At 38.7% G+C, this 113,979-nt stretch carries 130 protein-coding genes, 5 tRNA genes and 1 pseudogene (1 of these 136 running past the window's edge); 74 read left to right on the top strand and 62 right to left on the bottom strand.

All coding sequences use genetic code 11. The features are described 5' to 3' along the window. On the bottom strand, positions 1–574 hold a 574-nt coding region (hemW, locus tag HCCG_RS09200), incomplete at its 3' end, for a radical SAM family heme chaperone HemW (RefSeq protein WP_002957240.1). A 110-nt stretch (positions 575–684) separates the two neighbouring features. Here hemW and HCCG_RS09205 point away from each other — a divergent pair. The 9 genes from HCCG_RS09205 to HCCG_RS09245 all read left to right on the top strand — a co-directional run bounded on the left by HCCG_RS09205 (position 685) and on the right by HCCG_RS09245 (position 11,360). Beyond that, the gene (locus HCCG_RS09205) at positions 685–1,179 is read left to right on the top strand and encodes an RNA pyrophosphohydrolase (protein ID WP_002957241.1); all 495 of its coding nucleotides are present in this window, start codon (positions 685–687) and stop codon (positions 1,177–1,179) included. A 69-nt stretch (positions 1,180–1,248) separates the two neighbouring features. Next, positions 1,249–2,454 (top strand): aspartate kinase, encoded by a 1,206-nt coding sequence (locus tag HCCG_RS09210; RefSeq protein ID WP_002957242.1) that lies wholly within the window; start codon positions 1,249–1,251, stop codon positions 2,452–2,454. Between the two features lie 13 nt (positions 2,455–2,467). Then, positions 2,468–3,016 (top strand): HobA family DNA replication regulator, encoded by a 549-nt coding sequence (locus HCCG_RS09215; protein ID WP_002957243.1) that lies wholly within the window; start codon positions 2,468–2,470, stop codon positions 3,014–3,016. Positions 3,017–3,023: 7 nt separating this feature from the next. Further along, the gene (locus tag HCCG_RS09220; protein ID WP_002957244.1) at positions 3,024–3,644 is read left to right on the top strand and encodes a DNA polymerase III subunit delta'; all 621 of its coding nucleotides are present in this window, start codon (positions 3,024–3,026) and stop codon (positions 3,642–3,644) included. A gap of 11 nt (positions 3,645–3,655) precedes the next feature. Further along, on the top strand, positions 3,656–4,813 hold the full coding sequence (folP, locus tag HCCG_RS09225) for a dihydropteroate synthase (protein ID WP_172618401.1): 1,158 nt from the start codon (positions 3,656–3,658) through the stop codon (positions 4,811–4,813). Continuing rightward, entirely contained in the window at positions 4,806–5,792 is a 987-nt protein-coding gene (locus tag HCCG_RS09230) for a hypothetical protein (RefSeq protein ID WP_002957246.1), read from the top strand. The genes folP and HCCG_RS09230 overlap by 8 nt, the downstream gene beginning before the upstream one ends. A gap of 85 nt (positions 5,793–5,877) precedes the next feature. Beyond that, on the top strand, positions 5,878–7,203 hold the full coding sequence (locus tag HCCG_RS09235; protein WP_015453243.1) for a TolC family protein: 1,326 nt from the start codon (positions 5,878–5,880) through the stop codon (positions 7,201–7,203). Further along, entirely contained in the window at positions 7,200–8,294 is a 1,095-nt protein-coding gene (locus HCCG_RS09240) for an efflux RND transporter periplasmic adaptor subunit (protein WP_002957248.1), read from the top strand. The genes HCCG_RS09235 and HCCG_RS09240 overlap by 4 nt, the downstream gene beginning before the upstream one ends. Next, a complete protein-coding gene (locus tag HCCG_RS09245; protein WP_002957249.1) occupies positions 8,295–11,360 on the top strand; it encodes an efflux RND transporter permease subunit in 3,066 nt (1,021 codons plus the stop codon). It abuts the gene before it with no gap. Here the strand turns inward: HCCG_RS09245 and HCCG_RS09250 are convergent. From HCCG_RS09250 to HCCG_RS09285, 9 genes are all read right to left on the bottom strand, one after another. Continuing rightward, complete coding sequence (locus HCCG_RS09250; RefSeq protein WP_015453242.1) at positions 11,357–11,836, bottom strand: hypothetical protein; 480 nt, start codon at positions 11,834–11,836, stop codon at positions 11,357–11,359. The two genes, HCCG_RS09245 and HCCG_RS09250, sit on opposite strands and share 4 nt — an antisense overlap. Positions 11,837–12,089: 253 nt before the next feature. After that, positions 12,090–12,212, bottom strand: coding sequence for a hypothetical protein (locus HCCG_RS12865; protein WP_002957252.1), 123 nt, complete (start codon positions 12,210–12,212; stop codon positions 12,090–12,092). 49 nt (positions 12,213–12,261) lie between these two features. Then, positions 12,262–12,864, bottom strand: a complete 603-nt coding sequence (locus HCCG_RS09255; protein ID WP_002957253.1) for a YqiA/YcfP family alpha/beta fold hydrolase — start codon at positions 12,862–12,864, stop codon at positions 12,262–12,264. Positions 12,865–12,882: 18 nt separating this feature from the next. Continuing rightward, a complete protein-coding gene (locus tag HCCG_RS09260) occupies positions 12,883–13,620 on the bottom strand; it encodes a pseudouridine synthase family protein (protein ID WP_002957254.1) in 738 nt (245 codons plus the stop codon). Beyond that, on the bottom strand, positions 13,610–14,857 hold the full coding sequence (gene waaA, locus HCCG_RS09265) for a lipid IV(A) 3-deoxy-D-manno-octulosonic acid transferase (protein WP_230197938.1): 1,248 nt from the start codon (positions 14,855–14,857) through the stop codon (positions 13,610–13,612). Before waaA ends, HCCG_RS09260 begins: the two co-directional genes overlap by 11 nt. A 43-nt stretch (positions 14,858–14,900) precedes the next feature. Continuing rightward, a complete protein-coding gene (locus tag HCCG_RS09270) occupies positions 14,901–15,650 on the bottom strand; it encodes a zinc ribbon domain-containing protein (RefSeq protein WP_002957256.1) in 750 nt (249 codons plus the stop codon). A 31-nt stretch (positions 15,651–15,681) separates the two neighbouring features. Further along, positions 15,682–16,470 carry a Nif3-like dinuclear metal center hexameric protein gene (locus tag HCCG_RS09275; RefSeq protein WP_002957257.1) on the bottom strand — a complete coding sequence of 263 codons (789 nt, stop codon included), beginning with the start codon at positions 16,468–16,470 and terminating at the stop codon, positions 15,682–15,684. Positions 16,471–16,503: 33 nt separating this feature from the next. After that, positions 16,504–17,385 (bottom strand): homoserine O-succinyltransferase, encoded by an 882-nt coding sequence (locus HCCG_RS09280; RefSeq protein WP_002957258.1) that lies wholly within the window; start codon positions 17,383–17,385, stop codon positions 16,504–16,506. A gap of 18 nt (positions 17,386–17,403) precedes the next feature. Further along, positions 17,404–18,693: an O-acetylhomoserine aminocarboxypropyltransferase/cysteine synthase family protein gene (locus HCCG_RS09285; RefSeq protein ID WP_002957259.1), complete on the bottom strand. Its 1,290-nt coding sequence runs from the start codon at positions 18,691–18,693 to the stop codon at positions 17,404–17,406. Here HCCG_RS09285 and HCCG_RS12015 point away from each other — a divergent pair. Beyond that, positions 18,674–18,946, top strand: coding sequence for a hypothetical protein (locus tag HCCG_RS12015; RefSeq protein WP_133247147.1), 273 nt, complete (start codon positions 18,674–18,676; stop codon positions 18,944–18,946). The two genes, HCCG_RS09285 and HCCG_RS12015, sit on opposite strands and share 20 nt — an antisense overlap. 186 nt (positions 18,947–19,132) lie before the next feature. On the opposite strand, the gene HCCG_RS12235 is transcribed toward HCCG_RS12015, so the two are convergent. The 5 genes from HCCG_RS12235 to HCCG_RS09305 form a co-directional block, all read right to left on the bottom strand. Further along, on the bottom strand, positions 19,133–19,282 hold the full coding sequence (locus HCCG_RS12235; RefSeq protein ID WP_002957261.1) for a DUF5989 family protein: 150 nt from the start codon (positions 19,280–19,282) through the stop codon (positions 19,133–19,135). Next, positions 19,279–20,568, bottom strand: a complete 1,290-nt coding sequence (locus HCCG_RS09290) for a hypothetical protein (protein ID WP_002957262.1) — start codon at positions 20,566–20,568, stop codon at positions 19,279–19,281. The genes HCCG_RS12235 and HCCG_RS09290 overlap by 4 nt, the downstream gene beginning before the upstream one ends. A gap of 18 nt (positions 20,569–20,586) precedes the next feature. Further along, the gene (locus tag HCCG_RS09295) at positions 20,587–20,964 is read right to left on the bottom strand and encodes a hypothetical protein (RefSeq protein ID WP_015453241.1); all 378 of its coding nucleotides are present in this window, start codon (positions 20,962–20,964) and stop codon (positions 20,587–20,589) included. A gap of 10 nt (positions 20,965–20,974) precedes the next feature. After that, entirely contained in the window at positions 20,975–23,077 is a 2,103-nt protein-coding gene (locus HCCG_RS09300) for a carbamoyltransferase family protein (protein WP_034548464.1), read from the bottom strand. A gap of 65 nt (positions 23,078–23,142) precedes the next feature. Next, positions 23,143–23,370, bottom strand: a complete 228-nt coding sequence (locus tag HCCG_RS09305; protein ID WP_002957265.1) for a carbamoyltransferase N-terminal domain-containing protein — start codon at positions 23,368–23,370, stop codon at positions 23,143–23,145. Positions 23,371–23,608: 238 nt separating this feature from the next. Here HCCG_RS09305 and HCCG_RS09310 point away from each other — a divergent pair, with 238 nt between their 5' ends. Next, positions 23,609–24,676 (top strand): AI-2E family transporter, encoded by a 1,068-nt coding sequence (locus HCCG_RS09310; RefSeq protein ID WP_002957266.1) that lies wholly within the window; start codon positions 23,609–23,611, stop codon positions 24,674–24,676. Between the two features lie 45 nt (positions 24,677–24,721). Here HCCG_RS09310 and HCCG_RS09315 read toward each other — a convergent pair whose 3' ends face one another. Beyond that, positions 24,722–25,579, bottom strand: a complete 858-nt coding sequence (locus HCCG_RS09315; RefSeq protein WP_014666317.1) for a menaquinone biosynthesis family protein — start codon at positions 25,577–25,579, stop codon at positions 24,722–24,724. Between the two features lie 92 nt (positions 25,580–25,671). Here HCCG_RS09315 and recA point away from each other — a divergent pair, with 92 nt between their 5' ends. From recA to HCCG_RS12880, 29 genes are all read left to right on the top strand, one after another. Beyond that, positions 25,672–26,706 (top strand): recombinase RecA, encoded by a 1,035-nt coding sequence (gene recA, locus HCCG_RS09320; RefSeq protein WP_002957268.1) that lies wholly within the window; start codon positions 25,672–25,674, stop codon positions 26,704–26,706. A 29-nt stretch (positions 26,707–26,735) separates the two neighbouring features. Then, positions 26,736–28,013, top strand: a complete 1,278-nt coding sequence (gene eno / locus HCCG_RS09325) for a phosphopyruvate hydratase (RefSeq protein ID WP_002957269.1) — start codon at positions 26,736–26,738, stop codon at positions 28,011–28,013. Between the two features lie 9 nt (positions 28,014–28,022). Beyond that, positions 28,023–28,286 carry a hypothetical protein gene (locus HCCG_RS09330; protein WP_014666315.1) on the top strand — a complete coding sequence of 88 codons (264 nt, stop codon included), beginning with the start codon at positions 28,023–28,025 and terminating at the stop codon, positions 28,284–28,286. Then, positions 28,283–28,894 (top strand): AMIN domain-containing protein, encoded by a 612-nt coding sequence (locus HCCG_RS09335; RefSeq protein WP_014666314.1) that lies wholly within the window; start codon positions 28,283–28,285, stop codon positions 28,892–28,894. Before HCCG_RS09330 ends, HCCG_RS09335 begins: the two co-directional genes overlap by 4 nt. A 6-nt stretch (positions 28,895–28,900) precedes the next feature. Beyond that, complete coding sequence (locus tag HCCG_RS09340) at positions 28,901–29,401, top strand: shikimate kinase (RefSeq protein WP_002957272.1); 501 nt, start codon at positions 28,901–28,903, stop codon at positions 29,399–29,401. A gap of 17 nt (positions 29,402–29,418) precedes the next feature. Beyond that, entirely contained in the window at positions 29,419–30,513 is a 1,095-nt protein-coding gene (locus HCCG_RS09345) for a DegT/DnrJ/EryC1/StrS family aminotransferase (RefSeq protein WP_002957273.1), read from the top strand. After that, complete coding sequence (locus HCCG_RS09350) at positions 30,506–31,489, top strand: Gfo/Idh/MocA family protein (protein ID WP_002957274.1); 984 nt, start codon at positions 30,506–30,508, stop codon at positions 31,487–31,489. The genes HCCG_RS09345 and HCCG_RS09350 overlap by 8 nt, the downstream gene beginning before the upstream one ends. A 27-nt stretch (positions 31,490–31,516) precedes the next feature. Then, positions 31,517–31,702, top strand: a complete 186-nt coding sequence (locus HCCG_RS09355; RefSeq protein WP_002957275.1) for a hypothetical protein — start codon at positions 31,517–31,519, stop codon at positions 31,700–31,702. A 218-nt stretch (positions 31,703–31,920) separates the two neighbouring features. Next, positions 31,921–32,052, top strand: a complete 132-nt coding sequence (locus HCCG_RS12870; protein ID WP_002957276.1) for a hypothetical protein — start codon at positions 31,921–31,923, stop codon at positions 32,050–32,052. A gap of 123 nt (positions 32,053–32,175) precedes the next feature. Next, positions 32,176–32,523: a hypothetical protein gene (locus HCCG_RS09360; RefSeq protein ID WP_002957277.1), complete on the top strand. Its 348-nt coding sequence runs from the start codon at positions 32,176–32,178 to the stop codon at positions 32,521–32,523. A gap of 116 nt (positions 32,524–32,639) precedes the next feature. After that, positions 32,640–32,960 (top strand): nucleotidyltransferase family protein, encoded by a 321-nt coding sequence (locus HCCG_RS09365; protein WP_002957278.1) that lies wholly within the window; start codon positions 32,640–32,642, stop codon positions 32,958–32,960. A 123-nt stretch (positions 32,961–33,083) separates the two neighbouring features. Continuing rightward, on the top strand, positions 33,084–33,299 hold the full coding sequence (locus HCCG_RS09370; RefSeq protein ID WP_034548467.1) for a HepT-like ribonuclease domain-containing protein: 216 nt from the start codon (positions 33,084–33,086) through the stop codon (positions 33,297–33,299). A 708-nt stretch (positions 33,300–34,007) separates the two neighbouring features. Then, on the top strand, positions 34,008–34,385 hold the full coding sequence (locus HCCG_RS09375) for a hypothetical protein (RefSeq protein ID WP_002957285.1): 378 nt from the start codon (positions 34,008–34,010) through the stop codon (positions 34,383–34,385). A 160-nt stretch (positions 34,386–34,545) separates the two neighbouring features. Continuing rightward, positions 34,546–34,683 (top strand): hypothetical protein, encoded by a 138-nt coding sequence (locus tag HCCG_RS12240; protein WP_165817813.1) that lies wholly within the window; start codon positions 34,546–34,548, stop codon positions 34,681–34,683. 349 nt (positions 34,684–35,032) lie between these two features. Further along, positions 35,033–35,320, top strand: coding sequence for a hypothetical protein (locus HCCG_RS09385; protein WP_014666305.1), 288 nt, complete (start codon positions 35,033–35,035; stop codon positions 35,318–35,320). A gap of 697 nt (positions 35,321–36,017) precedes the next feature. After that, complete coding sequence (locus HCCG_RS09390) at positions 36,018–36,386, top strand: hypothetical protein (RefSeq protein WP_002957289.1); 369 nt, start codon at positions 36,018–36,020, stop codon at positions 36,384–36,386. A 56-nt stretch (positions 36,387–36,442) separates the two neighbouring features. Continuing rightward, a complete protein-coding gene (locus HCCG_RS09395; RefSeq protein ID WP_002957290.1) occupies positions 36,443–36,679 on the top strand; it encodes a hypothetical protein in 237 nt (78 codons plus the stop codon). 113 nt (positions 36,680–36,792) lie between these two features. Further along, positions 36,793–37,197 carry a hypothetical protein gene (locus HCCG_RS09400; RefSeq protein ID WP_002957291.1) on the top strand — a complete coding sequence of 135 codons (405 nt, stop codon included), beginning with the start codon at positions 36,793–36,795 and terminating at the stop codon, positions 37,195–37,197. 201 nt (positions 37,198–37,398) lie between these two features. Continuing rightward, positions 37,399–37,692, top strand: a complete 294-nt coding sequence (locus HCCG_RS09405) for a hypothetical protein (RefSeq protein WP_002957292.1) — start codon at positions 37,399–37,401, stop codon at positions 37,690–37,692. 39 nt (positions 37,693–37,731) lie between these two features. Further along, a complete protein-coding gene (locus HCCG_RS11740) occupies positions 37,732–37,893 on the top strand; it encodes a hypothetical protein (protein WP_002957293.1) in 162 nt (53 codons plus the stop codon). Between the two features lie 225 nt (positions 37,894–38,118). Then, entirely contained in the window at positions 38,119–38,835 is a 717-nt protein-coding gene (locus HCCG_RS09410) for an AAA family ATPase (protein WP_002957295.1), read from the top strand. Between the two features lie 18 nt (positions 38,836–38,853). Further along, entirely contained in the window at positions 38,854–39,033 is a 180-nt protein-coding gene (locus HCCG_RS09415; RefSeq protein WP_002957296.1) for a hypothetical protein, read from the top strand. Beyond that, on the top strand, positions 38,985–39,140 hold the full coding sequence (locus HCCG_RS13055) for a plasmid mobilization protein (protein ID WP_002957297.1): 156 nt from the start codon (positions 38,985–38,987) through the stop codon (positions 39,138–39,140). The genes HCCG_RS09415 and HCCG_RS13055 overlap by 49 nt, the downstream gene beginning before the upstream one ends. Positions 39,141–39,402: 262 nt before the next feature. After that, complete coding sequence (locus HCCG_RS13060) at positions 39,403–39,558, top strand: hypothetical protein (RefSeq protein ID WP_158409678.1); 156 nt, start codon at positions 39,403–39,405, stop codon at positions 39,556–39,558. A 53-nt stretch (positions 39,559–39,611) separates the two neighbouring features. Further along, the gene (locus HCCG_RS12875) at positions 39,612–39,923 is read left to right on the top strand and encodes an AAA family ATPase (protein ID WP_014666299.1); all 312 of its coding nucleotides are present in this window, start codon (positions 39,612–39,614) and stop codon (positions 39,921–39,923) included. Positions 39,924–40,158: 235 nt separating this feature from the next. Beyond that, complete coding sequence (locus tag HCCG_RS09430) at positions 40,159–40,668, top strand: hypothetical protein (protein ID WP_002957300.1); 510 nt, start codon at positions 40,159–40,161, stop codon at positions 40,666–40,668. Between the two features lie 1,076 nt (positions 40,669–41,744). Then, positions 41,745–41,978: a ribbon-helix-helix protein, CopG family gene (locus tag HCCG_RS09435; RefSeq protein WP_002957303.1), complete on the top strand. Its 234-nt coding sequence runs from the start codon at positions 41,745–41,747 to the stop codon at positions 41,976–41,978. Beyond that, on the top strand, positions 41,968–42,225 hold the full coding sequence (locus HCCG_RS09440; protein WP_002957304.1) for a type II toxin-antitoxin system RelE family toxin: 258 nt from the start codon (positions 41,968–41,970) through the stop codon (positions 42,223–42,225). Before HCCG_RS09435 ends, HCCG_RS09440 begins: the two co-directional genes overlap by 11 nt. A gap of 394 nt (positions 42,226–42,619) precedes the next feature. Then, on the top strand, positions 42,620–42,754 hold the full coding sequence (locus HCCG_RS12880) for a hypothetical protein (protein ID WP_268257959.1): 135 nt from the start codon (positions 42,620–42,622) through the stop codon (positions 42,752–42,754). A gap of 200 nt (positions 42,755–42,954) precedes the next feature. Here HCCG_RS12880 and HCCG_RS09445 read toward each other — a convergent pair whose 3' ends face one another. The 3 genes from HCCG_RS09445 to HCCG_RS09455 are packed head-to-tail and all read right to left on the bottom strand — an operon-like array spanning position 42,955 to position 46,899. Then, entirely contained in the window at positions 42,955–43,737 is a 783-nt protein-coding gene (locus HCCG_RS09445; protein ID WP_002957305.1) for an ABC transporter ATP-binding protein, read from the bottom strand. 1 nt (position 43,738) lies between these two features. Continuing rightward, the gene (locus HCCG_RS09450; protein ID WP_002957306.1) at positions 43,739–44,728 is read right to left on the bottom strand and encodes a FecCD family ABC transporter permease; all 990 of its coding nucleotides are present in this window, start codon (positions 44,726–44,728) and stop codon (positions 43,739–43,741) included. Beyond that, positions 44,728–46,899: a TonB-dependent receptor gene (locus tag HCCG_RS09455; RefSeq protein WP_015453235.1), complete on the bottom strand. Its 2,172-nt coding sequence runs from the start codon at positions 46,897–46,899 to the stop codon at positions 44,728–44,730. The genes HCCG_RS09450 and HCCG_RS09455 overlap by 1 nt, the downstream gene beginning before the upstream one ends. 116 nt (positions 46,900–47,015) lie before the next feature. Between HCCG_RS09455 and HCCG_RS09460 the strand changes: the two genes are divergently transcribed. After that, the gene (locus HCCG_RS09460) at positions 47,016–48,524 is read left to right on the top strand and encodes a hypothetical protein (RefSeq protein WP_015453234.1); all 1,509 of its coding nucleotides are present in this window, start codon (positions 47,016–47,018) and stop codon (positions 48,522–48,524) included. Further along, positions 48,524–49,561, top strand: coding sequence for an ABC transporter substrate-binding protein (locus HCCG_RS09465; RefSeq protein ID WP_015453233.1), 1,038 nt, complete (start codon positions 48,524–48,526; stop codon positions 49,559–49,561). The genes HCCG_RS09460 and HCCG_RS09465 overlap by 1 nt, the downstream gene beginning before the upstream one ends. Positions 49,562–50,073: 512 nt before the next feature. Here the strand turns inward: HCCG_RS09465 and HCCG_RS13065 are convergent. Continuing rightward, positions 50,074–50,292, bottom strand: a complete 219-nt coding sequence (locus tag HCCG_RS13065; RefSeq protein WP_002957311.1) for a type II toxin-antitoxin system PemK/MazF family toxin — start codon at positions 50,290–50,292, stop codon at positions 50,074–50,076. Then, the gene (locus tag HCCG_RS09475) at positions 50,283–50,483 is read right to left on the bottom strand and encodes a hypothetical protein (RefSeq protein ID WP_014666294.1); all 201 of its coding nucleotides are present in this window, start codon (positions 50,481–50,483) and stop codon (positions 50,283–50,285) included. Before HCCG_RS09475 ends, HCCG_RS13065 begins: the two co-directional genes overlap by 10 nt. Before the next feature lie 260 nt (positions 50,484–50,743). Between HCCG_RS09475 and HCCG_RS09480 the strand changes: the two genes are divergently transcribed. Then, positions 50,744–51,148, top strand: coding sequence for a YopX family protein (locus HCCG_RS09480; RefSeq protein WP_002957312.1), 405 nt, complete (start codon positions 50,744–50,746; stop codon positions 51,146–51,148). Between the two features lie 180 nt (positions 51,149–51,328). Further along, positions 51,329–51,646: a DUF6573 family protein gene (locus HCCG_RS09485; RefSeq protein ID WP_002957313.1), complete on the top strand. Its 318-nt coding sequence runs from the start codon at positions 51,329–51,331 to the stop codon at positions 51,644–51,646. Positions 51,647–51,745: 99 nt separating this feature from the next. Here HCCG_RS09485 and HCCG_RS09490 read toward each other — a convergent pair whose 3' ends face one another. Then, on the bottom strand, positions 51,746–52,015 hold the full coding sequence (locus tag HCCG_RS09490; RefSeq protein ID WP_002957314.1) for a PIN domain-containing protein: 270 nt from the start codon (positions 52,013–52,015) through the stop codon (positions 51,746–51,748). A 90-nt stretch (positions 52,016–52,105) separates the two neighbouring features. After that, positions 52,106–52,372: a hypothetical protein gene (locus tag HCCG_RS09495; protein ID WP_014666290.1), complete on the bottom strand. Its 267-nt coding sequence runs from the start codon at positions 52,370–52,372 to the stop codon at positions 52,106–52,108. Positions 52,373–52,643: 271 nt separating this feature from the next. On the opposite strand from HCCG_RS09495, the gene HCCG_RS09500 reads away from it, so the two are divergent. Further along, on the top strand, positions 52,644–52,949 hold the full coding sequence (locus HCCG_RS09500; protein ID WP_002957316.1) for a hypothetical protein: 306 nt from the start codon (positions 52,644–52,646) through the stop codon (positions 52,947–52,949). Then, positions 52,942–53,229 carry a type II toxin-antitoxin system RelE family toxin gene (locus HCCG_RS09505; RefSeq protein WP_002957317.1) on the top strand — a complete coding sequence of 96 codons (288 nt, stop codon included), beginning with the start codon at positions 52,942–52,944 and terminating at the stop codon, positions 53,227–53,229. The genes HCCG_RS09500 and HCCG_RS09505 overlap by 8 nt, the downstream gene beginning before the upstream one ends. Positions 53,230–53,347: 118 nt before the next feature. On the opposite strand, the gene prfB is transcribed toward HCCG_RS09505, so the two are convergent. The 15 genes from prfB to HCCG_RS09575 form a co-directional block, all read right to left on the bottom strand. Continuing rightward, positions 53,348–54,445 carry a peptide chain release factor 2 gene (gene prfB, locus HCCG_RS09510; protein WP_002957318.1) on the bottom strand — a complete coding sequence of 366 codons (1,098 nt, stop codon included), beginning with the start codon at positions 54,443–54,445 and terminating at the stop codon, positions 53,348–53,350. Between the two features lie 143 nt (positions 54,446–54,588). Beyond that, positions 54,589–55,080, bottom strand: a complete 492-nt coding sequence (locus HCCG_RS09515) for an ankyrin repeat domain-containing protein (RefSeq protein ID WP_002957319.1) — start codon at positions 55,078–55,080, stop codon at positions 54,589–54,591. Between the two features lie 40 nt (positions 55,081–55,120). Continuing rightward, entirely contained in the window at positions 55,121–56,566 is a 1,446-nt protein-coding gene (locus HCCG_RS09520; RefSeq protein WP_002957320.1) for a catalase, read from the bottom strand. Between the two features lie 171 nt (positions 56,567–56,737). Next, entirely contained in the window at positions 56,738–57,883 is a 1,146-nt protein-coding gene (gene dcuC, locus HCCG_RS09525) for a C4-dicarboxylate transporter DcuC (RefSeq protein WP_002957321.1), read from the bottom strand. Next, positions 57,871–58,035, bottom strand: coding sequence for a hypothetical protein (locus HCCG_RS12245; protein ID WP_158309884.1), 165 nt, complete (start codon positions 58,033–58,035; stop codon positions 57,871–57,873). Before HCCG_RS12245 ends, dcuC begins: the two co-directional genes overlap by 13 nt. Positions 58,036–58,141: 106 nt before the next feature. After that, a complete protein-coding gene (locus HCCG_RS09530; protein WP_014666288.1) occupies positions 58,142–59,278 on the bottom strand; it encodes an asparaginase in 1,137 nt (378 codons plus the stop codon). An 85-nt stretch (positions 59,279–59,363) separates the two neighbouring features. Next, entirely contained in the window at positions 59,364–61,241 is a 1,878-nt protein-coding gene (dnaK, locus tag HCCG_RS09535; protein WP_002957323.1) for a molecular chaperone DnaK, read from the bottom strand. Positions 61,242–61,431: 190 nt separating this feature from the next. Then, positions 61,432–61,623, bottom strand: a complete 192-nt coding sequence (locus HCCG_RS09540; RefSeq protein WP_002957325.1) for a hypothetical protein — start codon at positions 61,621–61,623, stop codon at positions 61,432–61,434. 12 nt (positions 61,624–61,635) lie between these two features. Further along, the gene (gene grpE, locus HCCG_RS09545; protein WP_002957326.1) at positions 61,636–62,205 is read right to left on the bottom strand and encodes a nucleotide exchange factor GrpE; all 570 of its coding nucleotides are present in this window, start codon (positions 62,203–62,205) and stop codon (positions 61,636–61,638) included. A gap of 17 nt (positions 62,206–62,222) precedes the next feature. Then, on the bottom strand, positions 62,223–63,023 hold the full coding sequence (locus HCCG_RS09550) for an HrcA family transcriptional regulator (protein ID WP_002957327.1): 801 nt from the start codon (positions 63,021–63,023) through the stop codon (positions 62,223–62,225). Positions 63,024–63,451: 428 nt separating this feature from the next. After that, positions 63,452–63,528, bottom strand: a tRNA-Asp gene (locus HCCG_RS09555). Between the two features lie 31 nt (positions 63,529–63,559). Further along, positions 63,560–63,635: transfer RNA gene (locus HCCG_RS09560), tRNA-Val, on the bottom strand. Between the two features lie 24 nt (positions 63,636–63,659). Then, positions 63,660–63,734, bottom strand: a tRNA-Glu gene (locus HCCG_RS09565). A gap of 14 nt (positions 63,735–63,748) precedes the next feature. Beyond that, positions 63,749–63,824 (bottom strand) — tRNA-Lys (locus tag HCCG_RS09570). A gap of 97 nt (positions 63,825–63,921) precedes the next feature. After that, on the bottom strand, positions 63,922–64,434 hold the full coding sequence (locus HCCG_RS09575) for a CinA family protein (protein ID WP_002957328.1): 513 nt from the start codon (positions 64,432–64,434) through the stop codon (positions 63,922–63,924). Between the two features lie 96 nt (positions 64,435–64,530). Here HCCG_RS09575 and ppk2 point away from each other — a divergent pair, with 96 nt between their 5' ends. The 4 genes from ppk2 to HCCG_RS09595 all read left to right on the top strand — a co-directional run bounded on the left by ppk2 (position 64,531) and on the right by HCCG_RS09595 (position 67,163). After that, a complete protein-coding gene (gene ppk2, locus HCCG_RS09580; RefSeq protein ID WP_002957329.1) occupies positions 64,531–65,610 on the top strand; it encodes a polyphosphate kinase 2 in 1,080 nt (359 codons plus the stop codon). A 190-nt stretch (positions 65,611–65,800) separates the two neighbouring features. Then, on the top strand, positions 65,801–66,142 hold the full coding sequence (locus HCCG_RS09585) for a rhodanese-like domain-containing protein (protein ID WP_002957330.1): 342 nt from the start codon (positions 65,801–65,803) through the stop codon (positions 66,140–66,142). 20 nt (positions 66,143–66,162) lie between these two features. Then, positions 66,163–66,828, top strand: coding sequence for a glycerol-3-phosphate 1-O-acyltransferase PlsY (gene plsY / locus HCCG_RS09590; RefSeq protein ID WP_002957331.1), 666 nt, complete (start codon positions 66,163–66,165; stop codon positions 66,826–66,828). Beyond that, positions 66,825–67,163: a dihydroneopterin aldolase gene (locus HCCG_RS09595; RefSeq protein WP_002957332.1), complete on the top strand. Its 339-nt coding sequence runs from the start codon at positions 66,825–66,827 to the stop codon at positions 67,161–67,163. Before plsY ends, HCCG_RS09595 begins: the two co-directional genes overlap by 4 nt. A 48-nt stretch (positions 67,164–67,211) precedes the next feature. Here HCCG_RS09595 and HCCG_RS09600 read toward each other — a convergent pair whose 3' ends face one another. From HCCG_RS09600 to gltX, 3 genes are all read right to left on the bottom strand, one after another. After that, a complete protein-coding gene (locus HCCG_RS09600; protein ID WP_002957333.1) occupies positions 67,212–68,165 on the bottom strand; it encodes an ankyrin repeat domain-containing protein in 954 nt (317 codons plus the stop codon). Positions 68,166–68,167: 2 nt separating this feature from the next. Further along, entirely contained in the window at positions 68,168–68,377 is a 210-nt protein-coding gene (locus HCCG_RS09605) for a TOBE domain-containing protein (protein ID WP_002957334.1), read from the bottom strand. Positions 68,378–68,476: 99 nt separating this feature from the next. Continuing rightward, positions 68,477–69,859: a glutamate--tRNA ligase gene (gene gltX, locus HCCG_RS09610; protein ID WP_002957335.1), complete on the bottom strand. Its 1,383-nt coding sequence runs from the start codon at positions 69,857–69,859 to the stop codon at positions 68,477–68,479. A 122-nt stretch (positions 69,860–69,981) separates the two neighbouring features. On the opposite strand from gltX, the gene murG reads away from it, so the two are divergent. Next, positions 69,982–71,037 carry an undecaprenyldiphospho-muramoylpentapeptide beta-N-acetylglucosaminyltransferase gene (murG, locus tag HCCG_RS09615; RefSeq protein WP_002957336.1) on the top strand — a complete coding sequence of 352 codons (1,056 nt, stop codon included), beginning with the start codon at positions 69,982–69,984 and terminating at the stop codon, positions 71,035–71,037. Here murG and HCCG_RS09620 read toward each other — a convergent pair. Then, complete coding sequence (locus HCCG_RS09620; RefSeq protein WP_002957337.1) at positions 71,006–71,617, bottom strand: LysE/ArgO family amino acid transporter; 612 nt, start codon at positions 71,615–71,617, stop codon at positions 71,006–71,008. The genes murG and HCCG_RS09620 overlap by 32 nt on opposite strands. A 244-nt stretch (positions 71,618–71,861) precedes the next feature. Here HCCG_RS09620 and HCCG_RS09625 point away from each other — a divergent pair, with 244 nt between their 5' ends. From HCCG_RS09625 to HCCG_RS09655, 7 genes are all read left to right on the top strand, one after another. Then, a complete protein-coding gene (locus tag HCCG_RS09625; protein WP_014667503.1) occupies positions 71,862–73,145 on the top strand; it encodes a YncE family protein in 1,284 nt (427 codons plus the stop codon). 116 nt (positions 73,146–73,261) lie between these two features. Beyond that, positions 73,262–73,338: transfer RNA gene (locus tag HCCG_RS09630), tRNA-Glu, on the top strand. 42 nt (positions 73,339–73,380) lie between these two features. After that, positions 73,381–74,136 carry an exodeoxyribonuclease III gene (locus HCCG_RS09635; RefSeq protein WP_002957339.1) on the top strand — a complete coding sequence of 252 codons (756 nt, stop codon included), beginning with the start codon at positions 73,381–73,383 and terminating at the stop codon, positions 74,134–74,136. A gap of 5 nt (positions 74,137–74,141) precedes the next feature. Beyond that, the gene (locus HCCG_RS09640) at positions 74,142–74,768 is read left to right on the top strand and encodes a uracil-DNA glycosylase family protein (protein ID WP_002957340.1); all 627 of its coding nucleotides are present in this window, start codon (positions 74,142–74,144) and stop codon (positions 74,766–74,768) included. Next, on the top strand, positions 74,765–76,015 hold the full coding sequence (locus tag HCCG_RS09645) for a hypothetical protein (protein ID WP_002957341.1): 1,251 nt from the start codon (positions 74,765–74,767) through the stop codon (positions 76,013–76,015). The genes HCCG_RS09640 and HCCG_RS09645 overlap by 4 nt, the downstream gene beginning before the upstream one ends. After that, the gene (locus tag HCCG_RS09650) at positions 76,002–76,394 is read left to right on the top strand and encodes a YkgJ family cysteine cluster protein (protein WP_002957342.1); all 393 of its coding nucleotides are present in this window, start codon (positions 76,002–76,004) and stop codon (positions 76,392–76,394) included. Before HCCG_RS09645 ends, HCCG_RS09650 begins: the two co-directional genes overlap by 14 nt. After that, on the top strand, positions 76,391–77,680 hold the full coding sequence (locus HCCG_RS09655) for a tetratricopeptide repeat protein (protein WP_002957343.1): 1,290 nt from the start codon (positions 76,391–76,393) through the stop codon (positions 77,678–77,680). The genes HCCG_RS09650 and HCCG_RS09655 overlap by 4 nt, the downstream gene beginning before the upstream one ends. Positions 77,681–77,684: 4 nt before the next feature. Here HCCG_RS09655 and HCCG_RS09660 read toward each other — a convergent pair whose 3' ends face one another. Beyond that, entirely contained in the window at positions 77,685–79,715 is a 2,031-nt protein-coding gene (locus HCCG_RS09660; RefSeq protein WP_002957344.1) for an ATP-dependent helicase, read from the bottom strand. Beyond that, the gene (gene fliW / locus HCCG_RS09665; RefSeq protein ID WP_002957345.1) at positions 79,715–80,137 is read right to left on the bottom strand and encodes a flagellar assembly protein FliW; all 423 of its coding nucleotides are present in this window, start codon (positions 80,135–80,137) and stop codon (positions 79,715–79,717) included. Before fliW ends, HCCG_RS09660 begins: the two co-directional genes overlap by 1 nt. Positions 80,138–80,212: 75 nt before the next feature. Here fliW and HCCG_RS09670 point away from each other — a divergent pair, with 75 nt between their 5' ends. Genes HCCG_RS09670 through HCCG_RS09680 form a run of 3 tightly spaced genes read left to right on the top strand, consistent with a single transcriptional unit; the run spans position 80,213 to position 84,761 of the window. After that, entirely contained in the window at positions 80,213–82,924 is a 2,712-nt protein-coding gene (locus HCCG_RS09670; RefSeq protein ID WP_002957346.1) for a valine--tRNA ligase, read from the top strand. A gap of 26 nt (positions 82,925–82,950) precedes the next feature. Continuing rightward, positions 82,951–83,643: a rhodanese-like domain-containing protein gene (locus HCCG_RS09675; protein ID WP_015453228.1), complete on the top strand. Its 693-nt coding sequence runs from the start codon at positions 82,951–82,953 to the stop codon at positions 83,641–83,643. Further along, a complete protein-coding gene (locus HCCG_RS09680) occupies positions 83,586–84,761 on the top strand; it encodes an MBL fold metallo-hydrolase (RefSeq protein ID WP_230197939.1) in 1,176 nt (391 codons plus the stop codon). Before HCCG_RS09675 ends, HCCG_RS09680 begins: the two co-directional genes overlap by 58 nt. Before the next feature lie 7 nt (positions 84,762–84,768). On the opposite strand, the gene HCCG_RS09685 is transcribed toward HCCG_RS09680, so the two are convergent. After that, entirely contained in the window at positions 84,769–85,191 is a 423-nt protein-coding gene (locus tag HCCG_RS09685) for a Fur family transcriptional regulator (protein WP_002957349.1), read from the bottom strand. Positions 85,192–85,319: 128 nt separating this feature from the next. On the opposite strand from HCCG_RS09685, the gene ffh reads away from it, so the two are divergent. The 7 genes from ffh (at position 85,320) to HCCG_RS09720 (ending at position 89,650) form a co-directional block, all read left to right on the top strand. Beyond that, positions 85,320–86,663, top strand: a complete 1,344-nt coding sequence (ffh, locus tag HCCG_RS09690; RefSeq protein WP_002957350.1) for a signal recognition particle protein — start codon at positions 85,320–85,322, stop codon at positions 86,661–86,663. A gap of 66 nt (positions 86,664–86,729) precedes the next feature. After that, positions 86,730–86,960 carry a 30S ribosomal protein S16 gene (gene rpsP / locus HCCG_RS09695; protein ID WP_002957351.1) on the top strand — a complete coding sequence of 77 codons (231 nt, stop codon included), beginning with the start codon at positions 86,730–86,732 and terminating at the stop codon, positions 86,958–86,960. A gap of 10 nt (positions 86,961–86,970) precedes the next feature. After that, entirely contained in the window at positions 86,971–87,210 is a 240-nt protein-coding gene (locus tag HCCG_RS09700; RefSeq protein ID WP_002957352.1) for a KH domain-containing protein, read from the top strand. 18 nt (positions 87,211–87,228) lie between these two features. Next, entirely contained in the window at positions 87,229–87,816 is a 588-nt protein-coding gene (gene rimM / locus HCCG_RS09705) for a ribosome maturation factor RimM (RefSeq protein ID WP_014666269.1), read from the top strand. Between the two features lie 9 nt (positions 87,817–87,825). After that, positions 87,826–88,593, top strand: a complete 768-nt coding sequence (gene trmD, locus HCCG_RS09710; RefSeq protein WP_002957354.1) for a tRNA (guanosine(37)-N1)-methyltransferase TrmD — start codon at positions 87,826–87,828, stop codon at positions 88,591–88,593. After that, positions 88,583–88,939: a 50S ribosomal protein L19 gene (gene rplS / locus HCCG_RS09715; protein WP_002957355.1), complete on the top strand. Its 357-nt coding sequence runs from the start codon at positions 88,583–88,585 to the stop codon at positions 88,937–88,939. The genes trmD and rplS overlap by 11 nt, the downstream gene beginning before the upstream one ends. 144 nt (positions 88,940–89,083) lie before the next feature. Beyond that, positions 89,084–89,650, top strand: coding sequence for a hypothetical protein (locus HCCG_RS09720; RefSeq protein ID WP_002957356.1), 567 nt, complete (start codon positions 89,084–89,086; stop codon positions 89,648–89,650). A gap of 3 nt (positions 89,651–89,653) precedes the next feature. Here the strand turns inward: HCCG_RS09720 and HCCG_RS09725 are convergent, their stop codons facing one another. The 3 genes from HCCG_RS09725 to aroQ all read right to left on the bottom strand — a co-directional run bounded on the left by HCCG_RS09725 (position 89,654) and on the right by aroQ (position 93,215). Beyond that, the gene (locus HCCG_RS09725; RefSeq protein ID WP_002957357.1) at positions 89,654–91,615 is read right to left on the bottom strand and encodes a 6-hydroxymethylpterin diphosphokinase MptE-like protein; all 1,962 of its coding nucleotides are present in this window, start codon (positions 91,613–91,615) and stop codon (positions 89,654–89,656) included. Positions 91,616–91,692: 77 nt separating this feature from the next. Further along, entirely contained in the window at positions 91,693–92,736 is a 1,044-nt protein-coding gene (locus HCCG_RS09730) for a M24 family metallopeptidase (protein WP_015453225.1), read from the bottom strand. After that, complete coding sequence (aroQ, locus tag HCCG_RS09735) at positions 92,733–93,215, bottom strand: type II 3-dehydroquinate dehydratase (RefSeq protein WP_002957359.1); 483 nt, start codon at positions 93,213–93,215, stop codon at positions 92,733–92,735. Before aroQ ends, HCCG_RS09730 begins: the two co-directional genes overlap by 4 nt. Positions 93,216–93,428: 213 nt before the next feature. Between aroQ and nusA the strand changes: the two genes are divergently transcribed. The 3 genes and pseudogenes from nusA (at position 93,429) to HCCG_RS09755 (ending at position 98,966) form a co-directional block, all read left to right on the top strand. After that, a complete protein-coding gene (nusA, locus tag HCCG_RS09740; protein WP_002957360.1) occupies positions 93,429–94,625 on the top strand; it encodes a transcription termination factor NusA in 1,197 nt (398 codons plus the stop codon). Positions 94,626–94,843: 218 nt separating this feature from the next. After that, positions 94,844–98,510, top strand: a pseudogene (gene dnaE, locus HCCG_RS09745) (DNA polymerase III subunit alpha). A gap of 42 nt (positions 98,511–98,552) precedes the next feature. Beyond that, positions 98,553–98,966: an META domain-containing protein gene (locus HCCG_RS09755; protein ID WP_002957363.1), complete on the top strand. Its 414-nt coding sequence runs from the start codon at positions 98,553–98,555 to the stop codon at positions 98,964–98,966. Positions 98,967–99,022: 56 nt separating this feature from the next. Here HCCG_RS09755 and fliR read toward each other — a convergent pair whose 3' ends face one another. The 11 genes from fliR to fliP all read right to left on the bottom strand — a co-directional run bounded on the left by fliR (position 99,023) and on the right by fliP (position 109,278). Then, positions 99,023–99,799 (bottom strand): flagellar biosynthetic protein FliR, encoded by a 777-nt coding sequence (gene fliR, locus HCCG_RS09760; protein WP_002957364.1) that lies wholly within the window; start codon positions 99,797–99,799, stop codon positions 99,023–99,025. 2 nt (positions 99,800–99,801) lie between these two features. Next, complete coding sequence (gene xseB / locus HCCG_RS09765) at positions 99,802–100,041, bottom strand: exodeoxyribonuclease VII small subunit (protein WP_002957365.1); 240 nt, start codon at positions 100,039–100,041, stop codon at positions 99,802–99,804. 15 nt (positions 100,042–100,056) lie between these two features. Further along, the gene (guaB, locus tag HCCG_RS09770) at positions 100,057–101,502 is read right to left on the bottom strand and encodes an IMP dehydrogenase (RefSeq protein WP_002957366.1); all 1,446 of its coding nucleotides are present in this window, start codon (positions 101,500–101,502) and stop codon (positions 100,057–100,059) included. A 50-nt stretch (positions 101,503–101,552) separates the two neighbouring features. Next, positions 101,553–102,899, bottom strand: a complete 1,347-nt coding sequence (gene gatA / locus HCCG_RS09775) for an Asp-tRNA(Asn)/Glu-tRNA(Gln) amidotransferase subunit GatA (RefSeq protein ID WP_002957367.1) — start codon at positions 102,897–102,899, stop codon at positions 101,553–101,555. Positions 102,900–102,949: 50 nt separating this feature from the next. Further along, positions 102,950–104,032 carry a chorismate synthase gene (aroC, locus tag HCCG_RS09780; protein WP_002957368.1) on the bottom strand — a complete coding sequence of 361 codons (1,083 nt, stop codon included), beginning with the start codon at positions 104,030–104,032 and terminating at the stop codon, positions 102,950–102,952. Continuing rightward, positions 104,032–104,760, bottom strand: coding sequence for a ribonuclease III (gene rnc, locus HCCG_RS09785; protein ID WP_002957369.1), 729 nt, complete (start codon positions 104,758–104,760; stop codon positions 104,032–104,034). The genes aroC and rnc overlap by 1 nt, the downstream gene beginning before the upstream one ends. Before the next feature lie 13 nt (positions 104,761–104,773). Further along, entirely contained in the window at positions 104,774–105,217 is a 444-nt protein-coding gene (gene rnhA, locus HCCG_RS09790) for a ribonuclease HI (RefSeq protein WP_002957370.1), read from the bottom strand. Continuing rightward, entirely contained in the window at positions 105,192–106,286 is a 1,095-nt protein-coding gene (locus HCCG_RS09795; RefSeq protein WP_002957371.1) for a tetratricopeptide repeat protein, read from the bottom strand. Before HCCG_RS09795 ends, rnhA begins: the two co-directional genes overlap by 26 nt. Position 106,287: 1 nt before the next feature. Then, complete coding sequence (locus HCCG_RS09800) at positions 106,288–107,118, bottom strand: peptidylprolyl isomerase (RefSeq protein ID WP_002957372.1); 831 nt, start codon at positions 107,116–107,118, stop codon at positions 106,288–106,290. 128 nt (positions 107,119–107,246) lie between these two features. Next, on the bottom strand, positions 107,247–108,434 hold the full coding sequence (locus HCCG_RS09805; protein ID WP_002957373.1) for a tRNA (uridine(54)-C5)-methyltransferase TrmA: 1,188 nt from the start codon (positions 108,432–108,434) through the stop codon (positions 107,247–107,249). Positions 108,435–108,453: 19 nt separating this feature from the next. Beyond that, positions 108,454–109,278 (bottom strand): flagellar type III secretion system pore protein FliP, encoded by an 825-nt coding sequence (gene fliP / locus HCCG_RS09810; protein ID WP_015453222.1) that lies wholly within the window; start codon positions 109,276–109,278, stop codon positions 108,454–108,456. A gap of 87 nt (positions 109,279–109,365) precedes the next feature. Here fliP and glmU point away from each other — a divergent pair, with 87 nt between their 5' ends. The 3 genes from glmU to HCCG_RS09825 are packed head-to-tail and all read left to right on the top strand — an operon-like array spanning position 109,366 to position 111,277. Continuing rightward, positions 109,366–110,703 carry a bifunctional UDP-N-acetylglucosamine diphosphorylase/glucosamine-1-phosphate N-acetyltransferase GlmU gene (glmU, locus tag HCCG_RS09815; protein ID WP_015453221.1) on the top strand — a complete coding sequence of 446 codons (1,338 nt, stop codon included), beginning with the start codon at positions 109,366–109,368 and terminating at the stop codon, positions 110,701–110,703. A gap of 9 nt (positions 110,704–110,712) precedes the next feature. Next, on the top strand, positions 110,713–110,910 hold the full coding sequence (thiS, locus tag HCCG_RS09820; protein ID WP_015453220.1) for a sulfur carrier protein ThiS: 198 nt from the start codon (positions 110,713–110,715) through the stop codon (positions 110,908–110,910). A gap of 4 nt (positions 110,911–110,914) precedes the next feature. Further along, on the top strand, positions 110,915–111,277 hold the full coding sequence (locus HCCG_RS09825; RefSeq protein ID WP_002957377.1) for a hypothetical protein: 363 nt from the start codon (positions 110,915–110,917) through the stop codon (positions 111,275–111,277). 107 nt (positions 111,278–111,384) lie between these two features. Here HCCG_RS09825 and HCCG_RS09830 read toward each other — a convergent pair whose 3' ends face one another. From HCCG_RS09830 to hemN, 3 genes are all read right to left on the bottom strand, one after another. Further along, a complete protein-coding gene (locus tag HCCG_RS09830) occupies positions 111,385–112,230 on the bottom strand; it encodes a cheVAW transcriptional regulator CheP (protein ID WP_015453218.1) in 846 nt (281 codons plus the stop codon). A 129-nt stretch (positions 112,231–112,359) separates the two neighbouring features. Beyond that, positions 112,360–113,673: a (Fe-S)-binding protein gene (locus HCCG_RS09835; protein ID WP_002957379.1), complete on the bottom strand. Its 1,314-nt coding sequence runs from the start codon at positions 113,671–113,673 to the stop codon at positions 112,360–112,362. A gap of 8 nt (positions 113,674–113,681) precedes the next feature. Further along, positions 113,682–113,979, bottom strand: the final stretch of a protein-coding gene (gene hemN, locus HCCG_RS09840; RefSeq protein WP_002957380.1) for an oxygen-independent coproporphyrinogen III oxidase. The gene runs 1,076 nt beyond the window's last position; the window shows 298 of its 1,374 coding nt (coding positions 1,077–1,374); its start codon lies off the right edge, out of view; its stop codon occupies positions 113,682–113,684.

Here is a 113,979-nt window from a genome sequence, read left to right on the forward strand (position 1 = left end):
CATCAATGCTTAAACCATAGATAGAAATATGTGATATAGGCAGTTTCAGGGTGTTTGTAATATCAGCTTCAACCACCTTTTTAGAATCTAGCGGTGTATTTGTGATAATATCACAGCTCAGATTCTTAAAGCCCACACTGAAGGCATATTCCACATTCAACGCAATATCTTTTGCTTTGTGTTCCCTTTGTAAAAAGGCGAGTTTATTTTCATTAAAGCTTTGAATCCCTATGCTTAAGCGATTTGCCCCAAGCGAAAGCAAGTCTTTGCACCACGCAAGATTGAGTAGATTCACATTGCATTCAAGGCTAATCTCGCAATCCCTAGCCACATTCGCATTTGTATAAATACTCTCAAAAATCTTTTCATAATACTTAGAATCTAAAAAATTTGGTGTCCCACCACCAAAAAAAATAGAAGTAATACTCTGCGTGTTACCCCTAAGGCTATGGTGTATATCTTCACGCAATGCCCTAACATACGCCTCTATCTCACCCTCTCTATCCACAAAAGAATTAAATGCACAATAGCCACATTTGCTAGAACAAAAAGGTATATGAATATAAAGTAACATTTTTTATCCCTCATATATTGTAAATGCTTATAGATTCTCTTCTTACTTCATTATTAGGCATTATACCTTATAATACCGAGCAAAATGGTAGGACAAAAAAGGCTATGAGTATGGATTCAAACACAACACAGGGTAATGAAGCAAGAAAATATCGTCCAAATGTCGCTGCTGTACTCCTCTCAAGCGTGTATCCTAGGGAATGTCGCTTTTTCATCGCCCAACGCTGTGATATTAAGGGAGCGTGGCAGTTTCCACAAGGTGGGATTGACGAGGGGGAAAGCCCTAGGGCAGCCCTTTTTAGAGAATTAAGAGAAGAGATTGGCACTGATGAAGTAGAGGTGCTAAGTGAATGTCCGCATTGGATTCAATATGACTTCCCAAAAACAATGGCAAAAAAAATGTATGTGGGCTTTGCAGGGCAGATTCAAAAATACTTCCTTGTGCGACTGAAAAATGATAATGCGATAAATATCCAAACAGAACACCCCGAATTTGACAAATATGAGTTTGTAACGCAAAAGGGCTTGTTTGAAAGGGTAACACATTTTAAAAAAGAAGTGTATAAGCAGGTGCTGGGGCATTTCAAAAAAGAAGGTTATCTTTAATTTTAAGCAAGAAGATTCTATGATTGCGGACTTATTTTACACACTAAGGATTATAATGCAAGGATTGTTATGCTAATCGTGCAGAAATATGGTGGCACAAGTATGGGGGATTGCGATAGGATAAGCAATGTCGCCAGAAAAGTCTTGCAACGCAAGGCACAAGGGCATAGCCTTGTTGTTGTGGTGAGTGCGATGAGTGGGGAGACAGATAGGCTTATTAACTTCACACAGCATTTTACCCCACTGCCAAATACGCGTGAAGTAGATATGGTGCTAAGCTCCGGAGAGCGAGTAACTGCCGCTCTTTTAGCCATTGCTTTAGAATCTATGGGGATTAAAGCCATATCCTTAAGTGGGCGAGGAGCTGGGATAATTACTGATGAGTTTCACACAAAAGCACGGATTGAATACATTGATACTACAAAAATTTTTCATCTTTTAAATCAAGATTATGTCGTAGTCGTGGCTGGATTCCAAGGGATAAGTCAGCACGGGGAAGTAACGACACTTGGGCGTGGAGGGAGCGATCTATCAGCCGTGGCGATAGCTGGGGCATTAAACGCTTCTGTATGTGAAATTTATAGCGATGTAGATGGAATCTACACAACCGACCCACGCATCGTTAAAAACGCAAAAAAACTAGAAAAAATAAGCTATGATGAAATGCTAGAGCTTGCGTCTATGGGGGCAAAAGTCCTGCTTAATCGCTCTGTGGAATTAGCTAAAAAGCTTAATGTCAAGCTCATCTCGGCAAGTTCTTTTAGTCAAAGTGAAGGCACACTGATTACCAAAGAGGAGGACATTATGGAAAAACCGATCGTTAGTGGCGTGGCATTAGATAAAAATCAAGCACGAGTGAGCCTTGCTGATGTGCAAGATCGCCCGGGCATTGCCGCGGATATTTTTGGGCTTTTGGCTGATAATAATATTAATGTAGATATGATTGTCCAAACCATAGGACGCGATGGCAAAACCGATATTGACTTTACAATCCCAAAAACTGAAGTTGCCCTGACACAACAGGTGCTTGAAAAATTTAAAGATGATTTTGGCAGCATAGAGTATGATAATGACATTGCCAAAGTCTCTATTGTAGGGGTGGGTATGAAGTCTCACTCTGGCGTAGCTAGCACAGCTTTTAAGGCGTTAGCAGAAGATAATATTAACATTATGATGATAAGCACAAGCGAGATAAAAATCTCAATGATTATTGACGCAGAGTTTGCAGAAACAGCGGTGCGGAAGATTCACAGCGTGTATCGCCTAGAAGAATAAAAGCGGAGAATCTATGGAGAATATCAGTGATTGGCTTTTAAATACGATTCGTAATGATGAAAAAAGGGGTATTTCAAGCGGTTGGCTTGAAGAAAAACGATTTTTGCTCCTACCAAATATGGCTAGGATTTTAAAGCATATCCTTGAAGGTGGCAGTGTTATTATCCTTACAGATGAGCAAAGAGAGTGGTTTGGGGACTATATCATCACACATATCAATCAGCATCACAAAGGGCGTCCATTTTTCCCCATCGTGCAAATCAAACATTTACACGATATGATAGATTCTAGCAGTAAAGATGGCGGAATACAGGGATTTATGCCACTTATCAATATGCTTGATATGATGTATAGCAACTATCATTTTTGGTATATTGGCAAAAAAAATGCCCGATCGGAGTTTGCCAAACACGATCAGCAAGGTTGGCATTGGATTTTTGATGAAAATGATATTTTTAGCTCCACTGATGAGAAGCTAGACTACAAATTGCTTAATCTCTTCAAGCTCTTTGATAGGGCGATTCTAGCGGCAATGCTTGATAAAATATCACTTGATATTTAGGGCAAATATGATAGGGATCATTCACATCGCACAGCATTTTGCCCCACTCATTGAAGAGCTTGTTTTGGGCTATGAAGAGCAGTATGTTGAAGTATTTGAAAGAGAAGATTTTAAGATTGATGATGCAAAGGAAGTCATCGCACAAAGCTACCTTACACGCGAGAAGCAAAGCCTTATAATCCTAGCAGCAAACAAATACAATCACGCCGCACAAAATGCCCTGCTTAAAATCATTGAAGAGCCTCCTAGCAAGATTCAATTTATCCTTATAGCAAAAAACAAAAATGCCCTATTGCCTACAATCCGCTCAAGAATGCGTATCATCACACATAAAAGCAACTTAGAGCTACCGCCCTTTGCCCTTAATGTAAAAAAGCTTAGCCTCCAAGAGATTTATCATTTTTGCAAACAAAATGAGGGCAAAGCCCCAAGCAAAGAAGAAACAAAACTCCAAATAGAATCCTTGCTTTTTGCATTAAATGAAGCAGAGATTAAACTCACACACAGAGAGCTAAGCCTATTTGATACAGCCATTAAGCTTAATCAAAATGACGCCACAGAAAAGCATAACTATATTTTCCTGCCCCTACTGCTTAGAATCTACCAAAAACAAAAGAGCCTACAATGACACATCAAGTAATAAGGGTGCAAAAAATCAATACCCACGCCATTCCACAAGCTATAAAACAAATAGGTGCGGATAGAATCGGGCAGAAAATTATGAGTAAAAAGTCCCAGATTCTAGGCTTTGAGATTAAAGACTTAAGCTTTGAAGCTTTAAATATTTTAAAACAAGAAGCTTTAAGCATTGGTGGGGATTGTGCCACACCGCGAGGCTGCATCAAACATCAGGGCGAGAAAAAAGCTATCCTTATTGTAACGCCTTCCCAGCTTGAAAAGCTTATCCACAAACTTGCCTATCAGCCCTTTGGACTAAAAGATTTACGCTTAAAGCTTAAGGCGCATTTAGATTCTAATCATTTAGAATTTGTTAGCAAAGATTCTAAAATACGCTCGATGATTATGGCGATTGTCAATGTAACACCTGATAGCTTTTATGCCCCCTCACGCCAAGACACACAAGGGGCAAAGGATAGAATCCACGCCCTTTTAGCAAAAGAAGTAGGCATTATTGACATTGGTGGGGCAAGCTCGCGTCCGGGCAGTGAGCTTATAGATTCACAAAGTGAGATTATGCGACTTGAGCCTATAATTGAGTATATTCACACAAACAAGCTTTATGAAAAAGCAGAATTTAGCATAGATACTTATAATCCCAAGACGGCTGATTATGCCCTAAACAAGGGCTTTACAATCATTAATGATATTAGCGGTTTTGCAGATGAAGAGATGTTTAAAGCCGCACAAAAGCATAAGGCTAAAGTGATACTTATGCACTCTAAAGGCACACCAAAGACAATGCAGAATCTCACGCAATATGATGATATTTTTGCCGAAATAGACAGCTTCTTTGCAGAGAAAATAGAAAAATGCAAAGCTTACAATATACAAAATATTATCCTTGATATTGGCTTTGGCTTTGCAAAAACTACACAACAGAATCTTGCGTTGATTAAGCATTTATCGCATTTTTTGCACTTTGGATTCCCTTTGCTTGTGGGGGCTAGTCGCAAAAATACCATAGGAGAAATTACCGGTAGAGATAAGCAAGATAGGCTGGCAGGGAGCTTGGCACTGCATTTATGTGCGTTGCAAAATGGAGCGAGTATCCTGCGTATGCACGATGAAGATTCGCATATTGATATGGTAAAAATCTATAAGGCTTTGTATGAATGATGCAAATGACATAAAACAAGTGAAAGCCTTTCTGCTTCGCCAAGGGCATACACAAGAGGAGCTTGATAGACTTGAGCAAGATGATATTGTAAAGCTCTATGAAAAAGACACCCGCGAGAATACCCTTAATTTTTTACACTATATGAGCGAAGATGAATTTGTCGTAACAAGCACACTTGATGAGGCTGATATTGGGGAGCTTAAGCTCAAAGTCTGTGAAAATGCCAAAGACACACTTGCCCTTATTGATGTTATCAAGGGGGGATTTGATGATTTTAGCTATGCGGATATTGCTGATATTTTAACGCTAAGTATCAAAAATGTATCTGCTCATAAATTGCAGAGAATCTTGCGGATTGCCTATCGTGAGTTTCAAGAAATTTTGCTTGATAGGATTTCCAAACATCTTAAAGAATTGCCTATTGAAGAATATAAGGTAATGATGAATCATTATGAAAAAATCCGCAACGACACGCACAGACTACAAAATACAATCCAAGAGTTAAGCGATGAGACAAAAAAACAACAGATTCTTGATATGGCACATTTTAAATTGCGTATTGTCAAAAATTTTATGTCTAAAAATATCTTTAATGACACTTACAAGGAATATCTCAACAACACGCCAGAAAAGCTCCAGCTCGTTGCTGAAGTCCTATCCTTAACAGGAATGTATTCTAAGAATTATCTTAAAAATCTTCCTACAGAAGAGTTAGAAGATATGAGAGATAAGCTCATTGAAGATAAGAAGCAAGACGAACGCGACCAAAAAATCTTCACGCAATACACACAAATGCTTGATGAATCTATATATGGGCAAGATGAACAGGAATTTAGCGATGTGTGTGTGAATATTATTACAAGCCTTAATCAAAAGCAGATTCTTATGATTAGCGAATACCTAAACGCTAAGAATCCCGTATATGTTAATCGTTTCAACACCCTTTTGCGAGATTTTAAGAAAAGTTTGAAACATTAAAATGTAAAAAAAAATGTGAAACATTATCAAAAATGTGAAAAAAATACTCTATAATAAACCCACAAAAATCAATAAGGACATTCTAATGAAATATCTTTACGCCCTATTCTTGTGCGTAAGCTTTATATATGCAGATTCTGAATTTGTAGATTTTAATAAGCTTGAATCCGACTTCCATATCTACACGCCCAAAAATAAACAAACACTGAATCTTAATGAGTTCATAGAACGCGTTGAGAAAAATTCCATTAATCTTGCCAAGTCTCGTGCTTTAACCCAAAGCCTTTTGTATGAGGGCAAGGCAATGCGTTCGTGGAATGCAAGCTATGTAGATGCAGAGACTAGTCAAGTCAAATCACCAAGCGGAGGCAAAGAGCTTGAAAATACCATTTTGCTTACGCTCACACCGCGTCTGCCGTGGGTAACCTACACTCTAGCACAAAGCTACCAAAATAAGATTTTAAGACAGGAGAAGTCTTATGAGCTTACCAAACGCCTAGCCCTTATCACCGCTAAGCGTTTGTATTTAGACTACCTTGTTTTACAAGAGCAGCACCAAATCTACACAAACCGCTATGAAAATGCCAAAAATCAGCTCAAAATCTCGCAAGTGCAGTATGAAGCCGGACGCATAAGCAAATCACAATACCTTTTCTTTAAAAGCGATTTTTTAGCTACAAAAGTAGCCCTTAAAACTTCGCATACTGATATGATAAACACCCTGAACGCACTGAAAGTCATTTTAGGCATTACCACGCAGGATAGCGATTTAGTCGTTGATGGTTTGGAATTTGCGTTTTTGCAATTTGATAATGCTAACCTTGAAAAGCACCTAGAGCAGAATCTCTACCTTGATATTGTTGCCCTTGATGTGAAAGATTATCAATATAGTGCAAGTGTCGCTTCACAATCGCGATTTGATAGCATTGAAATTGGTGGTGGTATTGTGGCTTCAGAATCAAGTGAAGGCATTATTGCAAAAGTTAAGATTCCCATTCCGCTTACGACAAAATATGGCAACCAAAAGGCGATGTATCTTGCCTTGCAAAGTGGCTCTATACGAGAGGGCGAGATTCTAAAAGATTCTTTATTTACTAATGCCAACTCCTACCTAGCACAGCTTGATAATAAAAAAGAGATTATAGCCCTAGCAAAAGATAATGAAAATAATCGTGCCGAGCTTAGCGAAATTGCACGCATTGGCTATGAGGCGGGAAAAACAAGTGCGTTTGAATATTTAAGCGTGAAAAACGAACATCTCAACTCTATGATTGCCACCACTCAAGCAAAACGCGATTATGTCCAAACACTCGCCAAGCTAGAAGAAACGCTAAGCTCAGTGCTAAATCTTACCAAGGTTCAAGCGCTACAAATAAAACCCCACATCAACACATCTAAGGAGCAAAAATGAATCCTATAAAATCCCTTTGGCTGCTTCCAGCTGTGCTTATACATTTTGCTTTTAGTTTTGAAGAAATTGCAATCTCTCAAGAAGAGACAGCCAAAAATGGCATAAAGGTTATTCCGCTTAATCAAGCCTTTAATACAAAGGGTGTGCCTTTTAACGCCCTTATTGACTTTGATGATAAGACTTCAATCACACAAAGCTCAAGCTTTGAAACCATCGTGGTGAATATCTACAAACGCGAGGGAGAGAGCGTAAAAGAAGGGGATTTAATCTGCGATATTAGCTCAAATGAGCTAAGTGCGTTATTTTTTGAGCTGACAAATACGCAAGAAAGGCTCAAAATCGCCGCCGAAAATGAACGCAAAGATAAAGCCTTGTATAAGGCAGGTGTGATTTCAAAGCGTGAGTATCAGTTAAGCTATCTTGCGATGAATGAGCTGCGACTTAAGCTTAATGAGATTAAATCAAAGCTTGATTTGTTAGGCATTGATCCTAAATTTATAAATAAAGGCTCTCAAGGCAAGTATGGTTATCCCGTTGTAGCTAAAGCTTCTGGAATCTTATCAGTTGCTCCAAAGCAAAGTGGGGAAAAAATCGAAGCCTTTACGCCCTATGTGAGAATCTCAACAAATACAGAAAAAACAAGCAATAGTCTTCTTGGACGAATTAAGATTCCACTTCATCTCTCGCACAATATCCAAAAAGGAGCGCCACTTTTTGATGATGATGGCAATAAAATCGGCGAGATTGAAGCCTTATCAGTTGTGATTGATAAGGTATCAAATACTATTCTTGCCACGGCAAATATCCGCGATACTAATCTCAAAGTGGGAGAGATGATTGAAGTATATATTGATGGATTGCTGCCTAAAGGCACGATTCTTATTCCCTCATCTGCGGTTATAAAAAATGGCAATGACTATCTTATTTTTATCCAAACTGCCAAAGGATTTAAGCCTACAAAAATTGAAAAAGTAGAAGAGCGGGATAATAGCTTTGTGATTAACCCAAAAGGGCTAAACAATCAAATGAAAATTGCCACAGGTAATATTATAAGCCTTAAAGGTATGATGGACGGGCTTGGGAAACAATAGATGTTAGCAAAAATTATTGAATTTTCCCTGCGTCAAAGAATGATTGTTATCCTTAGTGCGATTATGCTTTTTATATTTGGGACATATTCCTTTTTGACAATCCCCATTGATGCCTTCCCCGATGTATCCTCCACACAAGTAAAAATTATCCTTAAAGCTCCGGGTATGGCACCAGAGGAAGTAGAAAATCGTGTCGTACGTCCTTTGGAGTTAGAACTGCTTGGCTTACCAAATCAAAAAAGTCTGCGTAGTCTTTCAAAATATGGAATCGCTGATATTACTATTGATTTTAATGATGGCACAGATATTTATTTGGCTAGAAATATGGTCAATGAAAAGCTCTCAATGGCTATGGGCGATTTGCCCTCCGGCGTGATTGGGGGACTAGCACCGATTGTAACGCCTTTGAGTGATATGTTTATGTTTACTATTGAAAGCACTGATGATTCAATCTCTGAAGTACAAAAGCGGCAACTCCTTGATTTTACAATCCGCCCAGCATTGAGAAATATCAAAGGTGTAGCTGATGTCAATCGCCTAGGGGGCTATGCTAAAGCCATTGCGATTGTGCCGGATTTTGATGATATGGCACGACTTGGAATCACTATTAGCGATTTGGAGCAGGTGCTAGAGGCAAATCTTAAAAATGACGGAGCTGGACGCGTATCACGAGATGGAGAAAGCTTCCTTGTCAAAGTACAGACAGGCTCTACAAATATAGAAGAGATTAAAAGCATTTCTATTATCACAAAGTTTGGATTCGTGCGTGTGGGGAATTTCTGTGATGTAATTGAAAGCCATATGACACGGCTTGGGCTTGTAACCATTGATGGTAAAGGTGAGACAACACAAGGCTTAGTGCTATCCCTAAAGGGTGCGAACTCACGCGATGCAATTAAAGAGATAAAAATAAAAATGGAAGAGCTCAAAGCCGAGCTACCTGAAAGTATAGACTTGCGGATTTTCTATGATAGATCCCAACTCACGCAAAAGGCTGTCAATAATGTCATCAAAACCCTTGCTGAAGCGGTTGTGCTTATTGTCATCTTACTCTTTTTGTTTTTAGGCGATGTGCGTGCGGCGGTGGCGGTGAGCGTGATTTTGCCTCTTGCTATTGCTGTGGCTTTTGTGATGATGAGCTATTATGGAATCTCGGCCAACCTTATGAGTCTTGGCGGACTTGCCATTGCGGTTGGAATCTTAGTAGATTCTGCAGTTGTAACGGTGGAAAATGCCTTTGAGAAGTTGAGTCTTGCTAAAAACTCGCCAAAGCTCCACACGATTTATCGTGCGTGCAAGGAAATCTCTGTATCCGTCTTTAGTGGAATCTTAATTATCATCATCTTTTTTGTGCCTATCCTTACACTTGAAGGCTTGGAGGGTAAATTCTTTGTCCCCCTAGCACAAACCATTGTTTTTGCCTTGCTTGGCTCGCTTATCTTATCAATGACGGTTATTCCGGTGATTAGCTCATTTGTGCTAAAGGCTTCCCAGCACCACGAGACTAAAGTTACGCAATTTTTCCACAAAACGTATGCACCAATGCTTGATTTTGCTCTCACAAAAACAAAATTTCTGCTTGTTGGTGCGGTGTGCTTCCTTGTCTTTAGCTTTTCGCTTTTTCCATTTATCGGCAGTGCGTTTATGCCAACGCTGCAAGAAGGCGATATTGTGCTAAACATTGAATCTAGCCCATCTATATCGCTTGAGCAAAGCCGTGATGTGATGCTTTTAATGCAAAAAGAGCTACTTTCAAAAGTGCCAGAAATTAAAAGTGTCGTCACAAGAACTGGAGCCGATGAAGTGGGACTTGATCCAGCAGGACCAAATCAAAGTGATGCCTTTATATCCTTTAAGCCAAAAGATGAGTGGGAAGCGGATTCTATGGAAGAGGTGGAAGAGAAAATCCGCTCTGTTATCAATGAATTTAAAGGTATGAATATCGCCCTTGTGCAGCCCATTGATATGAGAATTTCAGAAATGCTTACCGGTGTGCGTGGGGATTTAGCCATTAAAATCTTTGGCTTAGAGATAGATAAGCTTAATGAGTTAAGCTCACAAATTGTGGATATTCTTAAAGGGATTCAAGGCTCTGCGGAAGTTTTTACCACACTTAATAAAGGGGTGAATTATCTCCATGTAACGCCCCAGTATTCCGTTATGGCAAATACAGGAATCTCAAGCGATGAATTTACAAAATTTATGCGTTCAAGTCTGGAAGGCATAATGGTAACTTATATCCCGCAAGGCTTTGCGAGAATCCCCGTCATCATTCGCCAAGATTCTGATATTGCCACTGATATTACAAAGCTTAAAAGTTTGCAGATGAGTTCCCTTGATGGCAATCCTGTGCCTATTAGCTCTGTGGCAAATATTAAAGAAGTAGATGGTCCCGTGCAGATTCAAAGGGAGCAAAGTAAGCGATACAGCGTTGTGCGAAGCAATGTCATTGGGCGAGATTTAGGCGGATTTGTGGAAGAAGCAAAGCAGAAAATCGCCGCACAAGTGCAGTTTCCAGAGGGCTATTCTATCACTTATGGTGGGCAGTTTGAAAACCAGCAACGCGCGAATAAAAGACTTTCAACCGTTATTCCACTGAGTATTTTAGCTATCTTTTTTATCCTCTTTTTTACTTTTAAATCCATTCCTTTGTCTTTGCTGATTTTGCTAAATATCCCATTTGCTGTTACCGGCGGACTTATATCGCTTTTTATCTCAGGCGAATATATCTCCGTCCCAGCATCTGTTGGCTTTATCGCACTTTTTGGTATCGCGGTGTTAAATGGTGTTGTAATGGTGGGTTATTTCTTACAGCTTTTAAAAGAAGGTTATGATCTTAATGATGTTGTGGTGATTGGAGCGAAACGGCGGTTGCGTCCGGTTTTGATGACAGCATTTATCGCCGGACTTGGGCTTATCCCTATGCTTTTATCCACAGGTGTGGGAAGTGAAGTGCAAAAGCCCCTAGCGGTGGTGGTGCTAGGGGGGCTTGTTACCTCTTCAATGCTTACACTGCTTATTCTCCCACCACTTTTTAGAATCGTGGTACGAAAATTTGGAATCTAGGCAAAATCGCCTAGAGTGGCGTTAAGCTTTTGACACAGGGCTAGATTTTTAGGCAAAGATTCTAGGCTTTTTTGCTTGAACTCTACAAAACCTAGATTTGTAATCACGCTAGATTCTACAAACACGCATTCTTCAGCATTTAAATCTATGGCGATATTTTTAGCCCTAAAATGCTCTTGTAAAGATTCCAGCTTGCTAGCGTTATTCTCTAGCTTCTCACTCTCTACATACATCACCCCGCTCCAAAATCTCCCAGCAAAATAGCCCATAACCACGCTAAAGCAAGGCTTTTCTTGCGGCTGACATATCACATAATATTCCGCCATTTCACTATCTTGGCATATTTTAAGCGAATATTTTTGCTTTTTTAGCTCATCGCTTAACACATTAAGACATAACCGCAATATCTCATCTTGAGCGATTATCATCTCACACGCCATATCCAACACTTTTGCGTTTAATACATTTTGTCGCACACGCACTCCTTTTTTAGAAAATTCATCTTTGCTTTACAAAGACAAGTGGAGTATAAAAAGTAAAGGTAAATATTACTTTTTTAATATTTTTAATAAAAATTAAGCAAAATTTGTGGGCATAAAAGTAACATTGTAGATAAGAATATTTGGAATAAAAGAATAAAAAAAGAGAATTGTCTTATAGGGGGGGGTACATTGAGTGGAAAATCTTTTATGAGCGGTGTAATGTTCCCATCTGCCCAAATCAATGCTTTTATTTTATAGCCACACCTTGTAAGTGGTGGCAACCCATAAACTTGCAAAGCATTTTTTTAAGTGTATTTTGTGCCATATAGCTACCCAAAAGTATTACTGTTGCAATAATGTAAAACTTCATATAGCCTCTCTCCTCCTCTACTCACCCTTAAGTTTGCATATAACCCACATTACTTAATCTCAAATCTTTGAAGCAAAGCGTTAAATGGCTCTTTGTATGGGTTAAAGTCGGCTATAATGTGTCCGCTTTGAGAATGCAGAATCTCTGCGTAGTTTTGCCAATAGGCTTGTGAGATTCTAGGATTAATCAGCTCATCATTTTGCGAGATACACACGCAGATTTTTATATCCTTTGGCGGAGGGATTTGTAATGCGTGGGCGTAGCTCTGCCAAGATTCTAAAGTGAGTGTAAATGCTTTTTGCGTGGTGGTGTTGGTTTGAGGCTTGTTAATGTATTTTTCAAGCTGGGCTAGGGGCGTTAAAACGGGATTAAAAAGCATCATCGCTTGAGGGGAGGGTATCTCAAAATATGGGGCAAAAAGCGTGAGTTGCCACAGGTAGAATGCCCCCAAAGAGTTGCCTACAAAGCAAAAAGGCTCATTTTCTTTATATTCGCTTAGAAATTGTTCTTTTAAGCTATGGAGGTTTGCTATAAAGTCCCCGCCATTGTCATACACAAGCTGAAAAGGCGTGATGTCTAAGCCCTGTGAGATTCTAAAATAGGCTTGGCAATGGAGTGAAGAGTGGAATCCGTGAGAGTAGAAAAACTGCACGATCGTCCCTTTTGTTATCTAGCCTATATGAAATTCTTGCGGGAGTAGGGAAACAAACTCATAGTCTAAAAGGCGAATTTTATGTGCGTGGAGCATTAGCCGCTTGGCATTGTCATTTGTGTTGCCATAGAGTGTGTCGCCGACAATGGGGTGATTGATACTCTGGCAATGCACACGGATTTGGTGAGTGCGACCAGTGGTGATGATGGCTTGGGCTTGTGTCTTTTTGCCAACAATGCTTAGGGGGGTTAGCTGTGTGTGAGCGGACAGCCCATTTTTATCAATGCGAGACTTGGCAAAGCCCTTTTTTATTGTGGATATGGGCTTATTAATGGTAATAGAATCTGCTAAGATTCCGTGTAGTAGGCAGATGTATTCCTTATAGACAGCCTGTTTTTTAAAGGCTTCTTTGGCTTTGAGATGAAAGGGGCTATTTTCTTGTATGAGTAAAATTACTCCGCTTGTTTGCTTATCAAGCCTGTGGAGTAAGCTCCAACCTTCAAACATATCGCTTAAATCATAAGATTCTATAAATGGGGGCTTATCAAGGGCTAAAATCTGCTTGTCTTCAAAAATGACTTTTGGCTTTTTTATCTCTGCCACTTCAAAATTCGCACTCAAGGGCAGTTCTAGCCTTGCGATAGTGATTTTTTTACCATTGCTTGATACAAGCCCTTTATCAATGAGAGACTTAGCGAGATTATGAGAAATGCACTTGGCTTTGGCTAGGAGCTTATAGGCTTTGTCAGTTGGCATTTTCAATCTTTTGTATAAGGGTAGTAAGCTTGTGAGCTGAATCTAATTTTATAGAGCTTTTTGGGAGTTCCTGCCACCTTGAGAGTGTGTCTTGCAAACTTTGAGGCGGGATTAGCACATAATTTTCCACAGATTCAAAAAGGGCGTATTGATTAAAAATATGCTCCCCGCTTATAAGCTTTGCGTGGAAAAAGGCTGGTTCAAGCGGATTATGTCCGCCGATATTTGGCATAAAGCTCCCACATAAAATTACCACATCGCTAATCGCATAGAGACTATTTAACTCGCCTAGCGTGTCAATCACAATGGCTTGCGCGTTGGATTCAAGTTTATGCTGTGAAAAAAGTGTCGTTTGAAAAAAGCTTTGCGTGAGTTCATAGACTTCCTTAAACCGCTCTGGGTGGCGTGGAGCGATAAGAAGTAATGGGGTTTCTTGCGGGGTGTTTTCTTGGGATTGTGTGTTGGCACAAAGGGCTTTAAAGCTTTCTAAAATCAGCTTTTCTTCGCCCTTATGTGTGCTTGCCGCACAAAAGATAGGGCGATTTGGCTTTGTATAAGTGGCACTAAGGGTTGGGGTATTTAGCATTTTAAGATTCCCAAAAGAGCTGACATTTTTTGCCCCAAGGCTTTCTAACCGCTTTTTATCAACACTGCTTTGTGCTAAGACTTCATCAACAAAAGCAAAAATGCTTTGATAAAAGCCCTTAAAACGCTGATAGCTTTTAAGGGAGCGTTGTGAGATTCTAGCGTTAATAAGCAAAGTGTGGGCGTTGTGAGATTTTGCAACATAAAAAAGCATTTTCCATAATTCCGCTTCTGTTACGATGAGTGCTTGAATCTCGTGCAGATTCTTAGCCCAAAAGGGCAGAAAAATCTCAAAAGGCAAGTAACGCACCATAACGCACAAGCTGGAATCCTGCCTATTTGCATATAAGCGTTTGGCTTCATTAAAGCCCGTGTGTGTGATTGTGGTAATAAGAATAGTGTAGGGTTTTGAATCTAGGGCTTTAAGCAGTGGCTCTAAAGACTTTATCTCGCCATAAGAACAAGCGTGAAACCATAAGTTTGGGGATTTTTCTAGCTTTTTTAACGCTTGAAATGGCGAAAATCTAGCCGGGATAGAATCTCTATGTTTGGCACGAAAGGCAGTGATACATAAAAGGGGGAGAGCGATAAGATACAGCAAAAGGCAGGATAGAAAATATATACAAGGAAAGCTTGGTTTTGTGTTTTTCACTGCGTTTGTCCTGCCTTGCGTGTTTCCAAAAAAATGCCTGAGCTTATGCTTCTACTTCCTCTTTTTTGCTTACTGCTTTGCTTTCATTTTGTGGAGCGATATAGAGAATCCTGCCACAATGTGGGCAGTTGATAATATCACTGCCCTTAATGATTTCATTATAAATGGTGTCATTAAGCTTCATAAAGCAGCCACCACAGGCTTGTTTGAAAACCGGTACAACACTTGTATTCCCCGCCCATCGGCGAATCTTGGCATAAAATCCTGTAATTTTACTATCCATTTTTGCACTTAATGTTTCTTTTTTATCAAACAAATCTTGCTGTGCCTTTTTAATCTCTTGGACTTGGCTTTGAGTTTGGGATTCAAGCGTTTGGATAAGAGATTTTAGCTCTTCAAGCTGTGGGGCATAGGCATTTTTCTCTTCTTCTTTAGTGAGTTTCAACGCCTCAAGCCGCTCAATCTCACTATTTGAATGTGTCATATTTTCTTTAGCAATATCAGATTCTACATCTAAGGCACGGATTTCTTTTTCCGTTTTGACTTCCTTTTGCTTTTTAGAGATTTGCTCTAATTTGGCTGAGGCATCTTGGATATTTCTGTCGTGATGAGCGATTTCAAGGTTTATGGCGTGGGCTTCTTGGTTAAGATTCTCAATATTTTTTAGAATCTGGGCTTGTTGGCTAAGCTTCTCATCAAGCTCACTGCGGATTTTTTGAATCTTTGGTCCTAACTCATCAATTTGTATATCATAAGCAGCCACTTGGATAAGGTCTTGTAAATGTTTATTCATCGTGATTCCCTTGTGTTTTGGATTGTCTATTTCAGTCTGTAATGGAGCAAAAATAGAATGGATTTTTACAATCGGCAATTATAGCGTTATATCCTGCATTTTGCAAAATAGATTGAAAAATTTCTACAAAATATTTCTCGCTCTCATAATGCCCCATATCAATAAGGTTTAGTCCATTGCTTTTAGCAATCATCGCATCGTGATGTTTAATATCGCCTGTGATAAGGCAAGTGTGGGGCTTTTGCGGAATGCGTGAAGATAGGGGGCAGCCGCTCCCACACACAACATAGACTCCTTTAATGGAATCTAGGCTGCTAGATTCTTGTGTATTTTCATAAATATCATCGCCCTGTATGTAGCTTACTGCTTTTGCTTGGAGCTTTTGACACACCTGCAAGGCTAGATTTTTTAAGCTTATAGGCTTAATCTCCCCATACATAAAAAAATCCTGTGCTACAAAATGCTCCCATTGCAGAATCTTATGTGTAAGATAGGCGTTAAGATGAGATTTATCAAAATTTGTATGTAGGCTTATTAGGGCACAATTTTTACGCAATAAAATAGAGATAAGATTGCTAGGGTAGCTCCGTGTGTGAATCTGCGTTAAGGGAGTGAAAATCAAAGGGTGGTGTGTAATAACAAGCGTGTTTGGCTTAAGATTCCTAGCAATATCAAGGGTAAGCTCAAGGCATACTACAATGTGGGAAAGTTCATCATCAAATCTGCCTAGATTTAAGCCACTTTTATCCCAAGATTCCTGCGTGTCAAAGGGCGAGATACTCTCGCATAAATCATAAATTTCTTTTAACTTGAACGCCATAAGCCCAACCTTAAAGCAAAATAAAGGGTGGCATTATAACACAAAAGGTGTATCCTGATACACAGAAAAGTTAAGCCAATTTGAGAAAAGCACGCTCGCACTTGACTTCCACGATAATATAGGCTCATTATCTTTGTCAAAATAATCAAGTGGTTTTGCTATCCCTAAGCCCCTAGCTTTATCGCGTTCATATTCTAATCGTAGCGTGTCTTTGGCGTATTCTGGGTGGGCTAGGATATAAAAGTCCCTTTCATCTTTTAACGCACTAATACCGCAAAGCTCACTCTCTAATAGAATTTTCAAACTAGATTTTCTAACCGCATTTTCATCAATCCCAGCGTGCCTTGAATGAGGCATTCTCACAATAGAATCTAGCCCATTTAAAAGCAAATCTTGCGTAATGATTCTGTGTGGAAACACACCAAACACCTTTTCTTTTAGCATAATCTTTGAAATATTGTGAAAGTGATATAGCCCTGCCATAGCCCCCCAGCACAGATACATCGTGCTTGTGCAATGGCTTTTTAGATAGTCCATAATCTCTTGTAGCTCATTCCAATACGCCACATTTTCAAACTCCAAATGCTCAATGGGCGCACCTGTAACAATCGCTCCATCAAACCGCCGCCCTAAAATATCACTAAAATTCACATAGAATCTATCTAAATGGCTTTTTGGCGTGTTTGTGCCGATGTAACTAGCCGTAGATAAAAGCGTGATTTTCACCTGCAAGGGCGAGTTTGCAAGCAGACTTAGAATCTGATTTTCTGTCTCAATCTTTGTAGGCATAAGGTTGATTAAAAGCACTTCAAGCGTCCTAATATCTTGCGTTTTAGCCCTTTTTGCCCCCATAATAAAGGCATTTTGACTAAGTAGGGAATAGGCTGGAATATCTTCTGGGATAACAATTGGCATTTTTGCTCCTTTTAGATTCTATTTTTCTATTGCCTGTTTTAAATCGGCAATCAAGTCTTTGCTAGATTCTAGCCCTATGCTTAGTCTAATCGTGCAAGGTGTGATACCCCCGCTTTGTAGCTCTTTTTCACTTAGTTGAGAATGCGTGGTGGAAGCGGGGTGAATGATTAAAGACTTTGAATCCCCGATATTTACCACCATCGCAAAAATCTCTGTGCTATTGCAAATTTTTTGTGCCACTTCATAGCTTTGTGCTTCAAAGCTAATAAGCCCAGAACTTTGCGAATTGACATAATACTTTTGCAAAAGGGCGTGATACGGGCTAGATTCTAATCCCGGATAGGCTACACTTTTAACCAAACTATGCGATTCTAAGAATCTTGCTACATCTAGTGCATTTTGACTATGCTTTTTAATGCGAAGCTCTAGCGTCTCTAGCCCTTGAAGCAAAATCCACGCTGATTGCGGAGAGAGTGTCGCGCCGATATTTCTAAGCCATTCAGTGATAAGACGAATACTAAAGCAAGGCAAGGGCAATGAAGCATAAACTAGCCCATGATAGCTCACATCTGGGGTATTAAACGCAGGATAACGCGGATTATCTTTAAGTAGCTCATTTAGCCCCACTCGCTCAATCACCGCTCCACCTAACGCACTGCCCTGCCCATTGACATACTTGCTAAGGCTATGCACGGAAATATCCACGCCAAAATCAAAAGGCTTGTGTAAAAAGGCGGTCGCCACCGTGTTATCACAAATGCTTATAATGCGATGCTTCTTAGCAATGGCAGTGATAGCGGTGCTATCAGCGATTGAAATAATGGGATTTGAAATGCTTTCAAAGAAAATCGCCTTTGTTTTAGAATCTATCGCAGATTCTAAAGATGTAATATTATCAATGTCAAATACCCTTGCTTCAATGCCAAAGCGTTTTAGCGTATGTGTGAAAAGTGTCTGTGTGCCGCCATAGATTTTATTAGCAAACACGATATTATCGCCACTCTCCGCACAATTTGCTATCGCATAGAAAATCGCCGCACTGCCACTTGAAGTAGGCACACCAAAGATTCCACCCTCAACCGCTGCAAGTCTCGCACCTAGCACATCAGTCGTGGGATTTGTAAGTCTTGTGTAGATATTGCCTAGCTCTTTTAGTCCAAATCGTGCTGCGGCTTGCTCTAAACTCTCAAAGCAATAAGCGGTGTTTTGATAGATTGGCACACTCATTGTGCGTTGCGTGTCGTAAGTGTATCCTGCGTGCAGGGCGAGTGTGTCTTGGGTGTAGTTGGTGTGTTTTAAATTTGCCATTGTTTCTCCTTATCTTTTTCTTTTCGTTGTCTTTTGGCTAAAATCGCAGATTCTACGCTCAAAAGCGACGGCAATTATCTCAAGTAAGCTTCTTGCTTTTTTGCTTGAAAGCCACGATTTTAACTCAAAAACACTTCCACAAATTTCGTGCTTGTCCTTGCGTTTTAAGATTCTAGAATCTTTGATTTGGCGTTCGCCAACGACATCACTGCCGCTAGAATCCCTATGGATTTGGGCTTATACTATCACATAAAAATAAGATTACAATATGTAATGTATAAAATATTACAAAAAAATCTCCAAAGTGTAACTTTTTTACATAAAAATAAAAATACGATATGTAGTTTAATTTTTACGCAAATGAGAGATTGTATATAAAATGTTTTAAAGTGTGAGAGTGTTTGGCTAGGCTTCAAACAACCCAGCCAAATAATAAAATCTAGAAAATTGTGTAAATAAATGGTGCGACAGCTGAGCCTTTTGCCAAGACAATCAATACACCTAAAAATAGCATTACAATAATCACAGGAAAAAGCCAAAATTTCTTGCGTTCCTTCAAAAACGCCCATAATTCTTTAATGATATTCATTGTTGCTCCTTTTGTTGTGTGAGATGTTTTTGTGATTCATTTGATTTTTCATAGTCATTTTTGATTTCTTTGGCAATGTATTTGGCTATTTTATCATTTGCAAGGGCATTGGGGTGAAAATCACATTTATGAAGTGCGTAATAATCCCTGTTTTCCTTATAGTTTTGGAGCATTTGACTAGCTAGAAAATATTGCATACCACTTGCGTTAAGATATGTTACAATAGCTTTAGATTCTAATTTTTCAGTATTGCTACTAAGATTGTGCCAGTCCCATAAGATAAAATATAAAGGTGCGTCAAGTCGCGTGGTGAGCTCTTGTCGCAAACTATCAATGATAGCAAAATACACATCATTATATGCTGTGTCATAGACATAGCTTGGACGCAAGATTTTTACCAAATAGCTTTTGTCTATGTTGCTATAAATTTTAGCTAGAATCTTTTGACTTAACGAATCGCTAGAAAAATCGCTAGGGCGGTTTATCCATTCTAGTTTATTATCTCGCAGGGCAAATCGCGGTGCGTGATTATTCCGCTCCCATTGTGAAAAGCCATTAGCTCTTCTAATATGTCCGGGCAAACTCTCATAAAAAGCGATAGTGCTTTGACAATGTTGTGTAATTTTTTCTACTTCTCCGCTTAAAAGCAAAGCCAAAGCCTGATGTGGTCCATAGCCGTGGAATCCGAAGTTGTAGATTCTAGCTTTTTGCTCTGTGCCAAAATAGAATGGTAGTGTCTCATCGCCATTTACCCCCTCGCCTATGGTAAAGCTATCGCCAAAAAATAGCACACATTGATTGCTAGAATCATCACTGCTAGGTGTGATCCTCCAACCAAAATCATCAGTTTGATATGAAACATTATATATTGTGCTATTATCACTCGTGTCAATTTTATGTGCTGTGGCAGTAGTGTTTGGTTTGCCTTTATAGCCAGTGATTGGGCTTTGTGTGAAGTAATCTAGCGCATAACCTCCGCTTATGCTTGTATTGCAAGAATCTGATTTTGCTTCTTGCTTGGTAAAATAGAATCCATACAGCTCTCCTGCTACCAAACACATCGGTACAATACTTGTGTAAATAAGTATGAGTTTTACACCTTGTTTTTGTATGTTCCTAGCAAATAGCCATAGAAGCAAAGTAAAATACACCCCAATCCACGCAAAAGGCACAATACTCAAACCAAAATCACGCATACATACGCCATCAGCCTTCAATATAATCGCCATAAAAGCAAGTGAGCCGATAATCCACACAATAGACTTTATCCATTTATTTTTTAACACAGAATCTCCTTTGAATTTTTAAAATTGATTTTTCATACTTACAGGTTGCTTTTGACGAGAGATAAGATAACTATCCTTTTCTTTGTCAAGTCTCGCACCCAAAACATTGCGTCCTATTATGCGAAAGACTAGCCCCAAAGGCACAAATACGCAAAAATACAGCACCACTAAAGTTGCATGAGAAATACACCAACCAATCACACTCCCAAGCTTAACTTGTGTAATGTAAAGCGACACACTAGCTTTAGGATAAACTTGTAAGACTAGGGCGATCCCAAGTCCTATCATCGCCCATATTCTATAAATGTCGTGCAATAAGATTCCAGAGAGCAAAAATACTACAAAAATCCCCGCCCAAATGCCTAAAAATACGCGTAAATCACTATTGTTTGTCATCATTTTCCCCTTAATCAAGCTCATATTTGTCTTTAATATCTCTAAACTTTGCGATATGCTCTTTGGGTTGTTTCTCTTTATAAAGAATAAAATCTTCAATCACTAGCATATCCATCTCTGTCCCCATAAAACACGCATAAGAATCATAAGGGCTGCACACCATAGGCTCACCCCGCACATTAAAGCTCGTATTAACTAGCACAGGCACACCGCTAAGTTTATAAAACTTTTCTATCAAAGCGTAATAACGCGGATTTGTATCCTTATGCACGCTTTGGATTCTCGCAGAATAATCAATATGCGTTACACTTGGGATCTCGCTTCGAACGATATTAAGCTTTTCTATGCCAAAAAGCTCTTTTTGCTCTTTGGTAAGTGGATAGCATTTCTCCCTTTTCACAGGGGCTACAAGCAGCATATAAGGACTTATATAATCACACTCAAACCACTCATTGATGGCAAAGTCCAGCACACTTGGGGCAAATGGGCGGAAAGATTCTCTGTATTTAATCTTTAGATTCATTGTCTTTTGCATTGTGGTATTGCGTGGATCGCCTAGAATGGATCTAGCTCCCAATGCCCTAGGTCCAAACTCACACCGCCCTTGATGCCAACCTACAACTTTGCCTTGTGCTAGAGTTTCGGCGGTAAGTGTTTTAATCGCATCAAAATTATGCTTTTCATAGATTGCGTTTAGGGAGTCTAGTGTGGCTTGGACTTCAGTGTTAGAGTAAGATAGCCCTAAATAGCTTCCCTGCATAGAATCTTGTAGTATTGGCGTTGGCTTTTTGGCTAAAATGGTGATTGCTTTCAGCTCAGCTTCGGTCATTACCGCTTTAGGTAACTCCCTTACTTCGCCTTGCAAAGCCCCATTTTTATCACAAAAATCCTGCCGCCTATCTGCTTGGCTACAAAACACATTTTCTGCGTTTTGGGTGAAACTCCTAGAATCCTTTGCTGGCTCACTTACATTTTGGGTTTCATTGCTAGAATCCGCTTTTTCACACTCGGCTTGTTTTTCTTCACGGATTCTAGGCTGTTTGCATTCTATATGGTAAAACGCTAAGGCACACCCCACTGCACTTCCCGCATCCCCACTTGCAGGCTGTATCCAAATATGATCCAAAATCTTTTCTTCTTTGATAAGCTTTTGATAAATCTTGCCATTACCTACGCAGTTTAGTGCGACACCACCACTTAAGACGAGATTCCTACTGCCGCTTAGTCTAGCTGTGGTGCGAGCTAGGGCTATCATTATTTCTTCAGTTACTACTTGCAGACTTGCAGCTATATCCATATGGATTTGCTCTAGCTTAGATTCTGGGCTTCGTTGCGCGTGGAAAAGGCTATCAAACTTGGCATTTGTCATTCTTAGCCCATAGGTGTAAGAGAAATACTTCATATTGAGTGAAAAGCTCCCATCAGGCTTCATATCAATTAAATGCGTTTTAATAATATCCACAAATTTTGGCTCACCATAAGGGGCTAGACCCATTACTTTATATTCACCAGAATTAACCTTAAAGCCTAGATAATAAGTAAAAGCAGAGTATAAAAGCCCTAGAGAATGCGGGAAATGCAGCTCTTGTAAAATCTCAATGTGATTATCCACACCCTTAGCAATGGTAGTAGTCGCCCACTCGCCTATGCCATCAAGGGTTAGAATCCCAGCATCACTAAAAGGGCTTGGGAAAAATGCAGAGCTACAATGGCTTAAATGATGTTCGCTAAAGTAGAGATTATTTAGCACTTTTTGTTTAAACGCTTTTATCTCTTGCTTACTTTTTTGCGGATAGAGTTTTTTATACAAAGATTCTAGCTCTCGTGCGATGGTTTCTTTTAAGAAAAGCTTTGTTGAAAGCCATACAGGAATCGCCTTTACAAAGCTTAAAAAGCCCTTTGGTGCGGTGGCAAAGTAGGTCTCAAGCAGGCGTTCAAAGGTTAGGAAAGGTTTGTCATAAAAGACAAAGGAATCGATGGAATCTAGTGTTAGGGGTGTTGGCTTTGGGTTGGAGGATTGGGCTTTGCGGGGTATTTGCGGGAGTTGCGAAAAATCGCTGCGGTCATTACCTTTTAGGTAACCCCTATCCCCAAATTGCCCCAAAACACGCAAAGCCCCACCGCAATTCTTAGAATCGTCTTGGGCTTGGGCGTTTTCAAAAGTAGTTTCTAAGTTGGTTAAATCTTGTGGAGTGTTTTTAGGGTATTCACCCCCCCCCCCCCCATATAATCGTGGCAGTTATTATTTATATAGTTTAATGCCGCTTCAATGGATAGTTTAGGAAATGCACTATCAGCTTTAATGCGAGATAGTCTCTCTTCTTGCAAGGCAAAAAGGATTCTATCATCTTCTAATAGGGCTATGGCACTATCGTGGTAAAAGGCTGAAATACCTAAAATTATCATTGCTATCCTTTTTGCTAATATTTAATCTCGTGGTAGATTTGAGATTTTAATCGGCGTATTCTAGCATAAAATTATTAAATTGACTTTTTTTCTCATTTTTGTAAAGAGGCATAAATAAATAGCAAATTTGACATTTTTCGCTACAATGCTGGGTTTTTAGTAGGGTTTGAGCGGAATTTATTGGTGTTGGAAACCAAGATTCTATAAAACTTAAACGCAAATAACACAAAGGGGCAAAATGCGGGCGATTACATTTTTTTGGCTTGTTTTTATTGTGAGTGCTTATAGTATGTATCATATCTATGCGGCGTATCTTATGGATATTCTTATTGCACTTTTGCTTTATATCGTTACTTATGGCTTGTATGCCTCTTTGCTCAAGCGTGTGAAATACCCCATTGTGAGTGCAACGCTAAGTATTTGTGTCTTAATTCTTTTGCTTGTTGTGCCTTTGTTTTTCTTATTTAAAACTATTATCACTTCCGCAGCCGAGCTTAATCCAACGGATTTTAGTGCATTTGTGGAGGGGAGTAAGGAGCAGATTCTATCTTTGCTTGTTTCATTCCCTGAGATTGAGGCAAAGGCAAGAGATATTTTAAGCAGTATTTCAGCCTCTTCAATCTTAGGCTATGTGTTAAACTTCAGCTCACAGCTTGGTAAGTCAAGCCTAGGTTTTATGGTGGATACGGGCTTTATTATCGTGTTTTTATTCTTTTATTTTCTCTATGGGAAACAGGCGTATGATTATGTCATTGAGCTTATACCTTTTGAAAATATCCAAATCAGCAATGTGCTAGATGAGGTAACAAATGTTATTAAAGTGGTGTTTTATACCTCACTTGTTAATATTGTCTTGCAGGGCGTGGCGTTTGGAATCCTTATAATGTTTTTTGGCTATGATGGCGTATTTTTTGGTATGCTCTATGGATTTGCATCAATCGTGCCAATTGTGGGCGGGGGGCTTGTATGGCTACCACTAGCGGGGTATGAATTCTACCTTGGCAATACGCAAAATGCCATTATTATTGCTTTGTATGCGTTGATTGTGTGTGCGGTACTTATAGATAATGTCATTAAGCCTATTTTGATTGGGCTTATTAACAAAAAGGTGTTAAAGACTTCCGTGCGTATTAATGAGCTTCTTATCTTTTTTGCTATTCTTGCTGGGCTTACAAGCATTGGATTTTGGGGGATTATCTTAGGTCCGGCGATCACAGCACTTTTTATTTCTCTTCTTAGAATCTATCGCAAACAAACCGCTAAAGAATCGCTCACCCCCACCCACGAAGAAAAGATAGGTTTGTGAGAGCTAAGGCAAGATTCTAGAATCCTATTTGATTTTTATAAGAATCTATGAAAAACGCAAAGATTCATACTCCGTGGGGATAAAATAATATTCTGCCTTAATGTGCTCTTTATAGAATCCAGCCTTGTATCCTAGCTCAAAAAGCTTATTTAATGCTAAAATCTCCTTTTCCCCCATAGAGATAGAATCCGCATTAGCATAGAGATTTAAATACACTTCTAATTCCTTAGCATTGACGCGGATAATGCCCCTTTCAAGGAGCATTTTGCTTAAAATCGCCCTATTTTCAACGGCTAATCGCACCGCCTTTGTGAGAATCTTTTCACATTCTATGGCAGTAGTAAGGGGCAAAGAGCGTCTTAATGCCATTCCTCCTAGTGGCAGGGGCAATCCCCCACCGCTTAATTCCTGCCATATATCCCAAAGCTCTGCTTCTACCACGAGGCTTTCATCAAAGTTTAAAATTGACTCGTGGATAAGCACCCCCGCATCAACCTCTCCGCTTAGCACACTAGATTCTATCTCTAAGAAATTTTTATACACAATCTTTGCTTCCGGATAGGCTAGAGAAAAAAGCAAAGCATTGCTTGTATGCTCTCCGCTTAAAGCGACTTTGAAGTGCTTTTTTAAGATTTTATCCTTTTTTCTAATGAGTTTTGGTCCATAGCCATTGCCAAAGCTAACGCCTGTGCGTAAAAGGGCGTATTCTTGTGCGACAAGTGGATAGAGGGCAAAAGAGATAGCACTTATATCATATTCCCCGCTCAAAGTGGCGAGATTAAGCGTTTGAATATCTTTTGCGATATTGCTAAAACGCAATTTTGTAGAATCTACCCACCCAAAAACAATAGCATAATACATAAACAAATCATCGGCATCAGGGCTATGAGCGACTTTTATCATCAAAACTCCTTGGGATTTTTGTAAGAAATTATAAGAATAATTTAGTCAAACTTAGATAAAATCCGCTACTTTGATTTTAATAAAGGATAGCTATGGTTGATGAAAGAAAGCAAAAAGCGATTGAACTTGCCCTAAAGCAGATTGATAAAGCCTTTGGCAAAGGGGCTTTGGTGCGTTTGGGTGATAAGCAAGTAGAAAAGATAGATTCTATCTCAACAGGCTCTTTGGGGCTTGATATGGCACTTGGGATTGGCGGTGTGCCTAAGGGGCGGATTATTGAAATCTATGGTCCTGAATCTAGTGGGAAAACGACTTTGAGTTTGCAAATTGTTGCGGAATGTCAAAAAAATGGCGGAATCTGTGCGTTTATTGATGCAGAACACGCCCTTGATGTGTATTATGCCAAGCATTTGGGCGTGGATACGGAAAATCTGCTTGTATCGCAACCAGATACGGGCGAACAAGCCTTAGAGATTCTAGAAACACTTACACGCAGTGGAGCGGTGGATTTGGTGGTGATTGACTCAGTGGCAGCCCTTACGCCAAAGGCGGAGATTGAAGGGGATATGGGCGATCAGCACGTGGGGCTACAAGCAAGGCTTATGAGCCACGCTTTGCGTAAGATTACAGGAATCTTGCATAAGATGAATACGACTTTGATTTTTATCAATCAAATCCGTATGAAAATTGGCGTTATGGGCTATGGTAGTCCGGAAACGACAACGGGTGGTAATGCGTTGAAATTTTATGCGAGTGTAAGGATTGATGTCCGCCGCATTGCGACATTAAAGCAAAATGAGCAGCAGATTGGCAATCGCACAAAAGCTAAGGTTGTGAAAAATAAAGTCGCACCGCCATTTAGAGAGGCGGAGTTTGACATTATGTTTGGAGAGGGCATCAGTCGCGAAGGCGAGATTATTGACTATGGCATTAAGCTTGACATTATTGATAAAAGTGGTGCGTGGCTTAGCTACAACGATAAAAAGCTTGGACAAGGGCGAGAGAATGCAAAACTGCTCTTAAAAGAAGATAAGGCATTGGCTGAAGAAATTACGCTTAAGATTAAAGAGCAGATTGGGGCGAAAGATGAGATTATGCCACTGCCTGATGAGCCAGAAGCTGAATAGATTCTAAAAATAAAACTAAAGGAGTAAAAATGGTATATATTGAATGTATTGACGCACAAGAGGTTATGGATAGCCGTGGGAATCCAACGATTAAGGCAATGGTAAGATTAAGTGATGGCACAAGGGCATCTGCTATCGTGCCAAGTGGAGCAAGCACAGGCAAAAGAGAAGCCCTAGAATTGCGTGATAATGATAAAGAGCGTTATTTAGGCAAAGGCGTGTTAAATGCGTGTGCGAATGTGAAAACGGAGATTAACGCACAGCTTAATGGTGTATCCCCTTATGATCAAAGCAAGATTGATTTGATTTTGAAAAAAATGGATAGCACAGAGAATTACTCAAAGCTTGGGGCAAATGCGGTTTTAGGCGTGAGTATGGCGATAGCTAGGGCAAGTGCACAATCTTTGCGTTTGCCTTTGTATCGTTATCTTGGCGGGAGCAATGCTCTTACTTTGCCAACGCCTATGCTGAATATCATTAATGGTGGCTCACACGCGGATAACACGGTTGATTTTCAAGAATATATGATTATGCCTTTGGGCTTTGATAGCTTTGCGGAAGCCTTGCGTGCGTCAGCTGAAGTGTATCATCATCTCAAAGCTATTTTAAAAGAAAGCGGACATATCACAAGTATAGGCGATGAGGGTGGTTTTGCTCCAAATCTTAAGACAAACGGAGAACCCATTGAAGTGATTCTAAAAGCGATTGAAAGGGCAAAATATAAGCCTATGGAGCAGATTGCCATCGCTCTTGATGTGGCAAGTAGTGAGCTTGTAGGTAAAGATGGGAATTACCATTTAAGCGGGGAAGGCAAGGTACTTAATAGTGCTGGAATGATTGAGTATTATGAGAATCTTGTAGCAAAATATCCCATTGTATCTCTTGAAGATGGCTTAAGCGAAGATGATTGGGAGGGCTGGAAGCTACTTACACAAAGGCTTGGTGATAAGATTCAGCTTGTGGGCGATGATTTGTTTGTAACAAATAAAAAGATTTTGCAAGAGGGTATTGATAAAGGTATTGCAAATGCGATTTTGATTAAGCCAAATCAAATCGGTAGCGTGAGTGAGACTATGCAGTCTGTGAGATTAGCTCAACGCAGTAGCTATAAATGCGTAATGAGTCATCGCAGTGGGGAGAGCGAAGATACCTTTATTGCGGATTTTGCCGTGGCATTAAACACAGGTGAGATTAAAACCGGCTCAACGGCTAGAAGTGAGAGAATTGCAAAATATAATCGTTTGCTTGAGATTGAAAGGGAAGTTGGGGATACAGAATATATTGGCAAGACACTTTTTAAACGCTAGGGTAGGGTGATGAGCGAGGCGGAAGAACTCTTAGAGAAAAGCTCAAAATTATGGCGGTTAGCTTATACTCATCGTGTGTGGTTTGTGCTTTTTGGGATTCTAGTCGGCATTGGGCTTTATTTGGGATACTTGCTTTTTGGGAATGACTCTGTGGAAGTGCTTGTGCGATTAAAGACACAAAAGAATGCTCTTATTAATGATTCAAAAATGATAGAATCGCAAAATGCAAATTTACAAAAACAAATCTTTGAAATAAGGGGGTTAAAGCCTTGAAAAAAGTAATGCTTTGCCAGATTCTATGTTGTATGTGTCTGTGTGGTGTGCTAAATGGGCGAGATGACCCATTTCAGTCTGTTATTGCCCCAAAGCGTGAAGAGCATAAGCCCCCAACACTGCATCAAGACCCGCTCTCAAGTGTGGAGTTTGTCCTGCCTAGCACGGCTAGGGTTTTAAAAAGTGTGCAAATAAGTTACCAGAATCTTGATGGTTCTATTGAAACAAAGACCATTCAGCTTGATGAGAGTATTGACTGGCATTATCCATTAATGATAGCCCAAAAAGCACAAGGTGCGACATATTCTAGTGAAAATCGCTTTAAGCTTGGCGAGTTTGAGCTGGTGATAAATAAAAGCAGTATTTTTATTGCTACACGCAAAAAAATGTTGCGAGATTTTGTCTTACCTGAACCTTATCGGCTTGTGCTTGATATTGAAGGTGTGAAAAGTAATGAATCTCAAAAGATAAAGCTTGATAAAAAGTATTTTAGCGATGCGGAGATTTCCACGCACGAAGGCTTTTATAGGATCTCCATTGGGCTTGATGGACGCTATAAGCATACTATCAAGCCCCAACGCGATGGATTTATGATTACTTTGGAGTAGGTTGAAGTGGAAAATATCGTTCTTATTGGCTTTATGGGGAGTGGGAAAACAACGATTGGTAGGGAGATTGCTCTGCTTGGAGGGAGATTTTTACTTGATACTGATGGGCTGATTGAACAAAATATGGGCAAGAGTGTGCGAGAGATTTTTACTTCTGTTGGGGAAAAGGGATTTAGAAAGATAGAATCTCAACTCATTTTGTGGCTATCAGCCAATGTCAAAAATGCAGTGATTGCTACCGGTGGAGGAATGCCAATCTACAATAATGTGCATTATTTGGGGAAAGTCTTTTGGCTTGATGTGGGATTTGAAAGCATTATTAAAAGATTAGATTCTATTGAGAAAAAAAAGCGTCCTTTGTTTGAAAATATGACAAAGGCACAGAGTTTGTTTAATGAACGCAAACCAATCTATGAAAAACAAGCACAATATGTCATTGGCGGAAGTGCCCAGCCCACTGAAATTGCAAAAAAAATCGTATCGCTTATGAATGAGCGTGTAATTTAAAATAAGGAGCAAACACGATGGAATTTATCAATCTCAAAGCACAATACCAAGCCTACAAATCGAGCATAGATAAGGCAATGCAAGATGTGCTAGATTCATCACAATTCATTATGGGAAGTGCGGTTGGTGAGCTAGAATCTGCATTAGCCAAATATAGCGGGGCAAAACACGCCATTGCGTGCAGTAGTGGGACAGATGCGTTGATTTTAGCATTAATGGCACTTGATGTGAAAAGTGGCGATGAAATCATTACCTCGCCTTTTAGCTTTATTGCGAGTGTGGAGGCGATTATGCTGATTGGGGCAAAGCCTGTTTTTGTGGATATTGATGAGAAAACTTATAATCTTTCTAGCTCAAAATTAGAATCTAGCATTACAGACAAAACAAAGGCGATTATTCCCGTGGCGATTTTTGGGCAAATGGCAGATATGGAAAGCATAAATGCTATTGCTTCAAAGTATAAAATCCCCGTGATTGAAGATGCTGCACAAAGCTTTGGGGCGACTCAGATTCAAGGTAAAAATCAAATCAAATCCTGCAATGCTTCTCTTTTAGCCACAACAAGCTTTTTCCCAAGCAAACCTTTAGGCTGCTATGGCGATGGGGGAGCGGTATTTACAAGTGATGATGCGTTGGCAGAAAAGTTACGATACTTGCTAAATCACGGACAGACAAGGCGGTATGAGCATAGCTTTATCGGGCTAAATGCAAGACTTGATAGTATTCAAGCGGCTGTGCTTCTAGCTAAACTACCGCATTTGGATAGTGAAATTACTAAGCGTCAAGAAATTGCTAAAGTATATGATGACAATCTCCATTCTGTCATTACGCCTTTTGTAGAATCTTACAATACAAGTGCCTACGCACAATATAGTATTCGCTCTACTGATAGAAAAGGCTTAACACAAAAGCTAGAATCTGCTAAGATTCCTTATGCGGTGCATTATCCTATCCCCCTGCATTTGCAAGAGGTAGTTACAAAGCTTTATCCTTACAAAAAAGGCGATTTTCCTATAAGTGAAATGATAAGTGAAGAGATACTCTCACTCCCTTTTAGTCCGTTTTTGACTAAAGAAGAGCAACTTAGCGTAATAAAGGCAGTAAATGGGTAAGATAGTTAAAATTGCCCTTTTTGGCATTGGGAAAATGGGGCAAAATCACTTAAGAATCTTAAGTATGCTAAAAGATGTTGAGGTGGCATTTTTATATGATGTGAATCTTGAGCTGTGTGAGAGCTTGAGTAAAAGCTTTGGCATTAAGGTGCTAGAAAATCTTGATGAAGATTTGAAAGATTGCGATGGAGCTATTATCGTAACGCCAACTTTCACGCATTTTGATTATGTCAATAAAGTGAGTGATTATGTCAAAAATATTTTTGTAGAAAAGCCCCTGACTGATACGCTTGATAGCACACAAATAATCCTTGATTTAGCCAAGCAAAAATCACTCAATATCCAAGTAGGCTTTATTGAACGCTACAATCCAGCCATTATCACGCTTCAAAATATTCTGCGTGATACTAAGATTGTCAATATTGACTTTACCCGCACAAATAAGATGAGCTCTAGAATCACAGATGTAGATGTGGTGATTGATTTGATGATACACGATATTGATTTGGCATTGCATTTTAATGGCGATATTGCGGATATTTACGCTCACGGCGTGGTAATGGAGGGAATGATAGAATATGCCAGAGCGTGTATTATTCACAAAAATGGGGCGTTTTCTAATATCGTAGCAAGTCGCATTACCGAAAAGCGTATCCGTCAAATCAGCGTAACAACGCATAATGAATACATTGACTGCAATCTTTTGAGAAAGGAAGTCTTTGTTGATAAGCAAAGTGTGGAGCAAAGGCTAGATAGCGTATCTATCAGTGCTAATACCGAGACGATTGAAGTAAGGGGGCAAGAATCACTTTTTTCAGAGCTGCTTGATTTTGTGAATCTGTGTAAAGATTCTGAATCTCATCAAACGCCTTCCGCACCCTCTAGAATCAACCGCCCCAATCAGCACGATGGTATGAAGGCTATGCAGGTGGCGTATAAGATTCAAAGTCTTATCCACAATGCAAATAAATCTTAAGGCTTAAATCTTCAAAAAGGGGGATATATGCTGAAACTATTATCTATGTTTGGTGTATTGTTTTTCGTGTTAATGTTTTCTACTCAAGGTTGTTATGAAGCCCCAACGCCCCCACCTGTTGATATGCAATTTGGCGATAAGCAAAAGTTTTATAAAGACCACCCCGGAGTGTGTGGCAGGGGGAGCTATTATATCCGCGAATGTGGATTTTAGAATCTGCATTTATCTTAAGTGTAAAATTGTTAATTACCATTCTTGTGCTCGAATCTTCGTAGAAAAAGGGCTTTGCGACATAATATTGATACTAGCAAATATGTCTCAACATGTCTTGCTAGATAAGTTGTCCGAAAATAGCCTATTTGTATATGTATGAGCACAAGTGGAAAAGTGCTAAATGTTGTACAATTTAGTCAATATGTGAAACAGAGAGTGTGCTGAACAATTTAGAGTTTAGCTGGCTTGATGAGTATTTTAGTGTGTGTTTTATAGAATCTGCTGTGAGTGCTACCCTAAAGATTGAAAAGTTAGCAAGAGAGTTTATGGAATTTTGGATTGTAGCTTAATAAATATACTTTTTAATCATATTCTTACAAATTAGCCAAGACATTAGTTCTGCCGTTCCCATTTGAAAAACATCCTTCAAACCACCTATAATACGCACATACAAAACAACACGAAGGATCAAAATGAAAACTTTAAGCCAAGAAGCAATCAGCCTTGCAAGGCAAATCCAACAAGGGCTTCAACGAGTAGTGAATGCTAAACTAGAAGTATTAATGGACGAAGTAAAGAGCATTGATAGAAGATTCCAACGCCAAGAAGCTAAGTGGAGACAAGCTCAATCTAAAGAATTCTTATCAGGTTTTAATATTCTTAAAATGCCTGAATTTATGTGGGCTGCACGATGTGCTGGAGTAAATGTGCCACAAGAATCTTTGAATGAAGTTAGAGAAAGTATTGAAAGCGGAGTATTTAAGGCATATTTTAAAAAAGCTTTTAAAGAAAGAAAAGCTATTCAAGCAACATTATTTTAGATTCTGGGTAAAGATTCTGCTTTAGCTTTTTACATCTCATTAGAGCAACAGTTGCTCATTCTAAAGATTTGTGCTACTATGCCCCAATAAAATACAAGAAAACACAAGGAAGGGCAATGTCTATACCTACTAAAGAAAGCATACTTGCTTATCTCGCAGACATTAAACAAGAATTGCAAGGTGATGGTATTACTGAGCTTGGACTATTTGGGAGCTATGCTAAAGACAGGGCTGATATAGCAAGCGATATAGACATTATGCTTTGCACGAGCAAAGAGTTTTTACGCAAGTTTCAAGGATTTGAAAGTGCGATTTATTTAGATGAGCTACGCCAAAGAGTATCAAAGCATTTTAGAACTCAAGTTGATATTTGTGATACTGCCTCTATGAGCCAAGTAAAAAAGGAAAGTTTGCTTACTGGAGCAATTTATGTTTAGCAAAGAAAGTTTAGAAAGGCTCAAAGATGTTTCTCATAGAATCCAAAATATCTTTGATATTTGCCAAGACTATGGCGGCCCTCACTTGCTCTTAATGATGTAAAAATAGCTCAACCAGCCATTATGATGCACCTTATTGTATGTAAGGAAAACTTTGAGAAAGTTATATACAATGGCGAGAATATCACGGCGTTTTTAAGCAAAGAGGATATGAGGGGGTTAAGTGCTATTAGGAATATTGCTTCACACGATTATGAGGGATTGAATCTGGGCATTATAGAAGAAGTGATACGCTCAAAACTCCCGCCCATTCAACAAAAGATTAATGCTTTTTTATAAGAGCAGGAATGTAGGGAGTGAGAAATGGGGGAATTTGTCTTTTTTTTATTTGAGAAGGACAAATATAATATTTTAGAATGTCCTAAGGGACAAGGACAAGCAGAGCTCATAGGCAAAGGCTTTATTGTGCTGATTTTATTAGTGCATATGTGATTACACTAAAAGTAAAGACAAAAGAAAAAAGGCAAAACCATAAAGCAAAGGTAACCATAGCTTACTCCCATACACTTTTTTCAGGTATTCTTAGAATTCTACAGCAGAAATCAAAGTGTCATCGTAATGCTATTTGTGGCTTTGTAAAACAATACCTTGCTTTTTGATAAGATTCCGACACAAGCTTTTTTATTTAAAAATCCAATACCTCTTTTTGCCCTTCTAAGAAGCGACCCTTAGAAGGGCAAAAAACAAATTAAAAAGAGGCAAAAATGGCGAATCAACTAAAAATGCTAAAGCATAAAGAGGTAGAGCTACTTGAGTATAAGGGCGTGCTAGATGTATCTAGGCTTTTTTTGAAGGAGAGAATTGAGGACACAATGTTTAATGCGTTGGTGTACATCAACAATATGTGCTTAAAAAAGGATGAATAGTTCCCTAAAATTGTGCCTATGATTATACACGCAGGTGTATGATGCGTATAATGTGGAGTATAACTTGTTTATTGAGGCATTGTCGCTGAATTTCACTGGATTGACTAGGTAGGCATTTGTTATGGATTTTGCTTTAAAGAGAAGAATAGCACGGGGAAGAAGGGCATTATCGCCTATCTACTTGAATGTTATGCTTGAAATACTTGATTTGGCTTCAGTGAATACTGCAAGGCATATAGGGCAATCTTTCTATAAGTCCATTGTGTATGAGAATAGAGACACAAAAGAAGCATTTCAAATGGCGGCATTAACGCTAAGAGAAGAAGCTTTGAGGTTTATGTTTTGGAAAAGAGAGGATTACAAGGAGCTTATAGCTAGCTTGGAGTATTTTTTAAATAGGGAATTTGACTTTGAACAAAAGGCTTATGGGACAACAAGTTGCAGAGAATTTTGGAAGAAAAATAAGAAGATTCCAATGCCATTGTATAAAATTCTTTAAGAGTGTCCTTCTATATAAGTCTATATATAGACTAGTTGTTATGTTGTTATGTTTGTAAGTTTTGTGGTTTATGAAATAAACCCGAAACTGCCATTTTTTTTCAGTGAGCAAAAAAAATTTCTCACGAAATCAAATCAAAAATTTTCAAAAGGAATCCGAAATGGAAAATCAAATTGCCAAAATTGCAAATTTCACAAAAGAGCACCTAGAATCTCTTGGATTCAAATCACTTGAAAAGCCGATTTTTGATTTTTTGCATTTTTTTGGCACTTTAAACAGCTTTTTTATATTTAGGTAATAAGGATTACTAACTCATATTTTTTGATTTTAGAGCTATTTTTGTGCGTTTAATGATATATTTTAATTTTATTTTTATACCAAAAAAAGAAAAAGTGAAAGATTCTGCTAAAAATTCTTTTAGTTTGGGAATGTGATTTTGAAAGCAAGAAAAAAAGACTTTATCCTTAACAGAATAAACTCCTAGAGTGTTAATAGAATCTAGTAATTCTATATTTCAAATAAAGTTTTAAGAAATATTATACCACAAAAGATAAAGTAGGTTTATTTTTCTCATTTGAAACTCTCTCTTACATTGTGGCACAATTTAAATGTGCTATGCACATATCAAAATGCTAAAGGAGTTCCTTATGGATTCAAATGTCAAATACGAAGTGCAAGATGCCAAAAATGAGTTGCAATACCAAATACTAGAAGAACATCACAAAACGAGAGGAGAGATTGCAGGTATTAAGCTCTATCTCTATACGCTAACGCTTTTTGGTATTCTTGCGTTTATTATTTTCATAATTCTCATAAATGAAGTAAAAGCTGCAAGGCATACTCAGCATAATCAAAAGAGTGACACACAGGCATTGATGGAATCTAAGTTTGTGCCGCAAGCTCACATAAGCAATTTTTTAAACAATGTTGTTTAAAAGTCTTGTTGTCTTGAAAGTGTCTTAAGCCTTGTTGGCAAATATAGGTGCGTATATTCCTAAGTAGGGAATATACGCCTTTGGCTTTAAAATGTGAATTTATGCTATAATGATCCTATGAGTAGGAAAGAAAGATTAAATTTACGCTTGATTTCGTTAAAGGCTTAATGTTGCCTTATTAACTGCATTGTTTGGAATCTTTGCGTTTGTTGTGATTCACATTGACACAATCAACTTATTTCAAGGCATAGCTTCAGCGATAGGCATTTTAATAATTGCTGTATCGTTTTTCTTTCTTATTCAGTATCTTGTCAAAAAACTTGATGAATTGGAGAAATTAGAATGAATTGGTTTGATTGTAGCTACACTTGCGATTGTAACCTTTTGTGGATTGTCTCTTTATGCTGTAAAAGCTATCAATAAAGAGAAAGACTAATGGGACTAATAGTATTCTTTGGATTCACTGCATATTTAATCTACAAGCTTTCAACAATAAAGTAAAAAATGCTAGAAAAAATTATCCTTGTTTGCATTGCACTTTCGGTATTTGTTATTCCTTTAATGGCTCTTAGAGCTATCATACACGACAAAAAGAATAGATAGAGTTTTTACTTCGCCACTTTTTTAACTATTCATTAAAAGTAGGCAGAATTAAAGTAGGTAGAATAGGATAAATCTAAGACAAGGAAGCCATATTATGCTGATTTATGTCTCCATCACTCAAGATAAGGCGGAACATCCAATCAGAGATTGGAAAAAAATACAAATCAAAGACCTAGCAGAGCTCCACAACATCATTAAAACATATCCCTACTCTAATGCAAACTTTTATGATGGCTACCGCAAGGCAGATAACATTATATCATTTAACAATCTTCTCATTTATGACATAGACAACAATAAAGATACGCCCAATCTCACAATAAAGCAAGCGGAAATATTGCTTACACAAAATCAAATCCACGCCCTTATTATGCCTACTAAGAGCAATAATAAAGAAAAAAAAATGGGCATATTGCACAAAGATATAGAATCCTTATTCCAACAGTCACTCCGTACGAGTTAAAACAAAAGGATGAATTTAGAATATTCCAAGAGCTTTGTGCTAGACAACTAGGCATTATGGACTATCTTGATAAAAGTGCGCTGAATGATATGTCTAGATTCTATTATGCAAGTCCCATCTCAGAATCTGGAAGAATCACAAATGGAAAGATTTTTGATACAAGAGCTCTTGAACAACAAGCTGGAGAAATAACAAAACAAAAAGAATTGGAGAAAAAACAAAGAGAAGCCATTATAAAGGAGATTCAAGCAAATCAAAATGCTTATAAACAAACACAGCCCACCCAACATTAAGATAAATGTTTATCATTTGTATCACTTGATAAATATAACGCAATGATAAATTATGATATTCAAATGATTGTTGAAAAAATGAAAGCTGTGAAATTTACAAGGACACTTACATAATGATAAAAACCACAGATTCCAAATATGCGATTATCCCAAATGCGAATCTCATTCACGATTTTAAAAGTGGAAAAACCTACAATGTCTATACCTATCTTAGCAAATTCAATAATACAAACAATGTAAATGCTGTAGCGAGAAGATTCCAAGAATTAACAGGGGAAGAAATTCTACAGGCGAATCACAAACTTATCCTAGATGCAATCACAGAAGCTTGTGATAATGGAGTATCTAAAGACAAAGAGCTTGAGGCATACATAAAAGAAAAATTTGGAGTAAGATATGTCAAGTTTCACTACGGAAGTGGAGAAAGCTTTATAGAAATCGCTGATGTAAGAATGTTATTAAGTGAATATGGTGCAGACATAATCAAAAGGCTAAGAGAAAACAGAGAAAAAAGATAATTAATAAATACTAATTATATGTATAATAATATCTAATTTACATTTATTAATTACTTATTATATATAATACACTGAAAACCACCAGAGATAAATACAAGTATTTTATATGCTATAATCTCATTCTTTGCCACAGCTTGATATATTTCACAAGTTTAATGCGAAACCAACCTAAGATACAAAAAACATAAGGGGGCAAAATTGATGACACAAGTAACAAATAAATATGAAACATATAGTCAAAAGCGGCTAGTTTCAACGCTCAATACCATACAAAAAAACATCGCCAAAACCCAAACCGAGCAAAAAAGGATAGACAATAAGCTTAATAAATTTCTTGCCGATGAAGTTTTGGTAAGCCAAGCTCTTAGCAAAAATCTAAACCCCACACCTATTGAAGATTCTAAAATCATACAAAAAATCAAAGGGGCTAATTTCTCACAAGATGAGCTTCAATCGATTAACGCCGAGCTTGAAAAAGATATGCAAGAGAGCTAATGACTAAAGTTTTTATTAATAATAGAGCACAAAAAGAGCTTGAAAAAAAATTGGAAAAGCAATGCTCTTGCTGCAAAAAAGATTCAAATATTCCTTACAGAAAGACTTCCAAACATTGAAAATCCTTGTTTCTTGCCAAATGCCAAAAAGCCAAAGGTCGTGATAATCAATACCGCTGGAGACTTGGGGATTATAGGGTGATAGGCATTGTTGAAAATGGTGAATTTTTAATTGTAAATATTACAAGAATTGCCCATAGACAAGGAGCTTATGACTAATGCGAAATTCAAACATTGACTTCAAATCCCCCATTCTAAAAGCAAAACAAAAGAGAACTCAGATTCTCTAGGACACCATATACTTGAAACATCTCCAGCAATTAGGAAAATAGCAAGAACTTATTTCAATCTATTATACATATAATGTATGTATAATATACTAATTACATACCTAAAAATTCAAAGGATTGCTATAATAGTTTCAGTAATCAATGAAAAGGGTGGGAGTGGAAAAACAACTCTCGCCGTAAATCTTGCTTGCAAACTCTCGCAAGAAAGAGATGAAGTTTTACTCATTGATGCAGATCCACAAAGAAGCACAGAAGCTTTTGTTAATATCCGCACAAATGCAGACTTACCACTCATTTTCAATTCAGTAACAAAGCTAGGAGATGGGTTAGCTAGAGAAGTGAGGTCGCTTTCAATAAAATATGATTCAATCATTATTGACACATGCGGAAGAGATTCAAAAGAAATGCGTCAAGCTCTAGCTATTGCGGATATAGTTATTATCCCAATTGTGCCTAGTCAATATGATGTTGCAGTATTAGACAAAATGATTTCACTTTATGATGAAGTGATTTCAGGCTCACTAAGAGAAGAGGAACCAATCGCACTGATTGTCATAGATAAGGCTTCTCCAAATCCATTTTTGGAGAAAAAAATCAACGACTTAAGAGATTATATTAATGAAAAGAATCTTAAGAATCTCCACTTAATGAACTCTATTATTCACGAACGAGAAGCGTTTAAAAATGCCACTGCAGCGGGGCAAGGCATTACAGAATTTTGTAATAAAACCGACAAGGCATATATTGACTTCGTCTCATTTTATGAAGAGCTTATTGCCTACATAAATCAATAGATTAATAAGGAGTAATAAATGGCAGGACTTGCAGGCATCAAAACAAATTCATTTAAAAGCGTAGAGCTCAACAGACCAAACTCAAAAGCGCAGGATATAAAAGAATTTATCAATAATGCGGAGGGCGAGACAGCAAACAAGAGTAAAAAATGGGTGCTCCATTCAAACCAGAGCAACAAAAGCGATCTTACAAATTAGCTATATCTTTTACACAACAAGAGCGAGAAAGCATACAGAAAATGGCTGAACAAAAATCTATGAACATCACAGAATTTATAAGATATAAAATTTTTAATGCAAATTGATTAAGCACACTAATGCTATAATCACAAAGCCAAAGAAGAGAATAGGCTTTAAGGATCATAAGAAAGAATAAGAATCCTACTCAAAAGAGAAAAAAGAAATGACAGACAATAGGAAAACGCTAGAAAATTTGTTTGGCAACATAAAACAAAACATACTCATAGCAAATACACCAACGCAACAATCAAATACAACAAAATTCATTTGTGAGAACTTTATACCCATATGCAATAATGGATAACTCTCTTAAGTGCAAATGGTGGTGTGGGAAAGTCTTTTCTTGCCGCCAAAATTGCTTGTCGTTTAGCAAAATCTCAAACAAAATGTCTCTTATGGCTTAGCGAAGACACACAGCAAACAATCAAAGAACGATTAGAAGATATTTGCTCAGACATATTTCAGCTTAATGTAGACATCTAAAGCGATTATGAAGGGATCTAGATATTCTTTCCTATATCCATATTTGCAATGAAATGCCTCCTCCTATCACAACAAACACTCTTCCATATTTTACGGAGCTATTTAAAGACTATAAGCTTATTGTCATATATCCTTTAATCGCATTTTATGATGGCGATGAAAATAGTAACTCACAGGCAAGAAGATTCATGGATTGTTTAAATCATATTGTGCGGGAAAATGATCAAGCCATACTTATTACACATCACAACACCAAAGGCAACAATAATGAAACAAGTAAAACAAGGGGGCAAGTGCTTTTGTTGATGCTGTGCGCATTGCCTATGAGCTTAATTTTAAAAAGAGTAACAATCAACAAAACTTAGCAAGCCAAGAACGAGAGCTCAAGCTCATAAAAGATAACCTAGGCATCACTAATTCACAAGTATGGAAAGATAGAAGTCGAATAATAAAAGTCATTCCTAGAAAAATCACACTCTTTCAAGTGAGTACCCACTACCCCCGTAAGCAATTTATCAAAATTATTGATACGCACGAAGAGAGCTTGGAAGATATACAAAGATGGGAGAATGAAAAGAAAAAATCTAAAAAGGTAAAATTATGCTAACTGTACCAGCCACAATTGATGAACTTTTTCATGTTAAAAAACAATTTGATGTGGGATTCACTTCCACCAAGTTAGAAAATATAGTAGGAATATTCCTGCCAAGTCGCAATATCACAAAATCAAGAATATATAATGATTTTATAAAGAAAAATCAAAAGTATGTTCTACAAGATAATGAGCACACAAGAGTAACTATCACTGGAAGACTGCTTACACAAAAGCATAAAGATGTCTTAGAATCTCTTATAACAGGAGTTCAAGGAGACTATGGAGAAATAGAACTACATAAAAGAGAGCAAATATTCAAAATAATAACAAATCCAAACCAAGCAAAACAAGCTTATAGTGAGTATAGCGGAACTCAAACTAACGCTACTTGGTTTTATGAAAAGCTCGTAGAAATTGGAGATTGTGGCGTTCAATTAGATTCCAAAGATGAAAACAACACATCAATATATTTTACATTCATAGATTCTATATATAAAGATGATAACAAAAAATAATTAATTTCAGCATAGCCTACACAAGATTTCTTGCAAAAACATTGATATATGATTATCAAGACTATCTTAAACCAATTTTAGGATTTAGTAATTTCTGCAAAAAAACAAACAAGAAGCTTAAAGCGTGAAATACACACTGAACCCATAAGGTCCATAATGCACTTTATGCTAATGCACAAAACTAGAACAACCTATAAGCTCGAAACAATATTCAAAGATCTAGGTTTTTATGAAATTCTATCAAAAAGACAAATACAAGAACTTATGTCAGATCTTAAAGATGAAAAAGTCAGAGCATATCTAGAATAATAGCAGTGTAGAAGACAGAGAAAGAAAAATAAGAAGCCCTATAAACAACGAAGACATTCTGCCAAAGAAAGGAAAAACAAGTAGCCAAATCACCCAACAAACTCTATTCTAGATAATATTAAAGCTCTTTTTTCTTAAAAACAAATTGCTTTAGGTTAAATCTTACTTAAAAGTTTGGATTCTCGCTAGGAAGCATTAGCTCTTCCTTCTTTGACAGCAAAAAACTAAAAAACCGATTCTTTTTGTTTGATACGAGTGAAAAGCTTTATAATATTTATAATACTTTATAGAAGCTTTGGAAAACTGGTAAAAGTTCAACAAATTTGGCAAAAATAGCGATAAAATTAGTAAAAGTTCAACATTTTTCATACTATGAAGTGCAAATGAGATTTATCTTTTTTGTTTTGATGTTTGAGGATATGCTGATGATTATATAATAATTTTAGTTTATATATTAAAAGTATAATATATATAATTTTAATATAATAGATGTTTAATATACAAATAATATTATTAGATATATAATTATTATACATATATTATATGTTTTTTAATTCCCAATATCTATAACTTTAAGTTTTGGTATCACAAGGGTGGAAAACTTAAACATCATAGAATCTCGCATCAAAGGGCATTTCAAGGAAAACACATTAGTTTGAAAAGCATACTTTTCAAACTTTTTTATATATTCCAAGTTAAAAATCAACTCGAATGCACATTTAACTATTGTATGTATAATTGTATATACAAAATACAAGGGTAGCTTTATGAAGACAGCAATTAACATAAGACTAGACAATGATTTACTCAAAACATTGGATCACGCGGCAAGAGAAACAAATCTCACACGCACAACACTCATAGAAAGAGCCATTATCGCTTATCAGGATAGAATAGATGAATTGATGAGTGATACTATCCTTGATGAGCTACAAGAAGGCAAAAGAACAACCTTGCCATTACAAGACTTTTTTAGCAAAACAGGCTTAGATGATGTATGAAGTCTTTGTTGAGGAAAAAGAGAATCTATTCATTGCCCATTTAGCTCTGAAAGACAAAAGAATCATCAAAGATAAACTTTTAGATTTACAAAATGGCAATTTCAGTGGTGATAAAGCACTTAAGGGCAGACATAAAGGCAAATTTAGAAAAAGAGCTGGGAATTTTAGGATTATCTATCAAAAGCAACAAGATAAACTAATTATATGTGTGATTCGTATTGCAGATAGAAAAGAGGTTTATGATTAAGTTTGTGTGTAAGTGTTTTTTGTTTAAGCCAAAAAAAACAAGGATAAGACAAAGCTAAGTTTGGATTCTAATTTGGGATTTTAAATGTGATATAATTGTGATTAGAGGTTGCCTAAGAGAGTGCGACCTCTCTTAGAGTAACCTACTTCCTTACAAAGGAGGTTACGATGAGTAAGATTTGTCTGAAAATCTTAGTCGCTATGATACTATTATGTCTCATAATAGTCAAGTGCTACTAAGATAATCCATAGCCTACCTTGTAGTTAAGGGGTAGGCTAGTCTTACTCTACTCTCTTACTTAACGCTATGGATTCTAACAATAGTGCCAAATGCTATCAAACAAAGAATCTTGTATCATTCCGCCAAAATAGATTTTTGAATATAAAGGATTCTAGTGATTGAGGAACAAATCATCACTCTTTTTTCAAAACAAAGATTAGAATCTTATGACAATGATTTAGATAAACATTTTGACAATCTTCGCCTTATTGCAGGGCAATACTTGCCTTTAATCTTCTCAATCCTATAAACCCTACCACTTTTCTCAAGCTCAATGTAGTTTGTCATTTTCTACTCCTTGTAATAAATTTGAAGCAGGATTATAAACCACAGCTTTGACAGCGTTATGATAAAAAATTGAAAAAGTGAGATAAATTTGTAAGAAAATCTTCAAAACTTTATTCTAAAGCTGTCATTCATCAAAGTGTTAGGGCAAAAGGCATTTTATGGTCAAACCCTAAAAATATATTCATTTTCCATAGGCATAGATTCTGTATGTAATGGCACATTGTAGAGTTGGCTTAAATACTTTGAAGTGAGTAGATGTTTGGCGTTTCCAAAAATAGCATTTGTGTCTTGTGGTGAATCTAAGCAATCAGTGATTTTATGAAGTAACACGACTTTATGCGACAAAAATCTAGCGTGTGAAGGAAAATGTGTGTTAAGAATAATGGTGCAGCCGTTGTTGCTAAGGCGTTTTAGCATATCTAAAATGGTTTTTTGATTATGAAAGTCAAGGTTTGATTCTGGCTCATCAAGGATAAGAATCTTTGGATTTTTAACTAAAGCCCGTGCAAATAGCACCATTTGCAATTCTCCGCCGCTTAAGTTAAGGCAAAGCTTATGCGTTAAATGTGTAAGATGAAGCTTGTCTAAAATATCGTGTGCTTGTTTAAAATGTGTCATATTTGGCTTAAATCGCACAGATGGATTGCACCCAAGTGCGACCATATCAAGCACCTTGATATTAAAGATTTGCGTCTTTGCCTGTGGGACATACGAGATAATTTTCCATAACTCTTGCTGATTGTAAGCTTTAAGTGATTTTCCAAGCAAGATACTCTCCCCAAGATTCCATTCAAGCAGCCCAACCATACATTTAAGTAGGGTTGTTTTACCCGCTCCATTACAGCCTAAGATACCTAGCACTTCACCTTCTTGTAGGGTAAGATGGATATTATTGAGAATCTGCGTATTTTTTCTTTTGAAACTTGCATTGTTTATGGCAAACATTTTATCCCCTTTGATTTTTGCGTAAAATATAAATAAAAAATGGCGCTCCAACAAGTGAAGTGAGAATTGATATAGGGATTTGTTCGCTTGAAAGTGTGCGTGATAGGGTATCAATAAGCATAAGGAATAACGCACCAATAAACATACTAAGCGGGATTAGCTTTGAATTTTCATTACCAATGAGTAGCCTAGCAATATGAGGCACAAGCAGCCCCACCCAGCCAATAACGCCACACATACTTATTGAGCAAGCAACAATCATTGTGCTTGAAATGATGATATAAGCTCGCAAAAGTGTGAGATTAACCCCTAGGCTTTTGGCTTCATCATCTTCTAGCATAAGGAGATTGAGCTTCCAACGCAAGATAAAAATAATGACTATGCCAAAGATAATGCCAATAAGATTGAATATGACATAGCTTTCCAATGCCACATCTAAAGAGCCTAAGAGCCAATAGGTGATGGTTGGGAGTGTGTCTTGTGGATCGGCAATGTATTTGACTATGCCTATAAGACTTTGGAACAAAGCCCCTACGATAATGCCGCTTAAAATCATTGTGGTGGTTTGAGATGGTGCATTTTTGTTATAGCCAATACACGCAACTAAAGCAAGTGAAAGAATACCAAAGATGAATCCAGCAATGCTGATATAATCCATACTTAATCCTAAAAGCAGTCCTAGCACTGCACCAAAACTTGCTCCACTTGTAACGCCTAAAATATCAGGTGTTGCTAAGGGATTGCGAAATAGACTTTGAAACGCCCCACCAGCTACACTTAATCCAGCACCAACAATAATGGCTACAAGAATGCGAGGAAGACGAAAATAAAAAATAACATTATTTTGCGTCTCATCTCCATTGCCACATAGCACTTGGATAATATCTTCAATGGGCAGAGCATATCTGCCACTGCTTAGACAAATAAGAGCAAAAATCACTATGATGAAAGAGCCTAAGATAGAGGCAAACATTGCTTTTAGAATCTGCATTAATAATTCCAGATATATTTAACAAAAACATTTCTACCCGGCTCTACAAGAGGATTTGTCAGTGCTATTTGGTGTTTTATGCTTTGGACGGTTACAGGGTTTCTGCCAACTTGATTAAAGAGATTATTTGCTCCAATTAAAAGCTCCATATCTTGTAGTTTTGTAGAAAAACCACCAAGTTTTAATCCCAAGTATAAATCTGTCATTGTATAGGCTTGTGTTGCCCTCTCTTCCTTTGGATCTATGCGAGTTTTTGCTCCATATCCCCTTTGTGTGAGATTGACATACCATTTGTTAAATTGCAGTGATAAGGATACCTGACCATAAAGTGGTGCAAGATAAGCAATAGGCTTATTGTCTGTGAGATTTTCACCATAATTATAAGAGCCTACATAAGAAAGCATAAGCCTATCGTCAAAGAAGCTATGTTTCCCCTCAATTTCTACACCTGTGATGATTGCCTTTCCTATATTTTCATATCTATAAGCGTTATTTGTGTTAGCTATTGCACTTTGATAGGAGCTAAGGGCAAGCATATCAGTATAATGTGTAAAAAAGCCAATTAATGAAGCGTAGTGATTATCACTTTGGAATCTAAAGCCAAACTCAGCACTTTGTGAATATTCTGGCTTGATAAGAGGATTTGCGATAGTGAGTGTTGAGCTGCCACTTGGTGTGACTTGCATACGCGTACCAGCACTTGGATTTTTGAAGTTGTGACTGACATTAATCACATTGCTTATATAGTCATTAAGAAAATACACTGAACCAAGAGAGCCTGTGATAGCACCGCTGTGGATTACGCTATTTTCATCAAGGAGGCGAGAGTTTTCAATATGGATGGCTTGATTATTGTTGGATTGTTCCGTACTTGATTTTGTTTTTGAAATTGTTGTGAGTACATAGTCTCCTCTAAGAGATGCCAAAAGATACCAAGATGGAGTAGCGCTAAAATCATCTTTAATAAATAAAGCAAAATCGGTGGTGCTAGATGGGCGGTTTGTTGTTTTGCTTGTGTTGTCTGCAAGATTATTTTGCCTTACTTGTGTTGGAGAGTAAGAGCTTTCAAATTCAGCTCCATAAGTAAGATAATGCTTGTTAATTCTACTATTAAACACTAAGCGTCCGCCAAAGTAGTTGTTGTTATAAACTTGTTGATGAATATTTTTTCCATCTGTAAATGCGGCGCGATTATTCCAAATATCCGTATCCCAATGTCTGTAATAGAGATAGCTTTCCATAGATTCTGCAAAAGAGAGTTGAGATTTTTTCATTCCTACTCTTAAATAATATTCGCTGATTGGATCTTCACTCATTAAGATTCCATAGCTTGATCCCGGTGCTGCACCTAAACCTCCAGCACGATGAGATTCTACTCTTGTATAACGACCTTGAGTATAGTAGCGCGTAGAATCTTTGGTATAGCCCAAGTTAAAATCCACGCCCAGATAGTTAAATGATGAATTTTTTGCTTTGTATGAGCCATTTTCTTTAATGGGTGTAGTGTAGTCTTGTGCTGTTTTTGAGCTTACTCCAACAAGCATATCCCAGCCTCCGCCACCACCAAGCACTTCAGCCCTTCCGCCAAAAAGATTATTCACGCTTCCATATTCTAAGGCACGGATTCTAGCTGTGGCAGCAAAAGTATCGCTTTGTGTATTGTATGATGAAGTGCGAGATCTAAAATTTACAACGCCATTCATAGCATCACTTCCCCATAGTGAGCTTGCCGGACCGCGTATAATTTCTATACTTTCAAAGGCGTAGGGATCAAGGGTGTTGAGTTCTAGGGTATTGCGACCAGAGTATCTCACGCCATCTATCATTACGATGGAGCGAGAGCTATTGGAGTTTTGCCCACGAAATGTAATTTGTCCATTAATGCCACCAGAGCGAGAGTATAAGATGCCGGGCACAGATTCTAGGATAGATTGTATATTGCCATTACTTTTTTGGAGCAAGTCCTTTTTTTCAACAACACTAATCTGCTTAGATTGTAGCTCTATGGGTAACTCCGACATAATCACTTGTGCTTTGACAACAGATTTTTCAAGCTTGACATTCCTTTCTGCACTGCTTATTTTTTCTTCTTGCTCGTCAGCTTGCATATAAACAGGGAGCATAAAACAACAAAGAAAAATAGATACACTTTTTTTGGTAGAGTGTCTCATTTTGAATCCTTTTTTTATTAAAATAAAAATAAGAGCGGTTATTATATTGAAATAAAAAACAAAATGCAATATAATCCACAAAGTTTATAAATTTACTTAAATAAAAGGATAAAAAGATGTCTAGTAAATGTGGTTGTAGTGGTTTAAAAAATAACTTAAAGAATCTTTATCATTATAAAGAAATTGAATCTTTTGGTAAGATTGCTTATCTTGAATCAGGAAGTCTAAAAGAACAGAGTGTTTCAACACATTTTTTATATAAGCATATTTTGCAGTATGTAGATTTGTATAATGAATTTCACTCGCTTGATTTGAGCGGATTTTGTGCGGTTGTTTTGCCTATGGGGATTGATGAGTATTATCTCTCACGCTTTAAAGATAAGATTCTTAGTTTTCTTGAATCTGGGGGCGTGGTGCTATCTTTTATGAGTGATTTTATGCGGATTTTACCTTATAGTAAGGGCTATGTACAGAGTCAAGTTCCAATTAGAGATAGGGTTGTAAAGTTTGCTAAGAGTGAATCTGCGGCAATTATTTTTGATGGAGTAAGGGAATATGATATAAATCATAGGCGTGGTGTCAAAGGATTTTTTAATCGTGGGTTTTTTGATATGAGTGCTTTTCCACATAAAGTGGAGCATCTCTTAAGTGATTGTCAGGGGGAGTGTGTTGGTTATATTGATAGAGAATCTACCCAAGGTGTTATTCTATCAACAGCAAATGCGGATTTATTAAGTTTTGGGCTTATGGATAATACGACAGCAAGAAGAATGGGGTTTAATCTTCTGCAATGGCTTGGTAGGGAGTTAGGGCGGATTAAGCAAGATGGGGCAGCACACAAGATTGATAATGTTGGTAATGTTGATAATATGGCAGAGCAAAAATATAAGACTTCGCAAAATTCTTGTGATACAAAGCTTAATTATTTAGACTTTGTGCCTAATAAACATATACAAAGCCTTTCTTCCCATAAGCTTACAAATGCCATTATCACAGGTGGTAGCTCATTTCATAGATATTTTTTCACAAATAAAAATGAAAAATATGCGCATTTCTTCTCTAAACGCTGCCATTTTTTAGATTTACAATCTTTGAATCTTGAAGCGTTTGATTATATTGTTTTAAGCTCAAGAATGGACGCACATAGCTTGGTTAAGCATAAACAAAAGTTCATTTCCTATTTGGAATCTGGAGGGCATATTGTTTCTTTTGGCGAGATTGCGCAAGATTATTTACCAAATATTAGGTGGAGAGATTATCCTGTCAATTTTTGGTGGTGGCTTATCCCTAATGCCGATATGCCTTTATATGCCTTAGATTCAGATGGGAATAAGGCAGAAAATTCTACAAAAGATGGTTTATTTAGCAAAATGGCGGTTAAAGATGCAAAGTGGCACTACCACGGAGCATTTTATCCGCCAAAAAATGCTCAAAATATACTAGTCAATGAATTAGATGAAAGCATTATTTATAAGGATACAACTTTTAAGGGGAATTTATATGTTACCTCGCTTGATCCGGAGTTTCATTTGGGGCAGGGATTTATGCCTGCGACAGAATATTTTTTTGACACATTTATGCAGTGGGTTGAGAGTGATATTGTATGTGCGAAGGGGGTGCGATAATGCGTTTCATAATGCTATATGTGCTGCTTAGTGTGAATGTGTTTGGTGCTTTTCCTTATATGTATAAAGATGATAAAGGATATAGTGTTGAGATTCCAAAAAAGCCTACTCGCATTGTGATTGGGGGCGGTATGTGGCCATTGCCTCCTGTTGTTATTATGCTTGAAAAGAGTGCAAAAAGCATCGTGTATATGCCAAAATCAAGCAAAAATGCGTTAAAAAATTCCTTTTTACTTGATATGTTTTCCGAGATTAGTCGTATTCCAAGTGGAGAGAATGAAAATATAGAAGATCTTCTTTCGCTTAAGCCAGATTTGTTTGTGTGTCATAGTGCAAATATCAAGCTATGTCAGGCAATGAAACAAAGCAAGATTCCAACAATAGAGCTCAGTGTCAATAAATGGGGGTATAACTCATTTGAAACAATCAAGGGTTGGATTACAGTGTTAGCCCCTATTTTAGATGTTGAGATAAAAGCAAAAAGATTTTTAGACTTTACTCAAAGTATTCAAGATGAGATGATGAAAAAAGTAAGGGCAAAATCAAATAATGATAAGCCAAAGGCATTGGTGATACATTATTTTGAGAGTGATAAGGCTATTTGGGTAGGCGGCATTTTTGCGGATTATTTATTGCAAACAAGTGGCGGACAAAATGTTATTGCTAGTCAAAATATTGTAAAAATAACACTTGAAGATATATACAAACTCGATCCGGATATTATCTATATTAATAATTTTAATACGCTTATGCCCCAAGATATACTCAAAAGCCCATTGTGGAAGCCCATCAAGGCAATCCAAAATAAAAGAGTCTATAAATTTCCATTAGGCTCATATCGCCCATTTGCTCCAAGCGTAGATTTGCCTATTTTGCTTCAATGGCTTTATATGTGTAATAATCCAAGTGAGATGGATTTTGATACGCTTTTGCACTCTACTGAAGTATTTTATAGCACATACTTTGATTTACATTTGAGTAAAAAACAGATAATGAGCATTTTTTCTCCCACAAGGGAAGCTGGAGAGATTAGGTAGGTTAATGTAAAAGAAATATAAATAACCATAAAGAGATATTTTAGATGGCATAATCAAGACTTATGGACCAAGGTTTGTTAGATATTATGACCAAATAGAAGAAGTGAGGCGGAGCAGAAACCTTTTGGCACTACTCACTATGTCGCCTCTTGAATTTCATCCGCAATCATAGCTCTGCACTCTTAAAAACAACTTATATCTTGGAAGTGGTGAAGCCTTTCTAAGCGTATTGTGATGATATGCGCATTAAACCTAGGAATCGTTCAAAGGTTATGAAATACGAGCTTGGACTCTCAAGCCTTGGGCGTGAGAGAGTGTATTAGTTAAATGGGGGGGGGCTGTTAAAGAAAGAATCTAGTGGGGATTACTAGAATTCAAATTGTTAAAAAATATTTAAAGTAATTCTAAAATTGAAACAACTAGAATTACCCCATTACTTTCTAGAGATAGAAAGTAATGGCTTACTTGTAAAAGTAGGTTTCCCTATCTTAGAGCAGGGGTTATTCACTTCTTTAGTCTATCCCTATGATATTTTCTTTGATTCTTTGTTTTATTAATGCAAATTCTTTAGACTCTATATTTGCAAGTAATCTTTCTACCCTTCTGCTATCAAACACTTTTATTTGACTAAGTAAAGCAACTTGCAATCTTCCTTTGCTATCTATGAATTTGTGATAGAGCTTCCCACTCTTGCCCTTAGATTTACCACTAAGTGGAACACTCAAGAACATTTGATTATAGAATATATTGAGCACAAGCACAGGGCGTGTAAAAGCAGAATCTTTTCATAAATCTCGCTTCCTATATTTTGTCCTATGGCTACCCAATAAATCCTGCGTGGCTGTATGTTTTTCTTGTGTGTTTTCTTATGAATTGATTGTTTAGTGATATTCCACAAATCAAATCTTGCGCCTTCGTTCATTATCTATCCTTGTGCTATTTAGAGATAGATTCTAGCACAAGTTTATCTTGTTTGACACTACACTCTAGATTCTGTCATTTATGTTGCCAAATAAATGCAAGAAAAATGTGTATTATCTAAGAAATCTCATTTGAAATGAGATTCAACAATCCACTATAATTGCTCCCGCAAGCGAACAAATAAGTCTTACAAATATAGCAAATACTACATCTTCAAAATAAGAATGATGTAGTAAAACACATTTCATAAAAGGAGTAAAAATGAAGGCAAGTGATTTTGATTTTAGGGTATGGAACAAGAAGACTAAGACATTCACATACGCCAAAAACGATTCTAAACTCACACTAGGTTTTTCTAACAAAGATTGCGGAGAAGTAGAGCTATATGCCTACTATGATGGTAAGCCTATGTGCTCTAGCGATATAGAAATGGATCTTTGGAGTGGATTCATTGACATTGATGGGGAAAAAACCTATGAACGAGACATTATCGATAGTGATTTTTCCATCTATGGCTTAGTGTTTTATGAAAAGGGTAGATTCTTAGTTAAACACGATTTGCTTGATGATGTTGAAAGCCTAGATAAAGTAATCAAATACACCACTGAAGTGGAATTGGCAGTTGTTGATAATATCCACGAGAAGAAACTGCAAACGATGAGCTAAAGCCTAAGAGTCTTTACCAAATCAAAAAAGGTAAAGCAATAAGAGATTCTAGGCATCGTGCTAGAAAGGTGCAACTCTCTAGATTATGCTTACTTTGCTAAGCAAGGCAAACTGTTATAGCTAAGATTAGCCAAATAATCTTAGTAGCCATACTACTACAAATATCCCAAAGGAATAAAAATGGAAATATTTCATAGCTACACAAGAAAGCAAGCCATTCAAGATGGCATATTAATTGACATCACGGCGGAATCTAAGGAGTTTGGCTTTGTTTATCCTATTGCTATTACAGATGGACTATTTGCAGAGCTTACAAGCAATAAGCCCGAGTATGAAGCATATACGGCAAGACTAAATGATGCCTTAATGCTCTTATATCTTAAAATAACTCACTGCAAAGATGAATCCATAGTGTTTTACGATATGCTTATTACAAATGCTAAAGGACAAAAAGAAACCTTAGGTTTAAAGTGTATTTGTGATGGTGATGATGAGTAGCGAGAACTAGGATTCTGCCTTTAGAGATAGGAGTCTTGTTAGCTTCTTTCTTTGATAGTCTTATCTTTAAGTTAGGTTTCTCATACCCTCCCATTTGAACTAGCATTTATCTAAATCCTTATCAAAACTGAGCTTGTGATAATTCTGCAGTCTGCATTTAGCACAAATAAGTGCATCAACAAAATCTATATGCCTATGCTCTATGATATTGAGCGTTTCAATGAGTATGGCTTTATCTTTATTCACTATGCCTTCAAGGCAAAGAATAGTCTTTAAATCCTGCAAGACTTCAGCCTTATTAATCTTATAAAACTTTGTTAGCACAAAATACGCCTCCATTAGCACTTCACTTAGAATCTCAGCCTTCATATCGCCATTTTCTATCTGCCTAAAATACTCACTACTAACTGCTAAAACTCATCATTATCGCCAATCAAAAAGCGGATAATGATATTTGTATCAATGAGATAGACCATATTTCTCCCCTAGGGCTTCAAGCATAGCTTTTTGTTTTATGTCTTCTAAGCTTGTATTTTTGGCGTTTTGACTTGCTTGATTTTTATATTTGCCTGCAAGTGTTTTGGCAATAGAATTTTTCGCTTGATTTGCTGGATGGACAATCGCTAATACCTGATGCTTCCTTTTATCTACAATTTGTATAGATTCTTTTAGGTTAGAAAAAATAGCTGTATTTTTTTGAATCTCGCCAATCCCTACACTCAGCATTTTCACTCCTTTTATATAAAGTATTAAGAATTATACATAAAATAAGCATATAACTAATGAATGTGTATTTTACGATTCTAAAAACCCATTTGAAAATACTCTACGCATATACTAATAAAACAGTTCTACATTAAGAAATGGGGTTTTCTTGCTAAAATATGCTATGATGAATATAGAAATTCAATTTGTTGAAACAAGAAACTTACATCTCTTTAGACAGTAGGCGATTCACGGATATGAAAATAGGCAACAAGGAATAAAAGGAGGTCAAATGAATCCGCAAATTGATTACGCTAAATATGAAAATATGACTGCTAGGCAAATTTTTAATTCTTTAGAAAGCACCAAGAAAAAGATTGAAAAAGCAGAGCAGATGAAGAAAGAAAATGAAGCCTTATTTGCTTATCTAAAATCCAAGCTCAATGAGAAAGTCAATGAGCCAAAGTTTGTGGATTTTAACAAATCCGCATCCGCAAACACTGCCAAAAAAATATTACACTCTATGAGCGATGAGCAAAGAGCGGCAATCCACAATCAAACACTAAATTATATGAATACTGCGGATAGCGATGATTAAGGTTGTCATAGAGAAAAAAGCGGATAAGTTTCTTAGTAAATTACTTCGTGGCAATCAGCAGCAAGTCGCTTTATCAATCTTTAATTTTCTCTACAATCAATTACCAAACCTAGAAAGCGACCCTAGATTTTTAGCTAATGCCAAGCATTTAAAAGGCTTTGATGACAATCGCTATCGCTGGCGATTTGGTAATTATAGAGTTATAGGCACAGTCAATGCAAATGGTGAAATAACAATAATCCAAATCATTGAAATAACTTATAGGCAAGGAGCTTATTAGGAGTGATAGACTGCTGACCAAAATGAAAGGGAAAAATTCGCCGAGAATTAGATTCAACTACTTTAAAAAAACTTTCCATCAAAAGAAGGTGCTCTTTTGTGGCTTTTTTCTTTAATAGCTAAACCCCTTCCCCCAAAACAAGCACAGATTCTATTAAGTCATCAATATCGCCATCTAAAACGCCTTCTGTATCGCTTGTAGCGTAATTGCTCCGCAAGTCCTTTACCTGCTGATAGGGGGCTAGGACATAGCTACGGATTTGATGTCCCCAGCCTATCTCGCTTTTTTCGGCATTTGCCACGCCCTCACTTTGTTTCAACCGCTCTAGCTCATAGAGTTTGCTTTGCAGCATTTTCATAGCTGTTGCCTTATTTTTATGCTGACTGCGATCATTTTGACACTGCACGACTATGCCTGTTGGAAAGTGCGTTATGCGGATAGCAGATTCTGTCTTATTTACGTGCTGTCCGCCCGCACCACTGGCACGATAGGTATCAATGCGAATGTCCTTATCCAAAATCTCAATGTCTATGTCTTCACTCAATTCCGGGCTTACCTGCACACTAGCAAAGCTTGTATGTCGCTTGGCATTAGCATCAAATGGGGAAATTCTAACAAGCCTATGCACACCATTTTCGCTTTTGGCATAACCATAGGCATTCTCACCTTTGATGATAAACGCCGCCCCTTTGATACCCGCCTCTTCGCCATCTTGATGGTCTAGCAGCTCCACTTTAAAGCCCCGCCGCTCACTCCAACGCAAATACATACGATATAGCATACTTGCCCAATCTTGGGACTCCGTCCCACCGGCTCCGGGCTGAATGGTAATAATAGCATTTGATGAGTCAAACTCCCCACTTAGCATAACCTCAATTTCTACCTTTTGTATATGGCTTTGCAAAGATTCTACATTTTCAAACAACAGCTCCAAAGTGCTAGAATCCCCCTCACTTTCTGCTATCTCAAATAGCTCTTTTGCGTCATCTAGCTCGGCTTTCATCTCTGTATAAGTGCTTAAAATCCGCTCACATTTTCGCTTTTCCTTTGTGATTTCCCCCGCCTTTTTTGCGTCATTCCAAAACTCTTGGTGAGATTCTAATGCATTAATCTCATCCATTCGCTTTTGCAAGGAATCTGGGTTTAGTATCTTTGCTATATTTTGTGCTTTATTTTGCAAAGTTTTTAACAACTCGCCATATTCATAAGAATCCATTGTGTGCCTTTATTCCAAAAATATTAACTATGGATTCTAGCATAGAATCTAAAAACTTCTTGCACTTGCAGCATATTTACAGCGTAAAGCTCCACGCCACGACAATATTGACAGTTAAATTAACCGTTGTATTTTTCAAAATTCTAAAGCCTTTGAATTCTTTTGTCTTTAATAGGGCTAAATTTAAGAAACAATCTTTGCCAAAAGTGAAGCTTTTGAGTGTTATATCTTAAAAGTAAGCTTAAAATTTCCTTTCTACGAAACATTATAGCTGTATTTATAGGACTTAAAGCTCCACCTTGCCCCTCAAAGCCATTTGGATTTGCCCCATTTTCAAGCAAAATCTTTGCCACCTCCTCATAACCCTTAAAGCAAACTCCAGCAAGTGGCGTGTGTCCTTTATCATTTGCCTTATCAACATTTGCACCAAATTCAAGCAACAATTTCACACATTCAATGCTGTTGTGATAGCTTGCAAGCATTAAAAGTGTGTCGCCCTTGTGATTTGCCAAATTTACATTAAGTCCATTTTCTAACATAATTTTTAAAGAATGAACATCATCTTGCCTCGCAAAATCAAAAGAAAATTTAACAAATTCTTGCATTTTTTCATATTCTTCTTTAGTCAAATTCATTGTTTTCCTTTTATTTTTAAGGGCAGATTTGCCCTTAAGTTTATTTTAGAAGCTGGGCTATTCTTGCTGCATAGTTGCTATCAGCCTTATTAAAATGCTCTAATTGCAACTTAATGATTTTTTCATTTATGCCTTTCATCGTGCCTGCAATCGTTTGACAAAGCCGCTCTTTCTCATCGCTACTCATTAGCCGATACAAATCACCCGCTTGTGTGTAGTAATCATCGTCATCTTCTCTATAATCCCACTGCCCGAGTTTGCTTTCACTCTCAAAGTTTAGCGGGTCTAAAATCGGCTCTTTTAAACTCCAATTATCCTTATATCCGTCCAAAATACTAGGTTCATAATTGCGAATGCTGCCATACGCGCCATTTGTCATATAGCCATCGCGCACACTAGAATTAAGCGCGGATTTTGGTGCATTTATCGGAATCTGATGGTGGTTAATGCCTAGTCGGTAGCGTTGTGTATCCCCATAAGCAAAGAGTCTGCCTTGAAGCAATCTATCTGGACTATACCCAATGCCTGGCACCACACTAGCGGGATTAAACGCAGCTTGTTCAACTTCGGCAAAGTAATTTTCTGGGTTTTTATTAAGTGTCATAATACCAATCTCAATAAGCGGATAATCCTTATGACTCCAAGTCTTTGTTACATCAAATGGGTGGAATCGATAAGTCTTTGCTTCTGATTCGGGCATTACTTGGATTGAAACTCTCCATTTGGGATAATCGCCCTTTTCGATTGACTCAAACAAATCGCGTTGATGAGAATCCATATCTACCGCACGAATCGCTGCCGCCTCTTCATTTGTGAGGTTTTTTATCCCTTGCATTGTGTGAAAATGAAATTTCACCCAAAATCGCTGATTTTTGTCATTGATAAGACTAAAAGTGTGGCTTCCGTAGCCATTCATATTGCGGTAGCTTGCAGGTATGCCTCTATCGCCCATAAGATAGGTGATTTGGTGCAATGCCTCTGGGGTTTGACACCAAAAATCCCACCACCGCTCAGGGTTTTGGATATGTGTTTTTGGGTCGCGCTTTTGGCTGTGGATAAAATCTGGGAATTTGTAGGGGTCGCGTATAAAGAAAATAGGCGTATTATTGCCAACTAAATCCCAATTTCCCTCCGTAGTGTAAAATTTCACCGCAAAGCCTCTAGGGTCGCGCACCGCATCGGCTGAGCCTAACTCTGGGGCAACGGTTGAAAAACGAATAAACATAGGCGTTTTTGTGCCTTTTTTAAATACCGCTGCTTTTGAATATTTGCTAATATCAGCAGTAGCTTCAAATACGCCGTGTGCGCCACTTCCGCGTGCATGCACTACGCGCTCGGGGATTCTCTCTCTATCAAATGCCGCTAGTTTCTCTAAATACCAAGTATCTTGCAAAAGTAGCGGTCCGCGTGGTCCTACGCTCATTACATTTTGGTTATCACCAACTTGGCGTCCTGTGGTTGTGGTTAATGACTTGAAATTTGCCATTTCGTCTCCTTTTGGTTAAAAATTTAAGCAGTGAATATATATTGCTTAAAAAATATTATACAATAAAAATTATTGATAAATAAAATTTTTTAAATATTTTTTGATTTTCACATATCTTGTAATTTTTTAAATTTTAAAGACAAATTTTTGAAAATTCAAATAAAAACTTTGCTATAATGGCAAGGTTCGTTTGATAATCGCCAAAGGCTCTAGCTTGGCAAATCCAGCTAGGGCTAAAATGCTACCAGCAATGGGTGAAGCTGCCCTACCAAGACAAGAAGCTATCTCAAGGGGTAAAACCAAGATAATAGACTTAATGCCAAGCTTTGGAGCGAGATTTGCCGCGATGTTTCCAATAGCACTAAATGCCGCTATCCCACTTCCCATAATGATTGTAATCCCAAAGACAAGGAAACTTAACACGATGATACAAAGTAGCACGGCGACATTCCCCATACTTGCCAAATACCCCACTATGACTTCAAGTCCGCCTAAAGCCTTTATCCCTTCAGCAAACACACTTGTAGCGATGATAATACTCACTACAGAGACAAAAATCTCTGCCATTGCCTTTAGCACCACAACAATATCTTCACTCACTCTTTTGCCGTCCCTATGGCGTATAAACTCAATCAAAAAGCAAAAAGAGATAGCGATAAAATTTGCACTCACCACATCAAGCTTGATTCCAGCAAAAATATGTCCCAAATAGCAGCACAATAGGTAGCCACGGCAATAAAATATAAAAAACGGGCATTGTGGGTTGGTAATTTCTGCAACTTCTACATTTTCAGCCGATGAGTTTGCTCTATCTCTTTTATCCACATACGCATAATACAGCTGTATCACAAGAGCGATAATAACAACATACGCCACAACATTCCATAACTGATAGTTCAAAAATAATCCCACAACATTATCAGGCTCCCCTACCATTTTTGCCATATTGATTGAGTTGCCATCTTTTGGACAATAATCAAGCGTAATGAGTGATAGCACAGAAACCGCTGTGATAGGGCGGATTCCAAGAGAGATAAGCACAGGATAAATACTCGCTAACAGCAACAAAATAAGCTCAGCATAGCTTGAAATAACAATCTTTAGCATCATACCCACCACAAAAGTCCCACTTAGGATAAGGTATTTATTTTTGATTTTGCCTAACGGGGCATTTGCGACAAAGGCGAGTTTTGAAGAGAGGCATTGATATGCTTCATATATGTAGCAAACCCAGCCACAGACATAATAATCAATCCAACTTCTGAGTGTCTTTGCAAAAGTAGCTGATAGGAATTTATACACATCTAAAAAACACATTGAGAAGGGGTATTTTTAGGTAGTGGCACTTCCGCACCATAGAGAAAAAACGCCCCACACAATACAACTATGCCAGAGAAAAGCAAAACAAAAATAGGATTATATGCCTTTAGCACATAATATCCCGTGCCAACCACCACTAAGAGTGTCAAAACTATGATAATACGCTTATCACTGCTCCTTTGCTGAATTACGCCTACCGCCCTTAGAATCTAGCATAAAATTTAAAAAAGAATTTAAACAAAACCTTTTTCAACCCTAATAAGATTCAAAAATCTTAGCAATCCGCTCATTATTATCTGTTTTGCTTAAAGCCAACATCAGCAACACTCGTGCTTTTTGTGGATTCAAATCATAGCTACTGATAAACCCAAGCTTAGAATCCTCCTCATTTGCGATGACTAAGCCATTATTCACCCTTGAGCTTTGCACCACCACTAAGCCATTTTGCATAAGCTTTTTAAGCATATCTTTATGATTTTTGTGAATGCTCCCTGCTCCGCTTCCTGCAATAACAAGCCCTTTTGTGCCGTGGTTAAACAACGCTTGAGCCGCCACTTGGGAGTTATCATTAGCATAGGAATAGAGAATATCAACTTTAGGCAAGGAATCTAGCTTATCTACATCAAACTCACTTTGCAAGGTATGAGGTTTAGCTGGGGTTGTATAGAAAAATGCCTTGCCATCAAGGATATAGCCCATATCACTGGCATTTGGTGAAGCGAAGGCATTGACATTAAGCGTGTGAGTTTTACTCACATATCTCGCACTCTGAATCCTATCATTCATTACCACCATAACGCCCTTGCCTTTAGATTCGGGATTTGCTGCAAGAGAGATAGCATTATAGAGATTTTTAGGACCATCGGCACTAAGAGCTGTGCTTGGACGCATAGCCCCCACAAACACAATGGGCTTATCACTTTTTGCCACTAAATGCAAGAAAAACGCACTCTCTTCCATTGTGTCCGTGCCGTGCGTTATCACCACACCATCAACTTGAGAGCTTTTAAGCAAGGCATTCACGCGTTTAGCAAGTCTAAGCCATATCTCATCGCTCATATCCGCACTATCAATATTGGCAATTTGCTCACTTTCTAGGTTTGCTACATTGGCAAGCTCCGGCACAGATTGCAACAAAGATTCTATACTTAGCACTCCTGCTTGGTAGCCTGTTGTTTGCAATGAAGAATCAACCGCTCCGGCAATTGTCCCACCTGTGGCGAGAATAACAATATTTGGCTTTGCTATATTATGTCGTGTATTATGCGAATCTTGCAAAGTTTGCTCCTTTTGCTCTTTTTGTTGCTTCTCTTTAGAATCAGAGCAGCCCAAAGTCGCCACAAGCATAGCACAAATAGCAAGTTTCCATAAAGTTTTTGTTACATAGCCCATACCAACCTCCTACGCTAAAACAAAATTCTATTGTAGGAGATTTAGTATTGTATGTCAAGGGAGATTTTGAAGGATTTTTGAGAATTTATTCCACTTCCGCATCAATGACATCATCATCTTTTTTCTTTGAATCCCCACCTGCTTGAGCATTGCCTTGCTCCTTAGCATAGGCAGCTTGGGCGAGTTGATGACTTGCTTCTGTGAGATTTTTAATCTTTGTTTCAAGCTCCTCTTTTGAAGCATTCTCATTTTTAAGCGTTGTTTCTAGCTCACTTAACGCAGATTCTATTTTAGCCACTTCAGCAGAATCTAGCTTATCTTTAAACTCTTCAAGGCTCTTTTTGGTTTGATACACTAAAGAATCCGCACTATTTCTTAGCTCAATAATCGCCTTTTTCTTGCTATCTTCTTCCTTGTGAAGTTCAGCTTCTTTGACCATTTTTTCAATCTCTGAATCTGAAAGCCCACTTGAGCCACTAATCTTAATCTCTTGAGACTTGCCTGTGGCTTTGTCTTTTGCTGAAACGGTTAAGATTCCATTGGCGTCAATATCAAATGTAACTTCAATTTGAGGCACACCGCGAGGTGCAGCTGGAATCCCGCTTAAATCAAATCGCCCTAGAGATTTATTATCCCTTGCAAGCTCCCTTTCCCCCTGTAAGACATTAATGCTAACAGCAGGTTGATTATCTTCATAAGTAGAAAAGACTTGCGTTTTTTTTGTAGGGATTGTAACGCCCCTTTCCACGACTTTTGTTGAGATTCCACCAGCAGTTTCAATACCTAAGCTTAAAGGCGTTACATCAAGCAAAAGCACATCTTTTACATCACCTTTCAGCACCCCACCTTGAATCGCCGCACCTACTGCAACAACCTCATCGGGATTGACTGATTTATTTAAATCTTTACCGATAAATTCTTTCACTCGCTCTTGCACTTTTGGAATCCGCGTAGAGCCACCTACCATAACAACTTCGCTAATATCACTCTGTGATAATCCCGCATCTTTAATCACAAAATCAATTTTTTTAATCGTATCTTCAATCAAATCATCAATCAAGCTTTCAAACTTCGCACGAGTGATTTTTTTCACCAAGTGCTTTGGACCGCTCGCATCTGCGGTGATAAAGGGGAGATTAATCTCTGTTTCTTGAGCGGAGCTTAGCTCTTTTTTCGCATTCTCTGCAGCATCTTTTAACCTTTGTAACGCCATTACATCATTTTTAAGATCAATACCTTCATCGCTCTTAAACTCTTCAGCCGCCCAATCAATGATTCTGTTATCAAAGTCATCGCCGCCTAAAAACGCATCCCCGCCTGTGGCAAGAACTTCTACGACATTATCGCCCGTTTCTAACACGGTTACATCAAATGTCCCACCGCCCAAGTCATAAACCATAATCTTTTCAGCTTCTTTTTTATCTAAGCCATAAGCAAGGGCAGCTGAAGTTGGCTCATTAATGATTCTTAAAACATTTAACCCTGCGATTGTCCCGGCTTCTTTTGTTGCTTTTCTTTGAGAGTCGTTAAAATACGCTGGGACGGTGATGACTGCTTCTGTTACGCTTTCACCCAAGTAACTTTCCGCATCTTCTTTGAGCTTCATTAGAATCTTAGCTGAAATCTCTTGAGGCGTGTAAATCTTATCGGCAATCTCTACCGCACACGCGCCATTCCTATCTACAATATTATAAGGCAGTCTTTTCTCCGCCTCTTTTGCCTTATCTTCATTGAACATAAGCCCCATAATCCGCTTGATAGAATAAATCGTCTTTTTGGGGTTGGTTACCGCTTGTCTTTTTGCTGGCTCACCGACTAGAATCTCGCCCTTATCTGTGAAAGCCACGATTGAAGGCGTGGTGTTTTTACCCTCTTTGTTAGCAATGATTTTTGCTTCATTGCCTTCATATACCGCCATTGCGGAGTTTGTTGTTCCTAAATCTATTCCTATTACTTTTGCCATTTGTTATCCTTTCAAAATTAAATTTTAAGAATCTAGATATCCCTCATCATAAATTAAGAATCTAGATATCCCTCATCATAAATTTGATGAGTTACTATGCCATATTGTGCGGTGAACTTTATAGTTTCTCCAGATGTGTTTTCTCCGGGCATATCAGGGCATTCTCTACTCATTACCGCTTGACAAGTAACTACACCACTGCCCTATCAACAGAAAGCATTTTTGCTCCACTATATTGATACAGACAATCGCCAGATTCTCCATAGCCCGACATAGAATCTACAGCTTCTTGGCAGGTTGGCATCTCATTAGCCAAAGCCACATTAAATGCAACACCAAATATCAACACACCAACCAAACATTTTATTAGTTTCTTGCTCATACCTCCTCCTTTCTAAGATTCATTTTTCACTACGCTCACCATAGCTGGTCGTAGCACTCTTTGTTTATACACAAACCCTTTTTGTAGCGTTTGGAGGATTTCCCCATCAGCTTTTTCTTGGCTTGGCACTTGCATTAAGCATTCGTGCAAATTAGGGTCAAACTCCCCAACTGTGGCAATCAACTCAACGCCGTGCCTATTTAGCACCTTAATAAAACTTTCAAGTGTAAGCTCTAGCCCTTCAGCAATAGCCGAAGCTTGTGGATTTTGCCGTGCAGATTCCAAGGCTTTTTCAAGTGTATCAAGCACAGGAAGCAAATCGCTCATCACACGCTCATTTGCATATTCTAAGCTTTGATTCTTATCTCGCTCTAAACGCTTTTTTGTATTTTCAAAATCCGCAAAAGCCCTTACATATTGATCTTTTAGTTCTGCGTATTTGCTCTCCCAATTTTCATTTTGCTCATCTTGAATCTCGGTGCCGTCTGTATCTTGGGTTTGACTTTGTGAATCTGTGGATTCTAGATTCTCATCTGTATCCTGCAAATTCTCAAAATCTTGGCTTTGTTTGTTTTCTTCCATATAAACCACTCCTTTTTTTAAGATTGAATACACGAATAAAATTGCGTAAAGTCTCTATCTAACGCCCCAATACAGAGCATTCTTGCTTTTTTATCCATTCCTTTTTTATCAAGGCAGGACTTTAGCCTTATCTCTTGCATAATGGCTAAATATCCGCTAGGCAACACCTCCTCACAATACATACCATTCTCTAGCGTATCAAACATATCTCCGCTAATGATATGATGGAATCTGCCATCATCGTCCTTGCAAACTTCTGCCAATGCACCAACGCCAAAAAATCGCAAGTTGCGACTCTGCACACATTGCAACACATCAAGCAAGGCTGTCGCACGAACTTGATAAGCAATTTTTCTCATATCTATCACATCTAGCCCCTTTAACTCGCCTAAGAATCTTTCCAAAGCACTGCTAAAAGGCAGAGTGATACCGATATGCTCAAAATCAAGCAAAAGCTTATTGTCTATATGAGACACAGATACAAACTTATTGCTTTGCTCTACGCTTAAAACACAAAATATGTCACAAGCCAAACATGCCTTTTGAATACATTCCATAGAATCTGCCTCTATGGTAGATATTGCATCAATATGCCTATACCAATACGCTTTCAAAGCACTAAGCGTAGGGATACGCCCTCCACTGATATGCGACTGAAACAATAGCCCCTCATCGCTCAATGCCTTAAAATAATTGCGTATAGTTGCAGATGAGATTTTTGTATTCATTAAGGTTTTGAGCGATTCAGAGCCAATAGGCTCTTTATGCTGCAAATACTCAACGATAACACGGCAAAGCAGTAAATCTTTTTTGCTCATCACTTCCTCTCATTCCGTTTAGACATACTTTGCAATTTGTTTGAAAACTCGCAATGTATTGTATTGTTTGCTAAGTTTGTTTCAGGTTTCTAATGAAACGGGTGGCATTGTAACATAAAAAAAGTAAATAAATTAGCAAATAAATAAATATATTGCTAAAAAATAGCAAAGTTTAGTATATTTATATAAAGTTTTATAAATTTTTTTAATTAGATATTCTAAATAATTTATTTTAATGTGAATCATAGACTTGAGATTCTGTCACTTACAATCCCATACGCAACAGGACATTTAAAGATTATTTTTATATAAATACGAAATCATTGTAATGAGATAAGGAAAAGATTCTAAAACACGACAAGCTTGATAACTCGTTTTAGAAGTGTGTAACAAAGAGAAGAATTAAAATGAGAAATGAGACTTAAAGGTGGCGGAGCGGACGGGGCTCGAACCCGCGACCCCCTGCGTGACAGGCAGGTATTCTAACCAGCTGAACTACCGCTCCATAGAATATCGCTTAGCAAAAAAATATTAAGTGGTGGTCGCTACAAGGCTCGAACTTGTGACATCCACCTTGTAAGGGTGGCGCTCTACCAACTGAGCTAAGCGACCAAATGAGATAAGCAAAAATAAAAGTGGTGACCCCTAGGGGATTCGAACCCCTGTAGCCACCGTGAAAGGGTGGTATCCTAACCGTTAGATGAAGGGGCCACTTTTATCCTTGGTGGTGACCCGTGTTGGATTCGAACCAACGGCCCATTCCTTAAAAGGGAATTGCTCTACCAGCTGAGCTAACGGGTCATCTGCCCTTCAACATTGTATCTCAAGCATAACATTGCCATTGCCCCATTGCCTTAGACACAAAAGAGCGAAATTATAGTGAGTTTAACTCAATTTGTCAAGAGTCTAATGCCATTATCAACATTTCAAGTGCTTTAGCACAACTTTGAGACTGCACGGATAGTCTATCCCCACCAAAATGACAATACGCAATATGCACACTCTCGCCCTTAAGCTGCACACCTATAAACACACTCCCCACAGGCTTTTGACTACTCCCGCCACTTGGTCCTGCAATGCCGCTTGTAGCCATTGCCACATCAGCTCGTGTCTGTTGCAATATCCCTTCACACATTCCCCTAACTACCTGCTCACTTACAGCACCAAATCGCTCTAAATCTCTCCTATCCACGCTAAGCCAAGAAGCTTTAATCTCATTAGCATAGCTTATCATCGCACCATCAAGCACATTAGAAGCTCCAGCAAGAGAAGTGAAATGATAACTCAACAATCCGCCCGTGCAGCTTTCAGCTATGCCCACTTTAAGCCCCTTTTGAGATAGCAAAATAAGGGCTTTTTGCGCCAAATTACTATGTAAAATTATGGAATCTGTAACGCTTTTTGGCTTCATTTTGTAACTCCTTGAAACAAATCTCTGCTTACGACTTGATTTTTATCAAAAAACAATACATTATAATAACATAAATTTTAACACAAGGAGTGGGTTATGGCAAAGCAAGAACGACAAATCGTCATTCGACCAGAGAGCGAAAGGAATGTCCAAGATATCTACAAAGCAAAAAATGGGCGTATGAAAGAGGATTTTTATCTTGAAGAGCTAACAAAACTTCAAATTGAGCTTTTAAAGCTTCAAAACTGGGTGAAAGCCACAAAGCAAAAAGTCATCATTATTATGGAAGGACGCGATGCAGCAGGTAAAGGTGGAACAATCAAGGCTCTAACAAGCCATATGAATCCACGCGGTTGCCGTGTAGTTGCCCTAAATAAGCCTACTGAAACAGAAAAGACAGAGTGGTATTTTAAGCGATACATCAGCACATTGCCAAGCGGTGGGGAGATTGTCTTTTACGATAGGAGTTGGTATAACCGAGCGGGTGTTGAAAAAGTGATGAATTTCTGCACCCAAGAGCAATACAAAGAGTTTATTGTACAGGTTGCTAACCTTGAACAAATGCTTATCTCAAGTGGAACAATGATTTTTAAATATTTCCTTGATGTAGGCAGAGATGAACAAAAACGCAGAATCTTACGCCGAAAAACAGATCCTTTAAGAATGTGGAAGCTTAGCCCAATTGATGGTAAATCGCTTGATTTGTGGGAGCAATACACAGAAGCATTTGAAAAGATGTTCGCACGCACACACACACACATTTGCCCTTGGACAATTGTCAATACAAATGATAAAAAACGTGCAAGGCTCAATATCGCACGAGATATTCTAAGCAAAATTGATTATGAAGGCAAGGATCAAACTGCCGTATGTCTTTTGCCAGATCCTAGCATTGTATGGACTTATTCGCAATATCAAAGCACTCATCTTGACCCTGCAAAAGAGATTCAAAAACAGCTCAAAGAGCTAAAAGAAGCCAAAGAAGCGGAAAAGAAAGAGAAAAAAGCCCAAAAAAATGCTACAAAAAAACAAGAGATTGCAAAACAAGAATCTAAAGCAGAATCCAAAATGGCTAAACCAAAATCTAGCAAAGATTCAAAAGTAGCCACAAAAGAAAAGTCCCAAAACAAGGCAAAAGAAGCAGACCAAAGCGACACACTTCTCTCTAAGCCATAGAACACTAGTGGGCTTATCAAGCGAGATTCTATAAACTTATAGAATCTCCAAAAAAATGAATATGAGAAATACCAAAAACTTTTCTTAATCCCCAAAGTCAATACAAACTCACACAAACTCACTTCCCCTTTTAAGAGATTTTAACTAACTTAAGATACAATGCCAAAAATTACACAAAGGACTATACACTATGGATTTCAAAGGGGAACTCAAAGGCAAAAATAATATGAGCCTTGCCACGCCACTCTATGCCAAAGACTTAGATGAAAACTATTGCATTATTGACATTCGCTATCCAGAGGACTATGCACTCTGCCATATTAAGGGTTCTTTACAGCTTAATAATCCCTATGATGTGTATGCACATATCAAAAAAAATAAAGATAAAAAATGTGTGCTTGTGTGCTACTCTGGGCATACGGCAAGTATTTTAGGCACAGAGCTTGTGCAAGAGGGGCTAGAGAATGTCTATTTCTATGATGATGAGTTTAGCTCCCTTGCTCAAGCAAAGATTCAGCTCATCACGCAGTAATATCGCAAAAAAGGAATGTTATGACAGATATTTTATACACGCTTTCAAATATCAATGTGATTTTTTACATTATTGCCTTTCTCTTTGGTGGCATACCATTTGGTTGGCTCCTTGTGAAGCTTATCTACAAGCGAGATATTCGCCAAATAGGATCAGGGAGCATTGGTGCTACAAATGTATATCGTGCGGTAAAAGAGATTGATGAACGCAAAGCAAAAATGTTTTCTATTCTTACCATTATCCTTGATGCAACAAAGGGCTTGATTGTCGTAGCGTTTGCTAAAATGCTTGGACTAGGCTTTTCAGCCCAGTGGCTTATCGCACTTTTGGCGATTTTAGGGCATTGTTATAGCCCTTATTTAGGATTCAAAGGCGGTAAAGGCGTAGCAACTGCCATTGGCTCTGTTTTACTCCTTATCCCAGTGGAGGGGATTTGTGGGCTGATTGTGTGGGGCATTGTAGGCAAAGTCTTTAAAATCTCGTCTATCTCATCACTTGTTGGCGTTTTAAGCGGGATTATTCTTACATTTGTTATTCCTTATGTTGTGCCTTTGCCAGATTCTATATCTATTATCGCACAGATTGACACACACACGCCTGTGGTGCTTATAGGGCTTTTCATTCTCTATACACATATCCCTAATATCAAGCGACTTTTTAGCGGTAAAGAAAGCAGAGTACTGTGAGTGCAAATATCACACTCCACATTGAAAATGTCCGCATTCAAGCCATTATTGGAATCTTAGAGCAGGAACGCCACGCTCCCCAACCTATTGAGATAAATGCGGAAATTACCTACGCCTACACAGACACATTTTTAGACTATGTAGGGATTTGCAATCTCATCACCACATCTTTGCAAAACAATGCCTATGGGCTTTTAGAAGTAGCCTTACTTGATATGGCTAAGATTCTAAAGACACAACACAGCAATATCCAAAAACTTAGCCTTTGTATCAAAAAACCAACCATTCTTAAATCTTGTGTTGTAGGAGCAAGCATTACACAAGATTTCACGTAAGATTTTACGCAACCCTAGTGTCTTAACAATCCTAATAGAATCCTGCCCTTATTGCTCTTTTTGTAGTAGCCTTTTTAGTCGTCTCTCATTGGCTTCACTTGGCGTTGCACCTAGCTCAATGAGTTTTTTTGCGATCTCAATTTGAGGCTTTTTTTGAAAATTCTTAGCATTGAGTGCTGCATCAAGGGGCGTTTCACCAGCTTTCAGTGAATCTATAGGGATTTGTTTTTCTTTAATCAAATATTCCAAAAGCTCCATATTGCCATCGCGTGCGACAAAGTGTAGCATATTCCCTCCACCAAAATCACGCAAAAAACTCTCATCAAAATACAGCATAAGCTCCAAAATATGAGAATCCCCAAAAGCTACAATACCATTACTGTTTGGATGTTTGCGGTTATTATACTCCGCCCCTTTTTTTAGAATCTCCCAAAACATGCCATAGCGATGATACATCGCGGCTAAATCAAGTGCCGAAACGCCATTGACATCAAAGATTCTATCTTGTAACTGAAATGCTCCAAGCGAAGAGTAGTGATCCAACATCATACGATTAATATTAAATCTTGGCTTATCTTTTGTAAGCAAATCAACCCTGCCAGATTCTGCCAAAATAAGCTCAAAGACATTATATGAATCAAACACGATTGACACCATAAGCGGTGTGATTTCAAGCCGTGGAGCTTGGGTTGTGTAGAATAAAAAATACCTGCTCCACTGATTATTATCAAGCATTTTTTGATAGCCCTGCACATCATCTTCAATAATCACCCTAAGCAGTTTTTGCTCAATCTCGCATTCTTTCACTGCTTCACCGCCTTTATAGTGAGACTTTGGCGTTATCCCTTTAAGCAATTCTACTTTTTTGCAATCTACTTCTAGCAAAGCCTTTAAACTCTGCTCTAGCGTAGGGGGATCTTCCAAACTCCAAGATTCTACAAACCACCCGCCAAAAGCAAACTCAAACGCACACAGGCTAATAAAAATATATCTATGGAGCATTCTTACTCCACACCCACCATAACCGATGTGGCCTTGATAATCGCATAGGCTTCCTTGCCTACTTCAAGCTGCAATGCTTGTAAAGATTCTAAAGAAATGGTAGAAGTTATCACATTCCCCCCACCTATATCAATCTCTACAATCGCATTTACACTGCCTTTTTGAATAGAAACGACCTTGCCCTTAAGCTGATTTCTCGCACTGATTTTCATTGTGTATTCCTTTTTAAGCGAAATAAATCCGCCATTATCTAACTTTTCTGCCAATGTGTCAAAACAAGGATTAACCTTTTTTTGAATCTAGCCCCCTATCTACCCTGCAAATGCCATAAATGCCCTAAATCTTGCCAAACTCTCTTCTAATCCCAAAACAAACAATGCCTCGCACACGCCAATGCCTCCACTTTTACCTAGTAGGGCACAACGCAAAGTCAGCATAAACTTGCCTATTTTTATACCATTTTTTTCAGCAAAACTATGTAACAGCTCATCAAGATTTTGAATCTCCCATTTTGCCCCACTCAACTCATCGCAAAACGCCCCCAAAGCCGCAATAGCCGCCCTATCAAGCTTGGCATACATCTTTTCATCATACGCACTTGGAGCATTCATCACTTCTTCAAAGCCTTGAGCAAAGCTAATAAGCGTATTACACCTATCTTTTAGTGCGTTATAAAGCACATCTCGCTTGTGAGATTCAAGGATTTTTACCCCAAAATCTAATAGCAACGATTCAAGATTCTCATTTGAAGTTTGCTTCAAATAATGCTGATTAAGCCATAAAAACTTTGTCTCATTATATGCACTAGGAGAGCTGTTTAAGTCATTTGGATTAAAAAGCTCTAACATTTCTTTAAGGGAGAAAATCTCCTTATCCCCATAGCTCCAGCCGAGCCGCACAAGGAAGTTTAAAATCGCTTCAGGCAAGTAGCCCATTTGCTTATAGTCCATTACACCCATTGCCCCATCGCGTTTGCTTAGCTTCCTGCCTTGTGGATTTAAAATCATCGGCACATGATAGAATCTGGGTATTTTAAAACCCAACGCTTCATACACAATAATCTGCTTAGGCGTGTTGCTCAAATGATCATCACCGCGTATGACATCACTTACCCCCATAAGTGCATCATCAACCGCCACCACAAAATTATAAGTAGGTGTGCCATCGCTTCGTGCTATGATAAAATCATCTAACTCCTTTGCTTGAATGTTAATTTCACCCTTCACACCATCTTTAAAGCTCACACTCCCTTCAAGCGGAGCTTTGATTCTCACCACAGGCTTTACGCCATCTGGTGGTGTGCCTGTAAAATCACGATAGCGATTATCATATCTTGGCGTTTGCTTATTTTTCTCTTGCTCTGCTCTAAGCAAATCTAGCTCCTCCTTACTCATATAACAATAATACGCCTTGCCCTCATCTAAAAGCTTTTTTATATATTCCTTATACAAATCAAATCGTTTGCTTTGATACACCACCTCGCCATCATATTCTAGCCCCACCCACTCAAATGCTTCAATAATCGCCTTTGTCGCATCAAGTGAGTTTCTGGCTAAATCCGTATCTTCAATGCGGAGCAAAAACTTCCCGCCATTTGCCCTTGCGTAAAGATAATTAAATAATGCTGTGCGTAGCCCACCGATGTGTAAATAGCCCGTAGGTGAAGGTGCAAAGCGTGTGATAATCTTTTCCATTTTCTGCCTTTTTTGTTTTGTGAGAGATAAAATTTGGGATTGTATAGGAATTTAACTTAATGCCTTATTTGATATTTTTCACTACAATTTGACACTCTTAGAATTTCACTTAAAGGAAAGATATGTTTGCAATCACAGGTGGAGGGACAGGCGGACATCTAGCCATTGCCAAAGCATTAGCACAAGAACTGAAAACCCAGAATCTTAAAGCTATTTACATAGGCTCAACCTTAGGGCAAGATAAAGCGTGGTTTGAAAAGAGTGATCTTTTCATGCAATGTTATTTTTTAGAATCTAGCGGCGTAGTGAATAAAAGCGGTTTCAATAAACTTAAAGCCTTATGGAAGCAGTTTCAAGCCACTTTGGAAGCTAGGAAAATTCTCAAAGCCCATAAGGTTGCACATATTATCAGTGTGGGTGGATTTAGTGCAGGTGGGGCGAGTATGGGGGCGATTCTAGCTAGAATCCCCCTTTTTATCCACGAGCAAAATGCCATTAAAGGCAAACTTAATGAGATTCTTACCCCCTTTGCTAAAGCCGTTTTTGGTAGTTTTAGCTCAAATTCTAAAAACTTTATTCACACTTCATATCCTGTAAGAGATGAGTTTTTTACCACTTCTCGCATAAGGCAGGAGTGTAAAAATATCCTTTTTCTAGGTGGCTCTCAAGGAGCAAAGGGCATTAATGACTTTGCCTTAAAGCTTACTCCCTTGCTTTTACAAAAAGGCATAAATGTCGCTCATCAATGCGGAGAGCGAGACTTTGAACGAGTGAAGCAAGAATATGAGAATCTTGGAATCTTACATAAAGTTGATTTATTTGCTTTTGATAAGAATCTTGTAACGCGTCTTCAACAAGCAGATATTTGCATTGCGCGCTCCGGTGCTTCAAGCCTGTGGGAAATGGCGGCAAATGGGCTTATCGGCATATTTGTGCCTTATCCTTTTGCAGCAAAAGATCATCAATATTTTAATGCTAAAAGCTTTACTGGTGAGGGCTTAGGCTTTGTGATACGCGAAAATGAGATTAATATAGAATCTGTGCTAGGCTTTATAGAATCTTTACAAGGCGAGATTCTAGAGCAAAAATCAAGTCAAGTGATGAGTAAGATTAAGCCAAATGGGGCAAGGGAGATTCTTGATCATATCAATGCCCTAGCACCCATAGCAAAAGACTAAAAGCTATACCAAACATCACACAGCCCACGCATACATCAAGCCAAACAAAGGCTTTTGGCGAAGTAAAATAAGGCGACAGCGCATTTGCCCCAAAGCCAAGCAGGGCAAACCACGCCGCAGAGGCACTCACACAGCCTAATAAAAAATCAAGTTGAGATTCCATACTCACACCAACACTACCAAGCAAGACAATCGTATCCAAATACATATGGGGATTTAAAAGCGTCATAGCAAGGGTTTGAAGCAAAATAGCCTTGTGCGGAATGCTTTTCTGCTCCTGCGTGGAATCTAGCCGAGCTTTAGGGTACAGGGCGGATTTAAATGATAAAAACCCATAGTAGCATAAAAATATCGCCCCACATAAGGCTAGAATCTTGCTTAAAAAAGCAGATTGAGAGAGCCAAGAGCCAAAGCCTAGCACACCAATACTCATAAATACCACATCGCAGCCCACGCACACAGCACACACCAAAAAAGTATATTGCTTTTTTATAGCACATTTAATCACAAAAGCATTTTGTGCCCCAATAGCACTAATCAGCCCAAAAGCGACAAAAAAGCCTTGTAGATACTCCTGCATTTTCTTTGCTCCTTAAAATAATCTTACAATCCAAAAAAGCATAACGAGAGCTAAAATTCTAACCAAACAAAGTTACAGCATTTCGCCTATCCTGTATTAACTAAATATATATTTTTACACCCTACAATTTTGATTTGCTCGTTTAGCTTGATTTTCAAGTCGTGATTCCACAATCAAAGGTGTTTAATATGTTTTTATTTTTTTTTTTCAATATATGCGGATACAAAAAGTAATTTTCTCTGCTATGTTCCTATTAGCGTGTTTATCACATATATATGCCAAGCCTACGCAGAATATTCAAGTTATCCATCCAAAAATTGGCACAACCGCCACTTCACAAGATGAGAAAATCACACTCACACTTATCGCAAAAAAGCAGAACTACGGCGGTGATGCAAAAACACGCGAGAGTGCTATATATTCCCCAAAAAGTGTGAATATCCATACTGATGGCAGTAAATATTATGTCAATTCACTTGAAGGAGCTACGACTATCGTATTTGATGCGAAGACAAATAATAAAATTGCGACTATCAGTCATAAAATCACAGAAGCCCAAGATTCTTTATGGAGTGAAGATTCTGGATTCTATAAATTTACACATTATCCAAAAAATAATCACTTCACAGGTAAGCCTGTGGAATCAACCTTTACGCATAATGGCAAATATTTATGGGTGCCTTATTATCGCCGCTCCTATGATATAAACGCACAAGACCCTTCTGCTGTGGCAATCATTGACACACAAAGCAATGCTATTATTAGACTTATGGAAACAGGAGCATTGCCAAAAATGATTACCACTTCGCCTGATGGCAAGAGTGTGGCCATTTCACATTGGGGAGATAATACGGTGGCGTTAATTGATGTTTCAAGTGAGAATCCAAAGGAATGGAAGCACACAAAGCGACTTGTGGTGGATTATGTTTTGCCGCTTAATTATCCCTTAGATAAATCAGTTGATAGGGATACGGGCAGTGGCTATGCGTTGCGTGGAATGGCTTTTAGCGAAGATGGCAAATATCTGCTTGTGGGCTGTATGGGCGGAGGTGGGGGCATTGCCATTATTGATTTAGAGAGCGGCACATATTTGGGGCGTATGCTGGGTATGATGCCAAATGTGAGGCATCTTGTTGTTAAAAATGGCTATTTGTATTTAAGTGTAAATAAAGATGGCTATGTGCAAAAAGCAAAAATGAGTGATTTTATAGAATCTTTTAGTCAATTTAGTGCTAAGAAAAAACAGGCTATATTTAAAAACTGGCAGAATGCAAAGGTTGGTGCTGGAGCTAGAACGATAGAGTTAAGCCCAGATGGAGAATATATCTTTGTTGCGTGTAACACTGCCTCTATGGTAGCCGTAGTAGAATCTAAAAGTATGAAGCAGATTTTACAAATCAAAGCAGACTCATTTCCTGTGGGGCTTGATGTCAGCAAAGATGGAAAGTTTGTCTATGTAACCGCACAAGGCAAAGCAAAATATGGTGGAGGCAATGCGGTGGATATTTATGCAGTGGAATATAAATAGGACATAAAATAAAGCAAGATAGATTCTAGATGAGCCTTTAGCCTATCAAGCAAACTCAACACATCTCTCATAAAGCCCCTAGCAAAATCTTAAATAAAGTTTGCTATACTTCTGCCGACCCTTTCATCTAGTTGGCCAAGGATACCACCCTTTCTCGGTGGCAACGGAAGTTCAAATCTTTCAAGGGTCGCCATACTTTAGAATCTACATAACTATTTTATAAATAAGGACTATAATGAAACTTATCTCGTGGAATGTTAATGGACTGCGTGCGTGTATGAATAAAGGCTTTATGGATTTTTTTAATGAAGTGAATGCAGATATTTTTTGTATCCAAGAATCTAAAATGCAAAAAGATCAGGGTGATTTTAGCTTTCAAGGATATAGTGAGTATTGGAATAGTGCGGAGAAAAAGGGGTATTCTGGCGTTGTTGTGCTTAGCAAGATTAAGCCTTTGCAAGTAACCTATGATATGGGGATTAGCCATCACGATAAAGAAGGTAGGATAATCACGGCGGAATATGAGAGATTCTATCTTGTCAATGTCTATACGCCTAATGCTAAGCGGGAGTTGGAACGGCTAGAGTATCGTATGGAGTGGGAAGATGACTTTAGGGCATTTGTAAAAAAGTTAAAAAAGCATAAGCCTGTGGTGATTTGTGGGGATTTAAATGTCGCTCATAAAGAAATTGATTTGAAAAATCCAAAGACAAACCGCAGAAACGCAGGATTCACCGATGAAGAGCGGGGTAAAATGAGTGAGCTTTTAGAATCTGGATTTATCGATACTTTTCGCCATTTTTATCCCACACTTGAAGGGGCATATAGCTGGTGGAGCTATATGGGAAAAGCAAGGGAAAATAACACCGGTTGGCGGATTGACTACTTTTTATGTTCTACTTCTTTGGAATCTCATCTCAAAGATGCCAAGATTTATCCGCATATTTTTGGGAGCGATCACTGCCCCGTTGGTTTAAGTATGGATATGTAAGCGATATGAAAGCACAGATTCTAAAACTTCTTCAATTAAAGCAACTCTACAAACGCCAAGCTTGTGGGGAAAAATATGCAAATGCTCTTTTTGCCCCAAAATCCAACGCTCCCATAGGGCAAGACATAAACACCCTTATCAAAAATTGCTCACTTTGCAATCGCATTAAACATTGTAAAACCCCAAATATCGGGCTTATAAATCAAAATGCAAGTGTGTGCTTTATCAGTGAAATCCCTCTTGTAAGTGAATCTCAAGCATTTGTGCAAAATAAAAGTGCGATAATGTTACAAAACATCATTAGCAATGTTTTCAAGCTCTCTCTTTCACAAGTCTCTATCCTTTCACTCATTAAATGCGATTCGCTTAATCCACATTTTGAAAAAAGTGAGCTTCTTAGCTGTAAGCCCTATGTACTCACACAGCTTCAAAGCCTTGCACCAAAGCTCTGTGTGCTTTTAGGCGATGTGGTCAGTGAGCATATTTTGGGCAGTCATTTGGAACATAGTAGAATCTTATGGCACAATAACAGGAAATTTTTAGTTACTTATGCACTCAATGAGCTTGTGCGGAATCCCTCACTTAAAGCACAGGCACATAATGACTTTTTAATTGCGAAAGGACAATTATGAACATCTACTTAAAGCCTATTTTTGCCTTATGTTTGTATGGAATCTTAAGTGTGAGTTTAGCTATACACGCCTTTGCCAAAAGCTATATTATCTCACCCCTGCCCTTGCCACAACAGGAGATTTTAAATATTAGCACGGAAAAATGTGGCACCTCTTGTTTACTGAATTACTTTGCTAAGGGAGAGTTTTTCTCTTTTGTTGCCTTTTTTGACCCTAGTATAGATAATACCGATCTTCGCTCTAAGCTCTCTTCAGTCCTTGGAGACTTAGGCATTGCCGATCAAATGTTGCCACCGACACTGCAAGGCAGCGGGAAGATTAAACTCGCTCTTTTAATGCCTAAAAAAATCATAGGACGCTATTCTGCAAGTAGCATTGATACTATTTTAGCCTACCTTATGACGCGGGGCAATGACTTTGTGTTTGAGATTTTTGATAGCGGCGATGAAAGCAGATCAAATCTTAACAGCACTTACAAAAACATCGCAAAAGAAAATTATGATTTTGTCATTGCCATTCTCACACCAAAAGGAGCGCAAGAGTTTGCCACACTTGATATAAGTCTTCCCACCTATGTGCCTACCATTAATAGAAAACAAATCAACATAGGCTCTTTGCCTAAAAATCTTATTTTTGGCGGAATTGATTATGAAGCACAAATTGAGCTTTTGCTTTCTATTGCTGGGAGCAAAAATATCATCGCTTATAACGATAAAAGCTTTATTGGTAAAACACTTGGTGGAATTTTAAAAAACAAAAGCAACCGCGTTGTCTTTGAAGAAGAAATAGATTCAGAATCTGCTAAAACCTTTATGCAAAAATTAAGCAAACACGATCGTCTAATTGCCAATAATGTTGTATTTTTTAATACCCCTCCAGCAAGGACGGGGCTTGTGGCTTCACAGCTGGGACTTGCCAAAAATAAGCCTGATAAATTTCTCTCCGTCCAAACAAACTTCCACCCACAGATTCTATTGCTTATCCAAAAAGAAGATCGCAAGAATCTCTTTGTCGCTAATGTGATTAACAATCAAAATCCCAAACTTGTGGAATACACTTCGCTTCTAGGTGGTGATTTACGCTATGATTGGGTAAATTATGCCACTGCTGTGGGTGTGGAGCAGCTCATACTCGCTCAAATCAACCAAGGCAAACGCTTTTTTAATGAATGCGTGAAAGATGGGCAGGTTGAATACATTAATAGAATCTACAAAAGCGATGCAAAAAGCTTCTATGAATACCGATAAAGATTATCCCTTTAGCTTTGAAAACTCCGCTTGTGAAAGCTGTGGAGGCAAGTGCTGTGTGGGGGATTCGGGCTATGTGTTTGTAGATATTAAAGAAATGCAAGAAATTGCCTCTTTTTTGGGATTTAGCTTTGAATCTTTTACCAAAACTTATGTAAGAAAAGTGGGTTATAGATTTTCCTTTATTGAAAAGCCCTATCAAAATGCTTTAGCTTGTGTGTTTTTTGATACAGATTCTAAACAATGTAGCATTTATGCCTATCGTCCAAAGCAATGTCGCACTTACCCATTTTGGGAAGCTCATAAGAATCTAAACAAGCAAGATTTACAAACTCTGTGCAATGAATGCAAAGGTATAAAAATAAAGGAATATGTATGAAAATTTTGCGTGTTTTTGCCCTATGTTTTATTATGATAGGCTCTTGTTATGGGGCATTTGATGAGGATAGCTATTTATTTGAAGCTATTGAATATGAAGCACAAAATCAATTTGACAAAGCAAGGGATTTATATCTTGTGCTGTATGAAGAGACTAAAAAACTAGAATATTTTAAAGAGGCAATTATTCTTTCTTCAACGCTGAATAATCCCCACGCTACGCTTGATTTTGCCAATGAGTATGTAGCAAAAGGTGGGCAGAAAGATCTTGTTATCCATAAGATTTTTTTAGATTCTTATCTTAAGCTAGGAATGACGCAAGAAGCATTGCAGGAAGCAAAGATTATTGCTAAGAGTGAAAATTCCGCCTTGCTTAATGATATTCTAGGCTCACTTTATGCCACATTAGGGGATTTTAAAAATGCCCTTATCCACTTTGAATCTGCATACAATGAGAGCAAAGCCCAAGATGTGCTACAAAAAATTGTCGCTGTGCATTTAAGTCAGTCTCAACAAGAAAAGGCTTTGAAGCTCCTTAACTCTCATATTGAAAATTATGGCTGTTTTGGGAGTTTTTGTAAATTTAGCATTGAAGTGTATGGGAAATTTAATCAAATTGCTAAGATTGAAAATATTTTTGAAAAGTCCTTTCAAGCCCAGCCCAACATTGAAAATGCTCAAAATCTCATTCTTATTTACGCCCACCAAAAGAAATTCAAACAAGCCTCGCAAATTGCCACGCAATTCCCCTTTAAGCCAGAGATTCTCCTAGAGCTTTATATCGCACAACAAGATTATAAAAATGCTGCCAAACAAGCAAAATATGCCTATGATGAAAATAAAAATCCCTATTTTCTAGCCTTAGAGCAGATTTATACCTTTGAATCTAGCAATAAAAAAGATAAAAAAGCCATAGCAAATATTGCTCAAAATCTCAAAAATGCCATAAACCTTATGCAAATGCCCGATACAAACACGCCAAAAGATGAACGGATTGATAGTGCTTTGCAAAACTCGCAAAATACCGAGCTAGGCTTTTTGTTTAATTTTTTGGGCTATTTGATGATTGATTATGAGCTGAATGTCAAAGAGGGCGTAGAGTATGTGAAAAAAGCCCTTGAAATCTCCCCTCGCAACCCAGCGTATTTAGATTCTCTAGCGTGGGGATATTACAAGCTTAAAGACTGCAAAAACGCCAAAGAAACTTTTAAGCTTATCCCACAAGAAGAGATTAAAAAAGAGCAGGAACTCATAGAGCATAAAGCGTTTATTGATAAATGCTTTTAATCGCTTAAACCACACTATCTTTGCTTAACAATTCGCCCTCGTATAAAAAGATTGATGGGGCATAGTCGATGTTTTTCATATTATCCTTTTTAGCAAAGGATAATATAAGATTTTCTTTTGCACGCGTGATGGCTACATAAAAGAGCCGTCGCTCCTCTTCTATGCTTCCGCCCTTGCTTATGAGTTTGCGATTTGGAAATCGCCCATCCATTAAATCCACCACATACACATTTTGAAACTCTAGCCCCTTACTTGCGTGAATGCTTAATAGATTTACCCCACTACCCTCACTTGCTTCACTTGAGCCTAGAATCATCGCGTTTAAAAACTTCCCCAAATCATTGTGATTTTTTGCCAAATCAAGCAAAAGGCTGCATTTGCGTTTGATAGATTCTAAAGCCTGCTCAAGCCTTGCAGAATCTATACTGCCCTCTTTTGTCTTAGAGCGATTTTTAGCTAGATTTTGCATAATGTCAGTAAAAAACTTCGCATTTACAATTCGCTCAATCAGCCTTTTTGGCTCTTTAATATGCCTTATAGAATCTAGCATTTCATAAAAATCACTTAAAAATATCGCCCCCTCTTTTTGAATCTTTGGGTGTTGCAAAAGCGGGTGTGAAGCAAAGCCCCCTATAATATATTCATTAAACCTACCTTGAGATTCTAAAGCAAAAAAATCATCAAAAAGTCCAAGCTGTGTATTTTTTGCCCTTTGCTGATAGGCTTTTACATCACTCTTTGGCGAAAACATACCCCTATGGCAATCCCCCTCACCTAAGATAAACAACGCCTCATAAATATCCTTAGCAATGCTATTGCCTATGCCTTTGCCATAGCTCAGCGTATGAATATGTGCCATCATATCGCGTGGATTATGCGTAAGGGAGCAAATATCAAGTATCAGGCTCACTTCCTTTGTGTCAAAAAAGCTCACACTCCCCTTGCGTTTTGAAGGGATATTTAGCTCTCGCAAACTCGCCTCAATCCCATCGGCACTTGAATTATTGCGAAAAATAATAGCGGTATTTTCATAAGATATGTTGCTTAAAGCTATGCGTTTGGCAATGCCCTGATACTGCAAAAACAGCTCATCATACCACACAAGCTTTGGTGGGGCAAACTCACCTTGTTTAATCACTTCTAGCCTTTTGGGATATACCCGTTCATTTTTCTCTATCACTTTATTAGCAAGTTCAAGGATATGCTTACTTGAGCGGTAATTTTTGCTTAAAGTAAAAACTTTTGAATCTGCATACTTTTCCCCAAAGCCGCTGATTATGCTAATATCCGCCCCATTAAACGCATAAATGCTTTGGTCATAATCCCCCACGCAAAATAAACTTTGGGGTCTAAGTGCATCAAGGATAGAATCTTGCAGTGGATTAGTGTCTTGATACTCATCGCATAGCACTTCCATAAATGGCGGTGAGCTAAGCTCTAGCAAAGATTCACGATACAATAAAAGCAAGTCATTGTAATCCGCATAATGATGTGTGTGCTTTAATGCCTTGAACTCTTCCATTACATCTTCATAAATAGCAATATATGGCTCTTGCTGCGGATTCCTATCTACTATCCACGCCCCAAAGCCACCTTTATACGCAGCATTGACAAAAAGCGAATAGATTTCATATAAATACTGTGCGGAATAGGGCTTAATGGAATCTTGGCTAAAAACGCGTTTTTCATACAGACTTTTAAAGAGCATTTGCAATTCTTTAGGCTGTTTAAGATGGATATTTTTCATCTGTCGCAAATAGCGATACGCCACGGCGTGAAATGTGCCAGATTCTATCTCTTTAGCAAGGCTAGAGCCAAAGATTTTCCCCACTCGCTCAATCATCTCACTACTTGCTTTGTTTGTAAAGGTAAGCAATAAAATATCTTTAGGCTTAAAGCCCTGCTGCAAAAGATAGGCTATACGCCCCACAATCGTGGAAGTCTTGCCCGTCCCAGCCGAAGCGATAATAAGATTATGTCCGCTTGGAGCAGTAGCGGCGGCTAACTGCTCGGCGTTAAGGTTGGAGAGTGGCATTATTTGCTAAGTGTTTGTAGAATCTCAGGAGATAAAAACTCTTTTAAAGGTTGGACTTTGCTAAATTGCGGATATTCAGCCACAGGCAAAGTTGTAACCTGCAAACAAGAAGCATTGCTTGGATTAAACACAAAAGGTGCCATAAGATTCACAATGGAGTTTGCAATAGGCTTTTGCACCACCACTACACAAAATACAAGCACCTTATCGCCCCTTGTCTCATCTAAATCAAGGAGCTTTTCATCAGCGGTTGGAATAGTGAAGTTGTATTCGCAAAGTGAAAAGGGATTTACAAGCGTGATTTCAAAAGGACGCGTTCCATCAAGTGAGTGGAGCTTGCTAAAAGTCTCATCTATCTGCTCTAGCTCCACCTTTGTAACATCATCAAAGCCCAAAATTGGCATCTTTAGCTCATAAGTCATTTTTACCTCCATTTGTTTTTAGCAATTTGGTATTATAATACACCTAAAGCAAATTAAATACCACAAAGGCATTTTATGGAGAATACGACACAGGAAAAAAAGGGCTACAATTCCAAAGATATAGAATCTAGATTCTATAATATTTGTCAATCTCGGGGATATTTTGAAATTGATGGGAACAAACATATTCAAAATGGAGAAAAGTTTTGTATTATGATGCCCCCACCTAATGTTACAGGTGTTTTACACATAGGACACGCACTCACTTTTACATTGCAGGATATTATCACGCGTTTTAAAAGAATGGACGGATTTAAAACGCTCTATCAACCCGGACTTGATCACGCAGGGATTGCCACGCAAAATGTCGTTCAAAAACAACTCGCACAAGAAGGCATAAGCAAAGAATCTTTAGGTAGAGAAGCCTTTATTAAAAAAGTGTGGGAGTGGAAAGAGCAAAGCGGGGGCGCAATCCTTAATCAAATGCGTCATCTAGGCATCACTCCGGCGTGGTCGCGTCTAAGATTCACAATGGATAAGGGCTTGCAAAATGCGGTTAAAAAAGCTTTCGTGCAGTGGTACAATCAAGGCTTAATCGTGCAGGATAACTATATGATTAATTGGTGTGTCAATGATGGTGCGTTATCTGACATTGAAGTGGAATACGAGCAGAATCTTGGCAAACTCTACTATCTACGCTATCCCATAAAGAATAGCACACAAGCCCTTATTGTCGCTACTACGCGTCCAGAGACATTTTTTGGCGATAGTGCGGTGATGGTAAATCCAAGCGATGAGCGATACAAGGATTGTATCGGTAAAAGCGTGATTTTGCCGCTTTTAAATAGGGAGATTCCCATTATTGCGGATTTAGCGGTGGATATGGAGTTTGGCACGGGCTGTGTGAAAGTAACTCCCGCTCACGATGTCAATGACTATGAGGTAGGCAAACGCCATAATTTAGAATCTATTACCATTTTTGATGAAAAAGGTATTTTAAATGCCTATACTGGGGAGTTTGAAGGGCAGGAAAGACTAGAAGCACGAGAGAGCATTGTCAAAAAGCTAGAATCGCTTGGCTTTGTTGAAAAGATTGAAGATTATACAAATCAGGTTGGCAAATGCTATCGCTGTGGCAGTATTGTAGAGCCTTACATCTCAAAGCAATGGTTTGTCAAAAAAGAAGTCGCACAAGAGGCTATTAAAAAAGTCAATGCGGGAGGGCTAAAGTTTTTCCCAAATCAATGGCTGAATAATTATAATGCGTGGATGAGAGAGCTGAAAGATTGGTGTATTTCACGCCAACTTTGGTGGGGGCATAGAATCCCCGTGTGGTATTGTGAATGCGGAGAAAAGATTGCGTGTGAGAGCGATAATCCCACCTGCCCCAAATGCAATGCACTCATCACAAAGCAAGATGAAGATGTGCTTGATACTTGGTTTAGCTCGGGGCTTTGGGCATTTAGCACACTTGGCTGGGGCAACATACAAGAAAGCAAAGATGATGAAAATACAGAATCTGCCAAATCTGCTGAATCTGCCCTTTTCACAGATTCTGATTTAAGCGATTTTTATCCTAATTCTTTGCTGATTACAGGCTTTGATATTTTATTTTTCTGGGTGGCTAGAATGCTTCTAAGTGGCGAATCTTTGCTAGGCTCCCTGCCCTTTAAAGATGTCTATCTTCACGCATTGGTGCGAGATGAAAAGGGGCAGAAAATGAGTAAAAGTAAGGGCAATGTCATTGATCCTTTAGAGATGATAAGCACTTATGGGGCGGATACTTTGCGTTTTACTCTAGCGATTTTATGCGCTCAAGGGCGAGATGTGAAGCTCTCCACTCAAAGCTGTGAGATTTCTAAAAATTTTATAAATAAACTCTACAACGCCACGCAGTTTTTAAAACTGTATGCCTCCCAACAAGATGAGATTCAAAATAAAACCTTTAAAGCTTTTAAAAATCTTAGTGAGATAGAGATACAAACTCCACTTGGTCAGTATATGTTTGTGCGTTTGCAAGTGGCGATTAATGAAGTGCGTCAGGCTTTAGAATCTTATCGCTTCAATGATGGAGCGAGTATTTTATATCGCTTTTTGTGGGGGGAATTTTGCGATTGGGGGATTGAACTTGCAAAGGCAAGTAAAGATTCTGTCTATGAGCTTGGAGCGATTTTTAAAACTGCGTTGCTACTCTTGCACCCTTATATGCCTTTTGTTACCGATTGGCTATGGCATAGCTTGAATGGCAGTGAGATAGAATCCGCAGATTCTATTATGATAGCCCCTTATCCAAAGGCAGAGAATGTGAGTGAAGAGCTATCCGCCATAGAGCAAACTTTTAAAGTGATTGAAGATGTGATTATTTCAATCCGCCGATTAAAAGCAATGCTTGAGCTTGGCAATGCAAATGTGGAACAAGTATTTGTTAAGCTTAATATAAGTGTAGATGAAAATATGCTTAAACTTTTTGTAGAAAAACTTGCTAAGGTTACAAACTTACAAATCGTTAAAGATAAACAAATGGGCTGTGTGTGCGATGTCAGCGATTTGAGTGAGAGCTATATAAATCTTCAAGGCATTGATTTAAGTGCCATTCTCACGCGTTTAAACAATCAAAAAGCAAAGCTTGAAAAAGAGATAGTCAAACTGCAAGGAATGTTAGGCAATGAAAATTTTATCAAAAATGCCCCAAAAGCGGTGCTAGAGCAAAATACACAAGCCCTTGAACTCGCACAAGAAAAGTATGCTAAGATTCAAAACGAGCTTAAAACGCTCACGCAATCCTAAACACAAATCACAAAAAGGAGAGTAAGATGAAATTTTTTAGAGTGAAAAACGCTATTTTAGCGGTATGTTGCCTAGCGTTGATAGGTTGTGGAGATTCAGATTCTAATTCCACAGAATCTAAGCAAAGCAGCTATTACACACAGCTTGTGGAGGTTATGCCTGTGGTTAGCTCACTTGAAAGTGCCAAGCTAAAGGGTGATGAAAATAAAGCTAAAGAAGCCCAAAACAAACTCCAAACGCTGAGTATAGATGAAAAGCTAAGCCAAGATGCGACAGCTATTCTTCAACGCGCGGGGCAAAATGGCTATACCATTATCCTGCCTGATGAGTTAGCACAAGATATGGAATCTTATACGATTATAGCTACTCTGCCGCGTGGCGTGTATAATCTAGGGCTTATCCCTAATGCTAAACATTTTGAGTTTGCTTTAAGTCCAAGCTTAAATGACAATGGCAGCGAGTGGAATTGGGAGGCTGATTCTCTCTCTCGCAAACAAGATGAGTTTATAGCCCTGCTTGGAAAAGATAAGGATTCTAAAATCGTATTTTATGATAGTGGGGAGTATGGACTTTCGCCTATGGGAAGTGCGGTTATAGGGATTATGTGGGCTAAGAAGTTAGGGTATAATAATGTCTATTATCTTGTTGGTGGATTTAACGCGTGGAAAGATTTAAAACTACCCATCAGCACGGAAGCACCGCATTGCTGTCAAATGTAAGAATCTGCATAATTTTTGTGATTATGACCTGCTATGCCACTTGTGGAATTTCTCAAGATTCTAAAAATCTTGCAAAAGGCTCTAGCCCGGATACTGAAGAAATGCAAAGATTTTCTTCAGTGCCAAATTTTGAATGGAGAGAAGATAAAAATGGCATTAAAAAGGGCTATTTTACAAATCTTAATCCACGCACGAAGCACATTAAACGCGCAGCGTGGTGGGAAGTGGCAAGATTCTATCTTTTTAAGCCTAAAAATGCTAAACCCAAACACCCATTGCCATTTGTTAAAACAAATCTCAAAACACTTCATACACAGAATCCTGCTATTGTGTGGTTTGGACATTCTTCATTTATGCTAGAAATGCAGGGCTTTAAGATTCTTGTTGATCCTGTGTTTAGCAATTACGCCTCGCCTTATTCTTGGATTAATCGTGCTTTTACTTCTCATATCCATTTGGGCAAGGAGGATTTTGATAGCATTGATGTGCTTGTGATTACCCACGATCATTATGATCATTTGGACTATCCCACCATCATTGCCTTAAAAGATAAGGTAAAGCAATTTGTCGTGCCACTTGGCGTTGGCTCTCATCTACGATTTTGGAGTGTGGATTCTCAAAAAATCACAGAATTACAATGGTGGCAAAGCCTAAAACTTGCTCCTTCCATTATTATCACTTCTACGCCCTCGCAACACAGCTCAGGACGCACAATAGAATGGGACAGGACACTTTGGAGTTCATATATGCTAGAAATGGCTGGAGTAAAAATATTTTTAAGCGGTGATGGGGGCTATTATACGCATTTTAAGGAGATTGGAGAAAAGTTTGGCAGAATTGATGTAGCGATTTTAGAAAATGGGCAATACAATGAAGCGTGGCGATTTTCACACTCTTTTACAAATGAGGTGCTACAAGTCGCTGTTGATTTAAAGGCAAAAATGATTATCCCCATTCACTATGGACGCTTTGTCTCTGGCTCTCACGCGTGGAATGAGCCACTCAAAAATCTCATTGCCTTATGCGATGGGGCAAATATCCCTATCAGTGTGCCTATGCTTGGCGAAGTGTATGAGTTCACCACTCCACCTAAACGCGAGGTATGGTGGGATTTTTAAGATTTTGTTAGCTTTTGTTTTTAGGCCAGATTCTGCATTCTGGACATTTGCCTATAAGCACCGCGGAAATATCACAAATACTATATCCGCTATTTTGACTGCAATCTTTTTCTAAAGCTTGTGTATCAAGCCTAATGTCTTCAAGCTTGCCGCATATCTCACAATACACGTGCAAATGCCTATCGCTACTTAGCTCATACTTTTGTTTATCTTTTGGAGCTTTAATCTCACGCAAGATATTTGCTTCACAAAGTGCGTGAATATTCTTATAAATCGTAGCGAGTGAGATAAATGGGAAAATAGAGCGAATCTGCTCATATAGCTCTTCTACACTCATATGCCCGTTTTTTTGAATCCTATCAAGCATTGCGAGTCGCTGTGGTGTAATTTTGAGCTGATTCTCTCGTAGAGATTGTTCAAAATTTATCATTACAATTCCTTGCTATTTCATGGATTACCTTTAACTATATAAGTTTGAAGCAAATACAAGCATAATAAAAGTGATTTTTATGTAGAATTCCGCCTTTTATTACATTTTATTTTCACAAAGGAGTTATCGTGTTTGACACACTCACAAGCTCATTTAAAGGCATTATTAACAAAATCCGCTTTGCTGATGATGAAAAATCGCTTCAAAGGGCGTGTGATGATCTGAAAAAGACTTTATTAAAAAATGATGTGTATCACAAAGCTACAAAACAGATTATCCAAGAAGTGAGCCAACGCACCAAAAGCAATGGCATAGGCAAACAAAGCTTTATGAATGCCCTTCAAGAATCTTTAAATGAGATTCTAAAATCCAAAAAAAGCTATGGGATTAGCTTCTCACCAACGCCGCCTAGTGTGATTTTGATGATGGGTTTGCAAGGAAGCGGTAAAACAACTTCAAGTGCCAAACTCGCCCTTTATCTTAAACAAAAAGGTAAGAAAGTTTTGCTTGTGGCGTGTGATTTGCATAGACTCGCAGCCATTGAGCAGCTTAGTCAATTAGCCGCAAGTATTGAAGTGGATATTTTCACACCAAATCAAAGCTCAAAGCCTGAAAATGCTGTGCAAGTAGCCAAGGAAGCCAAGCAAAAAGCAACAAACACACATTATGATGTGGTTATCATAGATAGTGCGGGACGCTTAAGTATTGATGAAGCTTTAATGCAAGAGCTTTTAGAAATTAAAGATTCTATTAACGCCACAGAATGCCTGTATGTAGCCGATTCTCTAAGCGGACAAGATGGAATCCGCTCCGCACAAAATTTTAATGAAAAAATTGGCATTGATGGGGTGATCCTTTCAAAATTTGATAGCGATAGCAAAGGCGGGATTGCCCTATCTATCGCCTATCAAATCGGCGTTCCGCTGAAGTTTATAGGAAGCGGAGAGAAAGTAGCGGATTTTGATGTGTTTGTGCCTGAACGCATTATCTCTCGTCTTATGGGAGCGGGGGATATTGCAGGATTAGCGGAAAAAACCGCAAGTGTCATCAATCAAGATGAAGCTAAAAGCATAGCTAAAAAAATCAAAAAAGGGCAATTTGGCTTTGAAGATTTTATTAATCAAATTGAAAATGTTAAAAAGCTAGGCTCAATGAGTTCCATTGCCTCAATGATTCCCGGGCTTGGCGGAATGGCAAGTGCGTTAAAAGATGTGGATTTAGACAAATCAAATGAGATTAAAAATATCCGTGCAATGGTAAATTCTATGACAAAAAAAGAAAGAGAGAATCCCGATTTACTCAATGGCTCAAGACGCAAGAGAATAGCCCAAGGCAGTGGCTTGGAAGTGAGCGATATAAATCGCATTATTAAGCAGTTTGATCAAGCGGCAAAATTAGCTAAAAAACTTTCACAAAAGGGCGGTATGCAGGAGCTTATGAGTATGATGGGCAATATGCGTATGCCAAAATAATCGTGCTTTAAGCAAAACACATTATAATTCCAGCTTTTTAAAAGCAATTATGTTAAGGAGCAAAATATGGCAACAGTGATTAGACTTACTAAAATGGGGCGTAAGAAAAAGCCTTTCTATCGTATCGTAGTTACAGATTCACGCAAAAAACGCGATGGTGGCTGGATAGAATCTCTTGGTTATTACAATCCTTTGGTTGAACCTGCACTTGTCAAATACGATGCACAACGATTAGAGTATTGGAAAAGCGTTGGTGCAAAGATGAGTGAAAGAGTAGCTAAACTGACTTCAAAATAAAGAAGCGATGATGGTTGAAGATTTTGTCAAAGAATATGCAAAAAAGATAGCCAACAATCCAGAGGCGATAGAGATTAAGCTTGAGAATCTAGAAGACAATACTTGTGAAATTACTATTTTTGCTGATCCTCAAGATGTCGGGCGTTTGATTGGACGCGATGGCAAAATGGTAGGCTCTTTAAAAACTTTCATTTCAGGCTTAAAAGCTAAAGATGGGAAAAATTATAGAATCGCCATTCAAGCCCATTGAATCTAAACTCATCACATAATGGAACATTCAAATAAAAATTGCCTACTTTTAGTTGCTAAAATTGGGCGGCTTGTAGGCGTAAATGGAGCGTTGAAACTTCACATTATGAGCGATTTTCCCTCCATTTTTGCCCCACAGGCGACTTTTTATCTACAATCCCCAGCTCAAATATCTTTTAATCAATCTCCAAACGCCCAAGCCACACTTGATACAATCCGCATTCACTCATTTGACACAACAAAGAATCTTGTGATTTTTCAAGGCTATGAAAGCAGAGAGAGTGCCGCAAAGCTAATCAATTATGAGCTTTACTCCACATTGACAGAAAGCAAAAAGATTCTAAAAAAAGGCGAAATCTTATGGCAGGAACTCATAGGCACGGCTATTAGCGACACCACGGATACAAAACAAAGGAATCTTGGCGTTGTGAAAGATATTGAGCGTATTGCTAAGATTGACTATTTTCTTATCCAAACGCACACAGAGCTTATCTCCCAAGGGCTACCAAAGCAGTTTTATATCCCAAATATCAGCCAATATGTCCTTAGCATTAGCACAGACTGCATAGCAACACAAAACGCCTTTTTACTCCTGCAAGAAAGCTAAGGGGGCAAAATGCATTTTTCATTTTTGACCCTTTTTCCCGCACTCATTGAATCTTACTTTACAGATTCTATTCTTAAACGCGCCATTAACGCCAACCTCATCAGTATTGAGACCATCAATATCCGTGATTATGCCTTTGATAAATACCAAAAGGTTGATGAGCCGCCAATCAGCGGTGGGGCAGGACAAGTGATGAGAGCAGATGTATTAAGCAGAGCATTAGCGCCACTTAAAAGTTCCCATATTATCTTTCTAAGCCCTTGTGGCAAACCTTTTAACAATAATGACGCTAAACGCCTAAGCCAAGAATCTCATATAAGCTTTGTATGTGGGCGATATGAGGGCTTTGATGAACGCGCCATAGAAATGTATGCTGATGAAGTCTTTAGCATAAGCGATTGTATTCTCACAGGTGGGGAGCTTCCAGCCCTTGTGCTATGCGATAGTATTGCAAGGCAGATTCAAGGTGTGCTTGGCAATACAGAATCTTTGCAGGGGGAGAGCTTTGCGGAACATTTACTTGAAGCACCAAATTTTGCTAAAAGTCCGCCATTTACCACAAGCCCAAATGAAAATTTACAAAATTTAGCTGTGCCTTCAGTGTATTCAAAGGGAAATCATAGTAAAATCGCCGACTTAAAAAAACGCTTGGCGATATGCAAGACAAAATATTTTAGACCGGATTTGTATCAAACATACCGCGTTTTAGCCCATATTTCAACCGGGCGGATAGCAAAAAAGCATACCCAAAAAGAAAGGACAGCCTATGAGAAATAGATATATTGAGAGCTTCAATAAAGCACAGATCGGCGAGAGAAAAGTGCCACAATTTAAAGCTGGAGACACACTCCGCCTAGGCATAAAGATTCAAGAAGGCGATAAGAGCAGAATCCAGCACTTTGAAGGTGTGTGCATTGCCATACGCGGAAATGGTGTAGATAGGACATTTACAACAAGAAAAATGGGTGCAAACAACATCGGTGTGGAAAAAACTTTCCCACTTTATAGCGAGAGTTTGGATAGCATAGAAGTATTGCGTATTGGTCGTGTCCGCCGTGCTAAACTCTACTACCTACGCACAAGACGCGGTAAAGCTGCGAGAATCAAAGAGCTTCGCAAATAACTCTTTCTCCTTAACTGATTCCCAGATTCAGTTTTAATCCCTAAATTGATAATGCATTTTTGGGGATTTTTTTGTTAAAATGCCACTTTTGCAAGAATCTAATGAGATTCTTAGTCTTATAGGAATTTTTACAAAAGGGACATTATGTTTGACTTCACGCTAGATTATAAAGAACAGCAATTTTTTGGATTCCAGCGATTTTGCTTGTTTATAGGGCTTGGATTTATTGTGCTTTTTTCTTTATTTTGGAGAGTTTATAATATCCCAAACATCCCTACTTGGCTTGCACCCATTGGAATTGCAGCAGGAGTTATGCTTCTTTCACAAAAAGGACGATTTGCTAAAACCGGTATGCTTATGGGCTATGCATGGCTTATGGTGTGCTTTATCTACTCTTTACTCTTTTTTAGCTCACTTATTGAAGTAAAAGACATAGAGATTACATTTTTCCTTGCAGAGATAGAATCTTTTCTCTATACGCAAGGCTTCATCACGCTAGAAGATATGAATGAGCTAGGGCTTACTTCGCTTCAGCCTTACATACGCGATGTCTTTTTATCTGCTCATATAGGTGGGTTAATCTACTCTGCCCTTGGGCTTATGCTCACTCTCTTACGCTTTACACAAAAGATTTTACCCCTGCTTTTTGTGTGTTTTAGTTTAAGCTTACCGCTTGTGTGCTTTATGGCTACTTTTTTTGCGTGGGTATAGAATCTAGCTTGTATGCGTTGTGGCAAGGAGTGTGTAGCTCATCACCATTTTATTAAGCCCAGATTCTACAAGCTCCACACATCGCGCATAAAATAAGGCAATATCATCATTTGGGATATGCAACGCACACAGCATTATGCTATGCAAAATATGCGAGATACTCCCTTCAAAAAGCACCCCCACAAATGGCTGTTCTGCCACTTTCTTAAGGCTCAAAGCCTGAATCTTATCAATCCTTTCAAAAAGCTCCCTTTTCCCACGCACACTTACTTTCATCGCCTGTAAAATAGCCTCTTTATACGCTTTAACTTCGCCTATATGGCTATCTGTGCTACTTAGCACCTTGTGTTTATCCTTACACATATAGCCCTTAAGCTCCGTTATGGCTTTGGCTTTATCCACTTTGGCTAAATCAAACTCATCTGTCTTGGCAGAGCGACTTCCGCGGATATATGCCCCCTCACCTAGATTCAGCACAAGCCTTGGAGTAAAAACTTCAATCGCCCTACTCATCATCGTAGCAGAGAGTGAAAATAACGCATCGGCATAGACCTCACATTCCGCATTGCCCTGCACGACATAGGCATTTTTTGGAATCTCACTTTGCTCATCGCCATAAAACGAGCCTTTAGCGTGTTTTGTCCGCCCCTTGATATACCCGCAATCTAGCCCACAAATCAGCACCTCTTCGCTCAATAAACACGCAAGGGCAAATCCCGCATTCCCCACATAAGGTGCGGCAAACTCCACCACACTCTTTGCCCTGCCAAAATACGCACTCGCACTGCCCCCACGCATAAACATATACGCTTCCTTAGCAATGCTTAAAGCACTTGGCTGCACCATATTCCCACAAAGCAGTGTCGTGTCCCCCAAAGGCGCAGATTCTAAAACACCTTTAAGATAGTCAATCCGCTCAATTTCAATTTGAAAATCTGGCATAATCCCTGCGTTTTTGAGTGGCTTTAACGCCGTCCCACAGCTAAAAATAATCATTCTATCCATATTTGCTTTGATAAATGGCAAAAGAGAATCTAAACTCGCCCCATTACCCACAACACATATTGGCACACTAAGCCTTTGTGGCAAATGCAAAATGGGATAGGGCAGAATCTCACTCTTGCTAAGATTACAAAAGGTATTTTTCACCCCTATCATCTCATCATCAAAGCTCCCCCAACCCCTTGAATTAATCGCATAAGCCTGTGCGACATTATCCCTAACAGCTTCAATCTTTGGGCTATCATAGAGCTGCAATTCTAGGCGGAGAAAATTATTTGTAATGCGTCTTTGCGTGAAGTAATTTTGCACAAAATCCTTATGCAACAAATCCTTGACAAAGAGGTAGCAAGAACGATCACTCACAGATTCAAACAAAAGGGGATAATCCACAAAATAAAGCGAGATTCTAAATAAATCAATATCTTCTTCAAAAAGTAGCAGTGAGTGAAAAAAATAGCCCTTTTCAAGTAAAAACTGCAAAAACATACCGCCCAAAAGCCCAAAAAATGTACTGCTAGGTAGGAAGTTGTTGGGGAGATGAAAGCGATTGCTCCCGCTAAACTCATTTTGCATAAGCTCAATTATGGGGTTACAAATATCAGCCGTAAGCGGGATTTTTTGCGAATCTAGCTTATGCAGGGCTAGATGATTGGTATAAAGGCTAAAGGCGGGATTATTTAAAGGATTTTCACTCAAGCTTAGATTTTGCTCTATCATCGTGTGCTTGGCATTTTCAACCGGATAGACAAAGCTATTATTTTGTATATCAATGATATTAAGCTCATTATCCTCACAATAAAGCGTGTATTGACTAGGTTTAGCTTGGAGTTCATTGTAAAGCTTGGGATTAAGGGTTGAGAAAAAGTCCATATTAATCGCATATCGCTTGGTGATATAGGCGTTAAGCAGACTTAAATCGCCACTTTGTGCGATATGTAAAAGTGTGGGGGTTTGCTCTTTCATCTTTATTTTTGCCCTTTTAAGCCCTGAATCTCAAGCTTTAAGTCTAGAATTTAGCTTCAAGATTCTAAGATTCTCTCCTACAAAATCTCTGCGCGTCCATTTTTCATCACAACCAAATCTTCAATTCTTACGCCAAATTCATTGGGGAGATAAATGCCCGGCTCAATGGAAAAAACCATATTATCTTCAATCCTATCCTCACTCAAGCGTGAAATACGCGGCAGCTCGTGTATGTCTAAGCCCACGCCGTGTCCCGTGCTATGGACAAAATACTTCCCATAGCCACTTTTTTCAATCTCAGCTCTTGCAAGTGCGTCAATCTCCTTGCCGCTCATACCGCTTCTTGCCTTGCTTATGGCCTTTTCTTGAGCCTTTAACACAATATCATAAATCTTGCTATGAAGCTTATTTTTAAACTTCTGCTCCTTACCAAAATGTATATCTTTGCCCACAGCAGCTGTTCTCGTCATATCCGAGCAATACCGCTTATATTTAACCCCCGCATCAAAAAGCAAAATATCATTCTTTTTTAAAATACATTTAGTAGAAGGCAGTGCGTGAGGTTTTGCTCCATTCTCATTAATGCCAACAATAGGATCAAAGCTCAAATCATACCTACCAAAATTGCTTAGAATCTGCTTAGCTTGATAATGCAGCTCTTTTTCATTCGGGGTTTGTTTTAGAATCTTAGAAACATATTTAGCAAAGGCTTTGAAGGCTTTTTTGTTAAGCTTTTGTGAAATGGCAATGAGGGCAATTTCTTTCTCACTCTTATAGATTCTTAGTTGCTGATGAAAGTTTGGTTTTGAGATAAGCTCACATTTTATCGCACTAAGAGATGAAAGGATCTTCTCATACATCGCCACATTCAGCTCTTGGGGATTAAATATAATCTGCTTTAGGCTAAGCCTACTGACTATGCCGAGCAAACTCTGAATAAAGTCATTTGAATCTATCACTTCTGTGTGCTTATTGCAAAACTGCTTTGCTTCAAGGGTGTAGCGGGAATCTGTAATGAAAAATCGCGTATCCTCCACACGCACGACAATAGCATTATCACAGCTAAAGCCACACTCATAATATTGTGCGTTTTCATCAAGGATAAAATAAGGTTGCATCATTTTTGCTGTGCCTGATCGGCTTGTTGTGCTTTGTAGGCTTGCACTTCATTTGCAATTTGCAAGATTCCCATTAACGCTAAATGATAGCCAAAAGCACCAAATCCCGTGATTACTCCAGCACTCACAGCCCCCGTATAGCTTTTACTCCTAAACTCCTCTCGTGCGTGGATATTGCTAATATGCACTTCGATCACAGGCACACCACAGCTTGCTATCGCATCAGCAATAGCAATGGAAGTGTGTGAAAATGCCGCAGGGTTGATAATCACGCCGACATACTCTCCGCCTATACACTCCTGAAGTTTATCAATAATCTCGCCTTCAAAATTACTTTGGAAAAACTCTAAACTTGCGTTGTTTTGTTTAGCTTGATTTTGAAGATTTGTGTGAATTTGCTCAAGTGTGAAATTTCCATAAATATGTGGCTCTCTATGCCCTAGTATATTGAGATTTGGTCCTTGTATCACTAAAATTTTCATATTGCTCCTTTTGCCTCTAAAACAAGATAAACCCCACATTATAGCTAAAAATAGGCATATTTGTAAAACTTTAAGCAAAAATTTATTATAATCTCCGCTCTTCTCACAAAGAATCCCAAAAGATAGTATATACAATCCCTAGACTCAAGCAACTAGAGCTATCTTAAAGCCACAACGGCAGGGGCAATCCACGCACAATAGGAGCTAGTGTTTATGGAAAAGATTTTAGATATTATTGATTTAATTGCGTATGACAAGGGGCTAGATAATGGCGTGGTTTTAGAGATTGTCAAAAATGGCTTAATCAAAATCGCACAAGAAGAGATTAATCCCCTTTATCACTACATTGTTGAGCCAGATGTAAAAGAGCGGATATTAAAGCTTTTTTACCGCAAAAAAGTCTGTGCTGATGATGTAAAACTCACAGAAGAAGATTTAGCTACTTCAATCCCCTTGTCTCAAGCTAAGGAGTTTGGCGATGTGAGTGTAGGCGATGAGCTAGATTGTGAATTGCAGCTTGATGAGATGAGCCGTGGGGCAATCAACAAGCTTTTTTTGAATCTTGAATACAATTTGCAACGCTCCATTGAAGATCAGATTCTACAAGGCTTTCGCGCCCAACTTGGCAAAATCGTCAATGGGCAGGTTGTGGGTGTTGATGAGCGTGGCAATACCTTTGTAGAAATCGATTCTATCCGTGCCCTGCTACCGCAGAAAAATCGCATAAAGGGCGAGAGTTTCAAGGTTGGCGATACCATTCGTGCGGTGCTAAAATTTGTTGGCATTAACAAAAATGGGCTACAAGTGGAGCTATCTCGCACCACGCCAAAATTTTTAGAAGAGCTTTTAGCGTTAGAAGTCCCAGAGATTAAAGATAATGAAGTAATGATTTTTAAAAGTGCGAGAATCCCCGGCGATAGAGCAAAGGTAGCGGTATATTCCAATAATCCTAGAATTGATCCTATCGGTTGCTGTGTGGGTGTAAAGGGTGTGCGGATAAATGCAGTCAGCAAAGAGCTAGCAAATGAAAATATTGACTGCGTAGAATATCACAGCACACTAGAGATATTTATCGCTAAAGCCTTGACGCCTGCTCAAATCCTAAGTGTAAAAATACAAGAGCAAAATATAGAGCAAAGTGAGCGTGAAAATATGGAGGGCGAAAAAGAGAAAAATGAAAGAAAAAAGGCTATCGTGCTGATCAAAAGCGATCAAAAAAGCAAGGCTATCGGCAAGGGGGGTGTGAACATCCGCCTTGCAAGTATGCTATGTGATTGCGATATTGAACTATGCGAGATTGACACGCCAAATACGGGGGATTCCAAAGCAGATTCTAATACCACAACTCCAAGTGAAAACACGGCACAAAAAAGCGGACTAGACGCCCTTAGCTCACTCTTTAAAAATTAGATTCTAATTCGGTAGCTTACGCTCCTTTGCGAGATTTAACTTAATACGCTTAAAAGCGCACCTTAAGTGAGAGCCACTTACAAATCTGTTGGATACCAGATTCCAACTTCCACATTCTTATAAGAATCCTTCTCACTTTAACTAATTCTCAACAAGTTTATCTTATAATTCCCCCACTTTTTTTAAGCCTCAAATTTTATAAACACAAAGGATTTACAATGAACTTTACACATCTTCACTTACATACAGAATATTCCTTGCTTGATGGGGCAAATAAGATTAAAAACCTTGCTAAACGCATTCGTGAGCTAGGTATGGAATCTGTGGCAGTTACTGATCACGGCAATATGTTTGGGGCGTTAGATTTTTATGTGAGTATGAAAGAAGAGGGGCTAAATCCCATTATCGGTATGGAGGCGTATATCCACAATGGCGATGAGCTGAATGATAAAAGCATAAAGCAGCGATTCCATCTCTGCCTTTTTGCGAAAAATGAAGTGGGCTATAAGAATCTAATGTATCTTAGCTCTCAAGCCTTTATCAATGGCTTTTATTATTACCCGCGTATCAATAAAAGGCTTTTAAGGGAAAGAAGTGAAGGGCTTGTGTGCTCTTCTGCGTGCTTACAAGGTGAAGTGAATTGGCAGCTAAATACGAATAATCCTCGCAATGTGCAGTTTGGGGCAAAGGGCTATGAAATGGCAAAAGAAGTTGCCCTAGAGTATAAGGATATTTTTGGGGAGGATTTTTACCTTGAGATTATGCGACACGGCATAAATGATCAGCTTTTTTTAGATGAGCAGATTCTAAGACTTGGCAGGGAGCTAGATATTAAAGTCATTGCGACAAATGATACGCACTACACTTTTCAAAAAGACGCTAAAGCACAAGAAATCGCAATGTGCGTGGCTATGGGCAAAACGCTCAATGACAAAGACAGACTAAAGCATTCGGTAAAAGAATTTTATGTTAAATCCCCACAGCAAATGGCACAGCTATTCCTTGATGTGCCTGAAGTGCTAGAAAACACACAAGAAATCGCACAAAAATGCCGCCTAAATCTCAATCTAAAAAATATTGAGATAAAAAATAAGCACACCGGAGAAGTGATTTTAGAGCATTCCCCTGCCACTCCGCCAAACTTTAAAAGAACGCAAGAATACGCTAAGAAAGAGAATCTCCCGCAGATTCTCAACTGCGAATTAGAATCTATTGACGATGCGGCTTATTTTGCTTTCAAATGTAGGGAGGGCTTAAAGGAGCGATTAGAGCATATCGCTGAATCTAAGCACCAAACTTACAAGGATCGATTAGAGCGAGAGATAGAGATTATCAACTCTATGAAGTTTCCGGGCTATATGCTGATTGTATGGGATTTTGTAAATTTTGCTAAACAAAATGGCATACCGGTAGGTCCCGGGCGTGGCTCGGCAGCGGGAAGCCTTGTAGCCTACGCACTTAAGATTACAAATATTGATCCACTCAAATATGATTTGCTTTTTGAGCGATTTTTGAATCCAGAGCGGGTGAGTATGCCTGATATTGATATGGACTTCTCTCAAGAGCGTCGACAAGAGCTTATAGAGTATGTTTCAAACACTTATGGGAAGTTTAATGTCGCCCAAGTCGTTACTTTTAACTCGCTTTTGGCTAAAGGTGTGATACGCGATGTCGCACGCGTTCTTGATATGCCCCTTAAAGATGCCGATGGCTTTGCTAAACTTATCCCAAATGAGCTTGGCATTACACTCACTAAACAAGCAGGCAAAGATGGTAAGGAAAAAGATGGTGCGTGGGAGAAAGAGCCAAAGATAAAAGAGCTTGTGGAGAGAAATCCTTTGGCTAAGCAGGTGTGGGACTATGCCGTGTTGCTAGAGGGGCTAAAGCGAAATACAGGGCTTCACGCGGCGGCTATTGTGATAGATTCTAATGATGAGCTATGGAATAAGGTGCCGCTTTATACAAATGATAAGATGAATGGCGTAGCAGTGCAGTATTCAATGAATTGGCTTGAGCCGGTTGATTTGATTAAATTTGACTTTTTGGGATTAAAGACGCTTGATGTGATAAGTGATGCGATTAAACTAGTGAAAAAACGCTATGGTGTGGATATTGACTTTAGCACAATGGATATGGAAGATTCTAAAGTCTATGAGACAATCCAAAGCGGCAGCACACTAGGACTCTTCCAAATAGAATCTGAAGGTATGCAAGCCCTAGCCAAAAGGCTAAAGCCGAGTAATTTTGAAGATATTATAGCAATGCTTGCTCTCTATCGCCCCGGACCTATGGAATCTGGTATGCTTGATGACTTTGTCAATCGCAAGCACGGCTTAGCGAGCATCACTTATGCTTTTAACGCATTAGAGCCGATTTTAAAGCCAACTTATGGTGTGATTGTTTATCAAGAGCAGGTTATGCAAATCGTGCAAACTATCGGTGGATTTTCACTCGGTGGGGCGGATTTGGTGCGAAGGGCAATGGGGAAAAAGAAGCTAGATGAGATGTTGCGACTAAAAAAAGAATTTGCCGATGGGGCGGAGAAGCAGGGCTACAATCGCACTAAGGCAGAGGACTTGTGGGAGCTTATTGTTAAATTTGCTGGATATGGATTTAATAAATCTCACTCTGCGGCTTACGCGATGATAACCTATCAAACCGCATATTTAAAAACCTACTACGAACACGAATTTATGGCAGCAATGCTGACAAGCGAGACACGCAAAGTAGAATCTGTGGCAAAATATATCAATGAAGTAAAATCACTTGGCATTGAGATAATCCCACCACATATTAATATTTCTGAAAATGACTTTGGTGTGGGTGAGTTTGATGGGGTGAAAAAAATCATCTTTGGGCTAAGTGCGATTAAGGGCTTAGGCGAATCACCTATTGAAAACATCATCACAGATCGAGAAAAAAATGGCGAGTATAAAAATGTAGAGGATTTTATCGCAAGGGTTGATTTTTCAAAAATGACAAAACGCTCTTTAGAGCCGCTTATTAAATCTGGTGGGCTAGATGGGCTTGGATTTTCCCGCCATACAATGCTTGAAAACATTGACTTGCTTTGTGATAAGGGGCGTGAAAAGGATAAGGCACACGAGATGATGAGCAATTCCCTTTTTGGAGAAGGTGGCGTGGAAATCAATGTGCATTTGCCTATCCAAGATAAGCCTGAATATGACATACGCACTTTGCTTGATTATGAATATGAATGTATGGGAATCTACATCTCCGGACATCCGCTTGATGATTTTAAAGAGAAGCTAGATAAGATTAAAGGTGTGGTTAAGAGTGTTGAGCTAGAGGATTTAGAGCTTAACTCCACTTGTATGCTTGTAGGAAAGATTTTAGATATTAAACGAAAAATCAGCAAAAAAACTGGCAAACCCTTTGGGACAATTGACTTTTTGGACTATGGGGGGAAAATTGAATTTATGGTATTTGAAAAGCACCTTGAGATTCTAGAGGGGCTGAATCTAGATAATCCTTTGGTGTTGAAGTGTAAGATTGAAGAGCGTGAGGAGCGACTCAATGTTAGGATTCTAGAGATTTTTACCTTTGAACAAGCCGTGACAGAAAAGCCCATAGAACCAAAGTATAAAACCAAACAAAGCGAAGATGAAAGTCAAAAAAATTATCCCCCTTGATATGCGACCAAGTGAGCTTGATGTCTGCACACCTTTGTGCGTGGTAGTGGATAGCTCTTGTGTGGAGAATGGAATCTTAGAAAAGCTTAAAGCTCATTCCCAAAGCCTTAAAGGCAAAAGGGAATTGCGACTAAAGATTAAAAATGATAACTCTGGCTATACATTTGTCAGTCAAATTTTGGTGCATTCAAGCATTAAAGAGGCTTTCAAAGAGTTAGAATGGCAAGAATAGGGGTGTTAGTTTAAGTTTAAGCTAAAAAAATAAGGAGTTTGTATGAAATCTATAAAAAGCAAGGTTATAGCTTTTGGGATTTTTGGAGCATTAATGGTAGGCTGTGGGCAAGATTCACAAAAAGAGATTATCGCAAAATGGAATCTTGTCTCTCTCAATAGCAATGGCACGGAAATCAGTTTAGATGAGCCTGAAAATCCTGCGTTTGCAACTTTTGATGGAAGCAAACTGAATGGCAATGCTGGGTGCAATGCTTTCTTTGGAAACTATACTTTGAAAGACAAAATGCTTGTGGTTGAAGGTGTGGGTATGACACGCAAAATGTGTGATGAAAAAAGTATGGCAATAGAGGATAGCCTGATTAAAGTATTTGCCGATGGCTCAAGTGAGCTAAGCATTAACGGCGATACACTTATCATTCAGAAAGAGAATACAAAAGCGACATTTAAGAAATAATTTAGCATTGTAGAATCCGCTTAGATTCTACAAATCCCCACATTTTCTGCTTTATTTTACTGCTCCAAAAATATTTTTCCAACTGCCAAAAACGCTTTGGCAAGTTCATTTTTAAATGTAAAAATAATGCTTGAAATGGTAAGAAAGAGCACCACAAAGGCAATGGCGATTTTCACAGGAAAACCGATGGCTAGGAGATTAAACTGCGGGTGCGTTTTCATAATCATTCCAAAAATAATATCTGAAAGCAAAATAATGGCTAAAATAGGAAAAGCCATAGAAAAGCCCACAGCAAAGATATTCCCAAATGCCTTAATAAAATACTCCACACTCTTTGGCTCAAAGACAAAGCCCCCAAGCGGTGTAGCTTGAATACTATGCGAGATAATAAGAAAAATAGTGTGATGAAAATCCAAACTCAAAGCAATAAGCAAACCCAAAATGGCTATAAGCTGGGCTACTATGGGCTTTTGCGTACCGCTAACTGGATCATAAGCACTTGCCATTGTAAGCCCCATAGTAAAGCTTATAAGCTCCCCACCAAAACTTAGCATTGCAAAAACAATCTGCAAACAAACAGAAGCCAAAAAACCTAGCAGAATCTCAAAAAGTGCAGCAAATAAAAACTCTACCATACTCATATCAGGCAAAGTATAAGACGCTAAAGGATAAAATGCCACGCTCATAAAAAACACCATTGCTGCACGGACATTGATGCTGATAAGCTGATTATCAAAAAAAGGGAAAAACGCAAACACCCCGCTAAATCGTGCCACAAGCAGCAAAAACACAGCAACGCTATTTGACTGCGTGATATAGGCTACAAGCTCCATTCTTAGTCTTTAAATTCTTGGTATTGCAGTTGAGCTTGTTCTAGGATTTCTTGTGCATCTTTGAGATAACGCATACCACTTTCATATAAAGCAAGAGATTCTTTCAGCGTAACCTCTTGTGAGTTAAGCTTATTTAACACAGCCTTAGCCTTTTCTAGCATAGTTTCAAACTCATCTTCTTGCGATTCTTGCGGAATTTGTGAATCTTGTGAATCTAAATTGAGTAAAACTTCTTCTGCCATATCCTGCCCCTTAGCCTATCCGTGATAATTTGGTGCTTCTTTGGTAATATCCACATCATGCACATGAGATTCTCTAAGTCCCGCTGAAGTAATCTCCACAAACTCCGCCTTCTCCCACAATGTCGCAATATCCTTGCTTCCCAAATAGCCCATTGATGATTTAAGCCCACCGATAAGCTGATGCACCACATCGCCCACTTTTCCGCGATAAGGCACTCTGCCCTCAACCCCTTCAGGCACGAGCTTATCTTGGGCTGTGCCTTCTTGGAAGTATCTATCGGCACTACCACGAGTCATTGCCCCCATACTGCCCATACCGCGATAGCTTTTATATTGCCTGCCTTGATAGATGATAAGATCACCCGGGGATTCTTCTGTGCCGGCTAAGAGACTGCCTATCATCACACACGATGCCCCAACGGCTAAGGCTTTGGCAATATCGCCAGAATATTTTATGCCTCCATCGGCAATCAGTGGGACATTATGCTTTCTTGCCACTTCCGCACAAGATTCTATGGCTGAAATTTGTGGCATACCCACACCGGCTACAATACGCGTGGTGCAGATACTTCCCGGACCTATGCCGACTTTCACGCCATCTGCCCCAGCATTGATTAAATCCCTTGTGGCTTCAGGCGTTACGACATTGCCTACTACCACATCAATGGCAAGTTTTGATTTAATCATCTCCAAAGTCTTTAACACATTAATGGAATGCCCGTGTGCTGAATCTAGCACCAACACATCAGCCCCAGCATTTGTCAAAGCCTCTGCTCTATCAAACTGCTTTACACCAATAGCAGCACCCACTTTTAACCGCCCAAAGCTATCTTTACACGAGTTTGGATACTCTATCCTTTTTTGAATATCCTTAATGGTAATTAGCCCCTTTAATGTGTAGTTTTCATCAACAATAGGGAGCTTTTCAATCCTGTGCTTATGCATAATCTCCTTAGCCTCTTCAAGCGTTGTGCCAACCTTAGCCGTGATAAGAGAATCTTTTGTCATCAAATCCCCAACGCGTTTGTTTAAATCCTGCTCAAAGCGGACATCGCGGTTGGTTAAGATTCCAATAAGTTTGCCATACTCATCAACAACAGGCACACCAGAGATTTTATAATTATCCGTAATCGCCTTGGCATCGGCAAGCGTGTTATCCGCACGAATATAAATAGGATCAACAATCACGCCACTTTCACTTTTTTTCACGCGTTTAATCTGCTCTACTTGTGAGGCAATGTCCATATTTTTATGAATAATGCCAATGCCCCCAAGTCTCGCCATAGCAATAGCAGTGCAAGATTCTGTAACGGTATCCATTGCCGCACTCACAAGGGGGATATTAAGCGAAGTATTCTTACTTAGCATTGTTTGAGTGCTGACATCTTGGGGGAGAATCTCCGAATACGCCGGAATAAGCAAAACATCTTCAAAAGTTAGGGCTTTTTGTCGTATTTTCATTTTTCAAATCCTTTCATTTTTTTGAATCCGCGTAAGAGTTTTGTGTAGTCTCAATTTTGTAGTTCTTTTTCCAAGCCATAGGCGATATTAAGGATTGTCTGCTCCTCAAACTTCCCACCGATAAACTGCATTCCCACACTTAAGCCTTCAGCATTTTTCATTGTAGGGATACATATCGCAGGAAGCCCAGCAAGATTTACCCCAATAGTATAAATATCACTCAAATACATTTCAAGCGGAGAGTGAGAAGTGCCAAATTTTGGCGGTAGAGTTGGCGCAATGGGGAGTAAAATACTATCGCATTCATTCAAAATCGCTTCATAATCAGCACAAATCTTTTCTCGCACTTTTTGGGCTTTAAGATAATACGCATCATAATATCCACTGCTTAGCACAAAGCTCCCAAGCAAAATCCGCCTTTTGACCTCATCGCCAAAATACTCACTCCGCGTATTCAAATACACTTCTTTGAGATTCTCCGCCTTTGCCCTTGTGCCATATCGCACCCCATCAAATCGTGCAAGGTTGGAACTTGCCTCAGCCGTGCAGATGATATAGTATGCCGAGATATGATAACGCGTATCTAGCATAGACTTCTCCACAATGCTATGCCCCATAGATTCTAGAATCTTAATAGTTTGATAATACGCATCTTGCACTTCTTGTGTCGCATCTTTAAGAAAATCTTTTAACACAGCAATTTTATAGCGTTTATTAGAATCTAAATCCCTAAAAGTATGTAATGCAGGGAGATTAGCACTTGTAGAATCTAAATTATCATAGCCACTAATGGCATCTAGCAAAAGGGCAGCATCTTCTACATTTTGCGTAATTGGTCCTATTTGATCTAAGCTTGAGCTATACGCCACAAGCCCATAACGACTAACCCGCCCATAGCTTGGCTTTAGCCCCACACAGCCACAAAATCCAGCCGGTTGTCTAATAGACCCGCCTGTATCACTCCCCAAAGAGGCAATAGCAAGTCCGCCCACCACCGCCGCAGCACTGCCGCCACTACTTCCACCGGGGACACGAGAGGCATCAAGGGGATTTTTCACTCGCCCATAACAGCTAGATTCTGAAGTGCTACCCATAGCAAATTCGTCCATATTTGCGCGTCCAAAACCACACATTTTATTTTTATGAAGTTTTTCTATCACAGAGGCATTGTAAGGGGAGATATAGCCTTTTAAAATCTTGCTTCCACAAGTGATTTCCCAACCCTTCACATTAATATTATCTTTTATAAGAATTGGCACACCACTTGTTTGGCTCTCCATTATCTCGCCGATATAGGCATTTAGCTCCATATTTTGCTTGAGCTTTTCTCTTATATCTCGCTTAATTTCTTTGAGTTCATATTCGCTTTTTGTGAGTGCTTCTTTGAGTGTTATCATTATCTCTCCTTATAAGAGTGGGATTATAGAATCTTCTTGCTTTAAAACAGCTATAACTCGCTCAAATACACCTTTTTGAGAAAGCTAAGTTGTGAAGTGGTATGCAATAAAAGCATATCCGCAATGACAAGAGCCACCATAGATTCAGCCACCACACTGCCACGCACCGCTACGCAAGGATCGTGTCGCCCTTTAATCTTGCATACCTGTTGCTTACCATTGACATCAAGCGTGTCTTGGGGCAGAAAAATGCTCGGTGTGGGCTTAAAATGAGCCTTTACTCTCACAATATTGCCATTGCTAATACCGCCTAGAATCCCGCCGCTATGATTTGTTTTAAAGCCTTTTTTATCCATTTCATCATTATGTTCATTGCCATATTGTGTGCTTGATAAGATTCCATCGCCTATTTCCACTGCTTTGACTGCATTTAGTCCCATAAGTGCTTCTGCGATTGCCCCATCAAGCTTATGATAAAGTGGCTCTCCTAAACCGACAGGCAACCCACTTGCCTCTATCAAAGCCACGCCACCCACACTATTATGTGCGTTTTTCGCAGATTCTATAAGGGCTTTTTGGGCGTCTTCTTTTTGCTTATCAAGGGCGTAAATCTCACTATTTTTGGCGTATTCAAAATCAAATTCACCGCCTACAACATCGCCGATGGAGCAGATTCCACTTCTTACTTGTATATTAAATTCTTGCAATAAAAGCTTAGCAATTGCCCCAGCGGCTACTCTTGCAGCACTCTCTCTGGCTGAGCTTCTCCCACCACCGCGATAATCTCGCAGTCCATATTTTTTAAAATATGTAAAATCAGCGTGTCCGGGACGGAAAATGTCTTTAATATTATCATAATCGCTACTCTTGCTTGAAGTATTAGCTATCCATAAGCATATAGGTGTGCCTGTGCTAATGCCTTCAAACACACCACTTAGAATCTGCACCTTATCGGCTTCTTTGCGTTGGGTAGAGAAGCGATTAAGCCCCGGAGCGCGTCTTTTCATCATAGATTCTATAAAGGCTTCATCTATTTTTAGCCCCGCAGGAAGTCCATCAATCACACAGCCTATACCCTCGCCGTGAGATTCTCCAAAAGTAGTTATACGCAAGGCTATACCAAAAGTATTCATCATCTCTCCTTATCATTGTTTTGATGATTATTTTTGTATAGGGCAGAGATTTTTTCATAAGCAATTTGAGCGGATTTTTGCTGGGCATCTTTTTTTGAGCTGCCTTTTGCCCTTGCGTATTCCACCCCATTGACACTTAGGGCAATTTCAAAGCTTTTTTGATGATCAGGTCCGCTTTCACTCACAAGCGTATAAGTTGGAATCTCCCCAAAAATCGCTTGTGTAAGCTCTTGCAAAGCAGTCTTATAATCTGTAAAAAGTGAGCGTAAATCAATCTTGGCATAATTTTGCTCTAAGAGTTTTAACACAATATCTTTAAGAAATGTCAGTTCAGATTCTAAATAAATCGCACCCATCAAGGCTTCAAAGGCATTTGAAAGGATAGAGGCTTTTTCTCGCCCTTTATTATGCTCTTCACTCTGTGAGATATGCAAAAATGCTCCCAAATCAAGCGATTTTGCAAGTTTCATAAAGCCCTTTTCATTGACAATACACGCTCGCAACTTGCTTAACTCACCCTCCTTAGCACTAGGAAATTTTCTAAATAAAAACTCCCCCACAAGCAAGTCAAGCACCGCATCACCCAAAAACTCTAGCCGTTCATTATTATAGGCATTCTTACAGCTTTTATGCGTAAGGGCTTCAAGCAGGAGCTTTTTATCTTTAAAAGTGTAACCAAGTTTTTTTTCAAGGGCTTGAGCGTTTTTTGGGGGATTATACTTTGGCATTGCTATCCTTTTATTAGAATCTTACTGCTTCATCTTTTGCCATCACATCTTTTGCCGCTTGTTTAGCTAGGCTATCACACAGCTCATTTTGTGGATGTCCGGCGTGTCCTTTCACCCAATGGGCTGTAACACTATGTAGTGAAGAAACTTGTAAATAGCTCTGCCACAAATCTACATTTTTGACATTTTTAAAATCTTTTGCCACCCAATTTTTAAGCCACGAGTTAATCCCATCACACACATATTTAGAATCACTATACAAATCCACAACACAAGGCTCTTTGAGTGCTTTTAGAGATTCTATTACCGCAAGGAGTTCCATTCTATTATTTGTTGTATATGGCTCTCCACCACTTAGAATCTTTTGCTTATCCTTAAAGCATAAAATCCCACACCAACCCCCCGCTCCGGGATTGCCTAAAGATGAGCCATCACAATAAAGGGTAACTTGCTTCATCTCTTACCTTTTGGACTTTGTAAATCACATCGCTATTAAGCAGCTCCCCACAAGAAGAGCAACGAGCATTTTCAAAAGGGAAAATCTGCTTACAACTATGGCAGCGATACTCAAAGCTTAGTGTGGCTTTAAGATTTGAATGCTGATGTAAGATTCTCATATTTTCTAGCTCAAAAATATCACAAACTTTAGAATCTACTATCCACCCTTTAGCCCGATACACATCACGAATCTGCTTATGTGTGATTTGCTCTAGTGGCACATCTTTACGCTCAAACCCCCATAAAATATCAATATATTTTGCGATATTTTCACTCTTCTGCACTCTCTCCCAAAAGAGTGAAAAACTCACGCTTTTAAAATATTGCAAAATCATCTTTTCAAGCTTTGGCTCTTTGCTCTTTAGCTCATCTAGCTTTTGAATCTTGCTTATAAGCGGGACATTGTGTTGATTAATAAGTAGCAGGGCATACAAATAGGCTTTGTTTAAACTCAGTGTATGAAAAAAATGCTCCTGTGTAGAATCTTTTATATAATCTTGTGATGGAGAAGCACAATCATAAATCTCTTCAATACACTCAAGTGCGTCAATGGCATTTTTATACTCATTCAAGCTCTCATAAGTTCGCAGAAGATAACGCAACACTTGCGGATTTCTAGGATAGTTTTTTAAAATCTCTAAAAAAATGCTTTTTGCCCTTTGTAAAAATCCGGCGTTATAATACGCCCTGCCCAAATCCTGCAGAATCTCAATTCTTGCTTCCGTGTGAGAGTGCTTAAGATTTTCTAGTATGCTAAGATAAATTTTAATCGCTTCTTGTGTATTGCCACTTTGGATATACGCATTTGCGATAAATTGCAATGTGGGAATGGGATTTTGACATAGGGCTAAAAACTCTTCAACGCCTTCAGTTAGCCCAACAAACTCATAAGACTTGGCAAGATTCTGCAAAGACTTATCTTTTTGCTTTTGCTTATAACGATTGCGTCCATAATCAATTAAAGCGACACTCGCCACAATGGCAACAAAAATCAAAATGCCAAAAAGTGGGTCTGCATAAGGAAGCATATTATTCTCTAAGCGTTATGATATTGGCACTAGAGCGGATTTTATTAAAATGTTCAGTGATGATACTTTGCTCTTTTTGTGCCATTATTTTTTGATTGATGAGTGGTTTTGCCTCATCAAAACTTATAGCTTTCTCGCCCAAACGCTCCTTGACCAAAAAGCTCACAAAGCTGTTGCCACCGGTTGTAAGCACGGGGGTAAATTCATTATTTGGCGTATTAAGAAATACTTGAGCAATTTGTGGGCTAAGCGAAGAAAGCGAGATTGTTTCATTTATCTTTTGCACCCCTTGAATCGTAGTCTTTGGTGATTGTATGGCGTTTTGTAAATTGCCTTCATTCTGTGCTGTGTATCTTACCACACGCACCGATGAGGGGAGTAAAAATTCCTTTTTGTGCTTTGTGTAGTAGCTTAATAGCTCATCTTCACTTGAAATACTGATGTTTGAAGCAAGGATTCTTTGCATAAGCTCTTTAGTTTGCAACTGCTTTTTGATTTTATTGCGATATTCCTGTAAAGTCGTGCCATCACGCGTAACCTTAGCAAGCAAAGCGTCTTTGCTAAGGTTAGCATTTGCAGCGATTTGAGAAATCTCCTCATCAATCTTAAACTCATCAATGCTAATCTTAAATCGCTCTATCTCATCATCTTTTAATCGCTCATTAATCAGCATATCAATAGCGGCTTTTTTGGAGATTTTCATTTGCGTTTGAAGTTTGCTGATTTCACTCAGTGTAATAGCGTGTCCATTGACGCGTATCGCCACACCTGCGATAATTTCAGCCTGTGAAACCAACACGCACAGACATAAAAAACATATATTTTTTTTCATCTCTATCCTTTTTGTATCTTTGGAAAACTTTGTACCATTCTAGCACATTCAAAGCAACCCCAAAGCAACAAGGGAGATTCTAGCTTATCTAGCCTTGTGAGATATTGTTATATTGAGTGGTAAAACAATCACTTCTGGCGTAAAATCACTATACATTCCCTATGGTGCGTATGCGGAAACTGATCAAAAAGTCCAAAATGTAAAATATTATGGCTTTGTATGAGTGTTTGTAAATCTTGCAAAAGTGTGTGTGGCTTGCACGAAACATACACAATGGTGTTAAATTGTTGCAAAAAATGCAGAATCTTTAGCTCATTTACCCCACTTCTTGGCGGGTCAATCAGCACACAATCAAAGCTAAAGCGTTTTATGTCAATGCCCCTTAGCCTAAAAAACTCTCTTTCCCCACTTAATGCCACTTGCGTTTCAAGGGCATTTAACCGCACGGGCGTGATATTTTCACAAAAATTTTGCTCCATATTTTGCTGTAAAAGTGAAATGGCAGACTTCACCACTTCAGTGGCGAGAATCTGCCTAAAAACCCCGCTTAAAGCAATGCTAAAATTCCCACCACCACAATACAGCTCAAGCATATCGTTATCAGGCTGTGGATAGAGTGCCTTAAGATGAGTGATGACAAACTCAAGCATTTTTGTATTGATAAAAGGATTAGGCTGTGAAAAGCTAGATTCTTGCTTGAAAAAAGTATAGTTCTGCTTTTGCTTGGAATCTGCAAAAAGCCTTAAACTCTCACGCACACAAGAATCATAATCAAAATCGCCCACAAGTATCTTTTGATTTTTAGCCCTGCCGATGATATGTGCAGTAGCATTTAATGCTGTATGCAGTCTATCACGCATATTTTGAGCCTTTTGCTCCCAGATAGAATCTAGCCTTTTGTGATAAATAAGTGAGATGATAATCTCTTGTGATTCTATGTTTGCTAGAAAATTACACGCATAAACTTTTGTGCGTAAAGTCTCATCTGCTTCTAAACTTTCAATCACAAGAGGCATAGCCTTTTGAATTATAGGAAGTAAAATTGGGCATTGCGTGATGGGGGTGCGATGATTTTTCTCTCTATTACTCATCGCAAAATGGATTCTGTTTTGTTCTGTGTAGAATCTAAACTCCGCCCTTGCTCTAAAGCCCCACTCCACCGAGTTATGAACGCTTAGATTTGCGGAAGAAAAACCATTGCTAGAAAAAAGGGAGCTAAACTCCTGCTGTGTTTGTTTGAGCTTAGATTCTAGCTGTTTTTCATAGGCTAAATCTAGCTCACAGCCACCGCATAGCCCAAAGTGCTGACATTTCATAATAAATACTTAAGCTAAGCTACTTAAAGCCCTGCACAAGATTCCCAATAAGCAGATTCCACCCATCAACCAGCACAAAGACTAGAATCTTAAAAGGCAGTGAAATCATAACCGGCGGCAACATCATCATACCCATTGCCATAAGCACGGAGCTTATCACCATATCAATGACTAAAAAGGGCAGATACAATAAGAATCCAATCCAAAATGCCGTCTTAAGCTCACTTATCATAAATGCCGGGATAAGCACAGTCAGTGGCACATCATCAACGGTTTGGGGATTTTCAAGGTTGCGGATTCTAAAAAAGAGTGCTAAATCCTTTTCACGCGTGTTTTTAATCATAAAATCCTTAAAAGGCACAATTGCCCGTTCAAACGCCTCATCATAAGAAATCTGCTTTTCTGTATAAGGCTTTATGCCAACTTCATAGCTTTTAGTCGCTACTGGCTCCATAATGAAAAATGTCAAAACAAGTGCAAGGCTGACTAAAACCTGTGTTGGTGGGGACTGCTGTGTACCTAAAGCAGTGCGTAAAAAAGCAAAGACAATGACAATGCGTGTAAAGCTAGTCATCACAAGCACAAGTGAAGGGGCAATCACAAGCAGTGTGATGATAAGGACGATATTAAGCGTTGCAACTAGCTCGGTTGGCTCTTGTGGTGCAGTCAGCGATAAATCCACGGAGGGCAACACTGGATTTTTAGGCAGTGAAGGAAGTGGAGCGATATTTGATGGGGCTGGAAGTGCTGGAGTGAGATTAGTGTTTGGAGAATCTGGGCTTTGTGGATTTGCGTAAGCAAGGGAGTAAATACAAAGCAAAAGCATAGCTATGAGTTTTTTCAAAAATTACTCCAAAAATGAAACTTAAGGGGCGTATTATAGGATTTAGTGTGTTAAAATTACATAAAAAGCATATTAAAAGGAGTGAAAATGAGTGTATCGGTGGTGATTTTAGCAGCTGGGGCTGGAACGCGTATGAAGTCAAACCTACCTAAAGTACTTCATAGAATCTGCGGTAAGCCTATGCTGTTTTATTCCATTGATGAAGCTTTGAATTTGAGCGATGATGTGCATATTGTGCTATTTCATCAAGAATCTTTAGTGAAAGAAAAGATTATAGAATCTTACCCAAAGGCGTGTGAAAGCGAGGCTTTGCATTTTCACATACAGGATTATGAAAATTATCCGGGTACTGGTGGGGCGATTATGCAAGGGGGCAGTGGGGAAAAAGCAAAACATTGCTTTGCGTATAAATATGAGCAGATTCTTATCCTTAATGGCGATATGCCCCTTGTGCGTAGCCAAACGCTTAAAAAGCTGTGTGAGAATCCCTCTAAGATTGTGATGAGTATTTTGCACCTTGAAAATCCAAACGGCTATGGACGCGTGATTTTAGAACATAATAAGGTGCAAAAGATTATAGAGCAAAAGGACGCTACGCAAGAAGAGCTAGCTATCAAAGATGTCAATGCTGGGGTGTATAAGATACATAAAAATATTTTAGAATCTTACCTGCCACTTTTGCAAAATAACAACAACCAAAAGGAATTTTATCTTACCGATGTGATTTTTTATGCAGGGCAAAATGGCGTTGAAGTAGCGGCAGTGCAGGTAGAAGAGCAAGAATTTATGGGGGTAAATTCTAAACTCCAACTCTCCTTGGCACAAGAAGTGATATTAAAGCGATTAAGAGATGCGGCTATGGAAGAAGGCGTGATTATGCACCTGCCCCATACGATTTATATAGAATCTGGCGTGAAGTTTAGCGGGGAATGTATTGTGGAACAAGGTGTGCAGATTCTGGGGAATTGCGAGATTATAAACTCTCATATCAAAGCCCATAGCGTGGTGGAATCTAGCGATATAGAATCTAGCGATATAGGACCTATGGCACATATCCGCCCAAAAAGTCATTTACAACACACACATATCGGTAATTTTGTGGAGACTAAAGCAAGTGTGTTGCGTGGGGTGAAAGCAGGGCATTTAAGCTATTTGGGGGATTGTGAAGCGAATGAAGGGAGCAATATCGGGGCTGGAGTGATAACTTGTAATTATGATGGTAAGCAAAAGCATAAGACAATCATTGGCAAAAATGTCTTTGTAGGCAGTGATGTACAGCTTGTCGCACCACTTGAAATTGGCTCAAATGTGCTTATTGGTGCGGGTAGCACGATAACAAAAGATTTGCAAGATGGGGACTTAGCCCTATCGCGCACACCGCAGAAAAATATCAAAGATGGTTATTATAAATTTTTTGATAAATAAGGAGTGGATATGGAGATTTTACTCAATGGCAAGGCTTACAAGCTAGAATCCAGCACGATTTTAGCTCTGCTAGAAAAGCTTGATATTGCACATAAGGCAATGGCGATTGCGGTGAATACGCAGGTGCTAAAAAAGGAAAAATGGGGCGAGTATGTGCTGCAAAATGGCGATGAAGTGGAGATTTTAGACTTTGTGGGTGGTGGGTGAAAAGATGAGAACTGCATTATTTCTAGTTTTTATGTGGAGCGTGGCATTCTCTTGCACTGGGGATTGTAAAAGTTGCCACGCAACGCTAGATTATAAAAATGACATACGCCACGCACCAATGCTAGAGTGCAAAACCTGCCACACCGATGCCAAGATGGCACAGATTGATATGGGCGGTTGTGGAGAAGACTGCTTTGCCTGCCACGATATAAGTAAGATTAAATCTCCAAGCCTAGCTAAAGATCACTATCTTATTAACTCCTGCATACAATGCCACACAAGCCTGTCTAACTCCCCCCTTAGCACAGGCGAAAATGTCTTCCAAAAGGGGATAAAAAACTTTAGTAATGGATTGTTAAAGGAATGAGTTTTCTTGCATAAACTCTTAGCAAAAGTAAGAAAATCTTGCAAAACCAAAGGGCAAACCTAGAATCTAGAGATTCCAAATCTACTTTCATCAAAGAAAAAAGATTATTACTTACCGATATTGAGCTTTGCGTCAGTGGGGAGAATCTCAAAGAATCTGTCCATATTAAAAACAATATTTTGTGTTTTAGCCTCTTTGATAAGGGCAATAGCGTCCTCCATATTATAAGGTTTGCCACCATTATATGGCTCAAAGACTTTATTGACAATGGCTAGGGCATAGGCATTTTTCTTCACTTCATCAGAAGCAGCGTGGGGCATTGTAATATACGCGGTGCTTTGGATAAGAATCTCATCAAACTTCCAATGATCAAATAAAAAGCCCAAAAATGTAAGATGGTCTAGCCCATAAAATTCTGTCTCAACCGCACCAATATCGGCAAAATCACTTTCTTTAAGCTGGGCTAGAAATTCTTTATCCTTGCCACTTTGGATAAGTGTATTAGCAAATAGCATCATTCCCAAACGCAAAAGCATAGCACAAGGCACAAGCACTTGAGCGAGCTTTTTATCAGTTTGCGAAAACCAATCGGAGATAAAATCCGCCTCCCTGCTACAATTCCCCAAAAACTCCTGTGTATCTAGCCCATAAGGCGAAACATCTATCTTAAAGCTTCCACGCAAAGAGTTGGCAATAGCAACATTTTTGACATTACTGATACCAAGCAAGGACACCACTTGATTGAGTGTGGAAATCTCACGAGAAAACCCATAATAAGGCGAGTTTGCCAAACGCAATAAATCCCCAGTCAAAAGCGGATCTTTAGAAATAATATCCACCACACCTTGCACTTGTACTTCAGAACCAGAAGAATCCACATATTGTTGCAACTTCATCACGGTCTCTGGCAATGGGGGCAAATTATCAATCGTTTTAAGTAAAAGTTCATTCATCAAAGCGTCCTTTAATAGCAAAAAACTAAATCGCGTTATATTATCGGCAACGCGTGGATTATATCAAAAAGCGATATAAATGCGTTTAAAATTTTGCTCATTTTTTAAGAAAATACAAAAACAAGCTTATCACTTCACACTTTCGCCCTTTAAAGCTTGAGCGATAAGCTCCAAGGGGTGAGCAAAACGCACTTTAGAATCTATTTGTGTGAGCACATTATCAATCTGCATACGACACGCCCCGCACTCCGCACTGACAATCTCCGCTCCACTTCTCTCTATCATCTCCGCCTTTGGCACACCAGCTTTGAGCGTGAGATCATAGCGTGAGCTTTGCATACTAATGCCTCCAAAACCACAGCACCTACTAGAATCGCTCATTTCTTTAAGCCTAAAGCCCTTTGATAAAAGCACTCGTGGCTCTTTATACACACCTAGCACCTTCCTAGCGTGGCAAGGGTCGTGATAAGTGATACTTTCCCCAGCAAGATTCTGTGGAATAATCTCACTTAAAGGCGTATGATGATAGAGCCACTCACTTGCCATATAAATTTTAGGTAAAAGCTTTTCAAGCCTTTGTGCATAATCTTTTAGAGTAGAATCTGAATCTAAAGCGTGAAGCCAATCTTTTTTAATCATCGCCGCACAAGTGGCTTCAGGGATTATCATCGCATCAATGCTATCCCAAAAACTTTCAAAATAATCAATATTTTTCTTTGCCAAATGCACCACGCTTTTCACATCGCCGGTAAAAAACGCCGGTGCACCGCAGCACTCCTGCAAATGCGGGACAAACGCCCTAATCCCCAAATGATTTAGAATCTCAAGCAAACTCTCCCCAACACTCACATAATTATAATTACTCAAACAACCGATAAAAATCGCCACCCTATTATGTTGCAAGGCATTTTTTGGAGCAGTTTTGGCAGTTGGCAAAATCTCACCTTGATATTTTTGCAAAAATGACTTTCTCCACACAGGGAAAACGGAGCGTTTAGCCCTTTTAGAATCCACACCCTTAAATAACTTTAGCCGACTAACAAGCCGCCCATTTTCTTCCTTAAACGCACAAGGCATAATAAAATGCACAAATCTAAACACAAAGTCCGCCGCCTTGCGATGACGCAAAAGGTAAAAATACGCCCTTTTATACCACGCAATGCCATATTTTTCCGCAATATCCACACGGACAGATTCTATTGCCACATCAACAGGCAGACTAGAAGGGCAGTGCGTTACGCAGGTGGTGCAAAGGAAGCAAGATTCAAAAATCTCCCTGCTTTGACTATTTAGCTCCAAATCGCCCCGTTTATACGCCCCTAGTAAATCCAAAAATCCACGCGGAGAGGTAACTTCATCGCGATTAGCCATATAAATGGTGCAGTTTGGGATACACTTCCCACACTTCACACACGCACTTGCCACACTTTGTAAATCAAGCATTATCGCTCCTAAATTGTCTTGCTAAAACGCTTTGTAGTATCATTTTGTAAATATGTATCAAATACCATAGCGATATTGCGGATAAGCATTCCGCCTGTGGGCGAAGTCTCTATGTTTGAAGGCGTGATTTGTATAAGCCCTAGCTCTTCATACTCTCGCAAAGATTCTAATTCATTGGCAAAATACGCCCTAAACTCAATCCCAAATCGCTTTTCAATCCCTTTAAAATCAAGTCGCAAATTATTCATAAGCCCCATAATGACTTCTTTACGCAAAATATCCTTTTCACTTAGCTTAACACCTCTC

Origin of the sequence: Helicobacter cinaedi CCUG 18818 = ATCC BAA-847 (assembly GCF_000155475.1) — a bacterium.
Taxonomy (GTDB): domain Bacteria; phylum Campylobacterota; class Campylobacteria; order Campylobacterales; family Helicobacteraceae; genus Helicobacter_C; species Helicobacter_C cinaedi.

Excerpts from the sequence above, each read along its gene's own strand:
- HCCG_RS09375 (WP_002957285.1), top strand. The coding sequence starts at position 34,008 with ATGGATTTTGCTTTAAAGAGAAGAATAGCACGGGGAAGAAGGGCATTA.
- HCCG_RS09720 (WP_002957356.1), top strand. The coding sequence starts at position 89,084 with ATGTTTGACTTCACGCTAGATTATAAAGAACAGCAATTTTTTGGATTC.
- HCCG_RS09585 (WP_002957330.1), top strand. The coding sequence starts at position 65,801 with ATGGATTTCAAAGGGGAACTCAAAGGCAAAAATAATATGAGCCTTGCC.
- thiS (WP_015453220.1), top strand. The coding sequence starts at position 110,713 with ATGGAGATTTTACTCAATGGCAAGGCTTACAAGCTAGAATCCAGCACG.
- gltX (WP_002957335.1), bottom strand. The coding sequence starts at position 69,859 with ATGGAAAAGATTATCACACGCTTTGCACCTTCACCTACGGGCTATTTA.
- HCCG_RS09220 (WP_002957244.1), top strand. The coding sequence starts at position 3,024 with ATGATAGGGATCATTCACATCGCACAGCATTTTGCCCCACTCATTGAA.
- HCCG_RS09400 (WP_002957291.1), top strand. The coding sequence starts at position 36,793 with ATGATAAAAACCACAGATTCCAAATATGCGATTATCCCAAATGCGAAT.
- aroQ (WP_002957359.1), bottom strand. The coding sequence starts at position 93,215 with ATGAAAATTTTAGTGATACAAGGACCAAATCTCAATATACTAGGGCAT.
- xseB (WP_002957365.1), bottom strand. The coding sequence starts at position 100,041 with ATGGCAGAAGAAGTTTTACTCAATTTAGATTCACAAGATTCACAAATT.
- rnhA (WP_002957370.1), bottom strand. The coding sequence starts at position 105,217 with ATGAAGCAAGTTACCCTTTATTGTGATGGCTCATCTTTAGGCAATCCC.
- HCCG_RS09540 (WP_002957325.1), bottom strand. The coding sequence starts at position 61,623 with ATGAGCAAGAAACTAATAAAATGTTTGGTTGGTGTGTTGATATTTGGT.
- aroC (WP_002957368.1), bottom strand. The coding sequence starts at position 104,032 with ATGAATACTTTTGGTATAGCCTTGCGTATAACTACTTTTGGAGAATCT.
- HCCG_RS09835 (WP_002957379.1), bottom strand. The coding sequence starts at position 113,673 with ATGCTTGATTTACAAAGTGTGGCAAGTGCGTGTGTGAAGTGTGGGAAG.
- HCCG_RS09270 (WP_002957256.1), bottom strand. The coding sequence starts at position 15,650 with ATGAATAAACATTTACAAGACCTTATCCAAGTGGCTGCTTATGATATA.
- HCCG_RS09480 (WP_002957312.1), top strand. The coding sequence starts at position 50,744 with ATGAAGGCAAGTGATTTTGATTTTAGGGTATGGAACAAGAAGACTAAG.
- HCCG_RS09825 (WP_002957377.1), top strand. The coding sequence starts at position 110,915 with ATGAGAACTGCATTATTTCTAGTTTTTATGTGGAGCGTGGCATTCTCT.
- HCCG_RS09490 (WP_002957314.1), bottom strand. The coding sequence starts at position 52,015 with ATGAAGGCTGAGATTCTAAGTGAAGTGCTAATGGAGGCGTATTTTGTG.
- gatA (WP_002957367.1), bottom strand. The coding sequence starts at position 102,899 with ATGATAACACTCAAAGAAGCACTCACAAAAAGCGAATATGAACTCAAA.
- HCCG_RS09465 (WP_015453233.1), top strand. The coding sequence starts at position 48,524 with ATGCGTTTCATAATGCTATATGTGCTGCTTAGTGTGAATGTGTTTGGT.
- HCCG_RS09550 (WP_002957327.1), bottom strand. The coding sequence starts at position 63,023 with ATGAGCAAAAAAGATTTACTGCTTTGCCGTGTTATCGTTGAGTATTTG.
- HCCG_RS09355 (WP_002957275.1), top strand. The coding sequence starts at position 31,517 with ATGCTGAAACTATTATCTATGTTTGGTGTATTGTTTTTCGTGTTAATG.
- HCCG_RS09210 (WP_002957242.1), top strand. The coding sequence starts at position 1,249 with ATGCTAATCGTGCAGAAATATGGTGGCACAAGTATGGGGGATTGCGAT.
- HCCG_RS12240 (WP_165817813.1), top strand. The coding sequence starts at position 34,546 with ATGGAAAATCAAATTGCCAAAATTGCAAATTTCACAAAAGAGCACCTA.
- HCCG_RS09460 (WP_015453234.1), top strand. The coding sequence starts at position 47,016 with ATGTCTAGTAAATGTGGTTGTAGTGGTTTAAAAAATAACTTAAAGAAT.
- HCCG_RS09620 (WP_002957337.1), bottom strand. The coding sequence starts at position 71,617 with ATGCAGGAGTATCTACAAGGCTTTTTTGTCGCTTTTGGGCTGATTAGT.
- HCCG_RS09205 (WP_002957241.1), top strand. The coding sequence starts at position 685 with ATGGATTCAAACACAACACAGGGTAATGAAGCAAGAAAATATCGTCCA.
- HCCG_RS09385 (WP_014666305.1), top strand. The coding sequence starts at position 35,033 with ATGGATTCAAATGTCAAATACGAAGTGCAAGATGCCAAAAATGAGTTG.
- HCCG_RS09605 (WP_002957334.1), bottom strand. The coding sequence starts at position 68,377 with ATGAAAATCAGTGCGAGAAATCAGCTTAAGGGCAAGGTCGTTTCTATT.
- HCCG_RS09440 (WP_002957304.1), top strand. The coding sequence starts at position 41,968 with ATGATGTATGAAGTCTTTGTTGAGGAAAAAGAGAATCTATTCATTGCC.
- HCCG_RS09365 (WP_002957278.1), top strand. The coding sequence starts at position 32,640 with ATGTCTATACCTACTAAAGAAAGCATACTTGCTTATCTCGCAGACATT.
- HCCG_RS09640 (WP_002957340.1), top strand. The coding sequence starts at position 74,142 with ATGAAAGCACAGATTCTAAAACTTCTTCAATTAAAGCAACTCTACAAA.
- rimM (WP_014666269.1), top strand. The coding sequence starts at position 87,229 with ATGGAACATTCAAATAAAAATTGCCTACTTTTAGTTGCTAAAATTGGG.
- HCCG_RS09450 (WP_002957306.1), bottom strand. The coding sequence starts at position 44,728 with ATGCAGATTCTAAAAGCAATGTTTGCCTCTATCTTAGGCTCTTTCATC.
- eno (WP_002957269.1), top strand. The coding sequence starts at position 26,736 with ATGGTATATATTGAATGTATTGACGCACAAGAGGTTATGGATAGCCGT.
- HCCG_RS09625 (WP_014667503.1), top strand. The coding sequence starts at position 71,862 with ATGTTCCTATTAGCGTGTTTATCACATATATATGCCAAGCCTACGCAG.
- HCCG_RS09700 (WP_002957352.1), top strand. The coding sequence starts at position 86,971 with ATGGTTGAAGATTTTGTCAAAGAATATGCAAAAAAGATAGCCAACAAT.
- HCCG_RS09725 (WP_002957357.1), bottom strand. The coding sequence starts at position 91,615 with ATGAAAGAGCAAACCCCCACACTTTTACATATCGCACAAAGTGGCGAT.
- HCCG_RS09650 (WP_002957342.1), top strand. The coding sequence starts at position 76,002 with ATGAATACCGATAAAGATTATCCCTTTAGCTTTGAAAACTCCGCTTGT.
- recA (WP_002957268.1), top strand. The coding sequence starts at position 25,672 with ATGGTTGATGAAAGAAAGCAAAAAGCGATTGAACTTGCCCTAAAGCAG.
- HCCG_RS09315 (WP_014666317.1), bottom strand. The coding sequence starts at position 25,579 with ATGATAAAAGTCGCTCATAGCCCTGATGCCGATGATTTGTTTATGTAT.
- HCCG_RS09800 (WP_002957372.1), bottom strand. The coding sequence starts at position 107,118 with ATGAAAAAAAATATATGTTTTTTATGTCTGTGCGTGTTGGTTTCACAG.
- HCCG_RS09645 (WP_002957341.1), top strand. The coding sequence starts at position 74,765 with ATGAACATCTACTTAAAGCCTATTTTTGCCTTATGTTTGTATGGAATC.
- HCCG_RS09260 (WP_002957254.1), bottom strand. The coding sequence starts at position 13,620 with ATGCCAACTGACAAAGCCTATAAGCTCCTAGCCAAAGCCAAGTGCATT.
- glmU (WP_015453221.1), top strand. The coding sequence starts at position 109,366 with ATGAGTGTATCGGTGGTGATTTTAGCAGCTGGGGCTGGAACGCGTATG.
- HCCG_RS09415 (WP_002957296.1), top strand. The coding sequence starts at position 38,854 with ATGGCAGGACTTGCAGGCATCAAAACAAATTCATTTAAAAGCGTAGAG.
- HCCG_RS09230 (WP_002957246.1), top strand. The coding sequence starts at position 4,806 with ATGAATGATGCAAATGACATAAAACAAGTGAAAGCCTTTCTGCTTCGC.
- HCCG_RS09295 (WP_015453241.1), bottom strand. The coding sequence starts at position 20,964 with ATGACAAACAATAGTGATTTACGCGTATTTTTAGGCATTTGGGCGGGG.
- HCCG_RS09685 (WP_002957349.1), bottom strand. The coding sequence starts at position 85,191 with ATGATAAATTTTGAACAATCTCTACGAGAGAATCAGCTCAAAATTACA.
- HCCG_RS09655 (WP_002957343.1), top strand. The coding sequence starts at position 76,391 with ATGAAAATTTTGCGTGTTTTTGCCCTATGTTTTATTATGATAGGCTCT.
- HCCG_RS09430 (WP_002957300.1), top strand. The coding sequence starts at position 40,159 with ATGCTAACTGTACCAGCCACAATTGATGAACTTTTTCATGTTAAAAAA.
- HCCG_RS09285 (WP_002957259.1), bottom strand. The coding sequence starts at position 18,693 with ATGGCAAATTTAAAACACACCAACTACACCCAAGACACACTCGCCCTG.
- HCCG_RS09455 (WP_015453235.1), bottom strand. The coding sequence starts at position 46,899 with ATGAGACACTCTACCAAAAAAAGTGTATCTATTTTTCTTTGTTGTTTT.
- rpsP (WP_002957351.1), top strand. The coding sequence starts at position 86,730 with ATGGCAACAGTGATTAGACTTACTAAAATGGGGCGTAAGAAAAAGCCT.
- HCCG_RS09830 (WP_015453218.1), bottom strand. The coding sequence starts at position 112,230 with ATGAATGAACTTTTACTTAAAACGATTGATAATTTGCCCCCATTGCCA.
- nusA (WP_002957360.1), top strand. The coding sequence starts at position 93,429 with ATGGAAAAGATTTTAGATATTATTGATTTAATTGCGTATGACAAGGGG.
- fliR (WP_002957364.1), bottom strand. The coding sequence starts at position 99,799 with ATGGAGCTTGTAGCCTATATCACGCAGTCAAATAGCGTTGCTGTGTTT.
- HCCG_RS12235 (WP_002957261.1), bottom strand. The coding sequence starts at position 19,282 with ATGAATATCATTAAAGAATTATGGGCGTTTTTGAAGGAACGCAAGAAA.
- HCCG_RS13065 (WP_002957311.1), bottom strand. The coding sequence starts at position 50,292 with ATGTTCTTGAGTGTTCCACTTAGTGGTAAATCTAAGGGCAAGAGTGGG.
- HCCG_RS09515 (WP_002957319.1), bottom strand. The coding sequence starts at position 55,080 with ATGAATTTGACTAAAGAAGAATATGAAAAAATGCAAGAATTTGTTAAA.
- HCCG_RS09485 (WP_002957313.1), top strand. The coding sequence starts at position 51,329 with ATGGAAATATTTCATAGCTACACAAGAAAGCAAGCCATTCAAGATGGC.
- trmD (WP_002957354.1), top strand. The coding sequence starts at position 87,826 with ATGCATTTTTCATTTTTGACCCTTTTTCCCGCACTCATTGAATCTTAC.
- HCCG_RS09350 (WP_002957274.1), top strand. The coding sequence starts at position 30,506 with ATGGGTAAGATAGTTAAAATTGCCCTTTTTGGCATTGGGAAAATGGGG.
- fliW (WP_002957345.1), bottom strand. The coding sequence starts at position 80,137 with ATGACTTATGAGCTAAAGATGCCAATTTTGGGCTTTGATGATGTTACA.
- HCCG_RS12865 (WP_002957252.1), bottom strand. The coding sequence starts at position 12,212 with ATGAAGTTTTACATTATTGCAACAGTAATACTTTTGGGTAGCTATATG.
- prfB (WP_002957318.1), bottom strand. The coding sequence starts at position 54,445 with ATGGATTCTTATGAATATGGCGAGTTGTTAAAAACTTTGCAAAATAAA.
- rnc (WP_002957369.1), bottom strand. The coding sequence starts at position 104,760 with ATGCCAAAGTATAATCCCCCAAAAAACGCTCAAGCCCTTGAAAAAAAA.
- ppk2 (WP_002957329.1), top strand. The coding sequence starts at position 64,531 with ATGGCAAAGCAAGAACGACAAATCGTCATTCGACCAGAGAGCGAAAGG.
- HCCG_RS09495 (WP_014666290.1), bottom strand. The coding sequence starts at position 52,372 with ATGCTGAGTGTAGGGATTGGCGAGATTCAAAAAAATACAGCTATTTTT.
- HCCG_RS09215 (WP_002957243.1), top strand. The coding sequence starts at position 2,468 with ATGGAGAATATCAGTGATTGGCTTTTAAATACGATTCGTAATGATGAA.
- HCCG_RS09755 (WP_002957363.1), top strand. The coding sequence starts at position 98,553 with ATGAAATCTATAAAAAGCAAGGTTATAGCTTTTGGGATTTTTGGAGCA.
- HCCG_RS09330 (WP_014666315.1), top strand. The coding sequence starts at position 28,023 with ATGAGCGAGGCGGAAGAACTCTTAGAGAAAAGCTCAAAATTATGGCGG.
- HCCG_RS09345 (WP_002957273.1), top strand. The coding sequence starts at position 29,419 with ATGGAATTTATCAATCTCAAAGCACAATACCAAGCCTACAAATCGAGC.
- HCCG_RS09530 (WP_014666288.1), bottom strand. The coding sequence starts at position 59,278 with ATGGGCTATGTAACAAAAACTTTATGGAAACTTGCTATTTGTGCTATG.
- HCCG_RS09475 (WP_014666294.1), bottom strand. The coding sequence starts at position 50,483 with ATGAACGAAGGCGCAAGATTTGATTTGTGGAATATCACTAAACAATCA.
- HCCG_RS12875 (WP_014666299.1), top strand. The coding sequence starts at position 39,612 with ATGCCTCCTCCTATCACAACAAACACTCTTCCATATTTTACGGAGCTA.
- grpE (WP_002957326.1), bottom strand. The coding sequence starts at position 62,205 with ATGGAAGAAAACAAACAAAGCCAAGATTTTGAGAATTTGCAGGATACA.
- murG (WP_002957336.1), top strand. The coding sequence starts at position 69,982 with ATGTTTGCAATCACAGGTGGAGGGACAGGCGGACATCTAGCCATTGCC.
- dcuC (WP_002957321.1), bottom strand. The coding sequence starts at position 57,883 with ATGTGTTTTTTAGATGTGTATAAATTCCTATCAGCTACTTTTGCAAAG.
- HCCG_RS09445 (WP_002957305.1), bottom strand. The coding sequence starts at position 43,737 with ATGTTTGCCATAAACAATGCAAGTTTCAAAAGAAAAAATACGCAGATT.
- HCCG_RS09275 (WP_002957257.1), bottom strand. The coding sequence starts at position 16,470 with ATGGCGTTCAAGTTAAAAGAAATTTATGATTTATGCGAGAGTATCTCG.
- HCCG_RS09730 (WP_015453225.1), bottom strand. The coding sequence starts at position 92,736 with ATGATGCAACCTTATTTTATCCTTGATGAAAACGCACAATATTATGAG.
- HCCG_RS09395 (WP_002957290.1), top strand. The coding sequence starts at position 36,443 with ATGGACTATCTTGATAAAAGTGCGCTGAATGATATGTCTAGATTCTAT.
- HCCG_RS13055 (WP_002957297.1), top strand. The coding sequence starts at position 38,985 with ATGGGTGCTCCATTCAAACCAGAGCAACAAAAGCGATCTTACAAATTA.
- HCCG_RS09600 (WP_002957333.1), bottom strand. The coding sequence starts at position 68,165 with ATGCTCCATAGATATATTTTTATTAGCCTGTGTGCGTTTGAGTTTGCT.
- guaB (WP_002957366.1), bottom strand. The coding sequence starts at position 101,502 with ATGAAAATACGACAAAAAGCCCTAACTTTTGAAGATGTTTTGCTTATT.
- HCCG_RS09505 (WP_002957317.1), top strand. The coding sequence starts at position 52,942 with ATGATTAAGGTTGTCATAGAGAAAAAAGCGGATAAGTTTCTTAGTAAA.
- HCCG_RS09280 (WP_002957258.1), bottom strand. The coding sequence starts at position 17,385 with ATGCCAATTGTTATCCCAGAAGATATTCCAGCCTATTCCCTACTTAGT.
- HCCG_RS09795 (WP_002957371.1), bottom strand. The coding sequence starts at position 106,286 with ATGCTTCCTTATGCAGACCCACTTTTTGGCATTTTGATTTTTGTTGCC.
- dnaK (WP_002957323.1), bottom strand. The coding sequence starts at position 61,241 with ATGGCAAAAGTAATAGGAATAGATTTAGGAACAACAAACTCCGCAATG.
- HCCG_RS09310 (WP_002957266.1), top strand. The coding sequence starts at position 23,609 with ATGCGGGCGATTACATTTTTTTGGCTTGTTTTTATTGTGAGTGCTTAT.
- HCCG_RS09435 (WP_002957303.1), top strand. The coding sequence starts at position 41,745 with ATGAAGACAGCAATTAACATAAGACTAGACAATGATTTACTCAAAACA.
- HCCG_RS09675 (WP_015453228.1), top strand. The coding sequence starts at position 82,951 with ATGAAATTTTTTAGAGTGAAAAACGCTATTTTAGCGGTATGTTGCCTA.
- HCCG_RS09660 (WP_002957344.1), bottom strand. The coding sequence starts at position 79,715 with ATGCCACTCTCCAACCTTAACGCCGAGCAGTTAGCCGCCGCTACTGCT.
- HCCG_RS09635 (WP_002957339.1), top strand. The coding sequence starts at position 73,381 with ATGAAACTTATCTCGTGGAATGTTAATGGACTGCGTGCGTGTATGAAT.
- HCCG_RS09520 (WP_002957320.1), bottom strand. The coding sequence starts at position 56,566 with ATGGCAAATTTCAAGTCATTAACCACAACCACAGGACGCCAAGTTGGT.
- HCCG_RS09390 (WP_002957289.1), top strand. The coding sequence starts at position 36,018 with ATGCTGATTTATGTCTCCATCACTCAAGATAAGGCGGAACATCCAATC.
- HCCG_RS09305 (WP_002957265.1), bottom strand. The coding sequence starts at position 23,370 with ATGATAATTTTAGGTATTTCAGCCTTTTACCACGATAGTGCCATAGCC.
- HCCG_RS09575 (WP_002957328.1), bottom strand. The coding sequence starts at position 64,434 with ATGAAGCCAAAAAGCGTTACAGATTCCATAATTTTACATAGTAATTTG.
- HCCG_RS09235 (WP_015453243.1), top strand. The coding sequence starts at position 5,878 with ATGAAATATCTTTACGCCCTATTCTTGTGCGTAAGCTTTATATATGCA.
- rplS (WP_002957355.1), top strand. The coding sequence starts at position 88,583 with ATGAGAAATAGATATATTGAGAGCTTCAATAAAGCACAGATCGGCGAG.
- HCCG_RS09410 (WP_002957295.1), top strand. The coding sequence starts at position 38,119 with ATGTATAATATACTAATTACATACCTAAAAATTCAAAGGATTGCTATA.
- plsY (WP_002957331.1), top strand. The coding sequence starts at position 66,163 with ATGACAGATATTTTATACACGCTTTCAAATATCAATGTGATTTTTTAC.
- HCCG_RS09405 (WP_002957292.1), top strand. The coding sequence starts at position 37,399 with ATGACACAAGTAACAAATAAATATGAAACATATAGTCAAAAGCGGCTA.
- HCCG_RS09805 (WP_002957373.1), bottom strand. The coding sequence starts at position 108,434 with ATGAAATGTCAGCACTTTGGGCTATGCGGTGGCTGTGAGCTAGATTTA.
- HCCG_RS09245 (WP_002957249.1), top strand. The coding sequence starts at position 8,295 with ATGTTAGCAAAAATTATTGAATTTTCCCTGCGTCAAAGAATGATTGTT.
- HCCG_RS09370 (WP_034548467.1), top strand. The coding sequence starts at position 33,084 with ATGATGCACCTTATTGTATGTAAGGAAAACTTTGAGAAAGTTATATAC.
- HCCG_RS09240 (WP_002957248.1), top strand. The coding sequence starts at position 7,200 with ATGAATCCTATAAAATCCCTTTGGCTGCTTCCAGCTGTGCTTATACAT.
- HCCG_RS09500 (WP_002957316.1), top strand. The coding sequence starts at position 52,644 with ATGAATCCGCAAATTGATTACGCTAAATATGAAAATATGACTGCTAGG.
- HCCG_RS09670 (WP_002957346.1), top strand. The coding sequence starts at position 80,213 with ATGGAGAATACGACACAGGAAAAAAAGGGCTACAATTCCAAAGATATA.
- HCCG_RS09360 (WP_002957277.1), top strand. The coding sequence starts at position 32,176 with ATGAAAACTTTAAGCCAAGAAGCAATCAGCCTTGCAAGGCAAATCCAA.